Source organism: Micromonospora echinospora (assembly GCF_014203425.1).
Taxonomy (GTDB): domain Bacteria; phylum Actinomycetota; class Actinomycetes; order Mycobacteriales; family Micromonosporaceae; genus Micromonospora; species Micromonospora echinospora_A.
Window position 1 is genome coordinate 2,784,273 of record NZ_JACHJC010000001.1, and the last position, 110,378, is coordinate 2,894,650.

Sequence of the window (110,378 nt, forward strand, 5' to 3'; positions counted from 1 at the left end):
GTCGGCGCTGATCGCGTGCGCGTCGAGCCGGTCGAGCAGGGCGCGCAGCGACGCGGTTCCGCCGTCGCCCGGCACCCGCAGGGCCAGCGCCTCCTCGTCGCGTACCGCGTCGGGCAGCACGAGCGCCGCCGCGTCGAGTTCGGCGACGCTGCCGAACCGCAACCGCACGTGCGTGCCGGGGATCCGGCGCTTCAGCTCCTCCGGCGTGCCCTGGGCGACCAGCCGGCCCTGGTCTAGCACCGCGATCCGGTCGGCGAGGCGATCGGCCTCGTCGAGGTACTGGGTGGTGAGGAAGACCGTCACGCCACCGGCCACCAGCTCCCTGATGATCGACCACATGGTGCGGCGGCTGCGCGGGTCCAGGCCGGTCGTCGGCTCGTCCAGGAAGATGATCCGCGGCTCGCCGACGAGCGTCATCGCCAGGTCCAGCTTGCGGCGCATGCCCCCGGAGTACGTCGACACCGGCTTGTCGGCGGCCTCGACCAGGTCGAACCGTTCCAGCAACTCGGCGATGACCCGCTTGCCGGTCACCCGGTTGCGAGGGCCGAGGTCGACCATCAGTTGCAGGTTCTCCCGCCCGGTCAGCAGTTCGTCCACCGCCGCGAACTGCCCGGTCACGCCGATCGCCGCGCGGACCGCCCTGGCCTCGGTAGCCACGTCGTGCCCGGCCACCCGCACCGACCCGGCGTCGGCGCGGATCAGCGTGGTCAGGATGTTGACGGCGGTGGTCTTGCCGGCCCCGTTCGGGCCGAGCAGGCAGAAGATCGTCCCGGCGGGGACGTCCAGGTCGATGCCGTCGAGCACCACCCGGTCCTTGTACGCCTTGCGCAGTCCGGAGACCGCTATCGCTGAACTCGTCATGCGCCCACCATGGGCGGCCGTGCCGCCACCGCCCTGACACGGCGCTGACACGGCCGCTGACAGCTTGTCGGTGGGCCGGCGTACGGTCCCGCCGTGGATCGGGAGACGTTCTGGGAGATCGTGGAGCGGGCGCGTCGCGCCGCGGGACGCGAGACGGTCACCGCCGAGGGGGCCGACGCGGTGGCCCGGCACCTGGTCGCGGAGCTGTCGGCGCTGAGCCCGGCGGCGATAGTGGCCTTCGAGCAGGCGTACGACGACGTGAATCTGGAGGGGTGGCGCTGGGACCTGTGGGCGGCCGCCTACCTGATGCGCGGCGGCTGCTCGGACGACGGATTCGACTACTTCCGCGGCTGGCTGGTCGCGCAGGGGCGGGCGGTCTGGGAGCGGGCCGTCGCCGATCCCGACTCACTCGCCGGGGCCGGCGTCGACCCGGACGACGACGCGGTCGAGTGTGAGGCGGTGCTGAGCGCGGCGGGCGACGCCTACGCCCAGGCGACTGGCGGCGGCACCGACGCGTTCTGGGAGGCGCTCGACGCCGCCGACCGGGCGGCTCCCGGCCGGACGCCGACCGACCCGGCCGGCGACGACTTCGACTTCGACTTCGACGACGACGAGCAGATGCGCGCCCACCTGCCGCGCCTGACCGCGATCTACCGGCCGGTGGAATGAGGCTTCACGACCCGCCGCCGACCCGATCCGGGTCAACCGCTGGTCCGCCGCGGGCCGGGTGGGCGAGCATGGTCGGCATGGCCGGGTCGACGGGTGCGAGGCTGCCGCTGCAGGGCGGGCTGCCACCCGGCGAGGCGCTGACCGGTGCGGTGCTGGAGATCGCCTGCGACGAGTCCGGCTTCTCCGGCACCAACCTGCTCGATCCGGCCACCCCGGTGATCGTCCACGCCAGCGTCGACCTGAACCGCGACGAGGCCGCCGAGTTGATCCGTACGTTGCGGTCCGGGTTCCGGTTCTCGCCCGACGAGGTCAAGTCCCGGCAGTTCCTGCGCCGCCGGGAAGCCGCCGAGGCGGTGGACTGGTTCCTGTCGGCGCTGCGCGGCCGGGCGCACGTGCACCTGGTCGACAAGGAGTTCTTCCTCGCCACCCGGGTCGTCGACCTGCTGCTGGCCGAACCGTCGTACGCGGCTGGCACCCGCCTCGCCGGTGACCGGCGTCCGGCCGCGACGGCGCTGCACCGGGCCGGGCGGGCGGCCGGGCCCGACTGGGCGGTCTTCCTCGCCGCCGTGGTCGAGATGCTGCGCACCAAGCGGCGGGACCGGGCGGACGACCGGAGCGTGGAGCGGTTCTTCGCCGCGCGGGACGCGTTGCGCCGCCACGTCGGCGACGCGCAGGCCGGAGCGGTCCTCGACGCGCTTGACCCGGCCCGGGTGGCTGAGGTGCGGGCCCGGTTGTACGCCGGTGACCGGACGATCCCGCCGCCGCTGGAGCCGCTGCTGCCGGCGCTGGCCGAGACCGTCCTGCACTGGAGCGCCGGCCGGCGGCGGGTGCTGGTGATCCACGACGAGCAGAGCGCGCTCACCGAGGACCGGCTGCGCCGCCTCCAGGCGGCACTGGCCGCTGGCGACCCGGCCGGCCCGTCGCCGCTGGCGGGGCTGGTGATGACCGATTCGCGCGACGACCCGCGGGTCCAGGCCGCCGACCTGCTCGCCGGGGTGGCCCGCCGGATGCCCGGCATCCCCGGCGACGGGCCGCTGCGCCCGCTGCTGTCCCCGCCCGCCGGGCCCGACCCGGACGCCGTCGGCGTGACGGCGGAACAGGAGCCGGCGTGATCCTCGACGACGTGACGCCTCGCCCCGGACTGCACTGCGAGACCACCACGCTCGGCGTTCTGACGCGGCCGGCCGGTCTGGACCTGTCCGAGCCCATGCTGTTCGGCCTCGGCGAAGGGCTCGGCTTCGTCTACTGGGACGCCAAGGGCATGGACGTGCCGTTCCTCGGTGGGCGTACGAAGCCGCTGTGCGTGACCCGGGCCGCCGCCGACCGCCTCGGCCTGGACCTGCGCGTACGGGAGACGACGTCCGCGGCCAGGGCGTGGCGCGACGTCACCGAGGCGCTGGACGCCGGGCAGCCGGTCGGCCTGCAACTGGACTCGTACCACCTCGACTACTTCACCACCCGGGTCCACTTCGGCGGGCACACCGTCGCCATGTACGGCTACGACGACACCCACGCCCACCTGGTCGACACCGCCCAGCAGGGCGGCGCGGTGACCACCACGCTGGACAGCCTGGCCCGGGCCCGTGCCGCGCGTGGACCGATGACCGCGCGCCACCTGTCGTACACGCTCACCGCGGCCGGCGGCCCGCCGGACCTGGCCGCCGCCGTCCGCGCGGCGGTACGCGCCAACGCCGGGGCATTCCTGGACCCGCCGATCGCCAACCTCGGCCACCGGGGGATCTCCACCGCCGCCGCCCGGGTGACCCGCTGGCTGGACCGAGCCGCCGACCCGGCACGCGACCTGCCGCTCGCCGCGACGCTCATGGAACGCGGCGGCACCGGTGGCGCGCTGTTCCGCGCCATGTACCGGGACTTCCTCGCCGAGGCCGCCACCGTCACCGGCGACGCCCACCTGCGCCGGGCGCAGCTGATGTACGCCGACATCGCGCCGCTGTGGACCGCCGTCGCCGACCACATCGCCACCGCCGGGCGGACCGGCGACGCGGCCCACCTGACCCGCGCGTCGGCGGTGCTCGCCGACCTGGCCGTCCGTGAGCGCGAGGCGATGACGGTGCTGGCCGCCGTCGACGCCGGGTAGGCGTCAGCTCATGTCGAGCGTGTACGCGGCTTCCCGCACGTCCGCGTCGGGGTGACGGCGCAGCCCGATCAGCAGGTCCCGCCACGGTGTCTTCCAGCCGAAGACCGATCCGTGCGCGACGAGCGCCACCGCGAACAGTCCACCGGCGAGGTCGCCGCGCCCGCCGAGGTGGGCCACCGTGCCGGCGAGGACCGCCGGGTCCGGCCGCTGCCGGATGTCGCGCAGCCGGTAGCCGACATGTTCGGCGGTGCGGACCGCGATCACCGGCCGGTCCGCGCAGAGCGCGGCGACCTCGTCCAGGTCGTCCAGCCGGCCGAGGTCGACGAGCAACCGGGTGGCCGTACCCAGGAAGCCGTCCTGACCGGCGAGCCACCGCGCGGCCGCGACCAGCCCGGCCCGGTCGGCGTCGGCGGGCCGGCCGGCGGACCACAGTGCCGCGCCGGCCGCGAGCAGGTCGACGCGCCGCCGGGCGGGCCGGTCGGCGGCCGGCCCGCCCGGGTAGTCGTCTGCCGCGTCCCGCTCCACCAGCCGCTCCAGCGCGGCCCGGAACACCTCGTCACCGCCGGCTCGCAGCAGGTTCGCCACCCCGATGCTCGGCGTCGTCTCGTCCGGGTCGGTGAGCCGGTCCACGATCAGATCGGTGACGCCGGTCAGCCACGGCCACCATTCCCCGAGCGCGGCGAACGCGGCGCGCCGGACCTCCCGGTCGTCGGCCCGGCACGCCGTCACGATCAGCGTGGCGTAGGCGCGGCGGTGGCGTTCCGAGATCCCGGACGGGTACGCGCCGAGCACCGCCCGCCGTTCCTCGCGGCTGGCGTGCACCGCCGTGCGCAGCACGGTCCAGCTCGCCTCGGGCCCGAGCCGCTGCCGCGCGGCGGAGACGATCGCGGCGCGCACGTCGCGGTGCGCCTCCGGATCGGCGTACACATCGGCGAGCGTCGCCAGCACGTCCACCGGCGCGTAGCGGGCCAGGAGCCGGGCGGCCTCCTTGCGGCTGGTGACCTTCGCGGCACCGGTCAGCACCCCGCCCAGCGGTTCGGCGAGCCGGGCCGGCGGGACGTGCCGGGCGGCCCGCCCGGCGGCGTACAGCGCGACGCGCGCCCGGTCGCCGTCGGCGTACCGGAGCAGCACCGGGAACGCCTCGTCCGGCCGGTCGGTCCGGACCAGCGCGCCGAGCGCCGCCTCGGCGACCGGCACCTGAGGCGCGTCGAGGTGGCGCAGCACCAGTTCGCGTCCGGCCGGGCCGGCTCCGGCGGCGGCCTGGATCGCCGCCGCCCGCTGCCACACCCGGTGACCGGAGTCGGCGATGACGCGGGCCTGCAGCGCCACGAAGCGTTCCTGCTGGCGGGGGAGCCACCGCTGGGCGTGCGGCGCCGGGCCGGGCACCCACCGCTTTCCCTTCTCCACGAACCGGCCGCGCGGCGGGCGGTCCAGCACCCGGTCCAGCAGGTCGGTGCGGGACGTGCAGATCGTGGTCCACACCTCGTGGATCGCGACCGCCGAGGCGTCGACGTCGAGGACCTCCTCGACGCGCCGCGAGCGGGTACGCGGATCGGCGAGCCAGAGCCCGACCGCCGTGCGGGCCACCGCGGGCAGCGTGTCCGGCCCGATCGCTCGGCGCAGCAGGTTCTGCAGTTCCGGCAGGCGCCAGGCCCGCCGGCCGAGCGCGTGGGTGAGCGCGAACAGCAGCCCGTACCGGGCGCGTGCCATGCCGGCCTCGAGCCGGCCGCGCAGCCGGTCGAACACCACAGTCTCCTGGCCGCGCCGCAGCACCATGTCGAGCCGGCGCAGCATCGGCACGTTCGCGTCGCTGCTCACCAGGTCGATCGTGAGCAGCGCCCACTCGGCCAGTTCCGGCACGTCGACGTGGTACGTGAGCGTGTCGGCCGCGAGCCGGCTCAACGCGTTGGTGGTGGCCGCCGAGGTGTCCCGGGCGTCGACCACGTCGGTGGTGAGCCCGGTCAGCCCGCCCGCGTTCGTGGCGGTGAGCAGCGGCGCCACCGTGGCGAGCGCGTTGAGCGCGGCGGCGCGTACCGGGTCCTGCTCGTTGCGCAGCCGGCCGAGCCGGACCACCACCTGGGCGACCGTCCGTGGGTCACGGGAGCGTCGCGCGGCCGCCACCAGCAGCCGCCAGCCGTCCGCCCGTTCGTCCGCGTCGCCCGAGCGCAGCGCCGCGCTCGCTGACGCGGACGCCGCCGGCCACGGCAGGTACGCGCTCCAGAACCGCACCTGCTCCTCCCGCTCGCGCACGGTCGGCAAGGTCAGCACCCGGGCCGCCTCGCGTGCCCGTACGGCCGCCGGCAGCACCTCCATCACCGCGGCGCCGGGTAGCAGCGCCGTGGTGTCGGTGTCGGCCAGCGCCCCGTCGTACAGCTCGGCGCGGCGGCTCGGCGCGACGGCGCGCAGCAACGCGGCGAGCGCGTGATCGTGCTCCCGCAGCCGGGCGGCCAGCGGGACCAGTTCGCCCGTGGGCAGCGCGGCGAGGCGGCCCAGCACCGCCCGGGGCAGCGTGGTCCGTGCCAGCCAGGCCGCCCGGCCCGGCGGCGTGAGCAGGCGTACGACCCGGTGCGCGTCGTGTGCGGCGAGCCGCCCGTACGCGACGAGCGGGCCGGGCAGCGACTCCTCGGGCGCGTACCGGTCGAGCAGGTCCAGCGCCTGTGCCGGATCACCCCGCAGCACCGCGCCGGCGACCTCCGCCCAGATCCGCCCGCGCGACTCGGGCGGGGCCGCGGCCAGCCGCTCACCGGCGCGCGCCAGCACGATGTCGGGGTGCGCCCGCATCAGCCGTTCCGGGTTCAGCGCGTGTTCCAGGTCGGGCAGCCAGGCCCGTACCGTCTCGGGGCCGCAGGCCGGCAGCAGCGCGACGGCCTCGTGGTCGCCGAACCGGTCGCGCACCGCGGTGATCAGCGCGTCGGCGACCGCCGGCGCCGGGTTGCGGCGCAGTGCCCGGTAGACGCGCCGGCGGGCGTTCGCCGGCCGGTCGGTCAGGTCGGCGGGCGTCACGCCGGCGCGCACGGCGGCGGTCAGCGCGGTGGCGGCGATCGAGGGCTCCGGGTCGAACGTCGCGGCCAGGACGGCCGCGGTGTCCCGGGTCGCCAGCGCGGCGAGCAGCGCGAGATGCCGCTCGTAGGGCCTGTGCCGGCGCAGGTCGGCGCAGACCTGCGCCCGGTCGGGCGCGGTGCGTGCCCACGCCACGAGGTGCCGCGTCCGGTCGCGGTGGGGCAGCGGATCGAGGGCGGTGAGCAGATCGCGGGTGGCGGTGAGCACGGCGCTCATTGTGCCGGTGCGCGGGTCGCCGCGAGTGCCCGTCGTGCCTATTCCGCAATTCCTATGGAAATTGTAGATTTTCAGCGTTCTCTCAGCCGCCCGGGATTGACATCAATCGGACCGTCGGGGATATTCCTAGCGGCGCGTCGGGGCGCGGGGCGGAGCAGGCGAGGTCTGCGGACTTCACCTGCTTGACGTGCGGAAAGGTGTTCGTGCTGCCCCTGCTCCGCGGGGTCCGGATGAGGTTGGGAAATGATTAAACGGGCCGTCGAATTCGCCAAGCACAATTCGCCGAATTCTCTGCGCGTAAAGGCCCGGCGGGCGCAGATGGAAGCGCGCAACGCCCGCATGCGACTCACCGTTCCGGTGGTGGCCCGTAGCGAGTTCGACAACATCTTCCACTGCACCGTCCGCAAGACCGGCAGCCAGTGGATCAAGGCGCTGTTCAGCGACCCGGCCGTCTACCGCCACTGCGGGCTGCTGCCGTACGACCCGCGCTTCTACTCCGGCGGGGCGACCGCGCCGGTGCCGGCCGGCCGCGTCGGCCTGGCCATCTTCCTCTCCCACAAGCGGTTCGAGGCCGTGCCGAAGGCCGGCAGCTACCGCGCGTTCTTCGTGATCCGCGACCCGCGCGACGTGGTCGTGTCCAGCTACTTCTCGCTGCGCAACTCGCACGCCCCGATGGGCGATATCCCGCAGGCGCGCAAGGCCCTCCAGGAACTGCCGAAGAAGGAGGGCATGCTCTACGTCATCGACCGGCTGCGCGACAAGAAGCAGTTCGGGCAGATGCGCTCCTGGGCGGTCGCGCCGAGCGACGAGACGTTCCGGCTGTTCCGCTACGAGGACCTGACCGGCGAACGGCAGGCCGAAGAGGTCGACCAGCTTCTGCGGCACTGCGGGATCACGCTGCCGCCGGCCGAGCTGGAGGCCCTGCTGGCCCGCTACAGCTTCACCAGGATGAAGAAGTCGAAGGAGACCCCGGGGCGGATCTCCCACTACCGCAAGGGCGCGTCCGGCGACTGGCGCAACCACTTCGACGACGACATCTACGCCGCGTACACGGCCGCCGCCGGTGACCTCGCCGAGATCCTCGGCTACCCCGCCCGGGACGAGGTGACCGACGAGCGGAACGGTCAGGGGTCCGCTACCCGGTAGGGCGGGTGACGGCGGTGCGTGTTCATACCGCTCCGAAGAGGCGCATCACGAGTCCGCCTGCCCGAACCACAGATCGTGGACAGACTGCAAGCCGTCATGCGTCGAGTCGGTCACGCGGAAGAACTTCCACGCATAGCCGAACGGGTCCTCGAACTCGACGTACCTCTCTCCCCACGGTGCGTTCTCCGGACCGGCACTGATGACGCAGCCGGCAGCTTCACACCGCAGGGCCGCCTCGTCGATGTCGTCAACCTCGAGCCCGATGACAACGCCGAGCCCGCGCGGGCCGGTCTTCGTCCGACGTTCCCGGGCGCTGTCCGGGAACGGGATGCCAATCAGCGCGTCGACCAGCAACTGCAACGGGCCCCGCCGGAGGATTGCCATGACGAGACCACCATCAGCGCCAGGCACCGTGCCCACCGGGACAAAACCGAAACTCTGATACAACGTCGAGGCTGCCGTGACGTCACTGACCCGCAGCGCGACCCGTACCGGTGGCTCGTCGGTCATCCCGCGACGCTAGCGATTCGGCACACTGCGCGCAACGCTCACCCAACCTGTCCATTCCACCTCCGTATCTCGACCATCCTCTCCGGAATGCGAAGGATCCCGCGAGGCGGTGAGCGGATGATCCGCACCTGATCGCCGTATGCTCCTGCCGTGGAGCTGCGGTTCACCACGCGGGCGTCGGACTCGGCCTGGATCGACACCGTGTGGACCTGCGCCAGCGAACGGGTCACCGAGATGACCTCGGTGGCGAGCCCGTGCTGGGGCCTGGTCTTCTGGCGGCGTGACGGGCGCTCGTACGCGGCCGTCTCCGGGCCCGAGACCGCGACCGGCACCGCGCCGGTGCCCGAGGGCGCCACATTCGTCGGCATCGAGTTCGCGGTGGGCACCTCGCTGCGGCTCGTACCCACGCCCGAGCTTGTCGACCGTGGCGCCGAGCTGCCCGACGTGAGCCGCCGGACGTTCCGGCTCGACGGCGGACGGTGGGAGACACCCGGCCCGGACGACGCCGAGGCCCTGGTCGACCGGCTGGTCCGCGCCGGCGTGGTGGTCCGCGACCCGCTCGTCACCGAGACCCTGCGCGGCGGCCGTCCGCCCGCCTCACCACGTACCCTCGAACGCCGCTTCCGCGCGGCGACCGGGCTGACCCGGGGCGCGGTGCGGCAGATCGAGCGCGCGCGCCGCGCCGCCGTGCTGCTGGCCGCCGGCGGCCCGCCCGCCGACGCGGTCACCACCTTCGGGTACGTGGACGAGCCGCACCTGGCCCGCGCGCTGCGCCGGTACGTCGGACGGACGGCCGGTGAGCTGCGCGCGGGCGGCGGTGGCGCGATAGCGCTGGACCCGGCTCAGCGGGTCACGTCGTAGATCAGCTTGACCACACCGTTGGGATAGGCGGCGCTGTCGCGCAGACGCAGCGTCTGCCGGTCCCGGTCGGCCTGGCTGAACAGGCTCTTGCCGGCGCCGAGCAGCACCGGGAAGACGAGCAGGTGGTACCTGTCGATCAGGTCCGCCTCGGCGAGACGGCGGGCGAGCTCCGCGCTGCCGTGGATGAAGATGTCGCCGCCCTCGCCCTGCTTGAGCGCGGCGACGTCGGCGGTCGAGCGCAGGATCGTCAGCGGTCCCCAGCCGTCGACCAGTGCGTCGTCGGGCAGGCTGGACGACACCACATACTTCGGCAGGTCCCGGTAGGCGGCGTGGTCCTCGGAGTCGCGCCAGGTGGGCGCGAACGCCTCGTAGCTGCGCCGGCCGAACATCAGCGCGCCGGTCTGCGCCAACTCCTCGCCCTTGAGCGAGAACGCCTCCGGCAGGAATTCGACGTCCTTGACGACCCAGCCGCCGCTGCGGTGCTCCTCGCCCGGCCCGCCGCCGGGGGAGTCCACCACGCCGTCGAGCGACATGAATCCGGTGTACACAAGATCACGCATGCGGCCATGCTAGGAACGCGCGCGACGTGGTGTCTTGTACGGAACCGACACGCCTCAGCAGCCGCACGACGCCCCGGCCGGCGCGGTGAGGTCGTCGGCGGGCCGCCGGACGAGCCCCGCCCCGGTGCGTACCGGGAAGCCCTCCCGCACCCAGTACTCGTATCCGCCGATCATCTCCTTGACCGGCCGGCCGAGCCGGGCGAACTCCAGCGCCGCGCGGGTGGCGCCGTCGCAGCCCGGTCCCCAGCAGTAGGTGACCACTGTGGCGTCCGCCGGGGTCAGCTCGGCGGCCCGCTCGGCGATCTGCGCGGTGGGCAGGTGGACGGCGCCGGGGATGTGCCCCTGCCGCCACGCCGGAAGGGAGCGGGAGTCGACCACGACCAGGCCGGTCACGCCCGCTTCCAGATCGGCGTGCACGTCGCTGACGTCGGCCTGGAAGGAGAGCCGGGCCGCGTAGTGGGCGACGGCGTCGGCGGGGCGGGCGGCGGGGATGCGCAGGACGTTCGACATGGCACCCATCGTGCCGGCCGTCGTGCGGCCGCCCCAGTGGCGGGAGCGCCGACCTTCGCTAGGATCCCGCCATGAGCCGTGCCACCGTGTCGGTGCTGGCGTACGAGGGCATGTCGGTGTTCGAGACCGGGATCGTCACCGAGGTCTTCGGCCTGCCCCGCCCGGAGTTCGACGTCGGCTGGTACGAGCTGACCGTCTGCGCGGAGACGCCCGGCGCGGTGCGGCTGGTCGGCGGCGCGACGCTGCACACCGACCACGGCCTCGACGCGTTCGCCGCCGCCGACACGCTGATCGTGCCCGGCGTCGCGGACGTGCACGCCGACCCGTCACCCCGGCTGACCGGCGCGTTGCGTGCCGCCCACCGGCGTGGCGCACGGATCGTGTCGATCTGCTCGGGGGCGTTCGCCCTTGCCGGCGCGGGCCTGCTCGACGGCCGCCGCGCCACCACCCACTGGCGGTACGCCGACCTGCTCGTCCGGCGTCACCCGGCGGTCCGCGTCGACCCGGACGTGCTGTACGTGGACGACGGAGACGTCCTCACCGGCGCGGGCAGCGCTGCCGGTCTCGACCTCTGCGTCCACCTGCTGCGCCGCGACCACGGGCCGACGATCGCCAACGCGGTCGCCCGCCGGCTGGTCGTGCCGCCGCACCGCGACGGCGGCCAGGCGCAGTTCATCGAGTCGCCGGTCCCGGACGACCCCGGCGACGACCGGCTCGCCGCCAGCATGTCGTGGGCGCTGGCGAACCTGACCGCCGAGATCACCGTGGCCCGGCTGGCCCGGCAGGCGCACATGTCGCCCCGCACGTACCTGCGGCACTTCGCGCGGGCCACCGGCACCACCCCGATCCGCTGGCTGATCGACCGGCGCGTCCAGGCCAGCCTTCCGTTGCTGGAGACGTCAAGCGCGCCGATCGAGGAGATCGCCGCCGCGGTGGGGTTCGAGACGGCTGTGACGTTCCGGCACCACTTCGCCGCCGCGATGCGGACCTCGCCGTCGGCGTACCGCCGGGCCTTCACCGGGGCGACAGGTGGTGCTCACGCCCGGGGCAGCGGGACGACGTAGGAGTCGACGCGGGCGATGAGCCCGTCCCGGAACGTGAACAGGTCGTTGAAGGCGAAGCGGAACGGCCCGTGCGCGACGCTCACGCCCCGGCCCTCGCCGGTGACCGCGACGACCGGCCCGTCCTCGATCACGCGCTCGACGTCGAGCCGCGGGCTGCCGGTGAAGGCCGGGTTCTCGATCTCGCCGTCGAACTCCGCCCGGCCCCGGGTGGTCCGGTGGCCGTGGATGACCCACTCCACGTCGTCGGTGAGGGTGGCGAGGATGCGCTCGTGGTCGCTCGTCCGGAAGCCGGCGAAGTACTCGGCTACCAGGTCACGCTGGGTTGTTCGGGGCACTGTTGCCTCCGTCGTCGTCGGGTCGCAGGTGTGCGGCGAGCGCGTCGAGGATGGACGCGAGCCCGTCGGCCGCCTGGTCGGTACGCAGCTCCGGCGGAAGCTTGCGCTGGTGCACCGTCAGATCCGTGCCGTCGCGCGCCGGCCGGAGCGTGACAGTCGTGCGCAGGCCGGTGACCGGCTCGTCGAAGACCAGTTCGCGCGGCGGGTCCACACTGACGTAGACGAACCGGAGTCGCCCGGTGCGGCCGTCCGGCGCGCGTGTGTCGAGAGCGAACTCCCCGCCCGGCCGCAGGTCGACGGTCACCGAGTCCGGCGGCACGCTGGCGTGGGAACCGCCCCAGAACGCCGCGATGCTCGCCGGTGAGGTGAAGGCGGCCCAGACCCGTCCGGGCGCGGCGGGCAGGCGCCGCCGGGCGATCAGTTCGTCGCCGTGCCGCTCGGTACGCGCCCTCACCGGGTTGCCTCCGGTCCGGCGAGGTGCTCCTCCAGCGCGTCGAGACGGTCGTCCCAGGCGCGGCGCTGCTCGTCGATCCACGTACTCAGCCGGGTGAGACGGTCGACGCGGAGCCGGCAGGGCCGTCGCGTGCCCTCCCGCCGCTGCTCGACCAGGCCGCACCGGCGCAGGACGCCGACGTGGTGGGAGATGGCCTGCGGCGTCAGGTCGAACGGCTCACCCAGCTCGCCCACAGTGGCCTCGCCGCGTGCGAGCCGGGTCACCAGGGCGCGGCGGACCGGGTCGCCGAGCGCGGCGAAGGCGAGGTCGAGGTCCGGATCGGACTGCATGCCCTCACGCTACCGCAAACATCAATTTGCGCAAACAATGCTTTGCAGATGAGCGTTCCACTGGCGAGCCGCAGCGCGGGTGGCGTCAGAGCGCGCCGTTGCGGACGGCCTCGTGGATGGTGCTGATCGTCGGTGTGAAGCCGAGGCTGCGGGCGAGGCTGATGTCCACCTGCCCCTGCCACGGCTGACTGAGCGGTTCGGCGGAGGAGCCGTAGGAGTAGCCGACGAGCTGCGACATCTCGTAGATGCTCAGGGGCGACTCATCGGCGATGTTGACAGTGCGGTAGTCGAACGCGCCCGTGAGGGCCAGTGCGAACGCCGTGGCGATGTCGGCGTGGTGGCAGACGCTCAGCCTCTGTGCCGGGTGCCACCCCATGCCGGCCGCGAGTTCGGGCAACGATTCGAGGTGCCCGTCCCGGTCTCCGTAGATGAATGGAAGCCGCAGGATGCCCCAGGTGAGCCCGCTGGCGCGAAGCAGCTGCTCGGCTTCGATCTTGCTGGCGGGGTAGGCGAGCGTCGGCGCGACGGGGTCGTCCTCACGCCCGGGGTGCGTGCTGTCGGCGCCGTAGACGTTGGAGGTGCTGGCCAGCAGGAACCGGGCCTCCGGCGCGTGCTTCTCGACGGCGGCGATCAGGTTGCGGGTGCCGTCACGGTTGACGGCCCAGATCTGGTCGTCGTCGCGGGTGCGGAAGACGGCGGCCAGGTGGATGATCGCGGTGACGGCTTCCACGGCTGCCGGCAGGGATTCGGGGCTGAGGACGTCACCCTCGACGCGCCGTACGCCTTGGGGTACCGCTTTTCCGGGACGGACGAGGGCGCGGCACTCGACACCCGCCGCGGTGAGTCGCCCGAGCAGGCGGGGGCCGACGAGGCCCGTTCCGCCGGTCACGAGAACGGTCATGATCCGTGCTCCTTCCGGTAGTCGACGAGTCGTCTGGTCGCGCCGCTGAGGACGCGATTCATGGTTTCGATGTCCGCGGGGTCGACTCCGCCGAAGGCGACTTCCGCGATCAACGCCATCGGATCGGGGAGCGAGTTCCACAGGCTCACGCCGGCCGGCGTGATGTGCAGCTGTTTCTGACGCTGGTCGTCCGGGTCGGGCACCTGTTCGATCAGCCCTTTGCGTACGAGCGCTGCGATGACCGCGCTGAGGGTCGCCCGTTCGACCTCGAGTTCGCGGGTGAGGGTGCGCTGGCCGACCGGCCGGCCCTCACTCAGCCGGTACAACACGTACCACTGGGTGTTGCCGAGATCGTAGGGGCGCAGCACGGACTCCATGAGGGCCCGGCTGGCGAGGAAGTACTTCTTCGCCCAGACGCCCGGAGCGTCCAGCTCGTAGGCGCTCATTTCGTTAGGCACCTGACAACATTGTCAGGTGCCTAACGAAATGGCAAGAGGTGGCTGCGCGCCGGAACGCGGCGGGGTGCCCGGCAGTTGGGGGAGGAGGGGGACGGGCGCGCCGTTTCGGGCGGCGTGGCATCGGGAACGTCGTCGGGACGGGCACGGGACGGAGGTCGACATGAGGACACCGAGTCGCCGTCGGCGGATGCTTGGCGTACCCCTGCTCGTCGCCACGCTGCTGGCCGGCGCCTGCGGCGACGGCGGCGGGAACGACGGCGGCGCCGCGGACCCGGGCGCGACCTCGGCGACCACCCCCGCGACGCCGGAGGCGTCGCAGTCGTCCGGCGGGCGCGTGACGATCCCGACGTCCGCCTTCGCCGACCTGCCGCCGGAGCTGCGCAAGACCGACGCGCAGCCGATGGAGGTCACCGACGCGCTACCCGAGTTGTGCGACCAGGAGTTCCGCAGCGGCGGACGGTCGGTCACCGCGAGCGCCGCCATGACGAGCGCCTACAAGCAGCCCAAGGACCCGCCGGAGAACGTCCCCTACGGCACGCTGCACCAGACCGTCTTCGCCTTCGAGGGCACCGGCGCCGCCGACTACCTGCGCCGGGTCCGCGGCGCGATGGAGTCATGCCGGTCGTTCAAGGAGGCCGGCGGCACCGTCACCGTCCGGTCCGAGCCGATGGCCCGGACCGGGAACGAGGCGCTGCTGGTGACCGTCACCCGGCCGGCGACCGGCCTCGACGGCAGCCCCGCCGAAGGGCAGGCCACCAGCCAGATCATCGTGATCCGGGTCGCCGACGCGGTCACCGTCGTGCACGACCAGGGCTGGGAGGGGACCAGCAACGACCCCGCCCTGACCGACGACATCGCCGCGGCCGCGGTCCGCGGCCTCGACTCCTGGCAGCGCTGACCGCCTAACCGCGTCGCGCCACCCGGCGTACGAGCAGGTACGCCACGCCGCCGGCCAGCAGCCACGGCGCGGCGATCACGATCGGATCCAGCGGGTGGTGCACGCGGTCGACCCGGTTACCGCGCCGGGACGACAGCCCGTGGTGGGTGAACTCGCTGCGTACGCCCGTCTCGGCCACCAGGTTGTCCGGGTGGCGGCGCAACAGCGACCCCAGCCTGCTCTCCGCCGTGTCGACCCGGTCGGCGGCGAGCAGCAGCAGCCAGTGCGCGGCGCGGCCCTCGCTGAACCGGCGGTACGAGTAGCGGCGGATCACACCGGAGAGCCCCTTGGGCGGGCACGAGGTGCCGAAGACCGGGGTGAGGAACTTGTGCTCGATCGACCGCTCGCGCGGCCACTTCTCCGGCTGCCGCTCGGGGAACTCCCAGTGCGCGCCGGTGATCTCCGGGGCGTAGCGCTCCTGCGGCACGGAGGGCCGGTCCGCCGGGTCGAGGTCGGCGCCCCACCCGGGGATACGCGCGCGCAGCTCGTCCGGGGACTCGGTGAGTTTCGGCTTGTCCGGCGTGTACGGCATGGTCGGCTCCCGGTCCTCTCAGGCGGCGTTCGGGACGATGAGCGGCTTGATGCAGCCGTTGAGCTTGGCGGAGAACATGTGGTATGCCTCGGCGACGTGCTCCAGCGGGATGTGGTGGGTCACGATGTCGCTGGGCTTGAGGTAGCCGTTGCGGATGTGCTCGAACAGGCGCGGCCACTGCCGCTTCACCGGGCACTGGTTCATCCGCAGCGTCAGCCCCTTGTTCATCGCGTCGCCGAACTTCACCGCGCTGAACATCGGCCCGTACGCGCCCATCACGGAGATCGTGCCGCCCTTGCGTACCGAGTCGATGGCCCAGTTCAGCGCCACCGGCGAACCGCCCTGCAACTTCAGCTTCGCCGCGGTGACGTGCTGCAGCAGGTTGCCGTCCGCCTCCGCGCCGACCGCGTCGATGGCGACGTCCGCGCCCAGGTGGTCGGTGATCTTCTTCATGTGCACGACGATGTCGTCGTACTCGGCGAAGTTGTACGTCTCGGCGTGGGCGAAGGACGCCGCCTTCTCCAGCCGGTAGTCGAGGTGGTCGATGACGATGACCCGGCCGGCGCCCATCAGCCACGCCGACTTGGCGGCGTAGAGGCCGATCGGTCCAGCACCGAAGACGACAACCACGTCCCCCTCGGCGATGTCACCGAGCTGCGCGCCGAAGTAGCCGGTGGCGAGCGCGTCGGTGAGCAGCACCGCGTCGTCGTCGTCCATCCACTCCGGAATCAGGCTCGGCCCGACGTCGGCGAACGGCACCCGGACGTACTCGGCCTGGCCGCCGTCGTAGCCGCCGCAGGTGTGCGAGTAGCCGTAGATGCCGCCCACCGCCGTGGCGTTCGGGTTCACGTTGTGGCAGTTGCTGTAGAGACCCCGGGCGCAGAAGAAGCACGACCCGCAGTACACGTTGAAGGGCACCATCACCCGGTCGCCCGGCTTGACGTTGCGCACCGACGGCCCGACCTCGTCCACCACGCCGACGAACTCGTGACCGAACGTCATCCCGACCCGGGTGTCGGGCATCATGCCGTGGTAGAGGTGCAGGTCGGAGCCGCAGATGGCGGCCCGCGTCACCCGCACGATCGCGTCGTTGGGGTGCTCCACGACGGGCCGGTCCTTCTCCTGGACCCGCACCCGGTACGGACCGCGGTAGACCATTGCTCGCACTCGACGCCTCCCGGATGCCCGTGCCGTTGTTCGACTCGCCCCGGATCGTCCGGTGCACTGGAAGGGCTACCCCCGAAGATGAGGGGCAAACGGGAGCGCGATGCCGCGCGGACCACGTCGGCACCGCACCGCCCGCCTGACGACGGTCAGGACACGGCGGCCCGTACCAGCTCGGCGAGCTTCTTCTCCACCTCCGGGCTCCACCGCACCAGCGCGAACGACGCCGGCCACATGTCGCCGTCGTCGAGGTTCGCCGCCTCCTGGAAGCCCACCGTCGAGTAGCGGTACTTGAACTTCCCCGCGTCCTGGAAGAACACCACGATCTTGCCGGCCGCGTTGGCGTACGCGGGCATGCCGTACCAGGTCTTCGGCGCCAGCTCCGGCGCGGCGGAGGTGATCGTCATGTGCACGCGCTCGGCCAGCTCGCGGTCCTCCGGCGCCATCTGCGCGATCCGGTCGAGCACCGCCTGGAGGTCGTCGGCCTTCTTCGCGCCCTTCCTGCCCTCGGCGCGCAGCTCGGCGGCGCGCTCCTTCATCGCGGCGCGCTCCTCGGCGCTGAACCCGTCGGACATCTCGATTCCCCCTCGTGACTCGCGGTCCGCGTGGTGCCGACCGCCCGATGACAACGCTAGGGCGCGGCGGTGCCGGTGTGCTTCTCGATTCCTGATCACCTGCCGGGACCACGGCGACCCGGCGTTCCGCCTACCATCGCCGCCATGGCAACCCGGTTCGTGCAGATCAACATGAAGGCCCACGACGAGGTGGCGCTCGGCGGCTTCTGGGCGAAGGTGCTCGGCTGGGAGATGTCCAGCGAGGGCCCCGGCGTGACCAACCTCGAACCCGAGGGCCTCACCTACCCGGACCCGAGCACCCTGTACGTCGACCTGGTCGTCTCCGCCGAGCCCAAGACGGCGAAGAACCGGGTCCACGTCGACCTCGCGACCACCTCGGCCGCGCACCACGCGGAGCTGGTCGCGCGCCTGACCGCTCTCGGCGCCACCCCCGCCGACGTGGGCCAGGGCGACGTGCCGTGGACGGTCCTGGCGGACCCGGAGGGCAACGAGTTCTGCGTACGGGAGCCGAACCCGCTGTACGCGGACACCGGTCTCATCGGCGCGGTGGTGGTCGACTGCGCCGACCCGCGCGCCATGGCCGACTTCTGGGGCCGCGCCACCGACTGGACGGTGCACGAGGTGACCGACCAGCAGGCGGTGCTGCGCTCCGCCAAGGGCGTCGGCCCCTACCTGCGGTTCGTCCGCACACCCGACGCGAAGACCGGGTGGAACCGGGTCCACCTCGACGTCCGCCCGTACCCGTCCGACGACCTGGACGCCGAGGCCGCGCGCCTGCGGACGCTGGGCGCCACCGACGCCGACCTGGGCGGGGCCGACACTCCGTGGCGGGTGCTGGTCGACCCGGAGGGCAACGAGTTCTGCGTCCTCACCCCGGCCTGACCCACCGACGGCGGCACCGGGCGGGCCCGACCACCCGCCCGGCGTCGGTCAGGCCGCCCGCTCCGGCGGCCGGAACTCGTGGACCACCTCGATCGGCCCGACGATGTGCCTGTTGAACTCGTCCAGCTCCTCGGCCGGCACCCACAGCTCCAGGATGTCCCGGCCACCGACCTGCCGGACCGGGTAGCGGGCGGCGAAGGCCCGGTCGACGTGGAAACGGGTCACGTAGCCGACGCCGGACGCCGGCACGTTCCAGTCCCGGGCGATCATGACGGCGTACTCCTCGTTGAGCACCGGATAGAAGATCGGCTGGTCGGGCAGGCGCGGTGGCCAGGCCCGCCAGCCGGAGGCGCGGACGAGGTCGAGCTCCCGGGGCCCGGTCGGGCGCCACAGCGTCGTCGTCTCCGTCATCGCGTACCCCTCTCGCGTCTGGTCCCGGGCACCGTACCGGCAGAACCTCGCCGCCCCCCACGCATTTCGCCGGCTGCCTATGCTTCGGCGATGGGCGACGCGATCACCGAGACCGAGGCCGAGGCGCTGCTGGCCGTCCTGGAGCGCAACCGGCGGACCTTCGCCTGGAAGACCGACGGGCTCGACGAGACCGGCCTGCGCGCCGTCACCGCCGCCAGCACCATGACGCTCGGCGGTCTGATCGCGCACATGGCCCTGGTCGAGGCGGACTGGCTGGCCGTGAAGGTGGCCGGTCAGGAGTACGGACCGCCGTGGGAGGGCGTCGACTTCGACGCCGAGCCCGACTGGGAGTGGCGTTTCGGCGCGCAGGCCGCACCGGAGGACGTGTACGCGCTGTGGCGGGCAGCGGTGCAGCGGTCGCGCCGGCTGATGGATGCCGTCGTCGCCGAACGTGGACTGGCCGGGCCGTCGTCGTTCACCTGGCCGAACGGGCGTTCCCCCACCGTTCGCAAGATGCTCCTCGACGTGATCGAGGAGTACGCCCGGCACACCGGCCACGCGGATCTGCTCCGCGAGGCGGTCGACGGGCGGGTGGGCGAGGGCGCTCCGCCGGATTTCACGTTCTGACCCGGTGACGTTGTCGCGGGCCGATGAGTTTGACACGGTGCGGCGGTCAACCCGTCGAACCCACCTGAGAAGGAGCACCGCGATGGCCACTGTCATCTCCACGCTGTTCATCTCGGCCGACGGTGTCGCCGAGATCGACCCCGACTGGCACTTCCCGTACTTCGACGACAACATGGGCCGCGCCGTCACCGAGGACTACGACACCTCCGACGTGCTGCTGATCGGCCGGGAGACGTACGACAGCTTCGCCGGCGCCTGGCCGGACCGGGAGGCCGCCGGCGGTGAGGACGCGCCGTTCGCCAAGCAGCTCGGCGACATGCGCAAGGTGGTCGTCTCGCGCCAGCCGCTGGAGTTCTCCTGGCGCAACTCCGAGCTGATCCAGGGTGACCTGGTGGACGCAGTGCGCGCGCTCAAGGCCGACGCCGGCATCAAGGGCATCCTCATCCCCGGCTCGATCTCGGTGGTGCAGCAACTGCTCGCCGCGGGCCTGGTGGACGAGCTGCGGCTGCTGGTGCACCCGGTCGCCGCGCGCAAGGGCCGTCGGCTGTTCGACGAGGGCGACGCGCCGTACCACCTGAGGGTGGCCGGGACCGAGACGTACCCGACCGGCGTGATCCGGGTGATCTACACCCCGGCGCCGGCGCCGGGCGCGGTCGGCTACGACGACGTCAAGGACCAGGTGCCGGCCGGCAGCTGACGATCACGGGGCGGCGCCGGGCCGGTGTGCCGTGAAAGGATCCGCCGGTGCGTCGCGCCCCGCTGCTGCTGATCCTCGCGGCCGTGTGCGCCGTCGCCCACGTCGTCGGTGTCCTGGTGGCCGCACCGCTCTGGCGCGGCGCGGAGGTGCTGAGCCTGGCGCTGCTGCTCGCGTACGCTGTCGCCGCCGGACTGCCCGCCCCGCGCTGGGCGGTGCCGGTGGCGCTCGCACCGCTGCTCGTGGACGCGGTCCGCACCATGCCGGCCGGCGCGGGCGCCGGGGACGCCGGCTGGGTGGTGTACGGCAGCGGCGACAGCGCCTTCGACCGGACGGCCGGCTTCGACGCGGCGTTCGCCGGGAGCTGGGCGGCGCTTGTCGCGGTGGCGGTGCTGCTGGTCGCGTTCCGGGGCCGTGGACGGCGGCGGCGCCTGATCGCCGCGGCGGTCGCCGCCGCGCCCGTCGTCGGGTATGCGGCCGTCCGGGCCGCCGACATCGGCGTCGCCGTCGCCGCCAGTAACCGGGTCGTGGAGACCCGTACCCGGACCACGCTGACCCGGGGGGAGGGCCCGGGGTACGACCATGTCGACGTCGTGCCCGCGCTCGTCCTCGCGGTGCTGCCGCCGCTGGCTCTCGCCCTCGCCGCGCTGGCGCTCGCCGTGCTGCTGGCCGGGCGGGGCCGGCGGCTCGCCGCGACCGGGGCGGCACTGCTGGCGGTGCTCGCGTTGCCGCTGCTCGACGCGGCGCTGGCCGCGGTGCCGCATCCGTTCGAGGCCGACGGCACCGCGCTGTTCGCCTGGTACGCCATCCCGCCCACCTCGGCGATGCCGCAACCAGTGGCGGCGCTGACGGCGGCGGCGGAGCTGGCCGCGTACCTGCTGCTCGTCGCCGGCGTGACCGGTGCGGACCGCGCCGCGCCGGCGGTGCCCGCGGCGGCGGCCCGTTGACCTCAGGCGGTCGACTCCAGCTCGTCGAAGGCCACGTTCCACCACGACTCCGGCTCGCCGAACGCGACCGGGTCGACCGGGCGCAGGTCGTCGCGGATCGCCGCCGCGCGGGTCGCGCGTTCCCGGCCGCCCGGGTCGGTGGCGATGAGCTGCCCGAGCCGGTAGAGGAACTCCACGAACGCGGCGAACGTGCTGTTCACCGTCTCCAGGTTCGGCGTCTCCAGGTCCAGCAGGATCACCGCGCCGGTGCCGGCGTCCAGGCAGAACAGCAGCGCCGCGTCCTCCGGCGAGGCGCCCAGCACGATGTACGGGCGGGGGCCCTGGTCGCCCAGCTCGATCGACAGCGTGGAGAACAGCTCGACGTCGGGCACCGTCACGTCCACAGTGAACAGGATCGGCACCTCGACCGGCAGCGCGCCGTCGGGCGGGAAGACCGCCGGCCCGAGTGGCCCGAGGATCGCGTCGAAACGCTGGTCGGGGAAGTAGATGACGCCCCGCTCACCCCAGAGCGCGGTGAGCTGTTCGCGGGTGACGGTCACGGCTGCGTCTCGTCCTCGTCCGTCTCGTCGAGCAGGCCCTGCCGGTCCAGGAACGCGTACCACCCGTCGTCGTCGGTGACCAGTTCGGCGTAGCCGGGGCCGAGCACGTAGTAGTGCACGAACGAGTCCAGGTCGGGCGCCAGCTCCTCGAACGCGTCGCCCATGAACCACTCGGTGCCGGTGGGCGGGAAGTACCACACCGCGCCGGTGGCGCGCTCCAGGAAGATCGGCTCGTCGCTGCGCGTGCCGACCACGAGCCAGCCGGTCTTGTCCTGGCCGACGGGGGAGAAGTCGGGCGCGTAGTCGAGGAAGTACTGGACCCCGGCCAGCCGGGCGGTCGAGGCCAGCTCGAACGCGCCGGCCCGCAGGCCGTCGGCGGCGAGCAGGAACTCGCGCAGGCCGGCCGGCAGCTCCGCCGGCACGTCACCGTCGTCGGCGGGGTCGCCGATCTGCGCGTACGCGAGACTGGCCGGCTCGTCCGCGGCCAGGTCGGCGCGGAGTTCGGCGAGAAGCTGCGCGAGATCGGAAGTCAATCCACTACCTCTATTCGGATCGGGGTTCCGTCCGGCAGATTCTGGATCTGCCCCCAGATCTGGGAGCCGATGTCCGTGTTCGTTCTACCATGCAGCAGCTTGAGGTTGTCGACGGTGTCCGGCCCGCCGAGCTGCAGTTCCCACACGTGGTCCGGATGGTAGTCGCTGAGCCGTCGACTGAGCCGGTTGGCGAGGTCCTTGTCGTGCGGCCAGTACTTGTCCCAGATCTTCTGCCGGATCCGCTCCTTGTACCCGTCGGTGATGCTCTTGTCGCGGGCCACCGGGTTGGTGGCCTTGTAGAGCTTGCCTTCGTCGCTGAGTTTCTTCAGCGCGGCCATCTTGCGCCGGAACTGGGCGGTGGCGTGGAAGTTCCGGCGTTCGACCCGGATCACCTTCGTGGGCAGGCTCCGGTTGGGCCCGGTGACCCGGACGATCGGCTTCTCCAGCTTCTCGACCGCCTTGCGGACGATCTTGCCGGCCGCCGGTTTCGCGGCGGCGCCGCGGCCGCGCCGAGGGCTAGGCATCGAGCAGTCTTCCGATGACCTGGTCGATGAGCGCGCCGACGATCTCCCGGGTGATGATCTGGAAGATCGGGATCTCGGCCAGCGAGGCGCCGAACGTGACCACGGCGGTGGCGATCGCCTGGGCGACCTGGAACGCCAGGATGGCCAGCTGCACGATCACCGCGATCTTCAGCGCCAGCACGATCGCCGCGCAGATGATCAGCCCGGCGCCGAGCAGCGTGGCCGCGGGCATGCTGTCGTGCAGCACGAGCGGGCCGTTCTGCTCGCCGCCCCACCACTTCTGGAATGCCGCGATCGCCGGGCCGACGTTCTGCGTCCAGACCTGCGCGGCCGCCGCGTCCGCCGCACCGGCCGCCGCACCGATCCGGCCGCCGAACTCGAGCCACGCCTGGCCCATCTCGAAGAGCTTCTCCTCGTCGGCCTGCGGCCAGGTGTAGCCGATCCAGCCGAGCGCGGTGATCAGCTCACCGGGTAGTTGCAGTCCCACGGCTCACCCCAGCCCGCCGGCCAGCGAGCGCATCGTGCCCGCGCCGTCCTCGTCGACCCGCTCGTACGCGTCGGCCATCCCGGCGATGTCGGCGCCCGCCGAGGTGAACTCCTCGGCCGCCATGCCGACGCAGTCGAAGATGTAGTTCGCCACCTCGGTGTAGGCGATGCCGATCAGCGACCCGATGTCGTCGGCGCCCCACGGTTCGCCGTAGCCCCGCATCCGCGCCTCGAACGCCTCCAGCTCGCCTTCGAACCGCTTGGCCAGGTCGCTGACGCCGCGCCCGGCGGCCCGGATCAGCGGCGGGTGCACCTCGAATCCGCCGCCGCTCATCGCTGCCCGCCGCGTGCCATCCGCTCCTGCGCCTCGGTCAGCGCGTCGAGGAACGACCCGAGCCGGGGTACGGCGGTGTCCCGTACCTCCTGCAACTGCTCCCGCAACTGCGCCATGTCAGCGACCTGCGGGGCCGGGCCGCTCCGCAGCCCGTCGATCGCCGCGTTGACAGCGGTCACGACGTGCGCGGTCAGCTCCTCGGACCCGAGCCGCATCAGCCGCGGCTCGACGTGCAGCGCGTGGAGCTTGCCGTCGCGCCCCATCTCGGCGCGTACCTGCCCGTCGGCGGCCTCGCCGACCACTGGCGTTTCCGCCTCGTCGGCCGGCGGTGGACCCACCGTCCGAAGCGCCGCCATCGTCGCGTCGAGCATGCGGGTGAAGTCGCCGCTCATCGAAGGATCCGCACTCATGAGCCCTCCCCAAGGCCAAACCCCGAGCGTAACCGAGACGGACAAAGCGATTCGCCCCCACGGAAGGCCTTCACGCACCGCAGTCAGTTCGGGTTGATGAACAATGCCTGGCGTAGCAACGTGCGCTGCACAGCTACGGCCAGGTCAGCCGCGCCCACGACAAAGAGCAACGCCTGGAACGGTAAGGTCACCGCTTACGGCAGCCGTTGCAAGAAGCTCGAGGTCATGCCTGCGCACCACTATTATCGACCCCGCCCATGAGAGCCGGCCATGTCCACATCGACCGATCCCTGAGCAGGGCGAAGACGAGGGGCAGTAGGGCGGCTGAGCATCCCTTGGCGGCATCCCGGTTTGAGACGGCCACCGGCTGGCCGTAGCTTCCAGGGTGGAACACCGCATAAGTTGACCAGCAGATGGTGGCTTGACGACGTCCGGCAACCGGGCTCGCTCAGTGCCCGCGCGGTGACGAGGCGCGGGCACTGAGCGACGGCGATCAGAGAGATCCCGCGAGCAGAATCACGATCACCAGGATCTGGATGACCACGACCCGGTCGAGCCTGATCTTCGCAGTAACTTCCATGGCTTTCCTCCGTCGGCTGTCGATGCGGGCGACCCGGACTGACCTCGTCACGCTCGGTCTCCAGTTGCACCTGGAGGCGAGGTCCTTGCTCACATATTCCACTAGCCGCAGCGCGAATGCACCCCTCGCGCGGTCGAGACCCGAATAAAGCGGTGATCAGCGCTTGAAAGAATGTCGTGTAGTTGGCGGGTGTGGAGTATCTGTGCAGGTCAGGGCCCGGCGAGGGGTAGCAAAAGGGTTAGATGACGGAAACTGTTGTCTGGCTTTCTCTCAGTCTCTGGAAAAGCTTTTTCCATGTCTTTCGAAATCCAATGTAGTGTCACTCGAAGGTGGCGTAAGCGCAGGCTGGCCATGTACGCTGAGCTGCAACGCTCCTGGCGGCAGCCGATAGATGCGGGTGACCCGGGATCGGCCGGCTTTCCCGTTGCACCGGGGAAGCCGGCACTTCAGGTCTGCTCGGAGCCGGAATATCAGCCGGTCTTTTGTGGCGACGCTAAGCTCGGTTGAGATGAGTGGTCGCCACGATCCCTTGCAAAGGGGGTAAGATGCCTTAACTCGGACATGTCAAGTAGTACGAAGGCTGAGAAGGCTGGACATACTACAGGCAAAACGGACATTTTTTTACAGTACAAGCACGCGCCGACTGTGCCCGCTTTAAGGGCATAAAATATGCTTTTATAAGCATGCATATTTTGCGTGTAAAGGCTATACATAGTCGCCTGCCATTTGAGTGCTGCGACAATTTGCACTTGCGGCCCATGTGGGGCGAGCTATCTGCTATCCATCGACCGACGAGCAAGCCAGCCAGGGTTCGCCCGTGCCGCCACCTCGGGCTCAGTCTTGACCCGAGGCTGAAGGGCGTCATCGGCGCCGAGGTGCGCCGTCGGCGCAACGACGTCGGTACGGGTGACGGGAGCGGAACATGACCGAGGCGGACGTGGTGGTGGTCGGCGGTGGCGTCGTGGGGATGACGACAGCGCTCACCCTCCAGCGGCGCGGTGCCCGGGTCACCGTGCTGACCGCCCACGACCCGGCCGGCACCGTGTCGACGGTGGCCGCCGCGGTCTGGTACCCCAGCCACACCGAGGAGGATCCCCGGGTGCTGCGCTGGGCCCGGGACGCCCACGCCGAGCTGCGCCGCCAGGCGGCCGACGGCGTGCCGGGGGTGGTCGACCGGCCCACCCGGATGTGGTTGCGCCACCGCTACGCCGGGCCGCCCTGGTGGGCCGACGCCTGCGGCGACCTCGTGGCCGAGCCGGCGGAGCCGCCGTACACCGCGCTGCTGCGGTTCACCGCCCCGTCGGTGGAGATGACCCCTTATCTCGCCTGGCTGCGGGAGCGCCTGGAGGCGGGCGGCGGCCGGGTCGTCCGCCGTGCGCTGGGCACGCTCGCCGAGGCGTACGAGGTCGCGCCGGTCGTGGTCAACGCGACCGGCCTGGCCGCCGGCCGGCTCGCCGCCGACGCGGCCGTGTACCCGGCGCGCGGGCACGTCGTGCTGGTGGCGAATCCTGGCCTGACCGTCTCGGTACGCGACGAGGACGACCCGGCTGGCATCACGTACGTGCATCCGCGCCGCCACGACGTGGTGCTCGGCGGCACCTACGAGGCGGGGGTGGGGCACACCCGCCCCGACCCCGAGGAGGCGGCGGCGATCCGGCGCCGGTGCGTGGTGCTGGTGCCGAAGCTCGCGGACGCGCCGGTGCTGGGGGAGCGGATCGGGCTGCGGCCGGCCCGGCACGGCGGCCCCCGGGTCGAGGTGGACCCGGCGGACGGGCGGCTGGTGCACGCGTACGGGCACGGCGGCGCCGGGATGACGTTGTCCTGGGGCTGTGCCGCCGAGGTCGCCGATCTCGCCTTGAGCGTCTGACCCTCCCGGCGCGGGCGAGCTGGCGGCCCACCGCCGGAGCGCGCAGCCGGTAACCTCGGCCCGGTGTCCGCCCGCCGCGCCGCGCTGTCCGCCCTCGTCGCCCTGATCACCGTCCACATCGGCTGCACGCTGGTTGCGCTCGCGGCGTACAGCCACCGGATCGGCCTGGTGACCCACGACGGCTCCGGCTTCCTGGTGGAGTTGCTCGACGCCGTGGTGCCCCTCCGTGACCTGCTGCCCGCCATGCTCTGGCTGCTGCCGGTCACGCTGCTCGTCACGTTCGCGGCCCTCGGCTGCTGGGCCGCCCGGCGGACCGTCCGTCCCGGCGACGAGCGGCTACCGAGGGCGGCCTGGACCGCCGGCATCGCCGCGGTGCTGCTCAACCCGCTCGCGGCCGTGCGCTACGCGTCCGCGACCGCGAACGGCGGCGAGTACATGCGTACGGTGCAGGTGGAGACCACCCTCCTGGTGCTCGCCGCTGCCGCGGCCACCACGATGAGCGCGCTCGCCGTCGCCGGGTTCGTGCGGCGCTCTGAGACGGCGAGGCCGCCGTCGCGGATGCGGGTGGACGACTGGTCCGCGGGCACGGCGGGACGAGAGTGACCTGTCCGCTCAGGTGTGCCTCGTCCACGCGACGAACCGGTGGAACAGTTCGTCGGGACGTGGACCCGGATCGGGGTTGAGTCTCAGCAGGTCGGCAGCGGCGTCGAACAGGCAGAGCCACAGCGGCCGGATCGCCACGTGCGGCCGGGTCGTTCTGGGCGGGCGGCCCGGCGGCGAGGATGTCGGCATACCCGGGTGACCGAGGCGTTGACCCGAGTCAAGGATCTGGGTCAACTGTCTAGCGTCCGGCGTATGGAGCTGGTGGGCGCAGCCGAGATTCGCGTGATGCTGGGCGGCATCAGCAAGCAGCGGGTCTACGTGATCACCAGTAACCGCAACTTCCCGGAGCCGGTGGCCGACCTCGTGCAGGGCAAGGTCTGGTTGAAGTCGGACGTCCAGGAGTGGATCAAGGAGCACCGGCCGGAGTTGGCCGCCGATTGAGCGTCGTGCTCACCGCTCCAGGACGGTGAGCCATTCGGCGGAGCGCGGGCGGTATCCGTGCAGCTCCAGGAGTCCGCGCACGATCGCCGGCACGTGCCCGGCGCCGTAGACGATCGCCACGTCGATGCGCTCGGCGGACCGGTTGCGGATCAGCTCGGCCAACGAGGCGAGCAGCCGCTCGTCGCGTTCACCGCCGAGCGTGCGGTCGAAGTGCTCGGTGACCTCGTCGTCGGCGTGCCGTTCGTCGGCGGGGGACGGCAGGTCGCTCACCTCGACCTCGGGCGAGAGCAGCCACCGGGTGCCGCCGAAGAACTGGATCACGATCACGACCGGGATCAGCGCCCAGATCTGGAGGCGGTACCGCAGCGGCATGGTCCGCCAGCCCTGGGCGAACTCCGCCGCCGTCACGTCCGGGTTGATCACCTCGACGCCGAGAGACGCGTACGGAATGGGGTCTGTCACCAGGCCGGAGCGCCGGTTGGCCGGCATGGCCCGGTAGGTGAGTGTCAACGCCGAGCCGACCACCGACCGGCCGCTGACGCCCTCGACGACGAGCAGGTCGCATTCGCGGAGTCGTTTCGTGACCGCCGCGTAAAACGCCGGGCTCGCCACGTGGTGCATCGGGAACACCAGGAACTGCAACTGGCTGCCGGGCCGGCGCAGGCGGAGAACGGCGGACCGGGTACCGACGACGCTGTGTTCGATGATCTGCATGCCTGCCCCCGTGGCTCGGCCGCTGTTGACGGCAGGGTAGGCGCGCCGGGCAACCCGCCCGATGCCCGCGCCTGGGCCGCCGAGCGGCGGCGCGGACCGGTCAGGAATCGAGAAGCCTCGCGCGGGTGGGCGGACCTAGCGTCTGCGGTACGGGCCTCCCACCGGGGCGGCCATCGGGGAAAAGGGGCACCAACCCATGGACCTCCGCATCCGCCAGCTCCACCGCTGGTTCTCGATCGCCTTCACGGTGACCGTCGTGGTCACGTTCGTCGCGCTGGCCCAGGAGGACCCGATCGTGTGGATCTCCTACGTACCGCTGCTGCCGCTCGCCCTGCTCCTGGTCAGCGGCCTCTACCTGTTCGCGCTGCCGTACCTGCGGCGTCGCCGCGCCGCCGCGCGTCCGCGCTGACCAGGGGGATTACCGGGGCCGGTCAGCGGGCACCACTGGCGAATGGACCAGAAGGTGATGGTGTTCGCCCCCGCGCCGCTGTTGACGGTGACCATCGAGCAGCAGGGCGAGGCGACCGAGCTGCATCTGCACCCGGGCGGTCAGGGGGTGTGGCAGAGCCGGATGATCGCCGCGCTCGGCGTGCCGGTGACCATGTGCGTGGGCCTCGGCGGCGAGGTCGGCGACGCGGTCCGCAAGCTGCTCGACGACGAGGACGTCACGGTACGGATGGTGCGCCGCGAGTCCGGCACCGGCTGGTACGTGCACGACCGCCGTGACGGCGAGCGGACCGAGATCGCCGAGCATCCGGGCGTGCCGATGGTGCGGCACGACATCGACGAGCTGTACACGGTGACGCTCACCGAAGGGCTGCGCGCACCGGTGAGCGTGCTCAGCGGACCAGCCGACCCGCAGGTGGTGGACCCGGACATCTACCGCCGGCTCGCCGCCGACCTGAGCGCCAACGGCGGGACGGTGGTGGCCGACCTGTCCGGCCCGTACCTGGAGGCGGTGCTCGACGGCGGGGTGAGCGTGCTGAAGGTCAGCCACGAGGAACTGCTCGACGACGGCCTGGCCAAGGACGACAGCGTGGAGGCGCTGCGCGACGCCGGTCGCCGGTGCCAGGAGCGGGGGGCGCGGACGGTGCTGATCAGCCGCGCCGGGGAACCCGCGCTCGCGCTGCCGGAGGACGGCGAGGCGCTGCTGGTGCACGCCCCGCCGCTGGAGCTGGCCGACCACCGGGGCGCCGGTGACTCGATGACCGCCGGGGTGGCGGCGGTGCTGGCCCGGGGCGGGGACATGCGGGAGGCGCTGCACGTCGGCGCCGCCGCGGGCGCGCTCAACGTGACCCGGCACGGGCTGGGCACCGGCCGCGCCGAGGCGGTACGGGAACTCGCCGGCCGGGTCCGGCTGACCCCGCTGGACGGTGGCGACGATGACGGCTGACCGGCCGCCCCGGGTGCTGGTGACAAACGACGACGGCGTGCACGCGCCCGGCATCCGCGCACTGGCCCGGGCCGCGTACGAGCGCGGGCTGGACGTGGTGGTCGCCGCGCCGCGGCACGAGGCGAGCGGGATGAGCGCGGCGCTGTCCGCGGTGACCGACGACGGGCGGCTGGTGTTCGGCGAGACCGAGCTGGACGGGCTGCCCGGCGTGCCCGCGTACGCGGTGGCCGCCTCACCGGCGTACATCGCGATCCTGGCCGGGCTCGGGGTGTTCGGGCCGGTACCGGACCTGCTGCTGTCCGGCATCAACCGGGGCGCGAACGCGGGCCACGCGGTCCTGCACTCCGGCACCGTCGGCGCGGCGCTGACCGCCGGCAACAACGGCATCCGCGCGCTCGCCGTGTCGCTCGACGTGCTCACCCCGGCGGCGGCGAGCGCCGGCAGCGGTGGCGCGGCGATTGCGGTGCTGGACACCGTGGACGACGAGTCCCGGCACTGGTCGACGGCCGCCGAGCTGGCCGGGAGTCTGCTGCCCTGGCTGGCCGGGGCGGACCCGGGCACCGTGCTCAACCTCAACGTGCCCGACCTGCCGGCCGATCAGGTGGCCGGGCTGCGCCAGGCGACGCTGGCGCCGTTCGGCCAGGTGCAGGTGTCGGTCGCCGAGCGCGGTGAGGGGTTCGTGCGTACGGCGGTGGAGGAGAACGCGGTCCGCGCGGTCCCCGGCACCGACATCGCCTGGCTGGCCGACGGGTACGCCGCGGTCACCGCGATCCGGGCGCTCGGGCACCTGCCCGACGTGGAGCTGCCGGTCGACGGCTGAGGACGGCTCCGCCCCGCCACCGCGACACGGGTGGCGGGGCGGAGCCGGTCGTTCACTCGCGGGCGGCGCGCCGGCGGTCGGCCTCGGCGTCGGCGGCGCCCACCGGGGTGCCGTCGCTGTCCCGGTCGGCCCCGGCCAGGTCCACGTCGGCGCCGGCCCGGGCGGCGTCCGCCGCCGCGTCGTCAGCGCCGACGACCTCACCGCCGTCGGTCTGTCCGTCGTCGGGGACCAGCTGCCCGGCGGTGGCCAGCCCGATCGGTGCGTACCTGGGGTCGGTCATCTCGTCCTCCTCACCGGTGTTCCTGACTCAGCGGTACCCCGGTGCGGGAGGCGGCACACGCGCGGGTCAGCGGTCCCGGTCGAGGAAGGCCAGGGTCACCGCGGCGAACAGCGGCGACTGGTCGATGTCGTAGTGGGTCAGGCCGGGCAGGATCGCCAGCGCGTGCCCGCCCGCCGGTCGGCCCTCGCCCGTCCAGCCGCCGTCGCGCCGGCCGCCGTCGAGCAGCCCGAACACCTCCACGAAGTGGCTCGGCGGAGCCATGTCGGCGTCGGCGGCGACCACGAGCGTCGGCACCCGCAGGGCACGCACCTGGTCGGTGAAGTCGAAGTCCTTGCGCATCGCCTCGCCGATCTTGTCGAGCAGCCGGGGGAAGTCCTCCGGGCGTGGCGCGACCCGCTGGTACAGCTCGTACATCGGGGTGTCCTTCAGGTATTCGGCCGCCGCGGCGTTCACCTGACCCTGCTGCGCCAGCAGCTCCGGGTAGACGGCGTCGCGGCGGATGTGCGCGGACGCGGCGACCAGCCGGCCGACCTTCTCCGGATGCCGGAACCCGACGTGCAGGGCGACGCCGCCGCCGAGGGAGAAGCCGACCACGTCCGGCCGGTCCAGCCCCAGGTGGTCGATCAGCGCGGCGACGTCATCGGCCATCAACGCCATGTCGAGCGGCCGGTCCACGTCCGCGGTGCGGCCGTGCCCCTGCAGGTCCACCACGACGACCTGGTGTTTCGCGGTGAGCATGGGCAGGATCGGCGCGAACATCTCGCCCGAGGTGAGCCCGCCGTGCAGCAGGATCATCGGCCGTCCGGTGCCGTGCGTCTCGTGGTAGAGGCGTACGCCGTTGACGTCGGCGTACCGCCCCGGGGCGTCGGTCTCGTCGCGCTGGGCGGTGGTCATCGGTGCTCCTCCGGTGTGGTGACCTGACGACCGTTGGACCGGGCGCGCGGGGCTTACTCATCGCCGCGGGCCCGGGGTACTCGCGTTCATGCAGCATGTGGGCTAGCTTCGGCGGGGTGAGCGAGGTGGCGAGCATTCCCGTCGAGGCGCAACTCGAGGCGTACCGGTCGGAGCTGACCGGCTACTGCTACCGGATGCTGGGTTCGGCCTTCGAGGCCGAGGACGCGGTGCAGGACACCTTCGTCCGGGCCTGGCGCAACTTCGACAAGTTCGAAGGGCGTTCCGCGCTGCGGACCTGGCTCTACCGGATCGCCACGAACGTCTGCCTCACCATGGCCACCAGCGCGCAGCGCCGGATCCGGCCGATGGACCTCGGCCCGGCGGGCGTCGGCACCGCCACCCATCCCGGCGAGCCGCGCCCGGAGCAGATCTGGCTCGGCCCGGTGCCCGACGACCGGGTGCTGCCCGAGGCCGGTGACCCGGCCGAGGTGGTCGCCGGCCGCGAGTCGGTGCGGCTGGCGTTCGTCGCGGCGTTGCAGCACCTGCCGCCCAGGCAGCGGGCCGTGCTGATCCTGCGCGAGGTGCTCGCCTGGTCGGCCCAGGAGGTCGCCGACCTGCTCGACACGTCGGTGGCGAGCGTCAACAGCGCGCTGCAACGGGCGCGGGCCACGCTCGCCTCGGCCGACACCGAGGCAGACGCGAGCCGTCCGCTCGATGACGAGCAGCAGGCGCTGCTCGCCCGCTACGTGCGCGCGTTCGAGGCGTACGACCTGACGGCGCTCACCGCGCTGCTGCACGAGGACGCGACGCTGTCGATGCCGCCGCTGCCGCTGTGGCTGCGCGGCCCCGAACACATCGCGGCCTGGATGGCCGGCACCGGCAGCGGCTGCCGCGGCTCCCGGCTGGTGCCGACCGCCGCAAACGGGATGCCCGCGTTCGGGCACTACCGGCGCGACCCCGACGGCTCAGGACACGTGCCCTGGGCGCTGATCGTGATCGGCGTCTCCGGCGGCCGGATCACGTCGCTCAACAACTTCCTCGACGTCGACCGCCTGTTCCCGCTGTTCGGGCTGCCCGCCCGGCTGGAGGAGGGCGCCGGCCAGCCCGAGCAGGCCCGCGAGCTCGCGTAGGTCGTCGCCCGCGCCGCGTACCTCCAGCCGCCAGCCGAACCGCCGCGCGGTCAGGCGCAGCCGCGCCAGCACCTCGACCGTTACCAGGTCCGGCGCGGCCACAGCGGACACGTCGCAGACCACCACCCCCCGGTCGCGGCCGCGCAGCGCCTCGGCCAGTTCGGCGCAGCGGGCGGCGATGTCCGCGCGGGTCGGCGTCCCGCCGGCCAGGGAGAGCATGTGCGTGATCACACGCATTGGACCGGCGTACGTCCCGGCTCTCATCGGTACGTGCGTGCCGAAACCCGACCCTGCGCAAACATGCCCCGGTCACGTTGTCGCATGCAGTTACATCGACGTTAACTGCTATACCAATCATCGGTGCTCGGCTATATGATCCCGGTAGTTCACCCCGAAGCCTCACGAAACCGCAGCTCCCGCACCCCTCGGGTCGAACTCCGCAAGCCAGGTGCCCCGCCTCGTCGTGCCTGGCGACCGCCCCGCGTTGCGGTTCAACCTGCCGGAAAGGTGGGAACGGATGACAGGGATGCCGTCCTTGGTCATCGGCGTCGCGTCCTCGTCGGCCGAGCGCCGGCAGCTGGCCCAGCTGCTCGGCGGCACCGAGGCGTTCCTGATCGTCTCCAGCGTCCACCAGGCCCGCCGCTTCCTCGACCTGGTCCGCCGTCCGGCCGGCCCGCCGGCGCCCCGGCCGCAGCCCGTCGGTGAGTCGCCCGTCCCGTCGTCCGGCCCGTCGTCCCGGCTGGAGCTGGGTGTCGACTCCGACCGGCGGGTGCTGCGCTGGCGGGAGCGGGAGGTCGGGTTGACGCCGCTGGAGCACGACCTGCTGGTCTGCCTGGCCGGCACGCCCGGTCAGGTGTGGACGTACGCCCGGCTGCACCGCGAGGTCTGGGGCAACGACCACCTGGGCCGGGGCTCGGACATGCACTCGGTGGTACGCCGTATCCGGCGCAAGCTGGCCCGCCTCAACGTTCCCGCGACCATCCACGCCGTCCGAGGCGTCGGCTTCCGCCTGACCCCACCCTGACCCACCCCACCCTCCCCGCCCCTGGCTCGCGCCGTTGATCTTGCAGTTGCGGCCCTTTGGGTGGGGCTTTTGTGTGCCTTGTCGGGGCGGTAACTGCAAGATCGCGGGGGACGAAGTGGGGTGGGCGTGGGGCGGCCCGCCCGGTGCTGAGCACCGGGCGGGCCGCCCTTGTCAGGTGCTGGGGTCAGCAGCGGGTGGGGGAGAGGGTGAAGTCCTCTACCGTGGGCGTGCTGCTGTTGATCTTCGTCTGGCGCGTCTGGGGCTTCCAGCCGTCCTTCGCGACGATCAACGTGAGCGGGTTGTTGCGCCGGTCCATCCAGTAGGCGTACCGGCCCTCGGCGTCAGTGGTGAAGGTGTAGGAGTTCGCCCAGGAGTCGACCTGCACGGTCACGCCCGCCAGCGGCGCGGTGGCACCCTGGCAGCTCTTGCCGGAGACCGTGCCGGACAGCTTGCCCCAGGTGGTCGGCGGCTGCGCGATCATGGTCACCGCCACCGGCTCCACGGTGTACGGGGTGTCCTCCTTGATCGCCACCGACGCGGAGTACGTGCCCGGCTGGTCGACGTTCGCGGTCATCACGACAGTGACAGTGACCTTCTCACCGGGCGCCAGCGTGACCTTCGACTTGTCGACGGTCAGCCAGCTCACGTCGGCAGCGACCTCCGAGCACTCGGAGAAGCCGGGCAGGACCTCGCTGTCCTTGGTGGCCGTGAAGCTGCCCGACGAGCCGCCGACCTTGTAGAACCCGCAGGCCGCGCCGCCCCGGTAGCGGGCGGTGTTGGCGTTGGGCAGGTTCGCCCACGAGTTGGTCGCCGGATCGAAGGCGAAGCCGGCGTTGGTGATGGCGCCGCCCTGCGACCCGCCGACGACAAGCAGCTTGCCGTTGGCCACCGCGTACGAGGAGGCCCAGCTGTCGGCCGGCGCGTCCGGGATGGCGGTCCAGGCGTTGGCAGCCGGGTCGAAGGCGTACCCGACCTTCTGCGACGTGGTTCCGTCGTTGCCGCCGGTGCAGTAGACGGTGCCGTCGATCCCGCCGCAGGACAGGAACGCCACCGACTTCGGGTACGCGGGCAGCGTCTCCCAGGTGTCCGCGCCGGGGTCGTAGCGGACCACCGAGTTGGACATCGGCGTGCAGCTGGCAGTGGTGCAGCCGCCGATCGCGTACAACTTGCCACCCGCGACCGCCTGGCCGGCCGCCGAGCGCGGCGCCGGGTTGTCGGCCTTGCGGGTCCAGGTGTTCGCCGCCGGGTCGTACGAGAAGGTGGCGACGTCCGGACCGGCGGCGCCCCAGCCACCGGTGGCGACGATCTTCCCGTCGATCGCGCCGACCGTCATGGCGTTACGCGCGCCGGGCAGGTCGGCGATGCCGGTCCACGTCTGGGCGATCGGGTCGTACCGGTAGTTCTTGGCGCTCGACGCGGTGCCGTCGCCACCGGCGATGGAGTAGACCTTGCCGTCGACGGTGACGACCCGGTTGTCCATCACGTTCGACGGGTAGCCCGGGATGGCGGTCCACGGGTCCGCCTGCGGGGCCGCCGCCGCGATCGCGGTGGACGACTTGCCGGACGAGCGGGCGGCGAACGACGTCGCGGCGGTCAGCCGCTGGACCGGCGCGCCGGTCGAGCCGAGCAGCGCCTGCTGGGACAACTGGGAACCGTCGGCCCGTTGCAGCACGAACCCGCCGTCACGCTCGCTGAACTCGGCGGTGACCGGCGCCCCGCCGGTGTTCGTCACGGTGAAGGTCTTGCTGACCTTGCCGCTCGGCATCCGGACCGTGCCGGTGAGCGAGGTCGGCTTCACCGACAGCCGGCCGGCGGCGAGCTGGAAGTTGGCCGCGGTGGCCCAGTCCTCCTCGACGGTGACCTGCTTGGTCTGGCTCACGTAGTTGCCGGCGCTGGCGGTGAACGGGTGCGTCCCGGTCAGCGACGAGAACATCCAGTAGAAGCCGTCGGGCAGCTCGGTGTCGTCCGGCGTGGCCACTGTGGTGGCCTTCTCCGCCGGGCGGTCCTTGCTGGTCACCGTGGCGCCGTTGACGTAGCCGTTGTCGTTCTTGTCACGGACGTGGCCGAGGACCAGGCCGCCGTTCACCGGCTTGCAGACGAGCTTGCTGCCGATGAGGACGTTGTCGACCTCCCACCACCACTCCCAGCTGGCCTCGTAGTAGTGGAAGCGCACCCGCACCTGCGACTGGCCGGCCGCCTGCGGGATCGGCACCTCGGTCACCCGCGGGCCGCGTACGTCAGCCGCCTGCCGCAGCACGTTGCTCCAGGTGGTGCCGCCGTCGAGGCTCAGGTCGACGTCCGCGCGGTCGCTGTTGAGCCAGTTGTAGTCCTGGTTGAACCGGATCACCGGCGCGGTCACGCCGGTCAGGTCGACGACCGGGCTGACCAGCGACGTGTCCTGCCGCCCGCCGCTGCCGTAGTTGTCGCTGTCGATGACGGCGAAGTTGCCGCTGCCGCCGGTCAGGTTGCCGCGCTCACCGGCATCGGTGAACTCCCAGACCTGGCCGGTGCCGGCGTTGTCCACCACGGTCCAGCCGTCCGGCACGCCCGTGCCGTCGAACGTCTCGTACTCGCCGTCGGAGCTGACGGTGTAGCCGGGGGCGGTGGCGCACGCCTCCGGGTTCGCCTGCACGGCGATGTTGGCGACGGCGTTGCCCGTGCCGACGGTGACCTCCTTGGTGGTGGTCAGGTAGCCGGCGTACTGCGGCTCGACCTTGAGCCGGTAGGTCGCCCCGGACGGCAGCGACAGGCTGTAGCGGCCGGTGGTGGGCGTGGTGTAGTCGGAGATCGGCGTGCCCTCGACGCTCACCTTCGCGTACAGCGGCCAGCCGTGCCCGGACCCGTCGGTGACCTGCCCGCTGACCGTCACGCTCGGCACCGCGGTGAGCGCGACGTCCAGCGTGGTGGTCGTGTTCGCGGTGACAGTCGCGGACAGCGTGCGGGTCGCGTACCCGAAGGACGAGACGACGACCTGGTAGTCACCGGCCGGCAGGAGCGAGGAGTACGTGCCGTCGGCGCCGGTGATCAGCGTGCGGTCCGCCGCGCCGGACAGGGTGACGGTGGCGCCGGCGATCCCCGCGCCGGTGGCCGCGTCGGTGACCTTGCCGGCCAGCGTGCCGTTGTCGCCGATCGGGGCGGCGGCGAGCAGCGCGAGCGCGTCCAGCCGGCCCTCGCCGTAGACGTTGTTGTCGTCGGTGGTGCCGCCGCACTGGGCGTCGGCCTTGTCGACAGCCGTGTCGTTCAGCAGCGCGCGCGTCGCCGTGACGTCGCCGACCAGGGTGGGCGCCGCCGACCAGAGCAGCGCGATCGCGCCGGCCAGGTGCGGCGCCGCCATCGAGGTGCCGCTGATGCTGGCGTACGAGTTGGTCGGCACGCTGGAGCGGACGTTGACGCCGGGTGCCGAGATGTTCGGCTTGATCTCGCCGCTCTGCCCGGTGCCCCGGGACGAGAAGCTGGCGATGTTGTTGTTGACGTCGTACGCGCCGGCCGAGTAGTTGCTGGCCAGGCTGCCCGGGGAGCCGCTGGTCTGGCAGGACGGGCCGTTGTTGCCGTTGGACCAGACGCCGAAGATGCCGGACGCGGTCCAGGCGTTCGTGACGTCCTCCATGAACGGCTGGTTGGACGGCGCCGTCGTGCCCCACGAGTTGTTGATGATGTTCGGCCGCTTGCTGGCGTCCGGGTTCTGCCCGTTGAGGTCGGTGGGCTCCAGCATCCACTGGCCGGAGGAGATCAGCGCGGCGTCGGTCGGGCAGCACCCGTTCGCGGCGATCCACTTGACCTCGGGGGCGACACCGATCTGGTTGGCCCCGTCGGCGCCGGCCATGGTGCCCATTGTGTGCGTGCCGTGGCCGTCGGAGTCGCACGGCGCGGTGGCGCACTCGTCGGCGGCGTCGAACCAGTTGTAATTGTGGTCGAAGGTGCCGTCGCCGTTGTTGCCCCGGTACGAGTTCACCAGCGCCGGGTGGTTGTACTGGACGCCGCTGTCGATGCTGGCCACCGTGATGCCGGCGCCCTTGACGCCGTACTGGGACCAGACGTCGTCGGCGTTGATGTTCGCGATGCCCCACTCCAGCGCGTTCGCCGACTTCTCGTCGGTGCCCGGGGTGGTCTCGGGGAGCTTGTACTCGACCGGCGCGTACAGCCCGTCCACTTCGGAGTGGGCGGCGAAGTTCTGCGCCATGGTCAGCGAGCCGTCGGTGACCTTGATGGCGTTGGTGGCCCAGAAGCTCTGGTACTTCGTGCCCGAGCGGTCCAGCTCGGCGCGGATCTTGGCCTGGCTCTCCGCGGCGGTCTTCTTCAGCGCCGCCGCGACGGCGGCGCCGCGCTCGTTCCAGTCCTTGGTCGCGGCGGCCTTGCCCAGGTCAGCCTTGCCCGAGAAGTGGATCCAGAAGTCGCCCTCGCTCTTGCCCTGCAGCTGCCGGGTGAGTTCGGGGCGGATCTTGTCGCCGGCCGACGCGCCGGCGCCCGTGCCGGCCTGCGCTCCCGTGCCGGTTGCGGCCAGCGCGGTCGCGGCGAGCACCAGGGCGGCGCCTGCGCTCACCAGCCGCCGGGCCGGGCCCCATCTGTGTGGACGTCTCAGCATCGGTGCTGCCTCCTACTCCGATGACCCGCGGATGATCGAGCCATGGCAGAAGGGCCAGGAGATGTGCTCTCCCGACTGGTCGCACCGGTATTACAAGAACCCCCCAGGCCCCCTAGGCGGCCGTGCGGGTCTGCGCCGGTCACCTGAATGGACACTATGATCGACATGAGGGAACGATCAATGACCGTACGTGAGCAACATGTCACCAACAGGCCCCCGGATCGGATGGCTTGTTGACAGTTTTTGTCACGGTGGGGCGCGGTGACGACTGACGGCACGAACGCGGCGAACTCCGGCACCGAGCCGCCGGAGCGGCCCTTCTCGCTCGTCATCGGAGTGACCTCGTCCCCGGCCGAGCGGCTGCGGCTGACCGAGCTGCTCGACGGCGTCGCGCCCCTGTTGATGGTCGCCGATCTGGACGAGCTGCGCGAGTTGATCACGGCGGACACGCCGGCCCAGGCCGACGCGCCGGCCCCGCGGGACGCGCCGCGGTCGCCCGTACCCGGGGAGGAGCCCGCGCCGGACGGCGCCCTGGTGATCGACGCGACCCGCTCCACCGCCCGGTGGGGCGACCGCGCGATCCCCCTGACCCGGCTGGAGCGTGACCTGCTGACCTGCCTGACCACCGAGCCGGTACGGGTGTGGAGCTACGCCGAGCTGCACCGGGCGGTCTGGCGCGACGCGCCGACGCACGGCCGGGCCGACGTGCAGTCCCTGGTGAAGCGGTTGCGACGCAAGCTCGACGAGCTGGGCACCGGCGTCACCATCGCGGCGGTACGCGGTGTCGGCCTGCGGCTGACCGACCACCGTCACCCCCGGGTGCGGGGCGACTGACCGCCGCGGCGGCCGGACGGCGGCGCGGGTGACCCGATCGGAGGAGCAGGGCTGCCGGTGTGGCCGGAATTGATGGCGACCGGTCGATTACCGGTGCGGCACGTATCGCGAGATGTCTTTGCCTCCTACGGTGGCGTCCGGCACGCGGACGGAGGGACCCGGGAATCACCCGAGGGCGGCCGTCCCGGCGGACAGGGAGAGTTGTCTCGATGCGAGTTTGGAGTCGCGCGGTGGCGGTGCTCGCCGCCGGCGCGGTCGTGGTGGTGGGCGTACCGGCGCTCGCCGGCACCGTCGTCGTGCGAGACGCCGGCGCAGCCGGCCGGACCGGCGCCCAGGCGACCGGGAGCAGCGCCGCGCTCGGCGCCGCGCGCACCACTGCCACCCGGGCACTGGTTACCCCCGGGGACACCCGGCTGATGCCGACCACGCCCCGCACCGACACGCCGCGGATCACCAACGGCGAGATCACCGACATCGAGGTGATCGGCAACCGGGTCTTCGTCGCCGGCACGTTCACCTCGATCGCGAACGTCGGCGGCACCGCGATCGCACAGAAGTCCCTCGCGTCGTACAACCTGGACACCGGCAAGGTGGACACCGCCTTCAAGCCGACGATCGACGGCGCGGTCACCGCTGTGGAGGCGTCGCCGGACGGCACGTCGCTCTACATCGCCGGCACCTTCAACACGATCAACGGGGTCACCAAGCGCAAGATCGCCCGGCTGAACCCGGCCACCGGCGCGCCGGTCGCCGCGTTCACCGCCACCGCCAACGCGCGGGCCACCGCGCTCGCAGTGAGCGCCAACGCCGTCTACGTCGGCGGCCAGTTCGCCACCGTCAACGGGGTCAGCCGCAGCGGCCTGGCCGCGCTCAACCCCACCACCGGCGCCGTCGACACCGGCTTCAACCTGCCGCTCACCGGCGGCATCGGCGTCGGCGGCATGCTCACCGTGCAGCAGCTCAAGCTCACCCACGACCGCAGCAAGCTGCTGGTCGTGCACACCGGCCGCCAGATCGCCGGCCAGGACCGCTACGGCGTGGCCCTGATCGGTACGGCGAGCAAGGCGCTGCTGCCCTGGCGTACCCGGCTGTGGGAGGACAACCTCTCCTTCGTCGGCGGCATCCAGCGCGTCTTCGCCGGCGACATCGCGCCCGACGACTCGTACTTCGTCGTCACCAGCGGCTCCGGCGGCGACCGCCCGCCGATCAACGACACCGCCATCGCGTACCCGCTGACCGGAAACGACAACGTCGAGCCACTCTGGATCTCCCGGCACTTCGACAGCATCTACTCGGTGGCGATCACCGACACCGCCGTCTACGTCGGCGGGCACTTCAGCTGGCAGGAGTCGCCCACCTCGAACGTGCCGTGGCCCGGCCTGGACAACGTCGGCTACGGCACCGGCCAGGGGCTCAGCGGCTACGGCCTCGGCGACCAGGTGGTCCGCCGCGACCACCTCGGCGCGCTGGACCCGCTCACCGGCACCGCGCTGGAGTGGAACCCCGGCTCCAACTCGTACGAGGGCGAGAAGGCGATGCTCGCCACCTCGCGCGGCCTGCTCGTCGGCGGTGACGGCAACGTCAAGGGCGGCAAGACCACCGGCCGGGTGGCCTTCTTCGACCTCTCCGAGCAGCCCGCGCCGGCTCCGCTGGACACCACTGTCACCACGCCGATCGAGGGCGCGGTGAAGCCGGCCGGCGAGTCGTTCACCATCAGCGGCCAGGCGCTCGCCCCGGCCGGAGTGGCCCGCGTCCAGCTGGAGATCCAGGACCGCAACAGCGGCAGGTACCTCCAGGCCGACCTGACCACCTGGGGCGCGTTCAAGGCGATCAACACGACGGTGGCCGCGCCGAACGCCACCTCCACCACGTGGAGCCTGCCGGTGACGCTGCCGGCCGGCGTCTACCAGTTGCAGGCCAAGACGTTCGACCGCAACGGCGCCGGCGACACCACAAAGGCGGTCAAGAAGATCGAGACGTTCCGCTTCGACGACCTGCCGCCGTCGACCCGGATCAGCTCACCGTCGGCCGGCCTGCTCGCCACGCAGACGTTCGTGGCCTCCGGCACCGCCACCGACGACAAGGGCGTCAACTCGCTGATCTACTCGTTCCGCACGGCGGACAACAGGTACCTCCAGGACGACGGCACCGTCGCCGCCGTCTACAACACCTTCCGCGGCGAGCCGGACGTGATCGGCGCGACGTCCGCCACCTGGCAGTACGAGGTCACGCTGCCGATCGAGGGGCAGTGGAAGATGACCGCCACCGCCGTCGACACGACCGGGCAGAGCGACCTGCGCGGTGACACCCGCGACTGGACCGTCTCCGCCAACGGCGTACCGCCGACAGTGGCGATCACCTCGCCGGTGGCGATGACCCCGCCGGGCAACCCGGCGCCGCTCACCGTCGCACCGGGCGGCACGATCACGTTCGCCGGTACGGCGAGCGACGACGACGCCCTCAAGTCGGTCGAGATCTACCTGCGTAACAACACCACCCGCGAGGCGCTCGCCACCGACGGCACCTGGGGCGCCGACTCGGTCGCCGGCTACCACCGGATCTCCCCGACCAACCTCGACGCGGCGACGTTCGACTGGTCGTTCACCACGGTGCCGCTCACCCCCGGCGTCTACGACTTCCGGGTACGGGCGACCGACAAGCTCGGCCTGACCACGTCCAGCAACAACATGGGCCGGCTCACGGTCACCGCCCAGGTGCCCGGCGACGCCTTCCCGAACGGGCTGCTCAGCTTCACCGGCACCAACCAGGACATCGACCGGCTGCACCTGGACCTGACCGGCACCGCCACCGACGACAAGGGCGTACGGGCGGTCCGGATCGCGCTGCGCGACCTGGACACCGGCCGGTACGTGCAGCCCAACGGCACCATGGCCGCCGCGTTCGCCACAGTCGACGCGACGCTCGCTTCGCCCGGCGCGACCAGCACCGGGTTCACGCTCTCGATCGACCTGCCCACCCGGGGCACCTACAGCGTCGAGGCGTGGGCCGTGGACACCGCGGGCCAGCAGGACAACTCGACAAGCGGCGCGACCGCCCGTTACCTGGTCTACCCCGGTGACACCGACCCGACGCTGGAGCCGAGCATCACGCCGGTCGAGGGACAGGCGTACACCGGTGGCCGGATCGTGATCACCGGCCGGGCCGTGGACGACGGCGGGATGCAGAAGGTCGAGGTGCAGATCGGCAACAGCGCCGGGCAGGGCATGAACTCCGCCGGCACGTTCGGCCGGGCAGGCGCGCCGAGCAACTGGCCGTGGATCGCCACGTTCCTCACCAGCCCGGGCTCGCCGGGGTCGAACTTCGCGTACACGTCGCCGGTGATCCCGGCCGGCACGTACACGGTGACGATCCGCGGCATGGACAACCGCGGGCAGTACCAGCAGCCGCCCCGGACCGTCACGGTGACCGTCACCGACTGATCGGGCCGCCTCGCGGGCCGGTCCGCGCCGGGTCTCCCGGCGCCGGGCCGGCCCGCGCCCGTTCTCAGGGCCGGATCAGGCACATCCCGGCGACGGCCGGCCGGTCCATCGTCGCCAGCGCCTCCGGCGCGGCGGCCAGGTCGACGGTGCGGGTGACCAGCTCGGCGGGGCGCAGCACCCCGGCGGTGACCAGCCGCAGCATCTCCGGGTACGCGTGGGCCGGCATGCCGTGGCTGCCGAGCAGCTCCAGCTCGTACGCGATCACCAGGTCCATCGGCAGCGCCGGGCGGCCCTGCGCGGCGGGCAGCAGCCCGACCTGCACGTGCCGGCCGCGCCGGCGCAGGCCCTCGATCGACGCCACGCAGGTGGCGTGAGCGCCCAGCGCGTCCAGCGACAGGTGCGCGCCCTCGCCGGTGGCGTCCCGGATCGCGGCGGCCACCTCGCCCGGCCCGCCCAGCGCGCTCGCGTCCACACAGACGGCGGCGCCGCAGCGGCGGGCCATCTCCAGCGCGGCGGGAGACACGTCCACCGCCACCACCCGCGCCCCGCTCGCCGCCGCGATCATCACGGCGGACAGGCCGACGCCGCCGCAGCCGTGCACCGCCACCCATTCGCCGGCGGCCACTCGGCCCTGCGCGGTCACGGCCCGGAACGCGGTGGCGAACCGGCAGCCGAGCGCGGCGGCGGCCGGCTCGTCCAGCTCGTCCGGCAGCCGGACCAGATTGACGTCGGCGTGCCGCACCGCGACCAGCTCGGCGAACGAGCCCCACCCGGTGAAGCCCGGCTGGGTCTGCCGCTCGCAGACCTGCTGGTCGCCCGCCAGGCACGAGGGGCACCGCCCGCAGGCGCAGACGAACGGCGCGGTCACCCGGTCACCGGGCCGCCAGCCGCGTACGTCCGCGCCGGCCGCCACGACGACGCCGGCGAACTCGTGCCCCGGCACGTGCGGCAGGCGGATGTCCGGGTCGTGGCCCTGCCAGCCGTGCCAGTCGCTGCGGCACAGCCCTGTCGCACCGACCTGGACGACCACCCCGTCCGGCGCCGGCGCCGGGTCGTCCACCTCCCGGACCTCCGGCCGCACCCCGAACCGCTCGAACACCACAGCACGCATGCCCCCGATCCTCACACCCACCCCACCCGCCCTCGGCCCCGCCCTCCGCCCCTCCCGCCCTCCGCCCCGCCCTCCGTGCCTCCCGCCCTCGCCCGCTCTCCGCGATCTTGCACTCGCGGCCCTGTCGATGTCGTGAATGTCCCATCCGACCGGGCAGAAAGTGCAAGATCGCCGGCGAGGGAGCCGGTGCCCGCCTCGCCTGCCCGTCCCAGGCGTGTCATGTCTCCCATGAGCTGAGATTCGCGGTCCATATCCCGGGAGCTGTCGTAGATCTTGGTGCGAAAGTGCCCTTATAGGGGCCGTTTCGTACCAAGATCTACGGGCAGCTCGGGCAGCTCGGGCAGCTCGGGCAGCTCGGGCAGCTCGGGCAGCTCGGGCAGCTCGGGCCGCCGGGACGGGGGAGGGTGCGCGGGGCGGCTCGGAGCAGCGAATCAAGGAGTTCGGGGCGGGTTCGGCTCTCACGCCTCGCCCTCTGACGTCGGTGATCAAGGAGTTCGTGTCCTCACCAGCGCGGTGTCAGCCCGCAAACTCCTTGATCATCGGGTGAGAAGGGGAGAGGTGAGGCGGCTCGGGAGGGCTACAGGCGGTGGCCCTGGGGGTCTCGGGCGGTGATGCCGTCGAGCGGGGTTCCCGGGGTGAGGGTCTTCGGGTCGAACCAGAAGATCACCACCTGGGGGTCCTCGCTCCACCTGGCCAGCTTCGCCTCGACCTGCCGGCCGTCGACTGTCCCGACGATGCGTGCCGCCGGGCCGACGAAGTAGCCGAACGTCGGTACCGACGTGTCGGTGGGCACCCGCTGCTGGTCGTACCCGATCTCGTGGAACCCGGCCCGGCGGTCGCTGCCGTACACGTCGTTGACAAGGAAGTCGGAGGTCAGGCGGCCGTCCGGCGCGCGCCGTCCGGCGACCAGGCCGATCGTCACGCGGGGCAGCCCCGGCACGTCGACCGGGACGACGAAGAAGACGCGTTCGTCGGAGCCGTACCGGATGCCGCTGTCCACGACGGTCCCGAGCGGTCGCGGCGGCGGCTCCGTCGGGGTCGGCGCGGCGGTCGGCGAGGGCGGGGGAGTGGCGGCGGACGCGGTGGCGACCGGCTCGCCGGCCGGCGGGTACGGCGGGCCGGGCCGCGTCGCCACGGCGTCGACCCCGACCGCCACCGCGATCGTCGCCACCGCCGCCGCGACCCCGGCGCCGATCCGCCGGCGGCGGCGCAGCCGACGTCCCCGGCGCATGATGTCCGCGATGTCCAGGCCGTCGGCCCGCTCGGTCACCCGCATCGCGCGGCGCAGCTCGTCCATCTCGGTCACCGGCACGTCTCCTGCGGTCGGGGTGCGGGCAGACCGGCGGTACGCAGCTTCTCCAGCGCTCGGGACGAGGTGCTCTTGACGGTGCCGACCGACACGTCGAGTTCGCGGGCCACCTGGGCCTCCGGCAGGTCGAAGTAGTGGCGCAGGACGACGACTGCGCGTTCGCGCGCGGTGAGCGTGCCGAGCGCGGTGACCAGCCACCGCCGCGTCGCCACCTCCTCGGCCATGTCACCGCCGCGCCGCTCCGGGAGGTCGTCGCTCGGGTACTCGCGGATCGGCCGCCGCCAGGTGTCGACGAGGTGGTTCACCAGCACCGAACGGGCGTAGCCGTACGGGTCGCCGTTGCGGATCCGGGACCAGGACGCGTACGTGCGCACGAGCGCGGTCTGGGCGGCGTCCTCGGCGTGGTGGTGGTTGCCGGTCATGAGGAAGGCGGCGTGCGTCAGACGCGCGGAGGACGCCCGCGCGAACTCGACGAACTCCGCGTCACCCCGGGCCATGCCGGTCCTCTGCACCTCTCACCCCGGTAGGGACGTGCGGAAAGCGGAAAAGGTTGAGTCCCCGCCGGACCAACTTTCGCGACGGGTCACCCGTCCTCATCCCCGCGCCCCCGACCGGGCGCCGAGGGGAGACGAGATGACCAGGACCGTGGACCGGACACGCGGCGGCGCGGCGATGATCGCGCTGGCGGTGTCGCTGGCCGGTTGCACACCGCCGGTCACCGACCAGCCCGCGGTCGCGCTGTCCGGGCCGTCCGCTGCCGCGCCGGCCGCGTCGGCGGCGGCGCCCGTCCGATCCCGGCCGGCGCGGATCGGCTATCCCGCCGAGGGCGGCAACCGATGGCGGTTCGCCGCCGCCGAGCCGGCCACCACAAGAGGTACGGGCCGGCTGCTGCGCTACCGGGTGGCGGTGGAGCGCGACATCACGGGTCTGCCACCGGCCGAGTTCGCGGCGCAGGTCACCGGCATCCTCGCCAGCCCGGGTGGCTGGACGACGGACGGACGGATCGCCCTGCGCCGCGTCGGCGCCGACGGGCCCGCCGACTTCACCGTCTACCTCGCCACCCCCGGTACGCGCGACGACCTGTGCCGGGACGGGCCGGACCGGTACACGTCCTGCCGGCGCGGGGACCGGGTGGTGGTGAACGTGGCCCGATGGGTGCGCGGCGCGCCCGCCTACGGGAGCGACCTCGTCGGGTACCGCCGGTACGTGGTCAACCACGAGGTCGGCCACCGCCTGGGCCACGGGCACGAGCGCTGCCCGGGGCGGGGGCGTCCGGCGCCGGTGATGCAGCAGCAGACACTCGGCCTGCACGGCTGCACACCGAACCCGCTGCCGTTCCTGGGTGGCGAGCGGTACGCGGGCCGGTCCGGCGCGTACGACGACCGCCTGCCTCCGCCGGAGGGCGGCCGGCCGGGGTGAGTGGGCCGTCCGGCGGGCGATCGCGCTTCGCGCGGCGGCCCCAACGCGGCCGGAACAGCGCCGGGGGATGCCATCCGGCGCTCAGAACAGCGTGGCCGGGCCGACCGGCTCCGGCTCCGGCAGCGGCGCGAGCCCGGGCACCCGCTCGCGGACCTGGTCGTGGAAGCGGCGGGCCAGCTCGGGCGCGTCCGCGTTGTCCGGCGTGTGCACGAACATTGTCGGCGAGCGGCCCTCCCGCAGCCAGCCGGTGACCACATCCAGCCACGGCTGCCAGCCCTCGACAGTGCCGGCCGGGTCGTCGCGGCCCAGGTAGCGCACGATGGGCCGGTCGGTCAGCGCCCGGGTACGCAGCGGCAGGCGCGGCTTGCGCGTCCACGCCTCCCGCTCCGCGTCGCTGGTCGGCGGTGTCCGGAAGAACGCTGTGGTGTCGAACGGGACCCACTCCGCTCCGTGCTGGTGCAGCGTGGCCTCCAGCGCGCGTACCGCACCGGCCTCGGTGAAGAAGGCGGGGTGGCGGATCTCGACGGCGTACCGGTGACCGGCGGGCAGCGTGCGCAGGAACCGGTCGAGGTCGGGCACGTCACCGGGGCCGAACGAGCCGGGCAGCTGGATCCAGAGCGCGTCCGCCCGGGGCCCGAGCGGCTCGATCGCGTGCAGGAACGCCCGCAGCTCGGCCTCGCCGCCGGTGAGCCGGTGCTCGTGCGTGACCACCTTCGGCAGCTTTGGCAGGAAACGGAAGTCCGGGCCGGTCTGCTCGGCCCAGGACGCCACCGTCTCCCGGGCCGGGGTGGCGTAGAACGTGGTGTTGCCCTCCACGGCGTCGCACCACCCGGCGTACGCGCGCAGCCGCTCGTGTGCGGGCAGCGGATGCGGCAGGAAGCGGCCGGACCAGGACTTGTGCGTCCACATCGCACAGCCCACGTGCAGGCGCAGCCCGGTCACCGGTAGGGCCAGCTCGTCGAACCGCCGCGCCGCGCCGCCTCCCGGTTCCATTTCCGGGTGAAGTACAGCGCGAGGCAGCCGAGCCCGGCGAGCACCGGGGCGAGCAGCATGAGCAGCAGGCCGGCGCCGAGCCGGAACCTGTCACTCTGGATGCCCTTGGCGGTGGTCAGCGCGAACGCCTCCGCACCGGCGCCAGTGCAGCTCACAAAGTCGGTCTCCATCCAGCCGATGCCCTCGGTGGCCAGCACCGGAGTGAACTGCCTCGGGTCGCCGCGATCGCGCATCACCGCCGCGGTCCCCTCGGGCCGGGCCCCGGTCAGCTCCCTGGTCCGCTGCTCGCCGGTGGAGTAGACCCGGCTCTTCGTGGTGCACCGGACGGTGGCGGGGTCGACTGTGGCGGGGGTGGCGAGGATCAGGATGTTGCCGGGGCGTGCGCCGGTGTCCCGCACCTTGATCTCGGTGCCGGGGGCGAACTCGGCGGCGGCGGAGAAGGTCGACGCGGCCGCGAACGGACCCGTCTGGGTGAGCAGGGCCAGGCCGAGGAACCCGGCCAGCAGGAACCCGCCGCCGCCGACGAAGATCCACATGGCGACCACGGCGCGGAAGCGCTGCACGAGCGAGCTCACTGGACGCGGTCCATGTCGCAGGCGCCCTCGGTGACCTGTCCGGGGTCGGCGGAGTAGACGCTGCGCTTGGCGTCCGGCACGGACAGCTGCACGCAGAGCGCCGACGCGTCGTTGTTGGTGACGAACGTGACGACGCCGACGCCGTCGTAGTCCCCGATCGGCAGGTCGCTCACGCCCCGGGGGAACTGCCCGGTCTCCTGCTTGACGGACACGGCCTCGCGCATCGCGTCGCGGAGGTAGGTCTCGGGGTCGGTGCCGGCATCCCCGCCGCAGGAGGCGAGCGAGAGGGCCCCTGTCGCCAGCGCCGCCGTCAGACCGGTCCTTCTCCGTCGCATCCGTCCTCCTCGCGCGTTACGTCGGCGGGCGGGGCCGCCCGTCCGCCGCGGCCCACGGTAGCCGGGCCGGTCAGCGACGCCGGATCGGGCCGCGTCAGGGCCGCTCCACCCGTACCGGGTCGCCGCGCACGAGGTCGTCGTGGATGCGCCAGCGGGCGTCGACGCCCGCGCGCCGGGCCGCCTCGTCGTCGGCCGCGATCCGCTGCCGCAGCAGCTCGACCGCGATACGGCGGTTGAGGTGCAGGTGCCGTTCGGTGTCCACCACCACGGTCCGGCCGGACGGTCGGTGCGTGGCCCGGACGGCGGTGCTGGCCTTGTTGCGGTGCTGGCCGCCCGGCCCGCCGGTGCGGCACGGCACGAACTCGACGTCCGCCTCGTGGAACGGCGTGACCACCATGTCGGTCCGGCACGGGCGCGCGGTGACGTACCAGTTCTTGCGGCCGTGACCCGTCCGATATGGGCTGGGCGCCTGCCAGCAGAGCGTGCCGGTCCACCCGGACGCGAAGCCCTCCGCCCCGGCGCCGGTGATCCGGACCAGCACCGACCGGTAGGTGCCGGCCCGGTCGCCGGACACCGCTTCGATCCTCGCGGTACGCAGGCCCCGCCGGGCCGCCTCGCCCTCCAGGCGGGACAGCAGCCGGGCGAGCGCCCACGCGCACTCGGCGGGTCCGCGCCCGGCGGACAGCAGCAGCTCGGTCACCGGCGGCCCTTGCGGCGCTCGTCGCGGCGGCCCACGTCCGGCGTCTTGTAGGTGACAAGCGGAACCGTTGTGGTGATCGGGGTGGCGAGGTCGTGCGCCACCAGGTCGCCGATCACCTGCTCGATGCGCTTGTACGCGGTGGGCGCCTCCTCGAACAGCAGCTGCCGGTCGCCGCACACCACGATCGAGCCGACCGGCGTACGCCGAAGCTCCTCGACTGTGTGCTTGGCCCGGCCCCGGCGCAGCGCGTCGGCGCGGGACATCTTGCGCCCGGCACCGTGCGCCACCGAGTGGCCGGCGTCCGGCCCGGCGTGCGCGGCCACCAGGTAGGAGGGTGTGCCGCGGGTGCCGGCGATCAGCACGTCCCGCCCGTCGCCCGGCGCCGCGCCCTTGCGGTGCAGGTAGTGCCCGTCGCGGATCTCGACCAGGTTGTGGCACTGGTCGACGACGGGCTCGGTCGGTTCGGCGCCGAGCGCGTACGCGACCCGCGCCGCCAGCAGCCGCCGGTTGAGCGAGCCCCAGCGCACTGCTGCGTCGTGCCGGGCCAGGTACGCCTCCGGGTCGGGCGCGGGACCGGCGCCGTGCGCCTCGGTGTGCTCGCGCAGGATGCGCTCGCCCAGCCCACGCGACCCGGAGTGCACCACGAGCACCAGGTCACCGGTGGCCAGCCCGAGCCGCGCGGCGTGCTCCGGCGCCAGGATCGCGCCGACGCGGGCCAGCTCCACGAAGTGGTTGCCGCGCCCGACAGTGCCGAGCCCGTCGAGATGCCCGGCCGGCACCTCGCCGTCCAGCACCGACCAGGCCGGGTCGTCCGCGTCCCGGTCCGGGTCGAGCGCCCGGTCCAGGTCGGGGAACCGGGCCGCGAGCCGTTCGGGTACGACCCGGCGCAGCGCGATCGGGAACACCGCGATGCCGCACCCGATGTCGGAGCCGACGAGGAACGGGTACAGCACCGTCGAGGCCATCGCGGCGCCGATCGGCGCGCCCTTGCCGGGGTGCAGGTCGGGCATGGCGGCGACGTGCATCATGCCGTCCAGGGCGGCGACCTGACGGCACTGGTCCAGCGCGGCGGACTCGATCCAGCTGCCGGGGGAGGAGAAGACGGAGACGGTGGCGGGCACGACGGCCCGCCCGGAGGGGTACGCGGACACAGACGCTCGTTTCTGGGGAAGAACGCGGAGAACGGCGGACGGCAGGCGGCGAGGAGGGCCTGCGGGCGGGGATGCGATCCGTCAGAACGTCATGCCGCTCACCTTCTCGGAAGCGGCTCGGGCCGGCAACCGACTTTCGACCCGCCGGAGCGCCCGCGTCGACATCGGGTGACCCGATCCATAGACTCCGGTCGTTCTGGTACCACGAGTCCAGGGAGGACCACCCGTGTCGAGCGAAACCCGAACGCACGCCGCCTTACCCCTGCTGGCCCGCCTTGCCGGGGTGAGCGTGGCCGCCGCGACGATCGTCGCCGCCGCAGGTGTCACCGCCACCGCGGCGCCGGCCGCCGACCCCGCGCCGACCAAGGGGCCGTGCGCGTACACGCCGACGCCGGACGAGCCCGCGGCCCGGCCGGTGTCGCTGCCGCCGGACCCGCGCCGGACGCCGGACCGCGGCACCGTACGGGTCACGCTGCGCACCAACCAGGGGCCGATCGGGTTGACGCTGGACCGCGAGCAGGCGCCCTGCACCGTGCAGAGCTTCCTGCACCTGGTCCGCAAGCGCTTCTACGACCGGACGCCCTGCCACCGGCTCACCGCGTACCCGACGCTGACGGTGTTGCAGTGCGGTGACCCGTCCGGCACCGGCGAGGGCGGCCCGGGCTACCGGTACCGGGACGAGCTGCCCACCGACCTGCCGCCCGCGCCGACCGACCCGACCGGCGTCCGCCGCCTGTACGCGCGCGGCACCCTGGCCATGGCCAACGCCGGCCCGGACACCAACGGCAGCCAGTTCTTCCTGGTCCAGGCCGACTCGGCGCTGCGCCCGAACTACACGGTGTTCGGTCAGGTCGACGCGGCCGGGCTGGCCACGCTGGACCGGATTTCGGCCGGCGGCATCGCGCCCACCCCGGAGGATCCGGCGCCGGTCGACGGTGCCCCGGCGGTGCCGGTGGAGATCTGTCGCGCCAAGCAGGGACGCTGACGCGACGGCCCGGCGGGACGGTCGTCCAGGCCGCCCGCCGGGCCGGTGTCGCCGCCGGTAGCCTGCGGCGATGACGCATGAGCGGGAGATCACCGAGCCGGTCGACCTGTGCCGGCCGGACGGCCGGCTGAACCCGGCGGCGGTCGGCTGGAGTCGCCGGCCGCTGCACCGGGCGAACCTGCGCGGCTGGGGCCGGGCCAAGCGGTGGGAGCACTGGGGCGTGGTCACCCCGACGCACATCCTCGGTCTGGTCGCGTCGTCGCTGGACTACGCCGGAGTGCAGAGTCTCTACCTGCTCGACCGGCGCACCGGCCGGGAGACCACGGCGGAGGCGGTGGTGCCGCTGGCCCGGGGCACGGTGCTGCCCCCGGTCAGCGGCGACGGCCCGGTCCGCGCCCGGGGCGGGAACCTGACCATCGCCGTGGACCAGGGCCCGGACGGCAGCACGCTGCGGGCCACCGCGCCCGGCGTCGAGGTGGACCTGACCGTGCCGCTGCCGCCCGGCCACGAGTCGCTCGGCGTGGTGGTGCCGTGGAGCACCCGCCGGTTCCAGTACACGGTCAAGGACCTCGGCCGCCCGGTGCACGGCACGCTGACTGTCGACGGCACCGCGTACCCGGTGGGGGAGGGGTCGTACGCGGCGCTCGACCACGGCCGCGGCAAGTGGCGGTACGCGGTGCGGTGGAACTGGGCGGCCGGCAGCGGGCCGGGCCGGTCGATCCAGCTCGGCGGCAAGTGGACCGACGGCACCGGCTCGACCGAGAACGCGGTCTTCGTCGACGGGCGGCTGCACAAGATCGGCGCCGATCTGACCTGGGAGTACGACCGCGCCGACTGGCTGCGGCCGTGGCGGATCACCGGCGACCGGGTGGACGTCACGTTCCACCCGTTCCACGAGCGGGTGGCGCGTACCAATCTGGTCGTGCTGGCCGGTGAGACGCACCAGTGCTTCGGGCACTTCACCGGCTGGGCCGCGACCGACGACGGCGAGCGCGTGGACCTGGACGGCCTGGTCGGCTGGGCCGAGGAGGCCCGCAACCGCTGGTGAGGCCGGTCCCCGCCGGGCGGGACGGCCCGGCGGGGAACTCCCGGGGTCAGGCCGGCAGCCGCCAGACCTGGTTGGCGCCGCCGAAGCAGTCCCAGATCTGCAAGCGGGTGCCGTTGGCGGAGCTGTTGCCGGTGGCGTCCAGGCACCGGCCCGACGCCGGGTTGCGCAGCGTGCCGTTGCTCTGCGTCTGCCACACCTGGGCGCCGGTGCCGTTGCAGTCCCAGAGCTGGATCGCGGTGCCGTTGGCGGTGCCGGCGCTCGTCACGTCCAGGCACTTGCCCAGCGCCCGCAGCGTGCCGTCACCGGCGACGGTCCAGCTCTGCGCGGCGGTGCCGTTGCAGCCGTAGAGCTGGATCGCGGTGCCGTTGGCGGTGCTCGCGGCCGCCACGTCCACGCAGGCGCCGCCGATGCCGGTGATCGGCCCGGTACGCCCGGACGGCGGCGGCGTGCCACCGCCGGTGACGGTGTCGTAGATCGCGCTGACCAGCGAGGTCGAACCGGTGGTGTCCTGCGGCAGCTCCCAGTTCATCATCCCGCCGGCGTTGGCCATGGCCCACTGGGTCTTGCGCTTGACTGTCGGTACGCCGTTGTAGCACTGCTGCGCGCCGCTCACCGTGGTGCAGTCCCGGTTGGCGTTGGCCGGGTCCATGCCGACCAGCGCGGAGTAGGTGTAGTAGCCGGGCCGGCTGTAGAAGGGCACGCCCAGCACCGCCTTGGCGGCGGGCAGGCCGCGTGACTTCCACCTGTTGATGCTGGCGATCGACCAGTCGTAGTTGGCGTGCGGGCTGCCGCCGTCGTACGCCATGATGTTCAGCCAGTCCACCGAGCCGAAGACGGCGGTGGGCACGCCGTCGACGTAGTAGCCCTCGGAGACCACGGCGGCGGTGAGCAGCTTGCCGCGGCTGTGCAGGGCGCTGCCGAGCTGCTGCATCAGCAGCGTGTAGTTGTTCGCCGAGGCGCCCGGGTCGGGTACTCCCAGTCCATGTCGACGCCGTCGAGGTTGTACTGGTTGACGAAGGCGATCAGGTTGTTGACGAACGCGGTGCGCGTGCCGGAGTTCGCGGCGAGCGCCTCGAACGCGGAGTCGTCGCCGTCGTTCCAGCCGCCGACGGCGATGGAGACCTTGACGTTGTTGGCGTGCCCGAGCGACACCAGCGAGGAGAGTTTGCTCGGGTTCTCCACCGGGCGCAGGCTGCCGTCGCCGTTGGGGAGCACGAACGCGTAGTTGATGTGGGTGAGCTTGCCGTACTGGATGCTGTTGACGTTGCCGCTCCAGGACGGCATGTAGCCGACGCTCTTGAAGTTGTTCGGCAGCACCACCGCCTCGGCGGCGGGCGGGGCGAGGGTGAGCGTCGCGGCGGTGGTGGCCAGCGCGAGCGCACCGGCGGCCAGGCGCCGCCGGAGGTGAGGTCTGGGCATCGAGGGCCTTCCCGGGGACGGGGGCGGATGGGGGTCTTCCTCGAGGTGGCCCAAATATTAAAGAGTATTAACTAAGCCGTCAACGACGAGTGTCGATGGGTGACCAGCGGTGAGCGTCCGCATACGCGCGGCGTGGGGGGCGGCCCCGGATCCGGGACCGCCCCCCACGCACGGGACACGGGATCAGGCGACCGAGGCCGGGAACCTCTCCCAGACCCGGTGCGCCGCCATCAGCCGCTGCACCTCGGTGAGCACCTCGGCGCCGGAGCCACCGGTGACCACGCCCGGCGTGCCGGCGACGCCGGCCTGGCTCAGCACCTCGGCGCCCGCGCCCCAGGCACCGATCACCTTGGCGTGCCGCCACGCCTCCTCGACCAGCAGCAGCACCCGCGGGTCGACTGTGGACGAGCCCGGCGCGCCCGCCTTGGCGTCGCGGGCCGGCAGCGCGTCCGGCGCCGGGGCCGGGGCGCCGGCGAGCAGCACCGCGTCGAACTCGACCGAGCGGCCGGTGGCGAACGTGCGCTGCACCGGCAGCCCGTCGACGGTGCCGCCGTGCGCGGCGATCAGCAACGGCACCATGCCGGCGGCGAACACCGCCCGGCGTACCTCGTGCACGTCGCCCAGGTCGGCCTGGGCGTCGACCACGATGCCGACCATCCGGCCGTCGGCCGGCCACTCCCGGCCCACCTGGGACAGCGCCGGGCTGGGCTGCACGTCCGCGAGCGGCGCCGTGGGCTGCGGCACGGGCAGGCCCAGGCCGATCGCCACCTGCTCGCACAGCACCGGGTCCACGTTCGCCAGGCACTGGAGCTGCCGCTCCTTGATCGCCTGGTGGTAGCACTTGCCCAGCTCGAACGTGTACGCCCGGATGATGTGCTCCTTCTCCACCGGCGACATGCTCTGCCAGAACAGGCGTACCTGGCTGTAGTGGTCGTCGAACGAGGCGGGCGCGGCCCGCACCTTCGGCGCCTCGGCCACCGTCACCGGCGTGTCCACGAACGCGTGCTCCCGGTCGCCGGCCGGGAACGGGTTGCCGCCGTCGAGCGAGTTCGGCCGGTACGGCGCCACGCCCGCGTGCACCGCGTGCTGGTGGAAGCCGTCACGGAACATGTCGTTGACGTCGGCGTGCGGCCGGTTGATCGGGATCTGGGTGAAGTTCGGTCCGCCGAGGCGGGTGAGCTGCGTGTCCACGTACGAGAAGAGGCGGCCCTGCAACAGCGGGTCGTTCGTCACGTCGATGCCGGGCGGCAGGTGCCCGACGTGGAACGCCACCTGCTCGGTCTCGGCGAAGAAGTTGCGCGGTGTCTTGTTCAGGGTGAGCTTGCCGATCGGCTGCACCGGCGCCAGCTCCTCCGGCACGATCTTCGTCGGGTCGAGCAGGTCGATCCCGGCGAACGTCTCCTCCGGCGTGTCCGGGAAGACCTGGATGCCCAGCTCCCACTCCGGGTACGCGCCGGCCTCGATCGCGTCGTACAGGTCGCGGCGGTGGTAGTCCGGGTCGATGCCGCCGATGAGCTGCGCCTCCTCCCAGGTCAGGGAGTGCACGCCCAGCTTCGGCTTCCAGTGGAACTTGACCAGCACCGTCGCGCCGGCCTCGTCGACCATGCGGAACGTGTGCACGCCGAAGCCCTCCATGGTCCGGTAGGACCTCGGGATGCCCCGGTCGGACATGTTCCACATGGTGTGGTGCTGCGCCTCGGTGTGCAGCGAGACGAAGTCCCAGAACGTGTCGTGCGCGCTCTGGGCCTGCGGGATCTCCCGGTCCGGGTGCGGCTTGCCGGCGTGGATGACGTCCGGGAACTTGATCGCGTCCTGGATGAAGAACACCGGGATGTTGTTGGCGACCAGGTCGAACGTGCCCTCGTCGGTGTAGAACTTGGTGGCGAAGCCACGGGTGTCGCGGACCGTGTCGGCCGACCCGCGCGAGCCGAGCACTGTGGAGAAGCGGACGAAGACCGGCGTCTCGCGGCCCTTCTTCAGGAACCCGGCCCGGGTCACCTCCTCCGCGGTGCCGTACGCGACGAACGTGCCGTGCGCGCCCGCGCCCCGGGCGTGCACCACCCGCTCCGGGATCCGCTCGTGGTCGAAGTGGGTGATCTTCTCCCGCAGGTGGTGGTCCTGGAGCAGGACCGGACCGCGCGGACCGGCCTTGAGCGAGTGGTCGGTGTCCCGCAGCCGGGCCCCGTTGGCGGTGGTGAGGTACGCGCCCTGCTGCCCCTTGGCGATCTTCGGCACGCCGGTCTCGGCGCCGGTCGGGGTCCGGGTGTCCGGCGCGCCCTGCTCGTCCTTGGGCGGCAGCGGCCCGTGCGGCGTGGTCGGCTCCTCCAGTGGCGGCGGCGCGCTGCCGGGAGCGCCCGGCACGTCCGGAGTCAGCGCGTCGCCGACCTTCTCGACGGCGGCTTCGACGACACCCTTGACGATCTGGGTGGGCTTGCTGGATTCCATCAGGACCTGTCCTCCTACAGCTAAATGTCCAGGCCCCTTCGGCCCTACCCCAGCTCAGGGCGGGCAAACCGGAACAATCGCGGAATCGCTGCTCAGGACCGGCGCGGCACGGCCACGGCGGTGAGCAGCAGCCCGCCGGCGACCAGCCAGCGGCCGTCCAGGACGTCCAGCGGCGGGCCGCCGTCGGCGCGGGTGCCGTCGACCAGGATCCGGGCGGTGAACCGGCCGGCCGGGTCGAACGTCAGGTCCGCCTCCTCGAACCCGAGCCAGCGCCCGGTCAGCGGGTACCACGCCTTGTAGACCGACTCCTTCGCGCTGAACAGCAGCCGGTCCCAGTGCGTCGCCGGGTCGGCGGCGCGCAGCGCGGCCAGCCGCTCCGGCTCGCCCGCCACGGTGACCACGCCGGCCACCCCGTCCGGCAGCGGCTCGTGCGGCTCCGCGTCGATGCCCAGACCGGCCAGCGCCCCGGCCGGGGCCACCGCCGCCGCCCGGTAGCCGGCGCAGTGGGTGATGCTGCCCACCACGCCGTCCGGCCAGACCGGCTCGCGCCGGGCGCCGGAGCGGATCGGGACGGGCGCGTACCCGAGGTGGGCCAGCGCCTCCCGCGCGCAGCGGCGGGCCGTGACGAACTCCTGGCGGCGGCCGGTCACCGCGCGCGCGACCAGGTCCTCCTCGCCCGGGTACGGCGTCTCGTCCGGCACGTCGGCGAACGCCTCGACGGCGAGCGCCCCGGCCGGCAGCAGCGCCGCGATCATCCGAGGATCCGCCTCATCGGCGCCGGCTCGCCGCCGCGGCGCCGCCACTCGCGCGGGTAACCCAGCGACACCTCCTCGAACCGCACCCCGTCGTAATGCGTGGTGCGCGGGATGTGCAGGTGGCCGTAGACCGCGACGGCGGCGCGGTGACGCACGTGCCAGTCGGCCGTCTGATCGGTGCCGCACCACTGGGCGAACTCCGGGAACCAGAGCACCTCGGTGGGCTGCCGCACCAGCGGCCAGTGGGTCGCCAGCACCGTGGGCAGCGCCGGGTCGGTGGCCGCCAGGCGCCGCCGGGTCGCCTCCAGCCGCGCCCGGCACCAGGACTCCCGGTCCGGGTACGGGTCGGGGTGCAGCAGCATCTCGTCGGTGCACACCACACCGGCGGCGTACGCCGCGCGCAGCGACTCCTCCTTGGTGGTGGTGCCGGGGGCGCGGAACGAGTAGTCGTAGAGCAGGAACAGCGGCGCCACGGTGACCGGGCCGCCGTCACCCTGCCACACCGCGTACTCGTCCTCCGGGGTCAGCACGCCCAGCTCGCGGCACATCGCCACGAGCGCGTCGTAGCGGGCCACGCCGCGCAGCGTCACCGGGTCGTTCGGGTGGGTCCACAGCTCGTGGTTGCCGGGCGCCCACACCACAGTGGCGAACCGGTCGCGCAGCAGCCGCAGCGTCCGCTCCACGTCGGCGAAGACCTCGCCCACGTCACCGGCCACGATCAGCCAGTCGTCCGCCGTCTCCGGCCGCAGGCCGTCCACCACCGCGCGGTTCTCCGCGTACGACACGTGGAGGTCACTGACCGCGTACAGCCCACCCGTCACCCGGCTGATCCTGCCAGCGGCGCTCCCGGATGACCAGGCTCGCCAGCCGGGCTCTCGACGCGCGCGGTCACCTCGTCGAGCGCGCGCAGCACCTCGCGGGTCACCCCCGGCTCGGCCGCCGAGTGCCCGGCATCGGGCACGATGCGCAGCGTCGCCTCGGGCCACCGGCGGGCCAGGTCGTACGCGGACACCGGCGGACAGCACAGGTCGTAGCGGCCGTTGACGATCACGGCGGGCAGGTGCCGGATCCGGTCCACGCCGTCGAGCAGCTGGCCCTCGCCGAGGAAGCCGCCGTGCACGGCGTAGTGCGACAGGATCCGGGCCACCGGCAGCGCGTGGTCGTCGGCGGTGAAGTGGGCGAGCAGCTCCGGGTCGGGGCGCAGCGCCGAGTTGACCGCCTCCCAGCGTCCCCAGGCGCGCGCCCAGACCCGGGCCTGCGCCTCGTCCGGGCCGTGCAGCCGCCTGTGGTACGCGCCCAGCACGTCGTCGCGCTCGCCCGGCGGGACCGGGGCGACGAACCGCTCCCACTCCTCGGGCTGGAGGTGCCGCAGCCCGCCCTGGTAGAACCAGTCCCGCTCGCCGCGCCGCAGCAGCAGCACGCCGCGCAGCACCAGGCCGGTCACCCGCTGCGGGTGCGCCTGCGCGTACGCCAGACCGAGCGTGGTGCCCCACGACCCGCCGAACACCAGCCACGAGCCGATGCCCAGCCGCTGCCGGATGGTCTCCAGGTCGGCCACCAGATGCCAGGTGGTGTTGGCGCGCACCTCGCCGTGCGGGGTGCTGCGGCCCGCGCCGCGCTGGTCGAACAGCACCGCCCGGTAGCGCCCCGGGTCGAAGAAGCGGCGCGCGGCCGGCACCAGCCCACCGCCGGGCCCGCCGTGCAGGAACACCACGGGTACGCCGTCCGGGCGACCCACCTCCTCCACGTACAGGACGTGGCCGTCACCGACCGGGAGCCGGTGGGTGGCGTACGGTTCGGCGGGCGGGTACAGGCCGGTCATGCCCTGTCATTCTGCCTGCCGCGGCCGGCGACCGGCGGCCCGTCGTTCAGCAGGCGACGTTGCCGCCGAGGTTGTCCAGCAGCGCGTCGGCGACCCAGCCGGAGACACCTGTGGTGACGTTGCGCACGTACGTCCACGTGTAGGTGGTCTTGCCGTTGGCGGTGACCCGGTCGCCGCTGCCGAAGCAGTGGAAGTCGACGTTGTGGTTGAGCTGCCCGTAACCCAGCGAGGCGCAGGTGGTGTGCGGGCCGGTGCGGATGTTGACGTTCGTCGCGTTGAACAGCTGGCCGAACTTGCTGTCGACGTTGGAGTGCGAGTGACTGCACCCGGCGCTCGCCGGTCCGGCCGTAGCGGTCACCACGGCGCCCGCCGTGGCGACGGTCAGGACGACGGCGGCACCGATCGAGGAAATCTTCCGCATACCCGTCAACCCCCGGATAAAGATCGAGATGCACCAGCAGATCGATCCAAATATTTGCATAGAACAAGGTCGATGGGCAAGATGCCGCGCCGCCGGCCCGGCCCGCATCGGCGGCGCCGATCGCTCAGGCGTTAGCCGGCACGCCGTTGTCCGTACCCGTTGTCTCCACCTCTGGGACTCCGCGCGGAGCCGGCGTGCGGACCGCGAACGCGTCGAAGCTCGGCCCGTCCAGCCGCTCGACGAACGGCTCCACGGCGGGCGGCTCCGACCGGTCCGGCTCGGCCGCGTCCGCCTCGATCCGCCCATCCACGGTCCGAGGTGCCGCCTCGGCGTCGGCGGCGACCGCCGGGCGCGCCGACACCTGCGGGTACTCGGCGGTCTCCCCGCCGCCCGCGGCGGCCGCCATGACCGCCGCCGCAGCGAGGTCGGCGACCCGCTTGGCCTCCCGCTGCACCCGGGCCCGGGTGTCCTTGGCGTGCTGCTCGGCAAGGTCCGCCGCGCGCCGCGCCTCGTCGAGCCGCCTGGTCTCGGCGGTCAGCTCCCGGCGTACGCCGACCAGCCGCTCCTCCAGCTCCGCGCCGTCGCGCTCGATCGTGCCGATCTCCCGGCGGGTCTCCTCCAGCTTCCGGGAGACCGTCTCCAGTTCCGCCTTGAGCCCGGTGAGCGTCTCCTGCCGCTGCTGGATCTCCCGCTGCACGCCGGCGAGCTGCTCCTGGTGCGCGGCCGTCTCCTCGTCGGCCCGGTCACGGACCTCGGTGGCGTACTGCTGGGCCTCGGCGACGAGCGCGGCGATGTCCTTCTCGGCGGCCGCGGCCCGATCGGCCAGCTCCTGCTCGGCGGCGGCCCGCCGCTCGTCCAGTTCCTTCGCCATCGTGGCCTGCCACTGGGCCAGCTCCTGCTGGGCCTTGCTGCGGTTGGCCTGGACCTCCTGCTGGATCTGCGTCCGCGCGGCCTTCACCAGCGCCTCGGACGCCGAACGCGCCTGCTCGACCTGCTGCGCGCTCTGCTCGCTGACCCGCTTCGCCTCCTGCTGGGCGCGGTCGTGCACGGCCTGCCCCTCGACGCGCAGCTTCTCCGCCAGCTCCCGCACGGCGGTCAGCTCCGCCTGCGCGGCGGCCCGTCGCTCCTCGTCCACCCGCTCCTGCTCGGCCCGGCGCGCCGACAGCTCCTCGTCCAGCTCGCGCCGCTCGCGCGCGGCCTGGTCCTGCGCCGCGGCCAGCAGCTTGTCCGCCTGCGACTGGACCTCGTCCGCGCGCCGGGTGGCCACCTCGGTGATCTGCCCGGCCTGCTTCTCGGCCAGGTCAAGGATCTGGTCTACCATCGGGCCGAGGTCCCGGAAGGACGCCCGGTCCACCGCCGCCGCCGGACGCTCACGCAGCTCGGCCGCCTCGGCCTGCGCCCGCTGCACCTGCGCGGTCAGCTCCCGCATTTGCGCGTACGCCCGGTCCCGGGCGGTGGTGAGCGCGCTGACCTCGGCGTCGACCTGCTCGACGTACCGGTCCACCTGACGTTTGTCGTAGCCGCGCAGCGCCGGATCGAAGCGCGGGCGCGCGGACACGTCGTCGTGGGGTGCGAACGGATCGTCGCCGTTGGACATGCGCCATCCTCCGTCGGTTCGCCAGCGCCAGGCCGGCGGATGACCGCCCCGCAGGGCACGATGAGGCGCTACGGTACCGCGTCCGCGCGCGCGTCTCGCCCCGCCCCGCCCGCTGCCCGCCGACCGGCGTCGGGGTCAGACCGGGAAGTGCGGGTTCCCCGCCGTCAGACGGATGGTGAAGCCGCTCGCGTCGCGGTGGTGCGTCACGTGGTCGCAACTCTGGTGACTGATCCAGAGACCCAGCCCGCCGTCGGAGCCGTCGCCGACGGGCAGCAGCCCGGCGTACGGGTCCTTCGGTCCGGGGCCCCGGTCGTGGACGGTGACCACGATCCGGTCGGGTGCGCGCCACAGCCGCATCCGCACCGGCGGCTCGCCGTGGCGCAGCGCGTTGCTCACCACCTCGCTCACCGCGATGACCAGCCCGTCGGCACTGTCCGGCGGGAGCAGGCCGTTGTCGGCGGCGCGCACCTCCGCCCGGGCCCGGGCCGGCGTCGGGTCGATCAGCTCGACGAGCGGCGCCGTCCGCTGCATCGGGTCCAGCGGCGCCGGACGAGGCTCGGTCAGGTAGCTCATCGGGTCGGTGTAGAGATCGGCCGTCTCGTGCGCGCCGTCCGGCCGGGCCACCCGGGGATGGGTACGCGCCACGTCGGCCAGCACACGCGCGGGGGTGCTGCGGCGGTCGTAGGCGCAGATGCTCCAGAGCGGAAAGTCGTCGTAGGCGTGGTTGATGGCCGACTCGTAGCGGGCCCACCAGTCCCAGGTCGCGCCGAGCAGCACCGGCGGCAGCTCGCCGACCACCCGGATCTGCGCCGCTCCCTCCGCCATGTACGAGGCCAGGTGCTCCCGGTAGACGCGCAGCGCGACACTGGGCCGGGCGTAGAGGTCGCCGACCGGCAGGAACGTGACGTCGGCGCCGGCGGGCAGCGCCCGGCGCACCAGCTCGGCGTTGGGCTCGTCGAGGTTCACCGCCGTCGGTTCACCCGCGGCGAGCCCGTCCAGCAGGAACGGCACGGCCACGGCGAGCAGCTCCTCGTCGGAGTCGTAGAGGAACGCCTCGTGGAAGTAGCCCACGTGACCGGAGGCGGCGCCGGTCCTCATCGGAGCACCTCCACCCGCACCTCGGTCAGGCCGAGCAGCTCGACCAGCCGGGCCGGTGCCTGGTGCGGCGTGCGCAGCACCGCGACGGCGTCGTGGCGGCGGGCGTGGTCACGCAGGTGCAGCAGGCTGCGGTGATCCACGAAACGCAGCTCGGCGGCGTCGAACACGAGCCGGCCGGCCACCGGCCGCGGGTCGGCCCGCTCCAGCGCCACCGCGAAGCTCCGGTGGTTCGACGGGTCCAGTTCGCCGCCGAGCGCCACCGCCGCGTCACCCACGCCGGAGTGCAGCCGGAACAGCACATCGGCGTTGGTCTCCGGGTGCAGGCAGGCCAGCTCCTCGATCGCCGCGTCGCCGAGCTGCCGGCGGTCGTAGGCGCAGACCGCCGACATCGGCCGGTGCCGCATCCAGTGGTCGATGCGGTGCTCGTAGCGGGCGAAGGCGTCCCGCTGGGCGGGGGTGCGGACGAGGCTGGTCGCCTCGGCCAGCACCCGCAGGCCGGTGTGACCGGCGGCCAGCGCCTCGGTGGTGGCCCGCGCGTACGCGCGGACCTGCCGGTCCGGGTCGACGATCTCGTCGTGCCGGTACGCCTCGCCGACGGGGAGCAGGCGCAACGCGTCCCGCCGGCGCGCGGCGTCGACCCCGGGCACCGACCTCAGCCAGCCGGTCATGGTGGCGCGATCCTGCGGGCCCACCACCCAGACCTGCTCCCCGGCGGCGAGGCCGGCGGTGACCTGCTCGACCGCCAGCGCGCGCAGCGTGGCCGGGTCCTCGTAGGTGAGGCAGCCGTGGGTGTGACCCGGGTACGCCACGCCCTCGCTGGTCACCGGCCCCGCCTCATGGGCCCAGTCTATGTCGTGCCCACCTGCAGGTCCCGCCAGGCCGTGGCCTCGGGCGGCGGGTCGCCCAGCTCGAACTCGGCCCAGTTGTTCCAGTACGCGATCGCGTCCACGTCGTTCTGCTGACGCAGCCAGGTGACGTGCTCCCGGACGGTGTGCGCCCGGCCCGCGCCGGTGGTGTCGGCGGCGGTGCGGCTCAGGCCGTACTCCGGGACCAGCAACCGGATGCCCGGGTACGCGGCGCGCACCTTGCCGAAGGCCACCCCGAACATCCGCGAGGCGGGCCAGTACGCGGCGGTGTCCCGCGCTTGCGTCGGCTCGGCCGCGATCGTCAGGCAGCCGCAGATGGCGCGAAACCCGGTCGCCGCCACGCTGCCCCGCCCGCATCCTGGACCGATGTCGATCAGCGTGCGGGAACTGCGCGTGCCGGACTGGCCGGCGCTCTGGCCGATGATGCGGGACATGGGGCGTCGGCGACGAGCCACCGGAGGCCCACCGGCTCCGCTTCGCCGCGCTGCTCGCCGACCCCCGCTGGGCGCTGCTCGGCGCCACCGGCGCCGACGGGTTGATCGGGTACGCCGCCGCCCAGGACCACGGCCCGCACCTGCGTTCCGGCGACGCGCACCGCACCGTACGCCTGCACGACCTGTACGTCCGTCCGGACCGTCGGCGTGACGGGGTGGGCCGGGTGCTGTTCACGGCGGTCCGCCGCTGGGCGGCCGGCCGGGCGCGGCACCTGGAGTGGCAGGCCCACCACGAGCGGGCGGCGCCGTTCTACGAGCGGCTCGGCCATCGGGGCGACCCGTGCCCACAGCCGGACCACCCGACGTTCCTGCTCGACCTCACCCCGCACTGACCTGACCCCGCAGTGACCCGCCCAAGCGCTGATCTGCCCAAGATCGACACCAGTTCGGGGAGATGGCTGCATCGGTGGGGGTCTGATGCCCCCACCTCCCCGAGCTGGCGTGGATCTTGGAGCGGGATGCCCATGATCGGCACCAGGTCGGGGACGTGGCGCCATCGGAGGCGGTCTGATGCAGCCACCTTCCCGAGCCGGCGTGGGAGCTGGGGGAGGGAGGTGGGGAGGGGAGCTGGGGGAGGGGATCAGGGGAGGGGGTGGGAGATGTCGCGGGCGTGGTCGGCCACCGCCGCGCCGACCACCGTCGCGGTCAGCGGCAGCACCTCCAGGCATCGGCGTACGGCCGCGCCCATCAGCGGGTTCGGCACCCGCATGGACAGCGTGCAGTGCGGCACCCAGCGTCCCGGCCGGTAGTGCTCCACCACCTCGACGCCGGCCCGCGCCAGCCGGTCGTGCACCTCGGCGTGGTGCGCCAGCAGCTCGGGCGTCGGCGCCGGACCGAGCCACAGCACCCGCCCGACGAACTGGCCGGCGTGCTGGAACTCCAGCCGCAGCGGAGCGGCCACCACGGTTCCGGACAGCGCCTCGGCGACCCGGTGCGGGTCCAGGCGGGGTGCTACCGCCAGCGACACGTGCGGGCGGTGCCGCTGCGCCAGCAGTGACCGCAGGCTCGGCACCCCGTCGGACTCCAGGAGGTCCCACAGCACCCGGATGCGCCGGGTGGCGTCGGTGTCGAGATACAGCTCCAGCGCCGCGACCACCCGATCACACTAGATGTCGGGGTCCGCGACGAGGTTTGCCGGGCACGCTGGGCGGTACTGCCCGGGGAACGGCAGCAGACGGGCGAGGGGAGTGAGGCCGCGTGGACGCGACGGACGTGCTGATCGAGGCGTACGGGCGATTGCCCGATCTGGTCGCCGGGGCGCTCGACGGGCTCGACGCGGCCCAGCTGCGGCGGGCGCCGGCCGAGGGGGCGAATCCGGTCGGCTGGCTGGTCTGGCATCTGACCCGGATCCAGGACGACCACGTCGCCGACGTGATGGGCGAGCCGCAGCTCTGGGCCGGCGGCGACTGGGCGGCGCGGTGCGGGCTGCCGCCCGAGCCCGCCGAGACCGGCTTCGGGCACGGCCCGGAGCAGATCGCCGCGGTACGCCCGGAGAGCGGCGACGTGCTGCTGGACTACCACCGGGCGGTGGTGGACCGCAGCCTGGGCTACCTGCGCGGGCTGCGCCCGGCCGACCTGGACCGGGTGGTGGACGAGAACTGGGATCCGCCGGTGACGCTCGGGGTGCGGCTGGTCAGCGTGCTCGACGACGACTTCCAGCACGTCGGTCAGGCCGCCTACGTGCGCGGGCTCATCCTGGGTTGAGCGCCGCCCGGCGCAGCGCGGCGTACCCGAGCAGGTGGCACGCCTGCGCCTCGGGGGAGGTGCCCGGTCCCGCGAAGTCCGGCGCCCCGCTGACCCCTGTCACCCGGCCGTACCCGTCGACCCGCCGGCCGGCGGCGGCCAGCAGCTCCGCTCCCACGTCGAACCAGGACCGGGGCAGCCATCCGTCGGCCACTCCGGTGAGGGCCGCGTACCCGAGCAGCTGGGCCGTGTTCGCCTCGCGGAACGCGCCGGGGTCATCCAGCACGTCGGGGAAGAGGCCGTCGGCCCCCCGGTACGCGAGGCAGGCCGTCAGCACCTCCTCGACATGCCCGGCCAGCTCGGCGCGGAGCGGGCCCGGCCAGTCCGGCGCGAGGCGCAGCGCGCGGGCGATCCCGGCGACCACCCAGCCGTTGCCGGTGCCCCAGGGTTCGGGCCGGTCCAGTTCGCCCCGGTCCTCGTCCCAGCGGGCGGCGTACAGGCCGGTGCGGCTGTCGTGCAGCCGCTCCCGGTGCCCGGCCACCTGCGCGGCGGCCGGTCCGGCGTGCCCGGTCAGCGCCAGCAGCGGGACCACCATGTAGACCGTGTCCGCCCAGACCTGGCGGCCGTCGAGCAGGTGGAACAGCGTGCCGTCGGCGGCCCGGGGCGCACGGCGGGTCAGCCAGTCGAGCTGGGCGTCCAGCGCCACGGCGTACCTCGGGTCGCCGGTGCTCCGCGCGGCGTGCCGGACCACCTCGCCGCACGCGGCGCCGTTCACCGCGCCCACCGAGCCGGCCGTCTCGCCGAGCCGCCCGTCCGGCCGCTGCCGGGTCACCGCGGCGTCGGCGACCAGCACGGCGGCCTCGTCCAGGCCGAGGTCGAGCAGCGCGTGGCCGAGGATGCCCTGCTCCCAGGACTCGCGTTGCATCGTCAGCAGCGCGAGCAGCACCCGGTCGGCGGCGGCGTTCCCGGTCGTCACCATGGCCGGTGGTTACCCGGCCGCGCCGCCGCGCCTCACCCGGACCGGGTGAGTTCGCCTCACCCGGGGCACGGGGATCCTCGCGGCACGGGCGGCGCCGTCAGGCGGGTGGCCGCGACGACCGACGAGGAGGCCCGATGAGCGTCTCGGCAGCGGAACACCTGGCCCGGGCAGCCGCCGGCCGGAACCCGGAGCTGCCCGAGACCACCTGCGGCACCATTCGGCTGGACCTGCACGACGACGGCCGCACCGAGCACTGGTACCTGACCATCGACCGTCAGGACGTCCGGGTGGACCGGCTCTCCGAGGACGCGGACCTGGTGGTCCGCGCGGACCGGGAGGTGTTCGACCGGATGGCGGCGGGCCTCCTGCATCCGGCCGCCGCGCTGCTGCGCAACGACATCGCCGTGGAGGGTGACCTCAAGCTGCTGATGGCGCTGCGCCGGATCTTCCCCGGGCACCCGGACGCCCGGCATCCCCGGGAGGCGGCCGGGCAGGCGGTGGCCCGATGAAGCAGGAGCTGGTCCACGTCCTCGCCGGAAACGCCTTCGCGGTGAGTGACGCGCAGGGCGACATGGAGATCGACCCCAGCGCTCCGATCGGCCTCTTCTCCTTCGACACCCGGTTCCTCAGCCACTGGGTGCTCACCGTCGACGGGGAGCGGCTGCACGCGTTGTCCCGCGACGACCTGACCTACTTCGAGACGCGTTTCGTGCTGGTGCCCGGCGCGGCCAGCCACTACGTGGACGCGGACGTGTCGGTGATCCGGCACCGCTTCATCGACGAGGCGTACCACGAGAGCATCACGGTGCTCAACCACTCACCCGAGCCCGCCGAGTACACGGTGCGGCTGGAGATGGGCAGCGACTTCGCCGACACCTCCGAGATCCTGCGTCCCGGCCCGCGCCGTCCGACGATCATCACCGACCCGGCCGGGCAGCGGTTGCGGATCCGGTACGAGCGCGGGCGGTTCACCCGGGAGACGTGCGTCTCCAGCTCGGCCCCGGCGCAGGTGGACCGGAACGGGATGACCTTCCGGATCCGCGTCGAGCCGCAGGACACATGGCACGTCGACCTGCACGTCGCCATGATCATCAAGGGGGCCCGGGGACGGGACCTGCGGGCGAACATCGACTCCCACCGCGAGCAGGTCCGGCAGGACATGCGCGAGGACATGCGGCGCTGGTTCGACCGGGCGCCGCACCTGGTCACCGACCGGCCGGCGCTGACCGCCGCGTACCGGCAGGCGCTGAGCGACCTGGCCGCGCTGCGGTACACGCCGCTGGCGTACGTCGACCAGGTGCCGGTCGGCGGGCTGCCCTGGGCGATGACGCTGTACGGGCGGGACGCGCTGATCACCTGCCTCCAGACGCTCCCGTTCACGCCCGAGCTGACCCCGGCCACGCTGCACATGCTGGCCATGTTGCAGGGCGGCCGGCTCGACGACCTGCGCGAGGAGGAGCCCGGCAAGATCCTCGCCGAGCTGCGGTACGGCGAGGCGGCCGCGTTCGACGAGCAGCCCACCGCGCTCTACTACGGCGCGGCGGACACCACGCCGCTGTTCGTGATCCTGCTCGACGAGTACGAGCGGTGGACCGGCGACGTCGACCTGGTCCACGAGCTGCGTCATCCGGCCCGCATGGCGCTGGACTGGCTGACCCGCTACGGCGACCTGTGCGGTGACGGCTACCTGCGCTACCACCCGCGCAACACGGCGAGCGGGGTGATCAACCAGACCTGGCGCAACTCCCCGGACTCGGTGGTCGACCGGCACGGCGTCGTGCCGCCGCACCCGCGGGCCACCTGCGAGCTTCAGGGGTACGCGTACGACGCGCGGATCCGGGGCGCCCGGCTGGCCCGGGAGTTCTGGGGCGACCCGGGCTACGCCGACCGGCTGGAGGCCGACGCGGCACGGCTGCGGGAGCGGTTCGACAGGGACTTCTGGCTGCCGAACCGGGGCTACTACGCGCTGGCCCTCACCCCGGACGGCGAGCCCGTCGACGCGCTCACCTCCCACCTCGGCCACCTGCTGTGGAGCGGCATCGTCGAGCCGGAACGCGCCGACTCGCTGGCCGGGCACCTGTGCGGACCGGACCTGTACTCCGGCTGGGGCGTACGCACCTACGCCCAGGGGCAGACGCCGTACAACCCGGTGGGCGCGCATCTCGGCGCGGTCTGGCCGTGGGACAACGCGATCGTCGCGGCGGGCCTGCGGCGGTACGGCTACGAGGCGGAGGCGGGCGACATCGCCGCCGGCATGTTCGCGGCGGCGGAGACGCTCGGCGGCTCGATCCCGGAGGCCTTCGCCGGCTACCCCCGCGGGGTCACCAAGTACCCGGTCCAGTTGCCGGATGCCGGGCGACCGCAGTCGTGGGCCGCCGGGGGCTTGCTGATGCTGCTCTCGACCATGCTGGGGCTGCGCCCCTGCGGCCCCAACCTGCTGGTGAGCCCGGTGGTCCCGGCCGGTTACGGGCGGATCGAGCTGCTGGACGTGCCGGGCCGGTGGGGACGGGCCGACGCCTACGGCCGGGAGCGCAGCAGGAGCCGGCGGCTGCGGGCGGGCGAGGACGCGCGGCGGGCCGCCTGACCCGCCCACCCCCGGGCGCGGCCGCGCCCGCGCCGCGTCCGACCGGCCGACAGCGGTCAGCCCGAGCCGGTGGGCTCCCGCGAGGCCGGCCGGACCGGCGCCGGCGAATCCGCCGGTGTGGGCGGCGGGGACTGCGCCGCCCCGGACCGGCCGGTCCGGGCGAGCAGCCGGTCCACGCCCACGAACAGCAGGCCCAGCAGCCAGAACGCCAGGGCGAACCCGACCGCGCTCACTGCCACCCCGTCGTACCCGAGGCGGCCCGCGTCCAGGAACGGGTACGGATAGCGGTCCACCACCAGGCCGCGTACCAGCGCGAACCCGAGGTACGCCAGCGGGAACGCCAGCCACCAGGCGGCGTAGCGGGGGCGCAACCGGCCGCGCCTGTCGAACAGCGCCCAGTCGGCGACCGCCAGCAGCGGCACCACTGTGTGCAGGAACTGGTTGCCCCACCACTCGCCCGGCTGCCGGTCCGGCTGCGCCATGGCGAACGGGCTGGCCGGGTTGGCCAGCACCAGGTGGTAGACCGTGCCGGTGATGGTGATGTAGAGGGTCGCCGCGCCCTTGAGGACGCTCGGTGGCTCCGGCCGGTCACGCCAGGCGCACCAGGCGGCGTAGCCGGCGAGGACGCCGACCGCCACGTTGCTCTGGATGGTGAAGTACGGCAGCAGGCCGGTCACGGTGGCCGGGCCGAGCGCGGTGAGCACGACGCCGGCCACCACGGCGAGCACCACTGCGAGGCGGAGGGGGATCGCCAGTCGGCGACGCCGGGGGGTCACGGGGGCACAAGGTACCAGCCGGTCGTCAGCCGGTACGCCGCCCGGGCGGGGTGCCGGAGGACCGCTTCGCCTGCCCCGGCGGGAGGACGTCCCTGCCCGGCGGGACGCCGGACGACTGGACCGGGTGAGCGGATCTGCCGCCGCCTCGCCCGCCGTCGGCCTTCCCCGGCGGGTCGTCGTCGCCCAGCAGCGCGGCGCAGTAGTCCGGCACGCGGTCGCGGCCCCCGGCCGCGGCGACGAGGTCGCGGAAGGCGGGTGTGGCCAGGGCGCGTCCCCGGTCCGCTTCGGCGAGGACCCGGTACGCGACGCAGAGGCCGGGCGGCGCGGACTGCTGCGGTGTCCGGGTCGCCGGTGAGACGGCCGGCAGGGCCGGGCGGGCCGACGGCGCGGGCGGCGCGGTGCCGACCGGCGGCGCCGCCGGGCGCGCGGCGTGCGGCAGGTTCCCGGTCGCGGCGAGCGCGACGCCGCTGGTGAGGGACGCGGCGAGCGCGGACACGGCCACTCGGACACCGAAGCTGACGCGGCGGCGACGGCGTGCGCGCCGGGCCTTCCGGAACGCCGCGACCGCTGCCGCCTCCCCGTCGAGTTCGCCAGTGCCGGGCGCGGTCCGGACGGCGGCCAGTACGGCCATCAGCCCCGGTGGAGCGGACGACGTGTCGCCGGGGCGGCCGGCGAGCAGCCGCTCGACGGTTTCCTGGTCCAGGCCGGATGCGTCCATCTCGTGACCCTCAGCGCCGCCACCCCGCCCCGCGTCACACTCCGGCACGGCGGAACGCCGGTGAGGTCGGTCACCCCGGTGCCGGTCACGGCCCGGATCGCATCTCCGGTTGCCGATGTCCGGCGGTCGCGGTGAACTGAATTACATGGGTGTCATCAAGGTGGGCACGTCCTCGTGGGCCGACCAGATGCTGGTCCGCTCCGGGTGGTATCCGCGCGGGGTCAACACGCCCGCCGGCCGGCTGGGCTTCTACGCCGAGCGCTTCGGCCTGGTCGAGGTGGACACGTCGTACTACGCGGTGCCGGCGCCGGAGACCACGGCGGGCTGGGCGGCGGCCACCCCGCCCGGCTTCACCTTCGACGTCAAGGCGTTCCGCCTCTTCACCGGCCACCACACCCCGGTCGACGCGCTGCCCAAGGACCTGCGCCCGGCCGGCGGTCCGAACCGGGTCCGGTGGCGCGACCTGCCCGCCGGGGCGTACGACGAGCTGTGGGACCGGTTCCACGCGGCGCTGACGCCGCTCGCGGCGGCCGACCGGCTCGGCGCCGTGCTGTTGCAGTTCCCGCCCTGGCTGGCCCGCACCGACGCGGCCCGGCGGCGGATCCTGGACGCCGCGCGGCGCTGCCGCCCCTGGCCGGTCACCGTCGAGCTGCGGCACTCCTCCTGGTTCACCGAGGACGCGATGGCCGACACCGTGACGTTCCTGCGCGAGAACGACCTCGGGTACGCCTGCGTGGACATGCCGCAGGGGCACGTCTCCTCGGTGCCGCCGATCCTGGTCGCCACCACCGACCTGGCCGTGATCCGGTTCCACGGGCACAGCACGGCCTGGGAGAGCGGGGACAAGCAGGAGCGGTTCCGCTACGCCTACGGCGAGCGGGAGCTGCGGCACTGGTCGGTGCTGCTGCGCGAGCTGGCCGGCCAGTGCGCCGAGCTGCACGTGCTGATGAACAACTGCTGCGGCGACCAGGCCCAGCGCGACGCCGCGAGCCTGGCCGACCTGCTCGGCGTGGCGCCCGCCGCCGCGCGCGCCTGAGGTTTTCCCGGCTTCCTCCCGGGTACCGCCGGGTTCGTGGACGACCACGAAGGGGGATCAGTGGAGCAGCGACGCGGCGAGGACGAGCGGGACCCGCGGGCGACCCGGGAGGCCGAGGAGGCCCACGGCGGCAGCATGGCGCCGGGCCTGGTGGACGACACCGGGCACCCGGTGGCGGAGTCGCCGGTGCCGGAAAACGAGCCGTCGGCGCCGGGCCGGCCGGGCGAGGACGGCACCGGCTCCTGACGGCCGCGCTCAGGGGCGCGTCTCCGGGCGCATCCCGGTCGCCTTCTCCAGCGCGTTGTCACCGAGGTCGCCGTCCGCGCGGTCGTCCGGGAACGTCCGCGCCGACGGGGCCGGATCCGGCGGCGCGCCCGGCCCGGCCTCCGGCGTCCGGGTCGGCTCGACGGTCCCGAACCCGTGCCGGCCCGCCTTCGGCCCGCCCGGTCCGGCCCCGGCCGCCCGGCGCTCACCGAGCCGCCCCTCGGGCACTGCCGTCTCCTCGCTGCCCTCGTCCATCGGGTCGTCGTCACCCGCGCCCCACGGCGCGTCGGCGTCGAAGCCGCCGGTGGTGCCCCACGGCGCGGCCGACTCCGGCCCGCGCCCGTCGCCCGTACCCGTGCGGTCCCTGCTGGTCATGGTCACCTCACCTTGGCTGCTGGCCACCGGCGTGGCCGGTCCGGTCCCGGGGGCACCGCGCGGCCGACGGCCCACCCCGATGTGGGCCGTCGGCCGCGCGGTGGTCAGCGGGCGGCCCCGACCAGATGACGGCCGGCCGCGCCGACGGCGGCGACCTTGCCGATGTTCTTCGGCGCGGACATGATGCCGCCCGCGCGGTCCAGCATGCCCCGGAACACCTGCCCCGGCTTCTGCTGCTCACCCATGTACGCCGACACCACGACCAGCGCGCCGGTCATCGCCGGCACCGCCCACTGGAGCAGCTTCATCTGCCTCTGGCTGGCCGCGACGTTCGCCGGTGTGTGGTGGTTCGGCTCGGTGGTCCCCTCGACCGGCGGGCCGCCGGCCCGTTCCAGCCGCCTGCCGACCATCCGGCTGTAACCGGTCACCGCCAGCGCGCCGAGCGTGAGCGCGGTCTTCACCGCGCTGATCTTCCCCACGCCCGCCTGGCGGGCCATCCGCGGGCTCTCGGTGACCAGCTCGCCGACCGCGCCGGCCAGGTGGGCCCCGATCGCCGCCGCGTTGACCGGCGTCCATCGTGCCCAGCCGGCCGAGGCCACCGGCAGCCGCTGGGTCGTGTCGTTGATCCGTGCCGCCGCGCCGTTGACGCCGAGCGCCCCCATCAGGGAACCGCCGAACCAGGCCGCCAGGCCCAGGTCGTGCATCGAGCGCAGCGTGGTGTGCCGTTCTGACATCAGATCCCCCTCCGCCGTGTTCGGGCGGTGCGGCATACCCACGATCGGGCGACTCACGCCCGGGCGTGGCTCAGCGGCGGGGGAGCGTGCCCGCGAACGCGGCGATCCGGGCGGCCAGCGGCGCCGACGCGCGTACCCAGGTGAAGTGGTCCAGCGGCGCGCCCGCCTCGGCGACCGTGTAGCGGTGCCGCGTCACCGGCGCCTCAGCCAGCTTCTCGCAGAGGTGGTCGAGCGTCTCGTGCGGCGTGTACTGGTCGTCGTCGACGCTGACCGCGAGCACCGGGGTGCGGATCCGCCGCACGGCGGCCTCCGCGTCCACGCCGTCCAGCGCCGGGAACCGGCCGGTGCGGGCGGTGTGCGCCCAGTCGCGGATCACGCCGGCGGCCTGCCGGCCGCCGAAACCCCAGCCGGGCCAGACGCCGAGCAGCCGCGCCGTCGCGGCGATCCCCTGGGTGTACGGCAGCACGCCCCACCCGCGCAGACCCGGGTACCGCCGCCACCACGGCAGCCCCACCGCCACCAGGGCCAGGCCGTCCACCCGGTCGGCGTCGTGCAGCGCCTGGTGCAGCACCGCCACCTGGCCGCCGAGGGAGTGCCCGAGCAGCAGCCGGGTCCGCCCGTCCAGCCGGGGCTTGAGCGCGTCGAGCACGGCGCCGATGTCGGCGGCCATCTCCTGGTAGCCGTACCGGCAGGCGCGCGACGGCGCCGGGGTGCTCTCGCCGGTGCCGCGCAGGTCGGCCACGATCACCGCCAGCCCGGCGTCACGCAGCGCGGCGGCGAACGGCCGGTAGTAGCGGGCGCGCACGCCCATGGCCGGCCAGATCAGCACCACCGGCGCGCCGGGCGGACCGGCCGGCTCCGGGTGGATCTGCACGCCGATGCGCGCGCCGTCGACGTCCACGAACTCCTGGGTGTACTCCCCGCTCACCCGGATCAGCGTACGGACCGGCGCTACCGGTGGGTAGCAAGGGGTGGGCGGTTCCGCTGCGCGGGCGCGGCGCCAGGCGTACGCCGCCGGCGTAGCCCGGTCAGGTGGGTGTCGAGCGGGTCCAGGCCGGTCATCAGGCCACCGCCGGTGTGGGCCGGGCCGCGCCGACGAGCGTGCCGTAGACCGCGCCGAGCTGTTCGGCGCAGCGCTTCCAGGAGTACCGGCTGCGGATGCGGTCGAGCGCGGCGGTGGCGTACGTGAAGCGGCGCACGTTGTCGCCGAGCAGCCGGCGCAGCGCGGTGCCCAGCGCCCGGGGGTCACGCGGCGGCACCAGGTCACCGGTGAGCCCGTCCACCACGCTGTCGGCGATGCCGCCCACGTTCGTGCCGATCACCGGCACGCCGCAGGCCATGCCCTCCAGCGGGGTGAGCCCGAACGGCTCGTACCAGGGGGCGGCGACGAGCACGTCCGCCGACCGGTACCAGGCGCCCATCTCCTCCCGCGGCACGCCGCCGAGCAGCCGTACCCGGTCGGCCACGCCGCAGGACTCGGCGAGCGCGGACAGCCGGCGGGCGAACGAGTCGGCGGGCAGCAGGTCGGCCGGCGGGCCGCCCACCACCACGCACTCCGCGTCCGGCACCGCGGGCAGCGCCCGGACCACGTCGAGGAAGCCCTTGCGCTCGACCATCCGCCCGACGGTGAGGATGCGCGGGCGGGCCCTGTGGCGCGGCGCGACCGGGCCGTCCGGGCGGAACACCGCCTCGTTGACGCCGGACGGGACCAGCGCCATCCGGGACCGGGGCACGCCCATCCGCACCAGCTCGGCGACCTCGTCGGCGCACTGCACGATCACCCGGTCGACGGCCCGGCCGAGGGCCCGTTCGTAGCCGATGCGCCCCGGTGGACTCGTGTCCCGGGCGCCCTGGTGGCGGCGCTTGACGGTGCCGAGCGCGTGGTACGTCAGCACGGTCGGTACCCCGGTGCGGCGCCCGGCGTGCACAGTGGCCAGTCCGCTCATCCAGAAGTGCGCGTGCGCCACGTCCGGGGTCCAGCCGCCTCGGCGCCAGGTGTCCGCCAGCCAGCTGCCGAACTCGCCCATGTACGGCAGCAGTTCGTCCTTCGGCGCCCGGCGGGCGGGACCGGCCGGCACGTGCCACACCTCGTAGCCGTCCGGCGCGGGAACCGCCTCGGGCAGCGCGGGACAGTCGCGACGGGTGTAGACGCGGACGTCGTGTCCCGCGCCGACGAGCGCGGACGCGAGTTCCGCGACGTGGGTCTTCTGGCCGCCGCCGTCCTCCTCGCCGAGGACGGCGAGCGGGCTGGCGTGCTCGGAAATCATCGCGATGCGCATGTCTCCTCCTCCAAGATCCGGTCCCGGTCGGCGAGGAAGCGGTCCAAGCCGAAGCGTTCCTTCGCCACCTCGCGTGCGACGCTGTCCGGCCACGGGTAGGTGCGCGCCCGGCCGCGCCCGTACGGCCCCCGGCCCGGGGTTACCACGCGGCGGACAGCTCGGGCAGCTCCCACGCGGAGAACGGCACCGGCCGCTTGCCGTGCTTGCGACGGCTGAACCGCTCCTCCTCGGCGGCGGCCACCACCCGGCCGTCGACCACCAGGGCGGCGGCCGGGTCGTGGAAGATCGCGTTGATGCCGAGGACACGCATGGGAGGACCCCTACCCTCGTGATCCGCCCCTAACCTGTAGATCATCGACTTCCGTGTACGCCGGTTTCCTCCGGTGTGGAGGTCCCCCGTGCGCTGGTCAGGGCATCGACGCGTGTTCACGCGGGGAAGATCGGGTCGGTGAAGTCCTGTTTCGCGGCGGGGCAGTCAGCCCGGCAGCATCCCGGGGCCGAACACCTCGTAGGCGATCTGCTCGTCCGGTACCCCCCGGCGCAGCAGGTTGGCCCGGACCAGGTTCATGAACGCGATCGGGCCGCACAGGTGCGCGGTCACCCCGGCGGGCAGCCGGACGCGGTCCGGGTCGATCAGCCCGGTGGACACCTCCGCCTTCAGGCCCGGCAGGTCGGCTCCGGCGGCGTCGAGATACCAGAGGTGGACGGTCAGGTTCGGCAGCCGCTGCTGGAGCGCGGGCAGTTCCTGCCGCAGCGCGTGCGCCTCGGCGGCGCGGTCGGCGTGCGCCAGCGTCACCCGTCGCCCGGGGTCCCGGTCGGCCAGGTGGGCCAGCGCCGCCATCGCCGGGGTGAGCCCGATACCGGCGCTGGCCAGCAGCAGCGGTCCGTCGCCGCCGGCCGCGTCCACCTCGCCGAATGCCGGGCTGAGCCGCAGCGTGTCGCCGACCGCGACCCGCTCGTGCAGGTGACCGGAGACCATCCCGTCGGGCGCGCCGCCCGCGCCGCGTACCCGCTTCACGGTGATCCGCCACTCCTCGGCGCCGGGGCGGCCGGAGAGGCTGTACTGGCGGATCTGCTGTCCCCGGCCGCCGTCCAGGTCGACAGCGACCGAGACGTACCGGCCGGGGGTGAAGCCGGGCGCGGCGCCGCCGTCGGCCGGCGCGAGGGTGAGCGAGACGACGTCGGCGCTCTCCCGGGCCCGGCCGGTCACCCGCCAGTCCTGCCACACCGGACCGCCCTCGGGTACGCCGGCGCCCGCGTAGAGCCGCGCCTCGCGGGCGATCAGTTCGCAGGCCAGCAGCCAGTAGACCTCGTCCCAGGCGGCGGCCACCTCCGGGGTGACGGCGTCGCCGAGCACCTCGCCGACGGCGGCGAGCAGGTGCCGGCCGACGATCGGGTACTGGGTGGCGGTGATGCCGAGCGAGGCGTGCTTGTGCGCGATCCGGTCCAGGACCGGGCCCCACGGCATGCCGGTGTCGCCGGTCAGGTGGGCCGCGTACGCGACCACTGCCGAGGCGAGGGCGGCCTTCTGCGCCCCGGTGGCCTGGTTGCCCCGGTTGAACAGGTCCAGCAGGTCCGGGTGGGCGTCGAACATCCGCTGGTAGAAGCGGCCGGTGATGGCCTCGCCGTGTGCCCGTACGACGGGCAGGGTGGCGGTCACGACTGCGGCTGAGGATTCCGAGAGCACTACCGAATCTCCTTCCGAGACTCAAACAGGTCGATCTCCACGAAACAGGTATTCAAGATTCCTCTTTAGGGTCGAAGGTCCCGGGAGCGTGGTGGCATGGGTCACCGTGAATCTGCTTGTGTCGCGGATGGCACCGAATGGCTAGGGTCGGTGCGTGAGGCTCAACCGGTCGACCGACATGGCGTTGCGGATCGCCATGCTCACCGCCGCGTCCCCGGTCCGGGCCACAGTCGACGAGCTCGCCACCCGGCTCGCGCTGCCCCGCAGCCACGTCGCCAAGGTGGTGCAGCGGCTGCAACGCATCGGCGTCCTGGTGACCATCCGGGGCCGCTCCGGCGGCGTCGCCTTCGCCGAACACGCGAGTGACCTCACCGTCGGCCAGGTGGTCCGTGCCTTCGAGGGCGACGGCGAGGTGGTCAACTGCGCGCAGCCGGTCTGCCCCCTGATTGCCGAGTGCCGGCTGCGCGGTGAGCTGCGCCGCGCGCAGGCCGCCTTCCTCGCCGTGCTCGACGGGGTACGCCTCGGCGACCTCGTGGACGGATCCGCCGGCCCGCTCCTGCTCAGCCTCGGCGCCCCACCGGCCGGTCGCTGATGGCCGTCTCCCATCCGATCTTCGCCCGGATCTTCGCCCGCGCCAGCGTCGCCATGGACCAGGCCGGCATGGCCGGGCACCGCGCCCGCCTGGTCGCCGGGCTGCGCGGCCGGGTGGTAGAGGTCGGCGCCGGCAACGGACGCAACCTGACGCACTACCCGGCGGGCGTGACCGGGGTGCTCGCCGTCGAGCCGGAACCGCGCCTGCGCGCGCTGGCCCGCGCCGCCGCGCCGGGCGCCCCGGTGCCGGTCACAGTCGCCGCCGGACTGGCCGAGGAACTGCCCGTCGCCGACGGCGCCGCCGACGCGGTGGTGCTGTCGCTGGTGCTCTGCTCGGTGCCGGACCAGGCGGTGGCGCTGCGCGAGGCGCGCCGGGTGCTGCGGCCCGGCGGCGAGCTGCGCTTCTACGAACACGTGGTGGCGCAGACGCCGGGACTGCGCCGGGCCCAGCGCCTCGCCGACGCCACGCTCTGGCCGCTGTTCTGCGCCGGCTGCCACACCGCCCGGGACACGGTGGCCGCGATCGGGGCGGCCGGCTTCACGGTGACCCGGCTGGACCGGTTCCGCTTCCCGCCGACCGGGCTGCCGGGGCCGGCGTCGCCGCACGTGCTCGGCACCGCGATCCGGGCCTGACGCCGGCCGGCGTCCCGCGCGCGGGACGCCGGCCGGCGCTTCTCAGCTCACCCGCACCGTGCCGTCCGACGCGCGGACGCAGGAGACGGTACGGGCGCCGGTCGCCGCCGCGCCGGCCAGGCACCGGCCGAGCACCTTGTGCCCTGCCGCGTTCGGGTGCCACGACTCCTGGCAGGTCTGGAAGTACGTGCCGCAGGCGTTGGCGATCCGCTGGATGTCGAGCTTGTCGTACCCGGAGAGGCTGGTGACGAACGTGCCGGTCGGGCCGTCCATCAGCCGGATCGGCGTGGCCAGGGCGTTGCCCGGGCTGCCTGTCGACTCGCACAGCCGGGCCCCGTCGAACGCGCGCTGCACGTTCAGGTAGACCAGGTCGTCCTGCGGGAACTCACCGGCGAGCGTGCCGCGCACCGAGCTGACCAGCGTGCCGAGTCCCTGCGAGAAACGGTGCCCGGGCGCCAGGCTGGCCCGGTGGATCGGGCAGCCGGCCGCGTACCGCTCGGCGCCGAGCGCGCGGAACTTGTCCCGGGTGTCGTCCCGGCTGTCCTCGGTCCAGTAGCTCTGGTCCAGCTCCGGCGGCAGCGGGTTGGTGTAGTCCTGGAACACCACCCGGTGCTGGCCGTCGGCGTCGACCTCGTCGAGCGTGGTGAGCAGCCGCCGCAGCGCCGTGGTGGCCTCCGTGGTGGCGGCGGCGAACTGCGCGGCCGTGCCGAGGTCGGCGTCCGTGCACGGCTTCTGCTCCACCGGCCCGCCCAGGTACGCCCAGAACTCCCACCAGCCGGTCCAGGCGTCGGCGATGAACCGGTTGGCGCACTTCTCCGCGACGCTGCCGAAGGTGAACGAGCTGTTGTTGGAGCCGAGGCCGACCAGGACCAGGTCGATGTCGTGGGTCCGCGCCACCGTCCGGAGCTGGTCGAGCTGGGCGGCCACCTGCCGTCCCTTGGCCCGGGTGGCCGAGGCGCCGGCGATGTCGTACGGCTGCCCGCCCGAGCAGGCCAGGTTGAACCGCGCGGAGATGCCCGGCAGGTCGGCCTGGAACAGCGAGGCGTTGGGCGAGCGGTGGCAGAAGTAGGCGTTGGCGTTGGCGGCGGACCACCCGGGGAAGCCCTGGGCCACCCCGTTGACGTCCACCACCGGCGCGTACGCCCCGGCGCCCTCGCCGCTGATGAAGCTGTCACCCAGCGCCACCGCGGCGGTGGGCAGCGCGGCGGCGGCCGGCCGGGCGGGCGCCGCCGCGGCGGGTAACGCCACAGTGGCGAGCGCCAGCGCCGCCGCGAGCACGGAACGACGGAACACGGACATGCCCGACCTCCCAGACATAGAAATGTGAAAGATTCTTTGGGATGGCGATCAGATCACGCGCGTGTGACGGACGTCAATGCCCCGACATCTGAGAACCCTCGTCGGGGAAGACATCCGGCTCGCGGGTCGTTGTGCCGCCTGGACGCCCCGTCCGCCCCGCCCGGCCGCCGCACGCGGCGGCGGCGCGGACCCGGACGCGAGGTCCGTCGCGCAACGCACCGCCCCGGTACCGCCGACCTGTCAGGGCATCCGGCTAGGCTCGCTCCGGCGCGCCGCGCCCGGCGATCATCGTGGGGGAGTCACACGGTGAACGGCACCACACCGCCGAGACCTGGGAGTACGACCAGTTGACCGCACAGCCTGAGACCCTTTACGGGGCCGACGACCTGACGCACCTGGAGGGCCTCGACGCCGTCCGCAAGCGCCCCGGCATGTACATCGGCTCGACCGACAGCCGTGGCGTGGGTCACCTCGTCAACGAGATCCTCGACAACTCGACAGACGAGGGTGTCGCGGGTCACGCCACCACTGTCGACGTGATCCTGCACGCCGACGGGTCGGTCCAGGTCGACGACGACGGCCGGGGCATCCCCACCGACGTGCACGCCAAGTCCGGCATCTCCGGCGTCGAGCTGGTGCTCACCCGCCTGCACGCGGGCGGCAAGTTCGGCGGCTCCGGCTACAAGACCTCCGGCGGCCTGCACGGCGTCGGCGCCTCCGCGGTGAACGCGCTGTCCCGCCGCTTCGACGTCACCGTCCGGCGCGCCGGCAAGATCCACGCCATGTCGTTCCGCCACGGCGTACCGGGCGTCTTCGACGCAGACGGCCCCGACGCGGCGTTCACCCCCGGCCCCGGCCTGCAGATCGTCGGCGCCATGAAGCGCGGGCAGCGCACCGGCACCTCGATCCGCTGGTGGCACGACCCTCGCTACTTCGAGACCGGCGCCGCGCTCGACACCGAGGCGGTCCGGCTCAAGCTGCGCAACACCGCCTTCCTCGTCCCCGGCGTGGCCTACCGGCTGCTCGACAAGACCGGCGAGGAGGCCGTCGAGGAGCGCTTCCACTTCCCCGACGGCCTGACCGACATGGTGGAATACCTCGCCCCGGCCGGCGACCGGCCGGTCTCCGGCACGCTGCTGGTCACCGGCGAGGGCACCTACCGGGAGAACGCCGCCGACGCCAACGGCGTCATGCAGTCCAACGTGCAGCGCCGCGCCGAGGTCGAGGTGGCGTTCCGCTGGGGCACCGGCTACGAGCGCACCGTCGAGTGCTTCACCAACACCATCCGCAACGCCCACGGCGGCACCCACCGCAAGGGCTTCGAGCGGGCGCTGGCGCGTACCCTCGCCGACGCCGCCCGCAACGCCCGCGGCCTGCTCAAGCCCAAGGAGGACGCGCCCACCCTGGACGACGTCCTGGAGGGCATGACCGCCGTGGTGCACGTACGCATCCCGGAGCCGCAGTTCACCTCGCAGACCAAGGACGAGCTGTCCACCGCCGGCATCACCAAGGTGCTCCAGGGCCTGGTCGAGGCGCACCTCAAGAGCTGGCTGGACGACCGCCGGACCAAGGCCGAGGCCCGTACGGTGCTCCAGAAGATCGTCGACGCCGCCCGGGTGCGCCTGACCCAGAAGCAGCAGAAGGACGCCGCCCGCCGCAAGACCGCGCTGGAGGGCGCGGCCATGCCGGCCAAGCTGGTCGACTGCCGGGCCACCGGGGTCGAGCGCAGCGAGCTGTTCATCGTGGAGGGCGACAGCGCATTGGGCACGAGCCGCATGGCCCGCTCGTCGGAATACCAGGCGCTGCTGCCGATCCGCGGCAAGATCCTCAACGTGCAGAAGGCCAACCTCCAGCAGGTGCTGGACAACGCCGAGTGCGCCGCGATCGTGCAGGTGCTCGGCGCCGGCTCGGGCCGCACGTTCGACCTGTCCGCCCTGCGGTACGGCCGGGTGCTCATCATGGCCGACGCGGACGTCGACGGCGCGCACATCCGTACCCTGCTGATCACGCTGTTCGCCCGCTACATGCGGCCGCTGATCGAGGCCGGGCGGCTCTACGCGGCGATGCCGCCCCTGCACAAGATCACCACGAAGGGCCGCAACCCGCAGACCGTCTACACCTACACCCAGGCCGAGATGGAGGCGACGGTCCGCAAGCTGGAGAAGGCCGGCAAGCAGATCGTCACGCCGATCCCGCGCTTCAAGGGCCTCGGTGAGATGGACGCCGACGAGCTGTGGGAGACCACCATGAACCCGGCCACCCGGGCGGTCCGCCGCATCACGCTCGACGACGTCGACGCCGCCGAGCGGATCCTCGAACTGCTCATGGGGGAGAAGGTCGAGCCCCGCCGCAACTGGCTGATCGACTCCGCCGACCGGGTCGACCGCGACGCCATCGACGCCTGACCACCGGGTTCGTTTCGGAAGGAAACCGCACCATGGCACGCCGCAAGGACGACCGCGCGAAGGCGGATCTGGCCGCCTTCGACCAGGCCGGCGCCCGGGTCTTCGACAACCCGCTGGTCACCGAGGTCTCGGACTCCTACCTGGAGTACGCGTTCTCGGTCATCCACTCCCGCGCCCTGCCCGACGCCCGCGACGGGCTCAAGCCGGTGCACCGGCGCATCCTCTGGTCGATGCACGAGCAGGGCCACCGCCCGGACCGGGGCCACGTCAAGAGCGCCCGCATCGTCGGCGACGTGATGGGCAAGTACCACCCGCACGGCGACACCGCGATCTACGACGCGATGGTGCGGCTGGCGCAGGACTTCTCGCTCAACGTCCCGCTCATCGACGGGCACGGCAACTTCGGTTCCCCGGACGACGGACCGGCCGCGGCGCGCTACACGGAAGCCCGGATGTCGCGGGAGGCGATGCTGCTCACCGGCGAGCTGGGTGAGGCCACCGTCGACGTCGAGCCGAACTACGACGGCTCGCTGACCCAGCCCACGGTGCTGCCTGCGGCGTTCCCGAACCTGCTCGTCAACGGCGCGTCAGGCATCGCGGTCGGCATGGCCACGAACATGATCCCGCACAACCTCGGCGAGGTCGTCCAGGCCGCCCGCTGGCTGATCAACCACCCGGACGCCACGCTGGACAAGCTCATGGAGTTCGTCCCCGGCCCCGACCTGCCCACCGGTGGGCTGCTGCTCGGCCTGGACGAGGTGCGCCGCGCGTACGAGACCGGGCGCGGCGTGGTGCGCATGCGCGGCCGGGTGGAGATCGGCCCGCTGGAGGGCAGCCGCGGCCGGCAGGCCATCACCGTCACCGAGCTGCCGTACGGCGTCGGCGCCGAGAAGGTCATCGCGGCCATCACCAACGAGGTGAACAAGACCAAGCGGCTGACCGGCATCGCCGACGTCAAGGACCTCACCGACCGGGAGAACGGCACCCGCCTGGTGGTGGAATGCAAGGTCGGCGTGAACCCGCAGGCCCTGCTGGCCGACCTCTACCGGCTCACCCCGCTGGAGCAGTCCTTCGGCGTGAACAACCTGGTGCTCGTCGACGGTCAGCCGCGCACGCTCGGGCTCAAGGAGCTGCTCGACGTGTTCCTGGCGCACCGCTACGAGGTGGTGACCCGGCGCACCGCGTACCGCAAGCGCAAGCGGGAGGAACGCCTGCACCTGGTCGACGGTCTCCTGATCGCCCTGCTCGACATCGACCGGGTGGTCAAGCTGATCCGGGCCAGCGAGGACGCCCAGGCCGCCAAGGACGGCCTGATGCAGAAGTTCAAGCTCTCCGAGATCCAGGCCGCGTACATCCTGGACACCCCGCTGCGCCGCCTGACCAAGTACGACCGGCTGGAGCTGGAGGCCGAGCAGGAGAAGCTGCGCGGCGAGATCGCCGAGCTGTCGAAGATCCTGGACGACTCCAAGGTGCTGCGGAAGGTGGTCTCCGACGAGCTGGCCGCCGTGGTGAAGCAGTTCGGCGCGCCGCGGCGCACCACGCTCGTCGACGGTGACCTCAAGGAGGTGCTCGCCGCCTCGGTGCCGGCCGGCCCGCTGGAGGTGGCCGACGACCCGTGCCAGGTGATCCTCTCCGCCACCGGGCTGGTCGCGCGGACCGCGGCCGAGTCGGAGGAGGCCGCCGAGGCGCGCCGGCGCAGCGGCCGGGTCAAGCACGACGCGGTACGCGCGGTGGTGCACTCCACCGCACGGGGGCGCGTGCTGCTGGTGACCAGCGCCGGTCGCGCCTTCAAGATCGACGTGCTGCCGCTGCCGGTGCTGCCCGAGCAGTCCGGCACGGTGTCGCTGCGCGGCGGCATGTCGGCGGCGGAACTGGCGCCGCTGGAGCCGGGCGAGACAGTCGTCGGGCTGGCCCCGCTGGGGCCGTCCGCGCAGGGTTCCCCCGGGCTGGCGCTCGGTACCCGGGCGGGCGTGGTCAAGGTGTGCGCGCCGGACTGGCCGGTCCGCTCCGACGAGTTCGAGGTGATCTCGTTGCGTGACGGCGACGAGGTGATCGGCGCGACGTGGCTGACCGACGGCGCCGAGACACTGGCGTTCGTCTCCTCGGAGGCGTCGTTGCTGCGCTTCGCCGCGTCTGTGGTACGCCCGCAGGGGCCCAAGGGTGGCGGCATGGCCGGCATCAGCCTGCCCGCCGGCGCGCGGGCGGTGTTCTTCGGCGCGATCCGCACCGACGACGCGGCGCACGGTGAGCCGATGGTGGTCACCTCGACCGGCGCCACGGTGAAGGTGACGCCGTTCAAGGCGTACCCGGCGAAGGGGAGAGCGACCGGCGGCGTACGCGCGCAGCGGTTCCTCAAGGGTGAGCTGGAGCTGTCGGTGGCCTGGATCGGCCCGCGGCCGGTGGGCGCGACCGCCACCGGCGACCCGGTGGATCTGCCGCCGGCCGACCCGCGCCGGGACGGCTCCGGCTTCGCCGTGATGCTCGGCCCCACCGTGGTGGGCCACCACATCGACCGCGACTGACCACCGCGCAGGGGGCGGCCACCCCAAGCCACCCGCCCCCCACCCGCGACTCGTTGATCAAGGAGTTTGCGGGCTTCTAGCGCCCTCCACGACCCCCAAACTCCTTGATCACCGAGGTGGGCGCAGGCCACCCCGGAACTCCTGGCGGAACCTGTGCGCCCGAATGCCCGGAGGCACCCCCATCCGCGCGGTGATCAAGGAGTTTGTGGCCCTTTCGCGCCTCCTGCCGCCCCAAAACCCCTTGATCACCATGGCGGTGCCCCGACTGCTGGGGCATTTCGGGTGTTCGGGCAACCGCGTCCCGTCCCCGCGCGGTCGATCATGAGGTTAGCGGCGATAAAACGGGCACGAGGTGCCGTCAACCTCATGATCGACGCGGCCCGGGCAGGGCTGGTCCGACGGCGAGGAACAGCGCTGCGCGATCTTGCAGATCGGGCCCGCTGATCATGAAGTTGACGGTGCAAATTGCCCAATTCCCGCCCGTCAACTTCATGATCAACGGCGGGGTCCGGCGGGAGGCGGGAGGGGAGGGCGAGGGGAGAGGGGAGAGGGGAGAGGGGAGAGGGGGTCAGAGTTCGGGGTCGGGGGACTGGCGGGACTCGGGCGTGGTGCCGCGCAGGCGGGCGATCAGGCGCATGCCGTGGTAGATGATCAGGGCGGCCGCCGTGCCCAGCGCGATGCCGTTGAAGGACAGGTCACCGGCGGTGAGCGTGTAGTTGGCGGCGCCGACGATCACCGCTACCGCCGCCGTGAACAGGTTGATCGGGTCGTGGAAGTCGACCCGGCCCTCGATCCAGATCCGGGCGCCGAGGATGGCGATCAGGCCGTACAGCGCGGTGGTCGCGCCACCCAGCACGCCGGCCGGCACGGTCAGGATCAGCGCGCCGAACTTCGGGCAGAGCCCGAGCAGGATCGCTGTGCCGCCGGCCACCCAGTACGCGGCCGTGGAGTAGACGCGGGTCGCCGCCATCACGCCGATGTTCTCCGCGTACGTGGTGGTGCCGGAACCGCCGCCCGAGCCGGCCAGCACGGTGGCGACGCCGTCGCCGAGCAGCGCCCGGCCCATGTCGCGGTCGAGGTTGCGGCCGGTCATCGCGGCGACCGCCTTGACGTGCCCGGCGTTCTCCGCGATCAGCACGAGGATCACCGGGATGACCAGCACGACGGCGCGCGCGTCGAAGCTCGGCGTGTGGAACTCGGGGAAACCGATCCAGGCCGCCTGCCGCAGCCCGCGTACGGCCTGCTGGTCGAGGTTGCCGGTCAGCGCGGCGAGCACCCAGCCGACCACCACGCCGACGAGGATCGACAGCCGGGCCACGAAACCGCGGAAGAGCACTGTGGTGAGCAGGATCGCGGCGAGGGTGACCACGGCGATCAGCGGCTGCGCCTTGACGCCGGTGCCGGCGCCGCCGCCGTCCCAGGCCACCGGCGCGAGATTGAGGCCGATCAGCATGACGATCGCGCCGGTGACCACCGGCGGCATCAGCGTGTCGATCCAGCGGGAGCCGGCCACCTGCACCACCACGCCGACGAGCGCGAGCGCGACTCCCGCGACCACGATGCCGCCGAGAGCCGCGCCGATGCCGCCGTCGGTCTTCGCCGCGAGCACCGGCGCGATGAACGCGAACGACGAGCCGAGGTACGAGGGCAGCCGGTTTCCGGTGATCAGCAGGAACAGCAACGTGCCGAGCCCGGAGAACAGCAGCGTGGTGGCGGGCGGGAATCCGGTGATCAGCGGGACGGTGAAGGTGGCGCCGAACATGGCGACCACGTGCTGTACGCCCACGCCGACGGTGCGCGGCCAGGAGAGCCGTTCGTCGGGCCGGACCACGTCGCCGGGGCGTACCTGGCGGCCGTCGCCGTGCAGCGTCCACGGGGACCAGCGGGAGGTGGGGGACTGGGTCATCTGTCGCCCTTCGCGTCATCGGGTGACGGGGCGTGATCGACCCTGGGGGTTGTTTCTAGCACGTGCCCAGCGCAGATGTGGGCCCGGCCCGGGCTCAGGCGACGCCGGTGGGACGGAACTGGACGCTGACGCGAGGGCCGACCGGGCGGGTGGTCTTCGGCACGGCGTGTTCCCAGGTGCGCTGGCAGGAGCCGCCCATCACCACGAGGTCGCCGTGGCCGAGCGGGAACCGCAGGCTGCCGCCGCCTCCGCCGCGGGGTCGCAGCAGCAGCGCGCGCGGGGAGCCGAACGAGACGATCGCGACCATCGTGTCGGTGTGCGCGGAGCGGCCCAGGGTGTCGCCGTGCCAGGCCACGCTGTCGCGCCCGTCCCGGTAGAGGCACATGCCGGCGGTGACGAACGGCTCGCCCAGCTCGGGCGCGTAGTGCCGGGTGAGCGCGTCACGGGCCGTCGTGAGCACCGGATGCGGCAGCGGCCGGCCGGCGGCGTACCAGCAGAGCAGCCGGGGCACGTCGACCTCGGTGTCGTACATGGTGCGGCGCTCGGCCCGCCAGGGCACGTCGTGGCGCAACGTGTCGAGCACCGCGTCGGAGCCCCGCACCCAGCCGGGCAGGTGGTCGACCCAGGCGCCCCGGCTCAGCTCGTGGCGGCGCAGCGCCCCGGCGAGCGGGCCCAGGGTGGGGCCCTGCTCGGCCAGGTCGAGCATCGAGGGCTGGTACGCGACGTCGGACACGCCGCCGATCGTACCCTGTTTAGAACAGGCGTACGACTGTCAGCGCCGCAGCATCCGGCGGACCTTGCCCGGGACGGCCTGCTTGATCCGCTCGCGCAGCTGCTGCGAGCGCAGCGCGTCGATGGTCTCGGTGAGCTTGGCGTTCTCGTCGCGCAGCCGCTCGATGCGGGTCAGCAGTTCGGCCGGCGGGGTGGCGGCGGCGGGCCCGACGGCCGGCGGGAACACCGTCTCGCCGACCCGCCGGTCGAAGCGGACGGCGCTTTCGTCGTCGTCGAACGAGATGCCGAGGTCGTGCTTGCGCAGGAACGCGGTGATGGTCTCGAAGCGTGCCTTGTGGCCGTCGGTGAGCGCGGTGTAGTCGGCCTCCGCGTAGAGGTCGGCGGCGTCGACGTCGGCCGGCACGTCGCGCATGATCCGGTGCGGGATGTCGAAGTAGCGGGCCAGTTCCAGCGTGCGCGAGTCGTGCGCGAACAGGTAGCCGGGCGTGCCGGCGGCCAGCGCGGTGATGGTGCCGTGGATGCGGGTGCCGAACGCGAAGTCGTACCCGGACAGGTGCGACATCCAGGTCCACGGGTCGACGAACATGCGCACCTTGTCCTCGACGAACAGCGGGTGCGAGGTGTGCAGTGGGATGTCGCTGCTCTGCCCCCGGTGCTCGGGCGCGTCGCCGTAGAGCAGGGTGCCGAGGGTACGCAGGTCCTGCGGTACGTAGCACAGGTTCGGGTAGCGCTCGTGGTGGTGGCGGACCACCGAGGCCATCGAGCGGACGTACGGGGAGATGGTGAGCGCCACCTTCGACTCGGCGGTCAGCTCCGGCTGCCTCTTCTCCAGCGGGAACGTGTCGCCGTGCAGGAACATCGACGGGCAGCCGATCTGCTCCACGTCGGAGAAGCCCAGCGTGTTGAGGTAGCTCTCGGTCACCTCGCCGCGTACGCCGATGCTGTGCGACCGGTCCAGCACGGCCTTGCAGAAGGCGCGCACCGGCTCGTCGATCGGCCGCAGGTACTCGCGGTCGCCGTCGACGTTGGTCTGCACGCCGACGCCGAGCACCACCACCGGGATCTTCAGCCGTTCGATCAGCCGGGTCAGCGGGGTGAGGCGGTGCACGAAGCTGCGGCGGAAGGCGTTCGCCAGCGGCACGACGAACACGTCGTACCGCTCGTTGATCTCGTCGGCGAGGCGCGGATCGGCCGGGGTGCGGGTCGGTGTGATCTCCGCCGTGGAGGTGGCCAGCAGCTTGTGCGCGGCGTGGCTGAAGACCAGGTTTCCGCTGTTGTCCCCGATCCAGTTGCCGGCGAACGTCTCCTCCGGCGTGAGGACGTCGAACGGGCCCTTGCGGGCGCGGAGCAGGATCCGCTGGTGCATCAGGTTCGCTCACCTTCCGTACGGCACGGCGTGCCGGCGGGCGCCGGTCGGGCGCTCGCGCGTGCAGGAACGGAAATCCTATCCGCCGCCGCGCGGGGACCGGTCGGCCGTCGGCTCGCCGGGAACGTCCCGGTACTCCGGGGTAGGGTGCCCGGAATGACCAGCGCGCCGACCGTCACCCGTGCCCCGCGCCTGCCGTCGCTGACCGGTTTGCGGTGGGTCGCCGCGCTGCTTGTCTTCGGCTTCCACGCCGGGACCATGGGGATCGTCGCCGAGCCGCACCTCAAGGCGGTGGTGGACAAGGCGTTCAGCCTCGGCCTGTCCGGCGTCGAGTTCTTCTTCATCCTCAGCGGGTTCGTGCTGGTCTGGTCGTACCGCGACGGGGAGCGGGCGTGGACGTTCCTGCGCCGCCGGCTCGCCAAGATCTACCCGAACCACGTGGTGACGTTCGTGGCGGCGCTGGCGGTCGCGGCGTGGTTCGCCGACCCGGTCCTGCCGTGGGCGGCGATCGGCAACTTCTTCCTGGTCCAGGCGTGGATCCCGCTGAACGGCTACTTCTACAGCGTCAACAACGTGAGCTGGTCGCTCTCCTGCGAGCTGGCCTTCTACCTGTGCCTGCCGCTGGTGGTGCCGCGGCTGCGCCGGGCCCGTACCGGGGTGCTCCGGGCCGTGCTGGTCGCGGCGCCGCTGCTCATCCTGGCGCTGTGGCCGGGCCAGGAACTGGTGCCGGAGGAGCAGCGGTGGTGGTTCACCCAGATCTTCCCGGTGACCCGGTCGCTGGAGTTCTGGATGGGCGTGGCCGCCGCCGAGCTGATGCGCCGCCACCGCTGGCGCGGACCGAACCTCGCCGTCGCCACCGGCCTGTTCGTCACCACCTGGGTGGTCGCCGCGCTGTGGATCCCGGCCGAGTTCTGGGCGGCGTTGCTCGCCGTGGCGTACCTGCTGGTCATCGCCGCGGCGGCGGACGCCGACGTGCGCGGCCGGCCCACCCCCTGGCGGTCCCGGCCGATGATCTGGCTCGGTGAGGTCTCGTTCGCCTTCTACCTGGTGCACGTGCTGGTCATGGTCACCGTCCTGCGGCTGACCGGGGACTGGGGCACCGGCCTGCCCGGCTGGCGGGGGCCGCTCGCGGTGCTCGGCTTCCTGCTGCTCACGCTCGCGCTCGCCGCCGCGCTGCACCGCTGGGTGGAGCTGCCGATGATGCGCCTGCTCGGTCCGTCCCGCCGGGCCCGCGCGGCCGCCGCGGCGGCGTCGTCGGTGCCGGCTCCGCGTGTGCCCGCCGAGGGTGCGGGAGCCCTGGCCGCCGACGGCGGCGCGGCGTCCGACGGCGGTGCGGCCGAGGGCATCGAGTACGCCGGGCGGCGTCGACCGGACTGACCCGGTGCGTCCCGGTCCGGCCGATTCGCGACACGCCGGGCGGCGGTGCGTTCCGGGGGGATCGGCGGTAATTTGTACCCGTGCTTCCGATCGCGCTCACCTGCCCGGTGTGGTGGGTGGCGCGCTGGACCGCCCGGATGCTGGCCAGTCTCGCCGTGGTCGTCGCCTGTTCGTTCGGCGCGGCCACGCTGCCGGCCGGCGCCGCCCCGGCCGCGGTCGCCGGTCCGGCGTACGCGAGCACGCCGGCCGCCGCCGAGCGACCGAAACACGACCGCACCGCCGGGCGGCAGGCCCGTCCCGTCGGCGCTCCCGCGCCCGCCCCACGGGCGACCGACACGCTCCGGGCCGGCCCACAGCCGGTCCCGGCCGGCCGGATCACCGCGCCGGTCGGCCTGCGGGCCCCGCCCGCCCGCTGATCCGCACACGGGCGCTCGCCCGTCACCGCACCCACCGAACGTCATCCCGCACCCGCCCCTCGACGGCCCGGCGCACGCGCCCCCGCCCCGACCGGCCGTGCGGAGTCTCCCGCCAGGTTCTTCCCGTGAGGTGCCGACCATGTCGCAGACCGCTCTCTACCACTTCCTCACCGCGGTTCCCGAGGCCGCCGCCATCTGGTCCTTCCTGATGCTTCTCGCGTTCGGCCTGCTCGCCGTGCTGGTGGCCCGGCCCGAGCGGGACGGTGCCGTCGAGGCCGCCGCCGATCCGGTGGACGCGGACGCCGCGCGCCGCGACGACCTCGTCCGGTACGCCGACGAGGTGGCGGTCGCCGCCGCAGGCGCCGCCCAGACGGCCCGTCGCCGCCGGGAGCGGTGGCTGGTCGCGCAGGACGAGGCGGAACGGGCCTGGGTGGCGTACGACGAGGCGGACACCGCCGCGCGCCGCCTGGCCGGGGCCGCCGCGCTGGCCGCCCCGCGCACCCCGCGTACCCCTGCGGAGTACGCGGCCCGGGAGCGCTGGCTGCACCACGCCGCCATGACGGCGCACTGGCGTGGCGAGCTGTCCGCCCGCCAGCTCGCCGACGTGCTGGCGCGCCGCAACGGGTGGGACCCGCGCCGGCACCCGGCCGAGCAGGAGGTCGTGCTGGCCCGCACCGTCCGGGACCGGCGCCGGGCCGGGTGGGAGAGCGCCGCCGAGCGGGAGCGGCTGGCCTGGCGGGACGCCGAACTGGCCGCCGAGGCCGCCCGGACGCTCGCCGCCGAGGCGTACGCGGCCACCCTGGCGTTGCGGCCCGCTGCGGTGTCCCGCGGCGCGGCGACGATGCCCCTCGCGGTCGGCGCGTCCGTCCGCACCGCCCGGTGGCGTCCGGCCCGGGTCGGCTGAGGCGCCGGTGGCGACCGAATTGTTACCCGGAATGTGGTGACCCCGCTCACCCAGGACGCGGAAACGGGCGTCCGGCGCAGAACAGGGCAGCGGACCGCGCAATTGCCGGTCACCGGCTCGCCGTCTGTCCCCTTTCCGCCGGCAGGTCACGTCACCACTGCTTGTCCCATTGAGTGAAGTGAGTAACCGACTGTTCCGAAATCCGTTACCGAGGATCACGTTTACGCAGGTGGGAGCGCTTGGCAGGGGCAATACCCACCGGTAGTGTCGGCGCGTCCGGTGCGGTAACCGATCGCAGAAGGCGACGCCGCGCCGACCCGCCTAATCGTGTCAACACGAACCGGGGAACCATGAGCACCATCGGGGTGAATCCGCGGCCACGGCCGCGGTAGGGCGTACTTCCCGCCCGAATCCGTCAGCTAACCCGGTCGGCGGCCACGGAAGGAGTGCCATCCTCGTGCCCACCCCTCGATCGTCCCCCCGCCTTCACGGCTCCGCGGTGCCCGCGCTCGCCTGACGCGACCGGCAAACCGCCCCTGGGCGCCCGGCATCGCGGGCGTACCCGCCCCCCGGCCCATCCGGCCCTGCCAGCACGTGTGGATCACTCCGCGTGCCGGGCCGGCGTGTGCCGATCACGCCCCCCGTGGAGGATTTTGTGAAGCACCACCTGAAGCGTCAGCTGCGGCGGATCGCCACCGAGCGCCCGTACCAGATCATCGCCGGATCGGCCGCGGCGCTCGTGCTGGCCGCCGGCGCCGGCACCGCCCTCGCCGCCGGTGAGGACGCCCCGGTCCACCAGGAGAACAGCGCCTCGGTCGCCGAACTCGGCGCACGCCTCGGCGAGCCCGCCAGCCGGGGCGAGGCACGCATCGTCGTCCCGCCGGCGTCGCCCAGCGCCACGCCCAGCGCGTCGCCCAGCACCTCCCCGTCGGCGAAGAAGGCCGCGGCGGACCCGGACGTCACCAAGGCCGCGCCGAAGCCGCCGTCCAGCAGGACGCTGGACTACGACTACCAGGCGCAGATCAACTACTACTACTGCGGCCCGGCCGCCGTGCGCAACGCGCTCAGCGCCACCGGCGTCGAGCGCAGCCAGGACGCGCTGGCCGGCCCGCTCGGCACCACCGAGATGGGCACCAACTCGGCCGAGGACACCACGCGCGTGCTCAACCAGCAGGTCAAGGGCAACCCGTACCGGACCCGGATGATTCCCGGCTCGGCCAGCGCGGCCCAGATGGACCGGCTCCAGGCCGACGTGGTCGAGGCGATCAGCAACGGCCGGGGGGTCGTCGCGAACGTCGCCGGCACCGCCACCGACACCAACGGCGGCTGGCACTCGTTCCCGGGCGGCCACTACGTCGCGGTGATCGGTTACAAGGACGACGGCCGGACCGTCCGGATCGCCGACTCGGCCGACCCGTCGCTGCCGTCGTACTGGCTCACCACCATCGACCTGGCGCACTGGATCGCCAGCCGCGGCTACTCCGCCTGACCCTCCGCACCCCCCGAAGGCCGGCACCCCACCCCGGGGTGCCGGCCTTCCCCGTCCCCCCGGGCCCTCCCCGGCTCGCTGATCTTGCACTTGTGGCCCTGTCATAGCGGACAAGCCGGGCATCCTGGGGGCCGCAACTGCAAGATCGACGGGCAAGGGGCGGGGGCGGGGGCGGGTCGGCTGGGTTTGGTCTCGCGTGTCCGGGGCGGGCGGTGGCAGACTGCGCCAATGGGTGATGCGACGGGGAACCGGCACCTGATTCTCCTGCACGGCATGGGTGCCACCGGCGAGGTGTGGCTGCCCTGGGCGCCGCTGCTGGAGCGCCGCTGGCCCGGGCGCTGGCTCGCCCCCGACCTGGCGGGCCACGGCTGGTCGCCGCCGCTCGACGGCTACTCCTTCGAGGCCCTCGCTCAGCGCGTGGCCGACGGGCTCGGCCCGGTCCGGCTCGGCCCGCACGACCGGCTGGTGCTGCTCGGGCACTCGCTCGGCGGGGTGGTGGCGCTGGCGCTCGCGGCCCGGCAGCGGGCTCTTCCGATCGACGCGGTGGTGGGGCTCGGCATCAAGGCGGTCTGGTCCCCGGCCGAGCTGGCGAAGGCCGGCGAGCTGGCCGCCCGGCCGGTCACCTGGTTCGCCACCCGGGACGAGGCGGCCCGCCGCTACCTGCGCGTCTCCGGGCTCGCCGGGCTGTTCGCCCCGGACCACCCGGTGGTGGAGGCGGGGCTGCGGCGGGTGGACGGCCGCTGGCGGCTGGCGATGGACCCGGCCGCGTTCGCGGTCGGCGATCCCCGGCTGCCCGCCCTGCTGGCCGCCACCGGCGTGCCGGTGCTGCTGGCCCGCGGCGAGCAGGACCCGATGGTGAGCGACGAGCAGCTCAAGGAACTGGGCGTGCCGGTCGCCACCCTGCCCGGTCTGGGCCACAACGCGCACGTCGAGGACCCGGCCGCCGTGCTCGCCCTGCTCGACACGTACCTCTGAGCGGGGTCTACACCACGGCGCGCTGCGCCGGGACCACCCAGTCGGCCTCCAGCTCGCGGCGGGCGGCGGCGAGGAATGCCTCGGCGTAGGCGTCGGCGGGGAAGTCGCCCAGGTAGCGGGTGCGCGCCGCCCAGCGCTGCGCGGCCTTCGGGTCGGCGTCGAGCAGGTCGGTGAGCACCTGATCCACGTTCGACATGTCGCGCCGCAGCACGTAGCCGGACGCCGCGAGCGGGAACCGCTCGACGAAGTGCTCGCCGTCGGCGCCGGTGTCGGTGACCGCGTACGGCTTGCCGGAGTAGAGCCAGTCGGAGATGACGCCGGAGACGTCGGAGACCAGCGCGTCGGCCCGGTTGACGCACTCGGTGAGCGTCATCTCGCGGGCCGCTGCGGCGCCCCACAGGTGCGGGCGGCCGGTCTTCGCCCGGTCGGCGGCGAGCAGCTCGGTGAGCCGGGCGAGCTGGCGGGCCGAGGCCGGGTTCTTGTCGGTGTACGGGTGGGCGCGCAGGATCACCGCCGCCCCGCGGTCGATCAGCCGGCGGATCAGCGTCTCGGCCACCGGCAGCGAGCAGTAGTTGGCGTCGGCGTGGTGCCCGGTCCAGGTCGGGGTGTAGAGGACCGTCGGGTGCGCCGACGCGGCGACCGGCTCCCGGCGTACCTCGATGGCCTCGACCTGCGGCCGGCCGACCACGACGAACTTGTCGGCGGGGATCTCCACGCCGGCGCGGGCGTACCTGTCGATCGCGGCCTGCCCGGCCACGAAGATCTTGTCGAAGATGGCCGAGACCGGGTTGGCGCTCGGGGCCTTGTCGCTGTCACCGTGGTGCAGCTGCACGTGGGTGAGCTGGTTGAATCGGATCAGGTGGGCGTTCTTCGCGCCGTGGTTGACGTAGAACGCGACCCGCAGGCTGGGCGCCAGCGCCTCGTCGAGCGCCTTCAGGGTTGGGCAGAGGACCACCGGGGCGCGGGTGGCGGCGGCCACCGCGGGCATCAGCTCCGGCTCGCGCAGCACCACCACGAACGGGCGGCCGATCCGTTCCAGGTACGGCAGCCACATGGTGACCTGGTACTCCGAGCCGGGCGGCGCGGAGAAGTGCAGCACGAACTCGGGCTGGTGGCGGCGCAGCGCGCGGCCGACCGGGCCTCCGCCGGCGGGCGGCCGGAACCGGCGCCGGGCGAGGTCGAGCGCGACCGCGCCGCATCCGGCGCCGACGAGCAGCGTGGCGACGAGCGCCGACCAGGCGGGCAGGGTCAGGACGGCGGCGAGCGCCACCAGGGCGAGCAGCGCCAGCAGGGCGTCACCGAGCCGGGCGGCGACCAGCGGCGTCCACGTGCGGACCGGGAGGTTCGCCGCCCGGATCTCCAGCGCGCCGGCCTGTCGCAGCGGGCCGACCAGCAGCACCAGGCCGAGCAGGGCGAGCGCGGTGGCCGCGAGGGCCGGGTCGAAGCCGTCGTCGAGGCGACGGCTGTAGCCGACGAGGATGCCGGCGGCGACGAGCACCGTCTCGGCGAGGCCGTCGGCCGACGGGCGGACGCGGCGTTCCCAGGCGGTGGCGGCGAGCGCCGCGACGGCCAGGGCCAGGCCCCAGCCGGTGGCTCCGGTGAGCGCCACGACGAGGAAGGCCAGCACGGCCAGCCCGGTGGTCAGCACCCGGGCGAGCAGCTTGCGGACCAGGTCACCACGCATCTGGTACGTCCCGTCGGTCTCAGGCGCCGGTGGACAACTCGGACCGGTCGGCGCTTGGCTGCGCCGGTACGGCGGCGGCCTGCTCACCGGGGGCCCGGCGCACGTCGACCACCTGGCCGGTCAGTTCGGAGATCAGCACGTCCAGGGACGCCTGCGCGACCGCCTCGGAGGAGAGCAGCGTGTGCTCCGGCTCCTCGCCGAACGCCCGCGTCCGCATCGGGGTGGCGGTGCGCTCCGGGTTGACGCAGTTGACCCGTACGCCGAACTCGGCCCACTCGTCGGCGAGCGCCTGGGTGAGGTTGACCAGCGCGGCCTTGGTGGCCGAGTAGAGCGCGTAGCGGGCCCGGCCCCGGGTGTACGAGCTGGACGTGTAGAGCAGCAGCTGACCCTTGGTCTGCTGCAGGTACGGCAGCGACTGGCGTGCGATGGTGACCGGGCCGACGAAGTTGACGTGCAGGAGACGGTCCATCGTCTCGGAGTCCATCTCGGCGAGCGCGCCCTTCTCCAGGATGCCGGCGGTGACCACCACGTGGTCGATCCGGCCGGTGGCCTCGAACGCGGTCTTCAGGGCGGCGGTCACGTCCTCGGCGCGCTCGACGTGGGTGCCGGTGGTGGAGCGGCTGAACGGGAAGACCTGGGCGCCGTAACCGCGGGCCAGTTCGGCGAGGTCGTGGCCGATGCCGTAGCTGCCGCCGAAGACCACGATGGTCCGGCCGGTCAGCTCCTCGGCGTAGCTGCGGTGGTCGGTCAGCCGGGGCGCCTGGGCGGCGGCGAGCTGGAACAGCTTGTCGGCCAGGTGCACGTCGACCGGGTGGGTGACCTTGATGTTCTCGTCCGAGCCGTCGATCACCTTGATCGGCGTGCCGGGCAGGTAGCGCAGCACCACGCCGCAGTCGTCGGTGGCGGCGAAGTCGGGGTCGCCCTCGGCGCGGCGGTACGCCTCGCGGATGGTGCCGGAGCGGAACGCCTGCGGGGTCTGGCCGCGGCGCAGCCGGGAGCGGACCGGGATGTCGGTGATGCACTCGTCCGCGTCGACCTGGATGATCGTGTCGGCGGACGGGATGGCCACGTCCACCGCCGAGTACGTCCAGAGCGCGTTGACGCATTCGCGCACGATCCGGGTGCTGACCAGCGGGCGCACCGCGTCGTGGAAGAGGATGTTGACGTCGCCCTCGCCGACCGCGTCGAGCGCGATCCGGGTGGTGTCGTTGCGGGTCTCGCCGCCCTCGATCACCTTGGTGACCTTGCGGAAGCCGGCGTCGGCGACGATGCGCCGCGCGTCGTCGACGTGGCCGGTGGCCATCAGCACGATGATCTCGTCGATCTCGGGCGCGCCCTCGAAGACGGCGAGGGTGTGCTCGATGATCGGCTTTCCGGCGATCTTGAGGAGCTGCTTCGGGATGCCCAGCCCGAGGCGCGTCCCGGTCCCCCCGGCGAGGATCACGGCCACCGTACGCGCGGGCCGCCAGGGTGCCGGGCTCGCCGGCGCGGCGTCCGGTGCGGTGGTGTGGTCCTGCGTCATTGCCGTACCTCACTCTGGGTGAAAGGGGATGGGTCCGAAAACCTTAACGCGGACGGCGGAGCGCACCGATCCGGGCGATCCGGGACCGGTGCGCTCCGGCGGGCTACTTCTGGCCCTCGTACGCGTCGCAGACCTCCTTGGTGGGGCCGTCCATCTTCAGGACGCCGCCCTCCAGCCAGATGGTCCGCTCGCAGGTGTCCCGGATCGAGCCGATCGAGTGGCTCACCAGGAACACGGTGCCGGCGCTCTCCCGCAGCTCGCGGACCCGCTGCTCGCTGCGGGACCGGAACTTGCGGTCACCGGTGGCCAGCGCCTCGTCGATGAGCAGCACGTCGTGCTTCTTCGCGGCGGCGATGGCGAAGCGCAGCCGGGCGCCCATGCCGGAGGAGTAGGTGCGCATCGGCAACGAGGCGAAGTCGCCGCGCTCGTTGATGCCGGAGAACTCGATGATCTCCGGGGCGAGGCGCTTGACCTCGTCCGGGTGCATGCCCATGGCGAGGCAGCCGAGCACCACGTTGCGCTCGCCGGACAGGTCGTTGAGCAGCGCGGCGTTGACGCCCAGCAGGGACGGCTGGCCCTTGGTGTAGACCGCGCCGCGGGCCGGCGGGAGCAGCCCGGCGATGGCCCGCAGCAGCGTCGACTTGCCGGAGCCGTTGCTGCCGATCAGGCCGATCGCCTCGCCCTGGTACGCGGTGAAGCTCACGCCCTTCACCGCGTGCACCTCGCGGATGTTCGGCGCCTTGGTGCGCGAGACGATCCGCTTGAGCGCGGAGACCGGTGTGGTGCCGCCGGCGGCTCCCTTGTGGATCCGGTAGATCACGTGCACGTCGTCCACCACGACGGTGGGCACGCGACCCGAGTCGATCACGGGGCCGGCGTTCAGCGGCAGGGTCTGCTCAGCCACGGCCGTACTCCTTCTCTCCGCGCCAGAAGTAGAGGAACCCGCCGATGCCCATGACGATCGCCCAGAACAGGCCCAGCGCCCAGAGCTTCGGCGGCGAGCTGACCAGGTTGGCCTGGTGCGAGTCGAGCAGCGAGAAGCGGGCCAGCTCGATGAAGACCAGTGGCGGGTTCCACTCCAGGAGGTTCGCGGCCCAGTGCGGCAGGTGCTGGCGGAACAGCGCCACCGGGTAGAGCACGCCGGAGGCGTACAGCCAGGTGCGCATCACGAACGGCATGATCTGCTTCAGGTCGGTGACCTTGGAGCCGATCCGGGCCATGATCATGGTGAGGCCGACGTTGAAGATCGACTGGAGCAGCAGCGTCGGGGCGAGCAGGATCCAGCGCCAGGTCACCGGCTCGCCGGTGAACAGCACGATGGCGGTCAGCACCACCATCGACATGAGCAGCTGCTGGAGCTGCACCAGGGTGACGGTGATCGGCAGCGCGGCCCGGGGGAACTGGAGCGCCCGGATCAGGCCCAGGTTGCCGGTGATCGCGCTGGTGCCGTTCGACACCGCGGTCTGGGTGAACATGAAGATGAACACGCCGGTGCACAGGTACGCGATGAAGTTCGGCACGTTCCGGCTCTGCGACAGGATCACGCCGAAGATCAGGAAGTAGACCGCCGCGTTGGTGAGCGGTGTCAGCACCTGCCAGAGCTGCCCGAGCTGTGTGTTGCTCAGGGAGGAGGCGACCTTCGCCCGCGAGTACGCGGTCATGAAGTGCCGGTACGCCCACAAACGGCGGGCATACTCGCCCAGGGGCGGTCGTTCCCCGGCCACCCGCAACCCGTACCGCCGGGCCAGTTGGGCCCGGGTGAGTCCGGATTCGGGGTCGGCCACCGCGGTGTTGGCCATGATCAGGCGCTCCGATCTTTCGTGCTGATGGGGAGCATTGCGGTGAACAGATCCAGCGTGGCCCGGCGGGGAGGAGCCGCCTCGCTGCTGCATGGAAGGTAGTCCACCGAACGTCGGGACGCAACCGTACCGTCGTTGCGCTACATTGTTCCACGTGACGACCGAGAAGAGGCGTGCCCCGGCCGGCGCGGCGGTGCTGCGCGGGGAGATCACCAGCGCCATCCGTACCGCCGTGATGCAGGAGTTGGCCGAGGTCGGCTACGGTCGCCTCTCCATCGAGGCGGTGGCCCGCCGGGCCGGTGTGAGCAAGACCGCCATCTACCGCCGCTGGCGGTCCAAGCTCGACCTGGTGCTGGACATGGTCTCCGCCGTGGCGGGCCGCAACATCCCGCTGCTGGACACCGGCAGCCTGCTCGGTGACCTGGAGATCCTGCTGCACGTGATGGCGCGTGCGCTGCGTCACCGGCTGGCCGCGCAGATCATCCCGGACCTGCTGGCCGAGGCGGCCCGCAATCCGCAGATCGCGGAGAAGCTGCAGGCCGCCCTGGACGACTACCAGCAGGCGGTGGGCCGGATCCTGATCGGCCGGGCGGTCGAGCGCGGCGAGCTGTCCCCGGACACCGACCGGCGTGCGGCCGTCGATCTCATCGTGGGGCCGGTCTACTGGCGGATGGCGATCTCCAGGGCCCCGCTGGAGCCCGCCGAGGTGCCCCGGATGGCGGCCGCGATAGTCGCCGCCCTGCGGGTAGCATGCGTGGGGCCTGTGCGCGACGAGGTGGAAGTCTGACCCGGGTCGCCCCCGGAGGGCCGTCGTCGATCATGAACAGAAGGTCACATCCAGTCGGACAATCAGCGCGACCCGATTGTTTTTCTGACAGAGCGGTAGCATCCCCCGAAATGTCTCCCATGAACCACGTGTCGACAGGAGGAAGCCCCATGGCCGGGCCGCATCCAGAGTTCATTCCCCCCGCACGGCCGATCATCGGCGAAGCCGAGATCGAGGCGGCCGTCCGGGTGCTGCGGAGCGGCCGGGTCGTGCAGGGCCCCGAGGTCGCGGCGTTCGAGGAGGAGTTCGGCGACCTGGTCGGCGGCCGGCACTGCGTCGCCGTCAACTCCGGCACCTCCGCGCTGCAGCTGACGCTGATGGCGCTCGGCTTCGGCCCGGGCGACGAGATCATCGTCCCCTCGTTCTCCTTCGCCGCGAGCGCCAACGCGGTGCGGCTGGTCGGCGCCGAGCCGGTCTTCGTGGACATCGAGCCGAGCAGCTTCTGCGTCGACCCGGAGGCGGTCGCCGCCGCCGTCACCCCGAAGACCGTCGCGATCATGCCGGTGCACCTCTACGGCCACCCGGCCGCCATGGACCGGATCATGGCGATCGCGCAGCAGCACGGCCTGGCAGTGGTCGAGGACGCCGCGCAGGCGCATGGCGCCGAGCTGAACGGCACCCCGGTCGGCGCGTTCGGCACCGCCGGCTGCTTCAGCTTCTACCCGACGAAGAACATGCACGCCCTGGAGGGCGGCATGATCAGCACCGCCGACGCCGAGCTGGCCCGCACCCTGCGGCTGCTGCGCAACCAGGGCATGGAGCAGCGGTACGCCAACGAGATCGTCGGCGCCAACATGCGCATGACCGACGTGGCCGCCGCCATCGGCCGGGTGCAGCTCACCCAGCTCGGCGAGTGGACCGAGCAGCGCCGCGCCAACGCCAAGTACCTCGACTCGGCGATCACCGGCATGGTCACCCCGCCGGTCGCCGACGGTGCCAAGCACGTCTACCACCAGTACACGGTGCGGGTGCGGGGCGACCGGGACGCCGCTCAGGCCCGCCTCACCGAGCTGGGCATCGGCAACGCGGTCTACTACCCGACCCCGATCCACCGGCTCAAGCCCTACCTCACCGCCGACGGCACGCCCGGCCCGTGGGACCTGCCGGAGACCGAGCGGGCCGCCGCCGAGGTCGTCTCGCTGCCGGTGCACCCGTCGCTGAGCCAGGCCGAGCTGGAGCGGATCGCCGAGGGCGCGAACCTGGCCGGCGGTGCCCGATGAATGAAGGACGCAAGCTGCGGGCCGGTCTGATCGGCCTCGGCGCCATGGGGCGCAACCACGCCCGGGTGCTGTCCAACCTCGACGGCGTCGAACTGGTCGGCGTGGTCGACCCGGCCGGCGACGTGACCGGCACGCTGCGCGCGCCCGTCGTACCCGAGCTGAGCGACCTGCTCGCCCTCGGCGTCGACTACGCGGTGGTGGCCTGCCCGACGGCGCTGCACGAGCCGATCGGCATGGAGCTCGCCGCCAACGGCGTCTGCGCGCTGATCGAGAAGCCCCTCGCGCAGTCCGTCGATGCGGCAACCCGGCTGGTCGAGGCTTTCGAGACCGCCGGCCTGGTCGCCGGCGTCGGCCACATCGAGCGCTACAACCCGGCGCTGCAGAGCCTGCGCACCCGCCTGGAGGCCGGTGAGCTGGGCGAGGTCTTCCAGGTCGTCACCCGGCGCCAGGGCCCGTTCCCGCACCGGATCGCCGACGTCGGCGTGGTGATGGACCTGGCCACCCACGACATCGACCTCACCGCCTGGGTGACCGGCCAGGAGTACACCTCGGTCTCCGCCCGCACGGTGTCGCGCAGCGGCCGGCTGCACGAGGACATGGTCGCGGTCGTCGGTCAGCTCGCCGACGGCACGATGGTCAACCACCTGGTCAACTGGCTGAGCCCGCTCAAGGAGCGGTCCACTGTCGTCACCGGCGACAAGGGCTGCTTCGTGGCCGACACGCTCACCGCCGACCTCACGTTCTACGCCAACGCCGCCATCGACACCGAGTGGGAGGCGCTGCGCGCGTTCCGTGGCGTGGCCGAGGGCGACATGGTCCGCTACGCCATCCCGAAGCGGGAGCCGCTGCTGGTCGAGCACGAGCGGTTCCGCGACGCGGTGGAGGGCAAGCAGAGCGACATCGTCACCCTGCGGCAGGGCCTGCGTACCGTCCAGGTCGCCGCCGCCCTGCTGGAGGCCGCCTCCGACGGCCGTACCGTGGCCGTCGGCCCGGCCGCCGCCGACCGTGACGGGCGCGGCCTGCAGCCGACCCCGGCCTGACACCGGCTCCGGCCGGGCGCCACCGACGCCCGGCCGGGCCCGGTCACACCCTGCCGATCCCCAGCAGGCTGTCGAAGCACTGTGCGTTCACCGACCAGTCCCAGGTGGCCGCGGCATGCTTGGCCGCGGCCTCGCCGGCGGCCCGCCAGACCTGCTCGTCCGCGGTGACCGCACGGACGCGGGCGGCGGCCTCGGCCGGCGTCCCGACCACCCAGTCGGCCGGGAAGACGGTACGCGCGCCGTGTTCCCCGCCGGCGAAGAACGGCCAGTCCCGCACCACCGGCACCGCCCCGCTGGCGGCGCCCTCCACCACGGCACAGTGGAAGCTCTCCCGCACCGAGCTGCTGAGCACCACGCCGACGCCGGTCAGCACACCCGGCACGTCGTCGGTGTGGCCCAGCCGGGTCACCGCCCCGGAGGGCGCCAGCTCGGCCAGCTCCGCCTCCAGCTCGGCCGCGTAGTCGCGTGCCGCCCGGCTGAGCCCGGTGTCGATCCCACCGCCGACCAGGAGCAGACGGTACCGCTCGTCGGTGGCGCGCAGCAGCCGCAGCACCTCGACCGCCCACCGCGGGTCCTTGGCGACCGCGCTGGTGCCCACCAGGCCGAGCGTGAACCGCGCCGCGGGGTCCTTCGGCCGCGCGAACGGCGCCAGGTCCATCGCGTTGCACAACACATGGGTACGCGGCGCGTGCGCGCCGGTGAGCCCGGGCGCCACCCGGAGCGTGAAGTCACGCAGGTGCTCGGAGACGAAGACGACGTCGTCCACCCGGCTGAAGTCGATCAGGTTCGGCCACCTGCCGAACGCCTCGTAGCTGTGCAGCCGGACCACCACCCGGGTGTCGCCGGGATCGACCAGGCCGACCATGACAGCGGTCGCCACGGCCCAGTCGACGAACACCGTGTCGGCCCAGTCCAGGTGCGGTCGCAGCCAGGCCTCGACCTGCCTGCCGTACCCGGTGTCGCGCAGCAGCGCCTCGGCGGTCATGCGCCTGGACTGCCGGATCAGCGGCCCGGCCACCGGGTCGTCGTCCAGCCGCACGTAACGCAGCTCGACACCGGGGTGTGCGGCGTACCGCTCGCGGATCGCGTGCACGAAGTGCGCGCTTCCGTTGAGCAGCAGCAGCACCCGTTGCGGCCGGTCCGTCGGCGGCGGGGCGGCCGGCTGCCGCCGACCGCGCGGCGTCAGCAGCGCCCGCCCCACGGCGCTGTCGTGCAGCGGCGCGAGGAACGCCGCCGGATCGTCCATCAGCGGCGAGCTGAGCTGGTCGAAGTGGATCACCCGGTGGAACTGCGTGTGCAGCACCCGGTGCAGCCGCCGGGCCGCCGCCTCGCCGTCCCCCCGGGCGTACGCCCGGTCCGCCTCGGCCAGGTCGGCCGAGACGGCGGCCGTCAGGTGGGCCGGGGTGCGCCCCTCGGCGATCTCGTCGGCGGCCTCGTGCGCGAGCAGGTCGGCACGGGCGGCCGGGTCCACGCCACCGGCCACCGCGACCAGCGCGGCCCGGGACTCCGCCGCCGGCCAGCCGGCCCGGACCATTCCGGCGCGCAGGCGGCGGGCCAGCGACGACCGTGCGCCGGCCGGCAGCAGCGGCGCGGCCGCCAGGCCGCGGATCAGACGGGCCGCCGCGCGGTGCCGCACCACCCGGGGGGCGGTGACGCGACGGAGCACGCCGGCTGCGAGCTTGCTGCCCATCTGGGCTGGGTCCTTCCGATCGCGGAGGAGGGCGCCGCAACGCCGACACGCGTGGTCGGCGAGCGCGGTGGGTGCATGTTAACGTGGCGCGGTCCCTACTTGCGGCGAGGAAGGTTCGGGTGCCGGCAACTTCTGCACGGGACGTCGTCGTCCTCACGCCCTGGTTCCCGACCCGCGAACTGCCCTTCCGCGGCTCGTTCGTCCAGGCGATGGTCGACGCGACCGCACCGGTTTCCGACCGGATGACCGTCTATCACTGCGACGCCTGGGTGGCCGCCCTCGATCCGGCGGCTGAACGCCGGGTCCGCGACGCCCACCGCGTCCTGCTCGGCCACGCGCGGCACCGCACCCCGACCGTCGGCGGCGCCGACCTCGTCTACGTGCCGGTGCCGGTGCCCCGCGGGCTGGGGCACGCGGAGATCGCCGACCGGCACGACGAGGCGCTGCGCGCGGCCCTCGGCGGCCGCCCGCTCACCGCCCCGGTCGTGCACGCCCACGTCGGGCTGCCCAGCGGCTGGGCAGCGATCCGCAACGCCGGACCGGACACCCGGGTCTTCGTGACCGAGCACGCCAGCTTCCTGGACAAGGTGCTCGAGACCGCCCGTGGCCGGGAGATGTACGACGAGGTGCTCGACCGGTGCGCCGGCTTCCTCGCCGTGGGCGAGGGCGTCCGTGCCCCGCTGGTCGAGGCGTTCCCGCACCACGCGGACCGGATCGGGGCGATCGCCAACCCGATCTCCTTCGACCGGCCCCGCCCGACGCCGATCACCGCGCTGCGCCGGTGGCTGTTCGTCGGCGCGCTCTCCGAGCTCAAGGGCGTGCCGCTGCTGCTGGAGGCGTTTGCGCGGTGCCGGCAGGACGACCCGGCCCTGACCCTGACGCTGGTGGGGGAGGGCGCGCTGCTGGCGAGCCTGACCGCCCGGGCGGCCGAGCTCGGGGTGTCCGACGCGGTCACGTTCACCGGGGCGGTCCCGCCCGAGCGGGCGCTGGAGCTGATGCGGGAGCACGACCTGCTGGTGCACCCGAGCCGCCGCGAGACCTTCGGGGTGGCGGTCATCGAGGCGATCGCGGCCGGGTTGCCCGTCCTGGTCACCCGCTGCGGCGGTCCGGAGCGGACGCTGGCCGGCATCGAGGACGCCGCCGGTCAGATGATCGACGTGACAGACGACCCGGAGACGATCGTCGCCGGATACCGGCGGCTGCGGTCCCGGTTCCCCGACGACCTCGAACCGGCCCACGCCCGTAAGGCGCTCGCCGACCGGTACGGCTACGCCGCCGTCGCCGAGACGCACCGCCGCCTGTGGTTCTCCGACGAGGCCGACCCGGCGATCTGACGCCGGGCGCCGCAGCTGATGGAGTGAGATGCACGTCCTTTTCCTGTCCGTCGGGTCGGTCCGGCGGCGCGCGGTCGTGGAGGAATCCCGCCAGGTGATCGCCGACGGCGGCGCCGCCACTGTGGTGGTCGACCGGATGGGCCCCTGGAGTCGTGAGACGTTCGCCACCGGCGTGCGGGTGATCGACCTGGCTGCCCTGCAACGCCGGCTGCCGGCCGACCGGGTCGAACAGGCGGCCCTGTACAAGGCGCCCCGCAAGCTGCTGCGGACCATCGGCCGCGGTCCGCTGCGGAAGGTGTCGAAGCGGGCCGAGCGGGCGTTCCAGCGGCGCCTCGCCGACCCGGCGCACCGGGCGTTCGTGCGGATGCGCGGCGACCAGCGTGACCGGCTTCTCGCCCGGGCCTGTTCGCGCTCCCCGGTGGATGTGCTTGTCGTCACCGATCCGGTGGCGATGCCGTACGCCGTGCGTCTGCTGGAGCGCCGACCCGGTCACGCGAGCCCGAGAGTCTGCTTCAGCTACGACTACTCTGGAGTGGCGACCGATGGCCAGCACCGACCCGACCCGGATTCCGCCCAGGGGGACACTCCATGACGCGCCCGACGCGCCGACCGCGCATCCTGTACCTGTCCTTCTACTTTCCGCCGTCGCGGGCCAGCGGCGTGTACCGGGCCCGGGCCACCGCCAACTACCTCGCCGAGCACGGCTGGGACGTCACCGCCTTCGCGTCGCCGCTGTCGTTCCTGCACAACGTCATCGGCTCGGTCGACGAGCAGCTGGCCGAGACCGTGCACCCGTCGATCCATGTGGAGCGGCCGAACATCAGCCACTTCGCCTGGGAACGTGATCTGCACGCCTACGGACGGTTCCGGGGCATGTCGCCGATCCTGGCCCGCAACCTCTACAACTTCGGGTTGAAGAAGTTCTTCCCCGAGCACTACCTGTCCTGGGCGCTGGCGTCGGTGCGCAAGGCGCTGCGGATGCACGCCCGGCGGCGCTTCGACGTTGTGCTCGCCACCGGCAACCCGTTCGCTTCGTTCGCCGCCGCCTGGATGATCCACAAGGCCACCGGCGTGCCGTTCGCCGTCGACTACCGCGACGCCTGGACGCTCAACATGTTCACCGAGGAGCCGGGGTACGAGCCGGGCCACCCCGCCTGGCGCTGGGAGCGCCGGATCCTGCGCGACGCCTCCGCCTCGATCTTCGTCAACCAGCCGCTGCTGTCCTGGTACGCCGACCGCTACCCGAACGCCGCGGACCGGATGATGGTGGTCCCCAACGGCTGGGACCCGGACCTGCTGACCCAGCTCGACGCGCCCGCGCCGCCGTCCGAGTCGGACCGCGACCGTCCGCTGCGCTTCGGCTTCCTCGGCACCATGAACAGCACCCAGCCGGTGGAGCAGCTGGCCGAGGCGTTCCAGATCGCCCGGCGGCATCCCGACCTGGCCGACGCGGAGCTGAACATCCACGGTCACCTCGGCTACTTCAAGCAGGGCAAGACCGACCTCATCGCGCGGCTCGGACTGGTCGAGGGCGAGCAGGGGCACGCGCTGCCCGAGTACGGCATCCACTACCGGGGCCCGGTCTCCAAGACCGAGGTCGGCCGGGTCTACCAGGAGAGCGACGTGCTGGTCTTCCTGGCCGGCGGCGCGCGGTACGTCACCTCCGGGAAGATCTTCGAGTACATGGCGAGCGGCAGCCCGATCGTCTCGGTGCACGCGCCCGGCATCGCCGCGCAGGACGTGCTGGCCGGCTACCCCCTCTGGTTCAACCCGGAGAGCCTCGACGTGCACGACATCGCCGAGTCGATGATCGCCGCCGGCAAGGCGGCCCGGGACATGTCGGCGAAGCAGCGTGCCGAGGCGCGCGCGCACGCCGACACGTTCACCCGGCAGGCGGTCACGGCCCCGCTGGAGGCCAGGCTGCGCTCGATGGTCAGGCGCAAGATCGAGGCGGGAAGGATCGCATCGTGACGTTCGACGACGCAACCGGGAACCAGTCGCCCACTGTGGGCGCGCCCCGAACGCCGCGGGCGCTGCTGCTGGCGTTCAACCACAAACCGCACGAGAAGGTCGTGGCGCTGGCCGAGCGGCTCCTCGACGAGGGCGCCCGGCTGGACGTGGTGGTCCTCAGCGACGCGAACTGGGCGGACCTGGTTGGCCGGCCCAACGTGCGGCTGTTCACCCTCGGCGCCGCCGAGAAGCGGCATCCGCTGCTGCGCACCGAGCGGATCGTGGTCACCAGCGGGCCCCGGCGCGTGGCCCGCGGGCTGAGCCGGCTGGCCGGTGGCGGCCCGGCGAGCGGGCTCAGCCGGCGGCAGGAGCGCCTGAGCCGGGCGTTCCACAAGCGCGTGTTCATGAAGGCGTACTCGAACGTGCGCCCGCTGGTGCTGTCCCGGCTGGCCGACAAGCGGCTGTCCGAACTGGACCTGGAGCGCGACCCGGTCGACCTGATCGTGGCCTCCGACGCGCTGTCCATCACGCTCGGCTGGCGGCTGGCCCGCCGCTTCCCGAAGGTGGTCGCCACCACCTCGCTCGACCCGCCCCCGTTGGCGCAGCTCACCGCAGCGGCCTGACGCCGCATCTCACGGCCTGACCGGCCCGCCGGGCGCCGCCGATCGACGGCGCCCGGCGGGCCGATCCAGTTCAGCGGACGTGCTCGGCGAGCACCCGGACCACGTTCTCGGCCGCGCGGCCGTCACCGTACGGGTTGCCCCGCGCGGCGGACGGCCGGGCCCGGGTGGCGGTCTGCACCCAGCCGGCGGAGCCCAGCGCCGACGGGTCCGGCACCAGCCGGTTCCAGTCGTCGGCGAGCGTCTCCACCCACTCCGTCTCCGGGCGCAGCGTGGTGCAGGGCCGGTCCAGCAGGTAGGCCTCCTTCTGCAGGCCGCCCGAGTCGGTCACCACACCGACGGAGCCGAGCACCGCGGCCACCATGCCGCCGTACGGCAGCGGCCGGCCCACGTGCAGCGCGCCGCCACCGAGCTTGATGCCGTGCTCCTCGGCCCGGGCCAGCAGGCGCGGGTGCGCCAGCAGGGCGACCGGCACCGGCAGCTCGGCGAGCGCGCCCACCAGCGCGGCCAGCCGCGCCGGGTCGTCGGTGTTCTCCGCCCGGTGCAGCGTGGCCAGCAGGTACGGCGCGTCCGGGTCGATGCCCGCCGGCAGCTCGGGGCGGGGCTGGTCACCGGCCAGCACCGCGTCGCGTACGCGCAGGCACACGTCGACCATCACGTCGCCGACCAGCACCGAACGCGCGGCCAGGCCCTCGGCCGACAGGTGGCGCACCGCCTCCTCGGTGGGTGCCAGCAGCAGGTCGGCGCAGTGGTCGGTGAGGACCCGGTTGTGCTCCTCCGGCATCCGGCGGTTGAACGAACGCAGCCCCGCCTCCAGGTGAGCCACCGGCAGGTGCATCTTCACCGCGGACAGCGCTCCGGCGAGCGTGGAGTTGGTGTCGCCGTACACCAGCACCCAGTCGGGTCGTTCGGCCGCGAGCACCGGGTCCAGGGCGGCCAGCGTCTTGCCGGTCTGCACGCCGTGGCTGCCGGAGCCGATACCCAGGTGCACGTCCGGGTCGGGGATGCCGAGCCCGGAGAAGAAGACGTCGGAGAGGTCGGCGTCGTAGTGCTGCCCGGTGTGCACGATGACGTGCTCGTGCTCCGTGGCGGCGAACGCCGCGGCGATCGGTGCGAGTTTGACCAGCTGGGGCCGGGCGCCAACGATGCTGACGACCTTCATGTGGGTGATCCCTCCGATTGACTGTCCGTCCGACCGGGGCGGCGTCCGTGGGCGCCCCGCGGAACCGGCTGAGCCGGCCGGTGAGGGGAACCCCCACGCGGGCGATCCAGGCTAACATCGGGGCATTCCGCTTCTGGACGCCGACAAGGCCGGCACGAGCGCGAGGAATTCCCGTCATGGTCGAGTCGTCGGTCGTTCAAGAGCGCCCGCAGGAGCCGGTTGAGCCGCCCGCTGCCCGGCGGCCGCGTTCCCGGCCGCGCCCCGCGCAGGTCGTGCTTGCGGGGCTGGTCGTCGCCTTCGTCGCCGCGCGGCTGAGCATCGCCGCGCGGGCCGAGGCGTTCCGCACCTTCGACACCCGGTCGTACGCCGGGCTGCTCGACGGGCCGAACCCGACCGCGACGCTCTCCTTCACCGGGCACGCGCCGCGCCTGTGGGGCACCCCGCTGCTCTACACGCTCGCCGGCAGCGATCCCGCCCGCGCGTGGGCGCAGGCCTTGATCAGCACCGTGGCGTGGGTGGTGCTCGTGCTCGCGCTGTGGACGATGCTGCGCGGCACGACCGCCCGGGTCTGCGCCGGGGTCGCGCTGTTCGTGCTGGCGCTGACCCGGGCCGTCTACGTGTGGGACCACACGCTGACCGCCGAGTCGCTGTCCATCAGCCTCGGCCTGCTCGCCTTCGGTCTGCTGGTGCTCTGGGTGCGCAGGCGGTCGTGGCCGCTGCTCGCCGCGATGGTCGTGGTCACGGTGTGGTGGATGTTCGTCCGGCAGGACATGCTGCTGTTCATCGCGCTGGTGCCGGCGGTGCTGGCGGTGCTGGCCTGGCGCAGCCGACCGCACCGCTGGGCGGCGGTGGTGGCGCTGGTCGCGATCGGCGCCGGGCTGGGCTGGAACGCGGCGCTGCTCGGCCCCACTGACGAGACGTTCGCCAAGTGGAGCGCCTCGGGCCGCTCGCAGACCGACGAGACGTTCCTCTACCGGCTGATGGTCGAGGTGCAGCGCGACCCGGAGATGCGCCAGGTCTACCACCGTGAGCTCGGCATGCCGCGGTGCGTGGCGATCGAGGACCCGAACCTGGTCCGGCGGTGGAACGTCCGTAAGTTCTCCGAGGCGTACGCGAACTGCCCCGAACTGCAGCGGTGGGCCGAGGAGCACGAGATGGCCGTCGGCTTCCGGTACGCGGTGGCCGAGCCGGATCACTACCGCGAGATCATGGTCGGCCGGGTCCTGCCGATGGCGCTGGGCAGCACCGAGTTGCACACGTACGGCCGGCCGGTGTCGATGCTGCCGGAAGCGGTCGAGAAGGTCTGGCACCCGCGCCGCGGCCTGGTGCTGCCGCTGCTCGCCGGCGCCGTCGTGGCGGCAGTGCTGGCGTGCGTGCTCACCGGCGCGGTCCGCCGGCGGCGGTGGCTCGTCCTGGCCGGCGTGCTCGGCGTGGCGGTGAGCCTGGCCAGCGTGCTCGCCAGTCTCATGCTGTCGGCCGGGGAGTACAGCCGGTTCGGCATCCAGGAGGCGATCTACCTGCGGATCAGCCTGGTGGTGCTGGCCGTGGCGGCGCTCGACGCGGCACTGACCAGGCCGTGGAGACGCGCCGGGCGGGCGGCCCGGGGGGTGCCGGGCGGCGACGCCGCGCAGCCGTAAACTCCTGCCTCATGACCGTTCCGGACACCCGTCCCACCGAGCCCGCTGCGGCCACTCCCGGCGACAGTTCGCCCGGCGACACGGCGGTGAGCCGGGCGCCGGAGCCGGCGGAGACCGCGACGGACGACGGCGGCCGGAACGAGACCGGCGACGGGGCCGGCGACCGGCCGGTCCGGCGGTGGAGCCGGTGGGACGCCGTGGTCGCGGCGATCTATCTGGCCTGGGCGCTCCTGGTTACCGCCCGCGGGTGGCGCAACCCGGACGGACGCCTGCTCGGCAGCCGCCCGGACGACCAGGGGTTCAACGAGTGGATGCTGGCGTACGCGGCGCACGCGGTCCGGCACCTGGAGAACCCGTTCTTCACCACCGCGCAGAACGCCCCCGACGGCGTGAACCTGATGACGAACGTCGGTATGCAGCTGCCCGGGATCCTGCTGTCGCCGGTGACGCTGCTGTTCGGCGCCCCGACGGCGTACGTGCTGCTGATGACGCTCAACCTGGTCGGCACCGGCTACGCCTGGTACCACGTGCTGTCCCGGCACGTGGTGCAGTCCCGCGCCGCCGCGTTCGTCGGCGGCCTGTTCTGCGCGTTCGCGCCGGCGCTGGTGTCGCACAGCAACGGGCACCCGCACATGACCGCGCAGTGGCTGGTGCCGCTCATCGGCTGGCGGGTGCTGGCGCTGGCTTGGGGCGGTCGGGTGGTGCGGGACGGGCTGGTGCTCGGCGCGCTGATCGCGGCACAGTTCTTCATCAGCGTGGAGATCCTCTTCCTGCTCGCGCTCGGCTGTCTGCTCGCCGTGCTGGCCCATCTCGCGGTGGCGCCGAGGGTCGCGTTGCGGCGCGCCCCCCGGCTGCTGGGCGGGCTGGGGGTGGCCGGAGCGCTGGTCGCTGTCGTCACCGCGTACCCGTTGTGGATGCAGTTCTTCGGGCCGCAGCACCGGATGGGGCACCCCGGCGGCCCCGACGTCTACGCCCTCAAGCTCGGCTCCTACGTGCGCTACGCGACCGAGTCGATCGCCGGCAGCCCGACCAGCGCCGGCGGGTGGGGCCCGAACACCACCGAGCAGGTCAGCTTCTACGGCTGGTCGCTGGTGGTGGTGGCGGTCGCCGCCGCGTGGTGGCTGCGCAAGGAGGTCACCGTCCGGGTGCTGACCCTGGTCGCCGTGGTGTGCGCGCTGCTGTCGATGGGCACCACCTGGACCTGGGGCACCGAGCGGACCACGATCCCGGCGCCGTTCGCGCTGCTGCAGCACCTTCCGGTCTTCGACGCCGTGGTGGTGGCCCGCTTCGGGTTCATCACCACGATGGCCGTCGGTGTCCTGCTGGCGCTGGCTCTGGACCGGGTGGCGCGCCACGCGCGCGCCGGGGACCGGCTGCCGGCCCGGATCGCGG

Annotated in this window: 112 protein-coding genes, 1 pseudogene and 1 riboswitch (2 of these 114 cut by a window edge); of the genes and pseudogenes, 48 read left to right on the top strand and 65 right to left on the bottom strand. The window is 73.2% G+C overall.

Translation table 11 applies throughout. The annotated features are described in order from the left end of the window. Positions 1 to 861, bottom strand: the 5' portion of a protein-coding gene (locus FHU28_RS13165) for an ATP-binding cassette domain-containing protein (RefSeq protein WP_184684028.1). 81 nt of this gene lie to the left of the window's left edge; the window shows 861 of its 942 coding nt (coding positions 1-861); its start codon is at positions 859 to 861; the stop codon falls past the left edge of the window. A gap of 93 nt (positions 862 to 954) precedes the next feature. Here FHU28_RS13165 and FHU28_RS13170 point away from each other — a divergent pair, with 93 nt between their 5' ends. The 3 genes from FHU28_RS13170 to FHU28_RS13180 all read left to right on the top strand — a co-directional run bounded on the left by FHU28_RS13170 (position 955) and on the right by FHU28_RS13180 (position 3,628). Next, positions 955 to 1,530, top strand: a complete 576-nt coding sequence (locus FHU28_RS13170) for a DUF4240 domain-containing protein (RefSeq protein WP_184684029.1) — start codon at positions 955 to 957, stop codon at positions 1,528 to 1,530. 77 nt (positions 1,531 to 1,607) lie between these two features. Continuing rightward, complete coding sequence (locus tag FHU28_RS13175) at positions 1,608 to 2,642, top strand: DUF3800 domain-containing protein (protein WP_184684031.1); 1,035 nt, start codon at positions 1,608 to 1,610, stop codon at positions 2,640 to 2,642. Beyond that, a complete protein-coding gene (locus FHU28_RS13180; protein ID WP_184684034.1) occupies positions 2,639 to 3,628 on the top strand; it encodes a BtrH N-terminal domain-containing protein in 990 nt (329 codons plus the stop codon). Before FHU28_RS13175 ends, FHU28_RS13180 begins: the two co-directional genes overlap by 4 nt. Before the next feature lie 3 nt (positions 3,629 to 3,631). Here FHU28_RS13180 and FHU28_RS13185 read toward each other — a convergent pair whose 3' ends face one another. Then, a complete protein-coding gene (locus FHU28_RS13185; RefSeq protein WP_184684037.1) occupies positions 3,632 to 6,904 on the bottom strand; it encodes a hypothetical protein in 3,273 nt (1,090 codons plus the stop codon). Positions 6,905 to 7,147: 243 nt separating this feature from the next. Between FHU28_RS13185 and FHU28_RS13190 the strand changes: the two genes are divergently transcribed. Next, complete coding sequence (locus tag FHU28_RS13190) at positions 7,148 to 8,050, top strand: sulfotransferase domain-containing protein (RefSeq protein WP_184684040.1); 903 nt, start codon at positions 7,148 to 7,150, stop codon at positions 8,048 to 8,050. A 45-nt stretch (positions 8,051 to 8,095) separates the two neighbouring features. On the opposite strand, the gene FHU28_RS13195 is transcribed toward FHU28_RS13190, so the two are convergent. Further along, positions 8,096 to 8,560, bottom strand: coding sequence for a VOC family protein (locus FHU28_RS13195; RefSeq protein ID WP_184684046.1), 465 nt, complete (start codon positions 8,558 to 8,560; stop codon positions 8,096 to 8,098). Between the two features lie 150 nt (positions 8,561 to 8,710). On the opposite strand from FHU28_RS13195, the gene FHU28_RS13200 reads away from it, so the two are divergent. Beyond that, complete coding sequence (locus FHU28_RS13200) at positions 8,711 to 9,421, top strand: helix-turn-helix domain-containing protein (protein WP_184684047.1); 711 nt, start codon at positions 8,711 to 8,713, stop codon at positions 9,419 to 9,421. Here FHU28_RS13200 and FHU28_RS13205 read toward each other — a convergent pair. Both FHU28_RS13205 and FHU28_RS13210 read right to left on the bottom strand, forming a co-directional pair. Further along, entirely contained in the window at positions 9,403 to 9,981 is a 579-nt protein-coding gene (locus FHU28_RS13205) for a dihydrofolate reductase family protein (RefSeq protein WP_184684048.1), read from the bottom strand. The genes FHU28_RS13200 and FHU28_RS13205 overlap by 19 nt on opposite strands. Before the next feature lie 54 nt (positions 9,982 to 10,035). Next, entirely contained in the window at positions 10,036 to 10,500 is a 465-nt protein-coding gene (locus FHU28_RS13210; protein WP_184684049.1) for a rhodanese-like domain-containing protein, read from the bottom strand. Positions 10,501 to 10,562: 62 nt separating this feature from the next. Between FHU28_RS13210 and ftrA the strand changes: the two genes are divergently transcribed. Then, positions 10,563 to 11,555, top strand: a complete 993-nt coding sequence (gene ftrA, locus FHU28_RS13215) for a transcriptional regulator FtrA (protein WP_184684050.1) — start codon at positions 10,563 to 10,565, stop codon at positions 11,553 to 11,555. On the opposite strand, the gene FHU28_RS13220 is transcribed toward ftrA, so the two are convergent. The 5 genes from FHU28_RS13220 to FHU28_RS13240 form a co-directional block, all read right to left on the bottom strand. Continuing rightward, the gene (locus FHU28_RS13220; protein WP_184684051.1) at positions 11,528 to 11,890 is read right to left on the bottom strand and encodes a nuclear transport factor 2 family protein; all 363 of its coding nucleotides are present in this window, start codon (positions 11,888 to 11,890) and stop codon (positions 11,528 to 11,530) included. The genes ftrA and FHU28_RS13220 overlap by 28 nt on opposite strands. Then, positions 11,868 to 12,344, bottom strand: a complete 477-nt coding sequence (locus FHU28_RS13225; RefSeq protein WP_184684052.1) for an SRPBCC family protein — start codon at positions 12,342 to 12,344, stop codon at positions 11,868 to 11,870. Before FHU28_RS13225 ends, FHU28_RS13220 begins: the two co-directional genes overlap by 23 nt. After that, entirely contained in the window at positions 12,341 to 12,673 is a 333-nt protein-coding gene (locus FHU28_RS13230; protein WP_116509474.1) for an ArsR/SmtB family transcription factor, read from the bottom strand. Before FHU28_RS13230 ends, FHU28_RS13225 begins: the two co-directional genes overlap by 4 nt. Before the next feature lie 85 nt (positions 12,674 to 12,758). Continuing rightward, entirely contained in the window at positions 12,759 to 13,574 is an 816-nt protein-coding gene (locus tag FHU28_RS13235) for an NAD-dependent epimerase/dehydratase family protein (RefSeq protein ID WP_184684053.1), read from the bottom strand. Then, entirely contained in the window at positions 13,571 to 14,020 is a 450-nt protein-coding gene (locus FHU28_RS13240) for a MarR family winged helix-turn-helix transcriptional regulator (protein ID WP_184684055.1), read from the bottom strand. Before FHU28_RS13240 ends, FHU28_RS13235 begins: the two co-directional genes overlap by 4 nt. A gap of 172 nt (positions 14,021 to 14,192) precedes the next feature. Here FHU28_RS13240 and FHU28_RS13245 point away from each other — a divergent pair, with 172 nt between their 5' ends. Further along, on the top strand, positions 14,193 to 14,930 hold the full coding sequence (locus FHU28_RS13245) for a hypothetical protein (RefSeq protein ID WP_260412929.1): 738 nt from the start codon (positions 14,193 to 14,195) through the stop codon (positions 14,928 to 14,930). A 4-nt stretch (positions 14,931 to 14,934) separates the two neighbouring features. Here FHU28_RS13245 and FHU28_RS13250 read toward each other — a convergent pair whose 3' ends face one another. The 3 genes from FHU28_RS13250 to FHU28_RS13260 all read right to left on the bottom strand — a co-directional run bounded on the left by FHU28_RS13250 (position 14,935) and on the right by FHU28_RS13260 (position 17,240). After that, complete coding sequence (locus tag FHU28_RS13250; RefSeq protein ID WP_184684056.1) at positions 14,935 to 15,501, bottom strand: hypothetical protein; 567 nt, start codon at positions 15,499 to 15,501, stop codon at positions 14,935 to 14,937. Between the two features lie 18 nt (positions 15,502 to 15,519). Beyond that, positions 15,520 to 16,659, bottom strand: a complete 1,140-nt coding sequence (locus FHU28_RS13255; RefSeq protein ID WP_221453191.1) for a zinc-dependent alcohol dehydrogenase — start codon at positions 16,657 to 16,659, stop codon at positions 15,520 to 15,522. Between the two features lie 155 nt (positions 16,660 to 16,814). Beyond that, a complete protein-coding gene (locus FHU28_RS13260; RefSeq protein WP_184684058.1) occupies positions 16,815 to 17,240 on the bottom strand; it encodes an iron chaperone in 426 nt (141 codons plus the stop codon). A gap of 144 nt (positions 17,241 to 17,384) precedes the next feature. Here FHU28_RS13260 and FHU28_RS13265 point away from each other — a divergent pair, with 144 nt between their 5' ends. Then, positions 17,385 to 18,122 carry a VOC family protein gene (locus FHU28_RS13265; protein ID WP_184684059.1) on the top strand — a complete coding sequence of 246 codons (738 nt, stop codon included), beginning with the start codon at positions 17,385 to 17,387 and terminating at the stop codon, positions 18,120 to 18,122. Between the two features lie 48 nt (positions 18,123 to 18,170). Here FHU28_RS13265 and FHU28_RS13270 read toward each other — a convergent pair whose 3' ends face one another. Continuing rightward, positions 18,171 to 18,533: an ADP-ribosylation/crystallin J1 gene (locus FHU28_RS13270; RefSeq protein ID WP_184684060.1), complete on the bottom strand. Its 363-nt coding sequence runs from the start codon at positions 18,531 to 18,533 to the stop codon at positions 18,171 to 18,173. Positions 18,534 to 18,623: 90 nt separating this feature from the next. Here FHU28_RS13270 and FHU28_RS13275 point away from each other — a divergent pair, with 90 nt between their 5' ends. From FHU28_RS13275 to FHU28_RS13285, 3 genes are all read left to right on the top strand, one after another. Beyond that, the gene (locus tag FHU28_RS13275) at positions 18,624 to 19,160 is read left to right on the top strand and encodes a DinB family protein (protein ID WP_184684061.1); all 537 of its coding nucleotides are present in this window, start codon (positions 18,624 to 18,626) and stop codon (positions 19,158 to 19,160) included. 82 nt (positions 19,161 to 19,242) lie between these two features. Next, positions 19,243 to 19,857, top strand: a complete 615-nt coding sequence (locus FHU28_RS13280) for a dihydrofolate reductase family protein (protein WP_184684063.1) — start codon at positions 19,243 to 19,245, stop codon at positions 19,855 to 19,857. A gap of 47 nt (positions 19,858 to 19,904) precedes the next feature. Further along, positions 19,905 to 20,801 (top strand): hypothetical protein, encoded by an 897-nt coding sequence (locus FHU28_RS13285; protein WP_184684064.1) that lies wholly within the window; start codon positions 19,905 to 19,907, stop codon positions 20,799 to 20,801. A gap of 2 nt (positions 20,802 to 20,803) precedes the next feature. On the opposite strand, the gene FHU28_RS13290 is transcribed toward FHU28_RS13285, so the two are convergent. Genes FHU28_RS13290 through FHU28_RS13315 form a run of 6 tightly spaced genes read right to left on the bottom strand, consistent with a single transcriptional unit; the run spans position 20,804 to position 23,627 of the window. Further along, the gene (locus FHU28_RS13290; protein WP_184684065.1) at positions 20,804 to 21,340 is read right to left on the bottom strand and encodes an SUKH-4 family immunity protein; all 537 of its coding nucleotides are present in this window, start codon (positions 21,338 to 21,340) and stop codon (positions 20,804 to 20,806) included. Continuing rightward, the gene (locus tag FHU28_RS13295) at positions 21,337 to 21,873 is read right to left on the bottom strand and encodes an SUKH-4 family immunity protein (protein ID WP_184684066.1); all 537 of its coding nucleotides are present in this window, start codon (positions 21,871 to 21,873) and stop codon (positions 21,337 to 21,339) included. The genes FHU28_RS13290 and FHU28_RS13295 overlap by 4 nt, the downstream gene beginning before the upstream one ends. Then, on the bottom strand, positions 21,870 to 22,397 hold the full coding sequence (locus FHU28_RS13300; RefSeq protein WP_184684067.1) for an endonuclease: 528 nt from the start codon (positions 22,395 to 22,397) through the stop codon (positions 21,870 to 21,872). The genes FHU28_RS13295 and FHU28_RS13300 overlap by 4 nt, the downstream gene beginning before the upstream one ends. Beyond that, positions 22,390 to 22,884 carry a WXG100-like domain-containing protein gene (locus tag FHU28_RS13305; RefSeq protein ID WP_184684068.1) on the bottom strand — a complete coding sequence of 165 codons (495 nt, stop codon included), beginning with the start codon at positions 22,882 to 22,884 and terminating at the stop codon, positions 22,390 to 22,392. Before FHU28_RS13305 ends, FHU28_RS13300 begins: the two co-directional genes overlap by 8 nt. Before the next feature lie 3 nt (positions 22,885 to 22,887). Next, a complete protein-coding gene (locus FHU28_RS13310) occupies positions 22,888 to 23,217 on the bottom strand; it encodes a hypothetical protein (protein WP_184684069.1) in 330 nt (109 codons plus the stop codon). Further along, on the bottom strand, positions 23,214 to 23,627 hold the full coding sequence (locus tag FHU28_RS13315; protein WP_116509488.1) for a YbaB/EbfC family nucleoid-associated protein: 414 nt from the start codon (positions 23,625 to 23,627) through the stop codon (positions 23,214 to 23,216). The genes FHU28_RS13310 and FHU28_RS13315 overlap by 4 nt, the downstream gene beginning before the upstream one ends. Before the next feature lie 1,502 nt (positions 23,628 to 25,129). Here FHU28_RS13315 and FHU28_RS13320 point away from each other — a divergent pair. Then, positions 25,130 to 26,074 (top strand): FAD-dependent oxidoreductase, encoded by a 945-nt coding sequence (locus tag FHU28_RS13320; RefSeq protein WP_184684070.1) that lies wholly within the window; start codon positions 25,130 to 25,132, stop codon positions 26,072 to 26,074. Positions 26,075 to 26,137: 63 nt separating this feature from the next. Continuing rightward, a complete protein-coding gene (locus FHU28_RS13325) occupies positions 26,138 to 26,677 on the top strand; it encodes a hypothetical protein (RefSeq protein WP_184684072.1) in 540 nt (179 codons plus the stop codon). Between the two features lie 9 nt (positions 26,678 to 26,686). Here FHU28_RS13325 and FHU28_RS32585 read toward each other — a convergent pair whose 3' ends face one another. After that, positions 26,687 to 26,815: a hypothetical protein gene (locus FHU28_RS32585; RefSeq protein ID WP_260412936.1), complete on the bottom strand. Its 129-nt coding sequence runs from the start codon at positions 26,813 to 26,815 to the stop codon at positions 26,687 to 26,689. A gap of 114 nt (positions 26,816 to 26,929) precedes the next feature. On the opposite strand from FHU28_RS32585, the gene FHU28_RS13330 reads away from it, so the two are divergent. Next, on the top strand, positions 26,930 to 27,118 hold the full coding sequence (locus FHU28_RS13330) for a hypothetical protein (RefSeq protein ID WP_043325157.1): 189 nt from the start codon (positions 26,930 to 26,932) through the stop codon (positions 27,116 to 27,118). Positions 27,119 to 27,127: 9 nt separating this feature from the next. On the opposite strand, the gene FHU28_RS13335 is transcribed toward FHU28_RS13330, so the two are convergent. Continuing rightward, a complete protein-coding gene (locus FHU28_RS13335; protein WP_184684074.1) occupies positions 27,128 to 27,832 on the bottom strand; it encodes a hypothetical protein in 705 nt (234 codons plus the stop codon). A gap of 196 nt (positions 27,833 to 28,028) precedes the next feature. Here FHU28_RS13335 and FHU28_RS13340 point away from each other — a divergent pair, with 196 nt between their 5' ends. The 3 genes from FHU28_RS13340 to surE are packed head-to-tail and all read left to right on the top strand — an operon-like array spanning position 28,029 to position 30,045. Next, positions 28,029 to 28,241, top strand: coding sequence for a hypothetical protein (locus FHU28_RS13340; RefSeq protein WP_184684076.1), 213 nt, complete (start codon positions 28,029 to 28,031; stop codon positions 28,239 to 28,241). 42 nt (positions 28,242 to 28,283) lie between these two features. After that, on the top strand, positions 28,284 to 29,225 hold the full coding sequence (locus FHU28_RS13345) for a 1-phosphofructokinase family hexose kinase (RefSeq protein ID WP_225980500.1): 942 nt from the start codon (positions 28,284 to 28,286) through the stop codon (positions 29,223 to 29,225). Further along, on the top strand, positions 29,215 to 30,045 hold the full coding sequence (gene surE, locus FHU28_RS13350) for a 5'/3'-nucleotidase SurE (RefSeq protein WP_184684077.1): 831 nt from the start codon (positions 29,215 to 29,217) through the stop codon (positions 30,043 to 30,045). Before FHU28_RS13345 ends, surE begins: the two co-directional genes overlap by 11 nt. A gap of 52 nt (positions 30,046 to 30,097) precedes the next feature. On the opposite strand, the gene FHU28_RS13355 is transcribed toward surE, so the two are convergent. Beyond that, complete coding sequence (locus tag FHU28_RS13355) at positions 30,098 to 30,325, bottom strand: hypothetical protein (protein WP_184684078.1); 228 nt, start codon at positions 30,323 to 30,325, stop codon at positions 30,098 to 30,100. 66 nt (positions 30,326 to 30,391) lie between these two features. After that, on the bottom strand, positions 30,392 to 31,219 hold the full coding sequence (locus tag FHU28_RS13360; RefSeq protein WP_184684079.1) for an alpha/beta fold hydrolase: 828 nt from the start codon (positions 31,217 to 31,219) through the stop codon (positions 30,392 to 30,394). Positions 31,220 to 31,314: 95 nt separating this feature from the next. Between FHU28_RS13360 and FHU28_RS13365 the strand changes: the two genes are divergently transcribed. Then, a complete protein-coding gene (locus FHU28_RS13365; RefSeq protein ID WP_184684080.1) occupies positions 31,315 to 32,349 on the top strand; it encodes a sigma-70 family RNA polymerase sigma factor in 1,035 nt (344 codons plus the stop codon). Between the two features lie 30 nt (positions 32,350 to 32,379). On the opposite strand, the pseudogene FHU28_RS33255 reads toward FHU28_RS13365, so the two are convergent. Then, positions 32,380 to 32,613 (bottom strand): annotated as a pseudogene (locus FHU28_RS33255) (hypothetical protein); the annotation flags it as partial. Positions 32,614 to 32,866: 253 nt separating this feature from the next. Here FHU28_RS33255 and FHU28_RS13375 point away from each other — a divergent pair. Beyond that, complete coding sequence (locus FHU28_RS13375) at positions 32,867 to 33,373, top strand: winged helix-turn-helix domain-containing protein (RefSeq protein WP_184684081.1); 507 nt, start codon at positions 32,867 to 32,869, stop codon at positions 33,371 to 33,373. 184 nt (positions 33,374 to 33,557) lie between these two features. On the opposite strand, the gene FHU28_RS13380 is transcribed toward FHU28_RS13375, so the two are convergent. Then, complete coding sequence (locus tag FHU28_RS13380; protein ID WP_184684082.1) at positions 33,558 to 37,955, bottom strand: S8 family serine peptidase; 4,398 nt, start codon at positions 37,953 to 37,955, stop codon at positions 33,558 to 33,560. A 261-nt stretch (positions 37,956 to 38,216) separates the two neighbouring features. On the opposite strand from FHU28_RS13380, the gene FHU28_RS13385 reads away from it, so the two are divergent. Together FHU28_RS13385 and FHU28_RS13390 are read left to right on the top strand one after the other, a co-directional pair. Then, the gene (locus tag FHU28_RS13385) at positions 38,217 to 38,789 is read left to right on the top strand and encodes a winged helix-turn-helix domain-containing protein (protein ID WP_184684084.1); all 573 of its coding nucleotides are present in this window, start codon (positions 38,217 to 38,219) and stop codon (positions 38,787 to 38,789) included. Positions 38,790 to 38,998: 209 nt separating this feature from the next. Then, positions 38,999 to 42,229: an Ig-like domain-containing protein gene (locus FHU28_RS13390; protein WP_184684086.1), complete on the top strand. Its 3,231-nt coding sequence runs from the start codon at positions 38,999 to 39,001 to the stop codon at positions 42,227 to 42,229. A gap of 64 nt (positions 42,230 to 42,293) precedes the next feature. On the opposite strand, the gene FHU28_RS13395 is transcribed toward FHU28_RS13390, so the two are convergent. From FHU28_RS13395 to FHU28_RS13405, 3 genes are all read right to left on the bottom strand, one after another. Further along, positions 42,294 to 43,340, bottom strand: a complete 1,047-nt coding sequence (locus tag FHU28_RS13395) for a zinc-dependent alcohol dehydrogenase family protein (protein ID WP_184684089.1) — start codon at positions 43,338 to 43,340, stop codon at positions 42,294 to 42,296. 577 nt (positions 43,341 to 43,917) lie between these two features. Beyond that, positions 43,918 to 44,637, bottom strand: a complete 720-nt coding sequence (locus FHU28_RS13400; protein ID WP_221453954.1) for a hypothetical protein — start codon at positions 44,635 to 44,637, stop codon at positions 43,918 to 43,920. Positions 44,638 to 44,642: 5 nt separating this feature from the next. Beyond that, positions 44,643 to 45,161, bottom strand: coding sequence for a SigE family RNA polymerase sigma factor (locus FHU28_RS13405; protein ID WP_311773578.1), 519 nt, complete (start codon positions 45,159 to 45,161; stop codon positions 44,643 to 44,645). Positions 45,162 to 45,282: 121 nt separating this feature from the next. Between FHU28_RS13405 and FHU28_RS13410 the strand changes: the two genes are divergently transcribed. Continuing rightward, a complete protein-coding gene (locus tag FHU28_RS13410) occupies positions 45,283 to 46,068 on the top strand; it encodes a DUF3152 domain-containing protein (RefSeq protein WP_184684093.1) in 786 nt (261 codons plus the stop codon). 81 nt (positions 46,069 to 46,149) lie between these two features. Here the strand turns inward: FHU28_RS13410 and FHU28_RS13415 are convergent, their stop codons facing one another. The 5 genes from FHU28_RS13415 to FHU28_RS13435 all read right to left on the bottom strand — a co-directional run bounded on the left by FHU28_RS13415 (position 46,150) and on the right by FHU28_RS13435 (position 49,822). Then, on the bottom strand, positions 46,150 to 46,977 hold the full coding sequence (locus tag FHU28_RS13415; RefSeq protein ID WP_221453955.1) for a DUF72 domain-containing protein: 828 nt from the start codon (positions 46,975 to 46,977) through the stop codon (positions 46,150 to 46,152). A gap of 29 nt (positions 46,978 to 47,006) precedes the next feature. Then, positions 47,007 to 47,636: a hypothetical protein gene (locus FHU28_RS13420; protein ID WP_184690094.1), complete on the bottom strand. Its 630-nt coding sequence runs from the start codon at positions 47,634 to 47,636 to the stop codon at positions 47,007 to 47,009. Beyond that, positions 47,633 to 47,971 carry a hypothetical protein gene (locus tag FHU28_RS13425; RefSeq protein ID WP_184684096.1) on the bottom strand — a complete coding sequence of 113 codons (339 nt, stop codon included), beginning with the start codon at positions 47,969 to 47,971 and terminating at the stop codon, positions 47,633 to 47,635. The genes FHU28_RS13420 and FHU28_RS13425 overlap by 4 nt, the downstream gene beginning before the upstream one ends. 94 nt (positions 47,972 to 48,065) lie before the next feature. Then, positions 48,066 to 48,671, bottom strand: a complete 606-nt coding sequence (gene prfH / locus FHU28_RS13430) for a peptide chain release factor H (protein WP_184684098.1) — start codon at positions 48,669 to 48,671, stop codon at positions 48,066 to 48,068. Next, positions 48,668 to 49,822: an RNA ligase RtcB family protein gene (locus FHU28_RS13435; protein WP_184684100.1), complete on the bottom strand. Its 1,155-nt coding sequence runs from the start codon at positions 49,820 to 49,822 to the stop codon at positions 48,668 to 48,670. Before FHU28_RS13435 ends, prfH begins: the two co-directional genes overlap by 4 nt. 226 nt (positions 49,823 to 50,048) lie before the next feature. Here FHU28_RS13435 and FHU28_RS13440 point away from each other — a divergent pair, with 226 nt between their 5' ends. Together FHU28_RS13440 and FHU28_RS13445 are read left to right on the top strand one after the other, a co-directional pair. Beyond that, entirely contained in the window at positions 50,049 to 50,807 is a 759-nt protein-coding gene (locus FHU28_RS13440; protein WP_184684103.1) for a peptidylprolyl isomerase, read from the top strand. A gap of 70 nt (positions 50,808 to 50,877) precedes the next feature. Then, positions 50,878 to 51,855 (top strand): DUF2804 domain-containing protein, encoded by a 978-nt coding sequence (locus FHU28_RS13445; protein WP_184684105.1) that lies wholly within the window; start codon positions 50,878 to 50,880, stop codon positions 51,853 to 51,855. 46 nt (positions 51,856 to 51,901) lie between these two features. Here the strand turns inward: FHU28_RS13445 and FHU28_RS32595 are convergent, their stop codons facing one another. The 11 genes from FHU28_RS32595 to FHU28_RS13495 form a co-directional block, all read right to left on the bottom strand. Further along, positions 51,902 to 52,786, bottom strand: coding sequence for an RICIN domain-containing protein (locus tag FHU28_RS32595; RefSeq protein ID WP_260412938.1), 885 nt, complete (start codon positions 52,784 to 52,786; stop codon positions 51,902 to 51,904). Then, a complete protein-coding gene (locus FHU28_RS32600; RefSeq protein WP_260412939.1) occupies positions 52,786 to 53,274 on the bottom strand; it encodes a glycosyl hydrolase family 18 protein in 489 nt (162 codons plus the stop codon). The genes FHU28_RS32595 and FHU28_RS32600 overlap by 1 nt, the downstream gene beginning before the upstream one ends. A 183-nt stretch (positions 53,275 to 53,457) precedes the next feature. Continuing rightward, positions 53,458 to 55,719, bottom strand: a complete 2,262-nt coding sequence (locus tag FHU28_RS13455; protein WP_184684108.1) for a catalase — start codon at positions 55,717 to 55,719, stop codon at positions 53,458 to 53,460. A 92-nt stretch (positions 55,720 to 55,811) separates the two neighbouring features. Further along, positions 55,812 to 56,474 (bottom strand): 4'-phosphopantetheinyl transferase family protein, encoded by a 663-nt coding sequence (locus tag FHU28_RS13460; protein WP_184684110.1) that lies wholly within the window; start codon positions 56,472 to 56,474, stop codon positions 55,812 to 55,814. Continuing rightward, on the bottom strand, positions 56,471 to 57,295 hold the full coding sequence (locus FHU28_RS13465) for a metallophosphoesterase family protein (RefSeq protein ID WP_184684113.1): 825 nt from the start codon (positions 57,293 to 57,295) through the stop codon (positions 56,471 to 56,473). Before FHU28_RS13465 ends, FHU28_RS13460 begins: the two co-directional genes overlap by 4 nt. Then, on the bottom strand, positions 57,292 to 58,296 hold the full coding sequence (gene pip / locus FHU28_RS13470; RefSeq protein ID WP_184684115.1) for a prolyl aminopeptidase: 1,005 nt from the start codon (positions 58,294 to 58,296) through the stop codon (positions 57,292 to 57,294). The genes FHU28_RS13465 and pip overlap by 4 nt, the downstream gene beginning before the upstream one ends. Positions 58,297 to 58,342: 46 nt before the next feature. Next, complete coding sequence (locus FHU28_RS13475) at positions 58,343 to 58,717, bottom strand: SH3 domain-containing protein (protein ID WP_184684117.1); 375 nt, start codon at positions 58,715 to 58,717, stop codon at positions 58,343 to 58,345. 124 nt (positions 58,718 to 58,841) lie between these two features. Beyond that, complete coding sequence (locus FHU28_RS13480) at positions 58,842 to 60,314, bottom strand: coiled-coil domain-containing protein (RefSeq protein WP_184684119.1); 1,473 nt, start codon at positions 60,312 to 60,314, stop codon at positions 58,842 to 58,844. A gap of 135 nt (positions 60,315 to 60,449) precedes the next feature. Continuing rightward, the gene (locus FHU28_RS13485) at positions 60,450 to 61,412 is read right to left on the bottom strand and encodes an anti-sigma factor RsbA family regulatory protein (protein WP_184684121.1); all 963 of its coding nucleotides are present in this window, start codon (positions 61,410 to 61,412) and stop codon (positions 60,450 to 60,452) included. Then, complete coding sequence (locus FHU28_RS13490; protein ID WP_184684123.1) at positions 61,409 to 62,236, bottom strand: MEDS domain-containing protein; 828 nt, start codon at positions 62,234 to 62,236, stop codon at positions 61,409 to 61,411. Before FHU28_RS13490 ends, FHU28_RS13485 begins: the two co-directional genes overlap by 4 nt. Positions 62,237 to 62,259: 23 nt before the next feature. Beyond that, positions 62,260 to 62,712 carry a hypothetical protein gene (locus FHU28_RS13495; protein WP_260413722.1) on the bottom strand — a complete coding sequence of 151 codons (453 nt, stop codon included), beginning with the start codon at positions 62,710 to 62,712 and terminating at the stop codon, positions 62,260 to 62,262. Between the two features lie 101 nt (positions 62,713 to 62,813). Between FHU28_RS13495 and FHU28_RS32605 the strand changes: the two genes are divergently transcribed. Beyond that, positions 62,814 to 63,104, top strand: a complete 291-nt coding sequence (locus FHU28_RS32605) for a GNAT family N-acetyltransferase (protein ID WP_260412941.1) — start codon at positions 62,814 to 62,816, stop codon at positions 63,102 to 63,104. Positions 63,105 to 63,352: 248 nt separating this feature from the next. Here FHU28_RS32605 and FHU28_RS13505 read toward each other — a convergent pair whose 3' ends face one another. Further along, positions 63,353 to 63,868 (bottom strand): 2'-5' RNA ligase family protein, encoded by a 516-nt coding sequence (locus FHU28_RS13505; protein WP_073827441.1) that lies wholly within the window; start codon positions 63,866 to 63,868, stop codon positions 63,353 to 63,355. 101 nt (positions 63,869 to 63,969) lie between these two features. Here FHU28_RS13505 and FHU28_RS13510 point away from each other — a divergent pair, with 101 nt between their 5' ends. Further along, positions 63,970 to 64,476, top strand: a complete 507-nt coding sequence (locus FHU28_RS13510; protein ID WP_184684125.1) for a mycothiol transferase — start codon at positions 63,970 to 63,972, stop codon at positions 64,474 to 64,476. Here the strand turns inward: FHU28_RS13510 and FHU28_RS13515 are convergent. Further along, a complete protein-coding gene (locus FHU28_RS13515) occupies positions 64,463 to 65,434 on the bottom strand; it encodes a glycoside hydrolase family 88 protein (protein WP_184684127.1) in 972 nt (323 codons plus the stop codon). The genes FHU28_RS13510 and FHU28_RS13515 overlap by 14 nt on opposite strands. Positions 65,435 to 65,568: 134 nt before the next feature. On the opposite strand from FHU28_RS13515, the gene FHU28_RS13520 reads away from it, so the two are divergent. Together FHU28_RS13520 and FHU28_RS13525 are read left to right on the top strand one after the other, a co-directional pair. Beyond that, positions 65,569 to 65,943 carry an SCP2 sterol-binding domain-containing protein gene (locus FHU28_RS13520; RefSeq protein ID WP_184684129.1) on the top strand — a complete coding sequence of 125 codons (375 nt, stop codon included), beginning with the start codon at positions 65,569 to 65,571 and terminating at the stop codon, positions 65,941 to 65,943. Beyond that, on the top strand, positions 65,940 to 68,018 hold the full coding sequence (locus tag FHU28_RS13525; protein ID WP_184684131.1) for an amylo-alpha-1,6-glucosidase: 2,079 nt from the start codon (positions 65,940 to 65,942) through the stop codon (positions 68,016 to 68,018). The genes FHU28_RS13520 and FHU28_RS13525 overlap by 4 nt, the downstream gene beginning before the upstream one ends. A 56-nt stretch (positions 68,019 to 68,074) precedes the next feature. On the opposite strand, the gene FHU28_RS13530 is transcribed toward FHU28_RS13525, so the two are convergent. Continuing rightward, on the bottom strand, positions 68,075 to 68,794 hold the full coding sequence (locus FHU28_RS13530) for a Pr6Pr family membrane protein (protein WP_311773579.1): 720 nt from the start codon (positions 68,792 to 68,794) through the stop codon (positions 68,075 to 68,077). A 25-nt stretch (positions 68,795 to 68,819) separates the two neighbouring features. Further along, positions 68,820 to 69,512, bottom strand: a complete 693-nt coding sequence (locus FHU28_RS13535) for a hypothetical protein (RefSeq protein WP_184684133.1) — start codon at positions 69,510 to 69,512, stop codon at positions 68,820 to 68,822. A gap of 145 nt (positions 69,513 to 69,657) precedes the next feature. Here FHU28_RS13535 and FHU28_RS13540 point away from each other — a divergent pair, with 145 nt between their 5' ends. Both FHU28_RS13540 and FHU28_RS13545 read left to right on the top strand, forming a co-directional pair. Then, on the top strand, positions 69,658 to 70,548 hold the full coding sequence (locus FHU28_RS13540; protein WP_184684135.1) for a DUF72 domain-containing protein: 891 nt from the start codon (positions 69,658 to 69,660) through the stop codon (positions 70,546 to 70,548). A 60-nt stretch (positions 70,549 to 70,608) separates the two neighbouring features. Beyond that, a complete protein-coding gene (locus tag FHU28_RS13545) occupies positions 70,609 to 70,794 on the top strand; it encodes a GTPase activator (RefSeq protein WP_260412944.1) in 186 nt (61 codons plus the stop codon). Positions 70,795 to 70,803: 9 nt separating this feature from the next. On the opposite strand, the gene FHU28_RS13550 is transcribed toward FHU28_RS13545, so the two are convergent. The 6 genes from FHU28_RS13550 to FHU28_RS13575 all read right to left on the bottom strand — a co-directional run bounded on the left by FHU28_RS13550 (position 70,804) and on the right by FHU28_RS13575 (position 75,887). After that, positions 70,804 to 71,187, bottom strand: coding sequence for a hypothetical protein (locus tag FHU28_RS13550; RefSeq protein WP_184684138.1), 384 nt, complete (start codon positions 71,185 to 71,187; stop codon positions 70,804 to 70,806). Positions 71,188 to 71,291: 104 nt separating this feature from the next. Next, positions 71,292 to 71,921, bottom strand: a complete 630-nt coding sequence (locus FHU28_RS13555) for a hypothetical protein (RefSeq protein WP_184684140.1) — start codon at positions 71,919 to 71,921, stop codon at positions 71,292 to 71,294. Positions 71,922 to 71,991: 70 nt separating this feature from the next. Then, a complete protein-coding gene (locus tag FHU28_RS13560) occupies positions 71,992 to 72,849 on the bottom strand; it encodes an alpha/beta hydrolase family protein (RefSeq protein WP_184684142.1) in 858 nt (285 codons plus the stop codon). Positions 72,850 to 72,982: 133 nt separating this feature from the next. Further along, a complete protein-coding gene (locus FHU28_RS13565) occupies positions 72,983 to 74,200 on the bottom strand; it encodes a glycosyltransferase (protein ID WP_184684144.1) in 1,218 nt (405 codons plus the stop codon). Between the two features lie 139 nt (positions 74,201 to 74,339). Further along, the gene (locus tag FHU28_RS13570; RefSeq protein ID WP_425326177.1) at positions 74,340 to 74,510 is read right to left on the bottom strand and encodes a carbamoyltransferase N-terminal domain-containing protein; all 171 of its coding nucleotides are present in this window, start codon (positions 74,508 to 74,510) and stop codon (positions 74,340 to 74,342) included. 165 nt (positions 74,511 to 74,675) lie between these two features. Next, complete coding sequence (locus FHU28_RS13575) at positions 74,676 to 75,887, bottom strand: globin domain-containing protein (protein WP_184684146.1); 1,212 nt, start codon at positions 75,885 to 75,887, stop codon at positions 74,676 to 74,678. A 154-nt stretch (positions 75,888 to 76,041) separates the two neighbouring features. Here FHU28_RS13575 and FHU28_RS13580 point away from each other — a divergent pair, with 154 nt between their 5' ends. Both FHU28_RS13580 and FHU28_RS13585 read left to right on the top strand, forming a co-directional pair. Then, positions 76,042 to 76,479: an RrF2 family transcriptional regulator gene (locus FHU28_RS13580; protein WP_184684148.1), complete on the top strand. Its 438-nt coding sequence runs from the start codon at positions 76,042 to 76,044 to the stop codon at positions 76,477 to 76,479. Then, positions 76,479 to 77,111, top strand: coding sequence for a class I SAM-dependent methyltransferase (locus FHU28_RS13585; protein WP_184684150.1), 633 nt, complete (start codon positions 76,479 to 76,481; stop codon positions 77,109 to 77,111). Before FHU28_RS13580 ends, FHU28_RS13585 begins: the two co-directional genes overlap by 1 nt. 42 nt (positions 77,112 to 77,153) lie before the next feature. On the opposite strand, the gene FHU28_RS13590 is transcribed toward FHU28_RS13585, so the two are convergent. Next, the gene (locus FHU28_RS13590; protein ID WP_184684152.1) at positions 77,154 to 78,410 is read right to left on the bottom strand and encodes an SGNH/GDSL hydrolase family protein; all 1,257 of its coding nucleotides are present in this window, start codon (positions 78,408 to 78,410) and stop codon (positions 77,154 to 77,156) included. 347 nt (positions 78,411 to 78,757) lie between these two features. On the opposite strand from FHU28_RS13590, the gene FHU28_RS13595 reads away from it, so the two are divergent. Then, entirely contained in the window at positions 78,758 to 80,815 is a 2,058-nt protein-coding gene (locus tag FHU28_RS13595; RefSeq protein WP_221453966.1) for a DNA topoisomerase IV subunit B, read from the top strand. Positions 80,816 to 80,847: 32 nt separating this feature from the next. Then, positions 80,848 to 83,337: a DNA gyrase/topoisomerase IV subunit A gene (locus tag FHU28_RS13600; RefSeq protein WP_184684156.1), complete on the top strand. Its 2,490-nt coding sequence runs from the start codon at positions 80,848 to 80,850 to the stop codon at positions 83,335 to 83,337. Between the two features lie 568 nt (positions 83,338 to 83,905). Here the strand turns inward: FHU28_RS13600 and FHU28_RS13605 are convergent. The 3 genes from FHU28_RS13605 to FHU28_RS13615 form a co-directional block, all read right to left on the bottom strand. Continuing rightward, positions 83,906 to 85,243, bottom strand: coding sequence for a uracil-xanthine permease family protein (locus tag FHU28_RS13605; protein ID WP_184684158.1), 1,338 nt, complete (start codon positions 85,241 to 85,243; stop codon positions 83,906 to 83,908). 94 nt (positions 85,244 to 85,337) lie between these two features. Continuing rightward, positions 85,338 to 85,976, bottom strand: a complete 639-nt coding sequence (locus FHU28_RS13610; protein ID WP_184684160.1) for an alpha-ketoglutarate-dependent dioxygenase AlkB — start codon at positions 85,974 to 85,976, stop codon at positions 85,338 to 85,340. A 39-nt stretch (positions 85,977 to 86,015) separates the two neighbouring features. Beyond that, the gene (locus tag FHU28_RS13615) at positions 86,016 to 87,341 is read right to left on the bottom strand and encodes a polysaccharide pyruvyl transferase family protein (protein WP_184684161.1); all 1,326 of its coding nucleotides are present in this window, start codon (positions 87,339 to 87,341) and stop codon (positions 86,016 to 86,018) included. A 156-nt stretch (positions 87,342 to 87,497) separates the two neighbouring features. On the opposite strand from FHU28_RS13615, the gene FHU28_RS13620 reads away from it, so the two are divergent. The 5 genes from FHU28_RS13620 (at position 87,498) to FHU28_RS13640 (ending at position 92,502) form a co-directional block, all read left to right on the top strand. Beyond that, positions 87,498 to 88,718, top strand: coding sequence for an acyltransferase family protein (locus FHU28_RS13620; protein WP_184684162.1), 1,221 nt, complete (start codon positions 87,498 to 87,500; stop codon positions 88,716 to 88,718). 80 nt (positions 88,719 to 88,798) lie between these two features. Continuing rightward, positions 88,799 to 89,134, top strand: a complete 336-nt coding sequence (locus FHU28_RS13625) for a hypothetical protein (protein WP_184684163.1) — start codon at positions 88,799 to 88,801, stop codon at positions 89,132 to 89,134. A gap of 139 nt (positions 89,135 to 89,273) precedes the next feature. After that, the gene (locus tag FHU28_RS13630) at positions 89,274 to 90,038 is read left to right on the top strand and encodes a hypothetical protein (protein WP_184684164.1); all 765 of its coding nucleotides are present in this window, start codon (positions 89,274 to 89,276) and stop codon (positions 90,036 to 90,038) included. A gap of 308 nt (positions 90,039 to 90,346) precedes the next feature. Continuing rightward, positions 90,347 to 90,487, top strand: a riboswitch (cyclic di-AMP (ydaO/yuaA leader). 206 nt (positions 90,488 to 90,693) lie between these two features. Continuing rightward, on the top strand, positions 90,694 to 91,527 hold the full coding sequence (locus FHU28_RS13635) for a C39 family peptidase (protein ID WP_311773580.1): 834 nt from the start codon (positions 90,694 to 90,696) through the stop codon (positions 91,525 to 91,527). A gap of 228 nt (positions 91,528 to 91,755) precedes the next feature. Then, a complete protein-coding gene (locus tag FHU28_RS13640) occupies positions 91,756 to 92,502 on the top strand; it encodes an alpha/beta fold hydrolase (protein ID WP_184684168.1) in 747 nt (248 codons plus the stop codon). A 7-nt stretch (positions 92,503 to 92,509) separates the two neighbouring features. Here FHU28_RS13640 and FHU28_RS13645 read toward each other — a convergent pair whose 3' ends face one another. The 4 genes from FHU28_RS13645 to FHU28_RS13660 form a co-directional block, all read right to left on the bottom strand. Next, a complete protein-coding gene (locus tag FHU28_RS13645; protein ID WP_184684170.1) occupies positions 92,510 to 94,186 on the bottom strand; it encodes a CDP-glycerol glycerophosphotransferase family protein in 1,677 nt (558 codons plus the stop codon). 19 nt (positions 94,187 to 94,205) lie between these two features. After that, entirely contained in the window at positions 94,206 to 95,708 is a 1,503-nt protein-coding gene (locus FHU28_RS13650) for a bifunctional cytidylyltransferase/SDR family oxidoreductase (protein WP_184684172.1), read from the bottom strand. A 103-nt stretch (positions 95,709 to 95,811) separates the two neighbouring features. Then, positions 95,812 to 96,612 carry an ABC transporter ATP-binding protein gene (locus FHU28_RS13655; RefSeq protein WP_184684174.1) on the bottom strand — a complete coding sequence of 267 codons (801 nt, stop codon included), beginning with the start codon at positions 96,610 to 96,612 and terminating at the stop codon, positions 95,812 to 95,814. Continuing rightward, positions 96,605 to 97,507, bottom strand: coding sequence for an ABC transporter permease (locus tag FHU28_RS13660; protein WP_184684176.1), 903 nt, complete (start codon positions 97,505 to 97,507; stop codon positions 96,605 to 96,607). The genes FHU28_RS13655 and FHU28_RS13660 overlap by 8 nt, the downstream gene beginning before the upstream one ends. A 154-nt stretch (positions 97,508 to 97,661) precedes the next feature. Here FHU28_RS13660 and FHU28_RS13665 point away from each other — a divergent pair, with 154 nt between their 5' ends. The 3 genes from FHU28_RS13665 (at position 97,662) to FHU28_RS13675 (ending at position 100,593) form a co-directional block, all read left to right on the top strand. Next, positions 97,662 to 98,294, top strand: coding sequence for a TetR/AcrR family transcriptional regulator (locus FHU28_RS13665; RefSeq protein WP_043325115.1), 633 nt, complete (start codon positions 97,662 to 97,664; stop codon positions 98,292 to 98,294). A gap of 149 nt (positions 98,295 to 98,443) precedes the next feature. Further along, complete coding sequence (locus FHU28_RS13670; protein ID WP_184684178.1) at positions 98,444 to 99,553, top strand: DegT/DnrJ/EryC1/StrS family aminotransferase; 1,110 nt, start codon at positions 98,444 to 98,446, stop codon at positions 99,551 to 99,553. Continuing rightward, positions 99,550 to 100,593 carry a Gfo/Idh/MocA family protein gene (locus FHU28_RS13675; RefSeq protein WP_184684180.1) on the top strand — a complete coding sequence of 348 codons (1,044 nt, stop codon included), beginning with the start codon at positions 99,550 to 99,552 and terminating at the stop codon, positions 100,591 to 100,593. Before FHU28_RS13670 ends, FHU28_RS13675 begins: the two co-directional genes overlap by 4 nt. Before the next feature lie 43 nt (positions 100,594 to 100,636). Here the strand turns inward: FHU28_RS13675 and FHU28_RS13680 are convergent, their stop codons facing one another. Beyond that, a complete protein-coding gene (locus tag FHU28_RS13680; RefSeq protein WP_184684182.1) occupies positions 100,637 to 102,283 on the bottom strand; it encodes a glycosyltransferase in 1,647 nt (548 codons plus the stop codon). Between the two features lie 119 nt (positions 102,284 to 102,402). Between FHU28_RS13680 and FHU28_RS13685 the strand changes: the two genes are divergently transcribed. From FHU28_RS13685 to FHU28_RS13700, 4 genes are read left to right on the top strand one after another with little or no spacing between them, the layout of a single operon-like run. Then, complete coding sequence (locus FHU28_RS13685; RefSeq protein ID WP_311773581.1) at positions 102,403 to 103,617, top strand: glycosyltransferase; 1,215 nt, start codon at positions 102,403 to 102,405, stop codon at positions 103,615 to 103,617. A gap of 28 nt (positions 103,618 to 103,645) precedes the next feature. Next, entirely contained in the window at positions 103,646 to 104,209 is a 564-nt protein-coding gene (locus FHU28_RS13690) for a hypothetical protein (RefSeq protein ID WP_184684185.1), read from the top strand. Then, entirely contained in the window at positions 104,206 to 105,588 is a 1,383-nt protein-coding gene (locus tag FHU28_RS13695) for a glycosyltransferase (protein ID WP_184684188.1), read from the top strand. Before FHU28_RS13690 ends, FHU28_RS13695 begins: the two co-directional genes overlap by 4 nt. Next, positions 105,585 to 106,190 carry a hypothetical protein gene (locus FHU28_RS13700; RefSeq protein ID WP_184684190.1) on the top strand — a complete coding sequence of 202 codons (606 nt, stop codon included), beginning with the start codon at positions 105,585 to 105,587 and terminating at the stop codon, positions 106,188 to 106,190. Before FHU28_RS13695 ends, FHU28_RS13700 begins: the two co-directional genes overlap by 4 nt. Positions 106,191 to 106,260: 70 nt before the next feature. Here the strand turns inward: FHU28_RS13700 and wecB are convergent, their stop codons facing one another. Beyond that, positions 106,261 to 107,349, bottom strand: a complete 1,089-nt coding sequence (gene wecB / locus FHU28_RS13705; RefSeq protein WP_184684193.1) for a non-hydrolyzing UDP-N-acetylglucosamine 2-epimerase — start codon at positions 107,347 to 107,349, stop codon at positions 106,261 to 106,263. 176 nt (positions 107,350 to 107,525) lie between these two features. Between wecB and FHU28_RS13710 the strand changes: the two genes are divergently transcribed. Both FHU28_RS13710 and FHU28_RS13715 read left to right on the top strand, forming a co-directional pair. Then, on the top strand, positions 107,526 to 108,986 hold the full coding sequence (locus FHU28_RS13710; protein ID WP_184684195.1) for a glycosyltransferase family protein: 1,461 nt from the start codon (positions 107,526 to 107,528) through the stop codon (positions 108,984 to 108,986). Positions 108,987 to 108,997: 11 nt separating this feature from the next. Then, positions 108,998 to 110,378, top strand: partial view of a DUF6311 domain-containing protein gene (locus FHU28_RS13715; RefSeq protein ID WP_184684197.1) — the 5' portion only. The gene runs 497 nt beyond the window's last position; 1,381 of the gene's 1,878 nt are visible here — the first part of the coding sequence; its start codon is at positions 108,998 to 109,000; the stop codon falls past the right edge of the window.

Coding starts and splice junctions, on each gene's coding strand:
- FHU28_RS13565 (WP_184684144.1), bottom strand. CDS start 74,200: ATGCGCATCGCGATGATTTCCGAGCACGCCAGCCCGCTCGCCGTCCTC.
- FHU28_RS13615 (WP_184684161.1), bottom strand. CDS start 87,341: ATGCACCAGCGGATCCTGCTCCGCGCCCGCAAGGGCCCGTTCGACGTC.
- FHU28_RS13695 (WP_184684188.1), top strand. CDS start 104,206: ATGACGCGCCCGACGCGCCGACCGCGCATCCTGTACCTGTCCTTCTAC.
- FHU28_RS32600 (WP_260412939.1), bottom strand. CDS start 53,274: ATGCCCAGACCTCACCTCCGGCGGCGCCTGGCCGCCGGTGCGCTCGCG.
- FHU28_RS13195 (WP_184684046.1), bottom strand. CDS start 8,560: ATGACCGACGAGCCACCGGTACGGGTCGCGCTGCGGGTCAGTGACGTC.
- FHU28_RS13570 (WP_425326177.1), bottom strand. CDS start 74,510: ATGCGTGTCCTCGGCATCAACGCGATCTTCCACGACCCGGCCGCCGCC.
- FHU28_RS13710 (WP_184684195.1), top strand. CDS start 107,526: ATGGTCGAGTCGTCGGTCGTTCAAGAGCGCCCGCAGGAGCCGGTTGAG.
- FHU28_RS13495 (WP_260413722.1), bottom strand. CDS start 62,712: ATGTCCCGCATCATCGGCCAGAGCGCCGGCCAGTCCGGCACGCGCAGT.
- FHU28_RS13190 (WP_184684040.1), top strand. CDS start 7,148: ATGATTAAACGGGCCGTCGAATTCGCCAAGCACAATTCGCCGAATTCT.
- FHU28_RS13660 (WP_184684176.1), bottom strand. CDS start 97,507: ATGGCCAACACCGCGGTGGCCGACCCCGAATCCGGACTCACCCGGGCC.
- FHU28_RS13395 (WP_184684089.1), bottom strand. CDS start 43,340: ATGCGTGCTGTGGTGTTCGAGCGGTTCGGGGTGCGGCCGGAGGTCCGG.
- FHU28_RS13670 (WP_184684178.1), top strand. CDS start 98,444: ATGGCCGGGCCGCATCCAGAGTTCATTCCCCCCGCACGGCCGATCATC.
- FHU28_RS13525 (WP_184684131.1), top strand. CDS start 65,940: ATGAAGCAGGAGCTGGTCCACGTCCTCGCCGGAAACGCCTTCGCGGTG.
- FHU28_RS13460 (WP_184684110.1), bottom strand. CDS start 56,474: ATGATCGCGGCGCTGCTGCCGGCCGGGGCGCTCGCCGTCGAGGCGTTC.
- FHU28_RS13540 (WP_184684135.1), top strand. CDS start 69,658: ATGGGTGTCATCAAGGTGGGCACGTCCTCGTGGGCCGACCAGATGCTG.
- FHU28_RS13650 (WP_184684172.1), bottom strand. CDS start 95,708: ATGACGCAGGACCACACCACCGCACCGGACGCCGCGCCGGCGAGCCCG.
- FHU28_RS13690 (WP_184684185.1), top strand. CDS start 103,646: ATGCACGTCCTTTTCCTGTCCGTCGGGTCGGTCCGGCGGCGCGCGGTC.
- FHU28_RS13245 (WP_260412929.1), top strand. CDS start 14,193: ATGAGGACACCGAGTCGCCGTCGGCGGATGCTTGGCGTACCCCTGCTC.
- ftrA (WP_184684050.1), top strand. CDS start 10,563: ATGAGCCGTGCCACCGTGTCGGTGCTGGCGTACGAGGGCATGTCGGTG.
- FHU28_RS32595 (WP_260412938.1), bottom strand. CDS start 52,786: ATGCAGCAGCTCGGCAGCGCCCTGCACAGCCGCGGCAAGCTGCTCACC.
- FHU28_RS13300 (WP_184684067.1), bottom strand. CDS start 22,397: ATGCCTAGCCCTCGGCGCGGCCGCGGCGCCGCCGCGAAACCGGCGGCC.
- FHU28_RS13640 (WP_184684168.1), top strand. CDS start 91,756: ATGGGTGATGCGACGGGGAACCGGCACCTGATTCTCCTGCACGGCATG.
- FHU28_RS13630 (WP_184684164.1), top strand. CDS start 89,274: ATGTCGCAGACCGCTCTCTACCACTTCCTCACCGCGGTTCCCGAGGCC.
- FHU28_RS13400 (WP_221453954.1), bottom strand. CDS start 44,637: ATGGACGAGCTGCGCCGCGCGATGCGGGTGACCGAGCGGGCCGACGGC.
- FHU28_RS13345 (WP_225980500.1), top strand. CDS start 28,284: ATGGACCAGAAGGTGATGGTGTTCGCCCCCGCGCCGCTGTTGACGGTG.
- FHU28_RS13280 (WP_184684063.1), top strand. CDS start 19,243: ATGGCCACTGTCATCTCCACGCTGTTCATCTCGGCCGACGGTGTCGCC.
- FHU28_RS13375 (WP_184684081.1), top strand. CDS start 32,867: ATGACAGGGATGCCGTCCTTGGTCATCGGCGTCGCGTCCTCGTCGGCC.
- FHU28_RS13310 (WP_184684069.1), bottom strand. CDS start 23,217: ATGAGCGGCGGCGGATTCGAGGTGCACCCGCCGCTGATCCGGGCCGCC.
- FHU28_RS13265 (WP_184684059.1), top strand. CDS start 17,385: ATGGCAACCCGGTTCGTGCAGATCAACATGAAGGCCCACGACGAGGTG.
- surE (WP_184684077.1), top strand. CDS start 29,215: ATGACGGCTGACCGGCCGCCCCGGGTGCTGGTGACAAACGACGACGGC.
- FHU28_RS13645 (WP_184684170.1), bottom strand. CDS start 94,186: ATGCGTGGTGACCTGGTCCGCAAGCTGCTCGCCCGGGTGCTGACCACC.
- FHU28_RS13175 (WP_184684031.1), top strand. CDS start 1,608: ATGGCCGGGTCGACGGGTGCGAGGCTGCCGCTGCAGGGCGGGCTGCCA.
- wecB (WP_184684193.1), bottom strand. CDS start 107,349: ATGAAGGTCGTCAGCATCGTTGGCGCCCGGCCCCAGCTGGTCAAACTC.
- FHU28_RS13250 (WP_184684056.1), bottom strand. CDS start 15,501: ATGCCGTACACGCCGGACAAGCCGAAACTCACCGAGTCCCCGGACGAG.
- FHU28_RS13365 (WP_184684080.1), top strand. CDS start 31,315: ATGTGGGCTAGCTTCGGCGGGGTGAGCGAGGTGGCGAGCATTCCCGTC.
- FHU28_RS13680 (WP_184684182.1), bottom strand. CDS start 102,283: ATGGGCAGCAAGCTCGCAGCCGGCGTGCTCCGTCGCGTCACCGCCCCC.
- FHU28_RS13330 (WP_043325157.1), top strand. CDS start 26,930: ATGGAGCTGGTGGGCGCAGCCGAGATTCGCGTGATGCTGGGCGGCATC.
- FHU28_RS13235 (WP_184684053.1), bottom strand. CDS start 13,574: ATGACCGTTCTCGTGACCGGCGGAACGGGCCTCGTCGGCCCCCGCCTG.
- FHU28_RS13520 (WP_184684129.1), top strand. CDS start 65,569: ATGAGCGTCTCGGCAGCGGAACACCTGGCCCGGGCAGCCGCCGGCCGG.
- FHU28_RS13380 (WP_184684082.1), bottom strand. CDS start 37,955: ATGCTGAGACGTCCACACAGATGGGGCCCGGCCCGGCGGCTGGTGAGC.
- FHU28_RS13455 (WP_184684108.1), bottom strand. CDS start 55,719: ATGGAATCCAGCAAGCCCACCCAGATCGTCAAGGGTGTCGTCGAAGCC.
- FHU28_RS13555 (WP_184684140.1), bottom strand. CDS start 71,921: ATGTCAGAACGGCACACCACGCTGCGCTCGATGCACGACCTGGGCCTG.
- FHU28_RS13315 (WP_116509488.1), bottom strand. CDS start 23,627: ATGAGTGCGGATCCTTCGATGAGCGGCGACTTCACCCGCATGCTCGAC.
- FHU28_RS13550 (WP_184684138.1), bottom strand. CDS start 71,187: ATGACCAGCAGGGACCGCACGGGTACGGGCGACGGGCGCGGGCCGGAG.
- FHU28_RS13675 (WP_184684180.1), top strand. CDS start 99,550: ATGAATGAAGGACGCAAGCTGCGGGCCGGTCTGATCGGCCTCGGCGCC.
- FHU28_RS13240 (WP_184684055.1), bottom strand. CDS start 14,020: ATGAGCGCCTACGAGCTGGACGCTCCGGGCGTCTGGGCGAAGAAGTAC.
- FHU28_RS13410 (WP_184684093.1), top strand. CDS start 45,283: ATGACCAGGACCGTGGACCGGACACGCGGCGGCGCGGCGATGATCGCG.
- FHU28_RS13275 (WP_184684061.1), top strand. CDS start 18,624: ATGGGCGACGCGATCACCGAGACCGAGGCCGAGGCGCTGCTGGCCGTC.
- FHU28_RS13480 (WP_184684119.1), bottom strand. CDS start 60,314: ATGTCCAACGGCGACGATCCGTTCGCACCCCACGACGACGTGTCCGCG.
- FHU28_RS13340 (WP_184684076.1), top strand. CDS start 28,029: ATGGACCTCCGCATCCGCCAGCTCCACCGCTGGTTCTCGATCGCCTTC.
- FHU28_RS13230 (WP_116509474.1), bottom strand. CDS start 12,673: ATGCAGTCCGATCCGGACCTCGACCTCGCCTTCGCCGCGCTCGGCGAC.
- pip (WP_184684115.1), bottom strand. CDS start 58,296: ATGACCGGCCTGTACCCGCCCGCCGAACCGTACGCCACCCACCGGCTC.
- FHU28_RS13185 (WP_184684037.1), bottom strand. CDS start 6,904: ATGAGCGCCGTGCTCACCGCCACCCGCGATCTGCTCACCGCCCTCGAT.
- FHU28_RS13210 (WP_184684049.1), bottom strand. CDS start 10,500: ATGGGTGCCATGTCGAACGTCCTGCGCATCCCCGCCGCCCGCCCCGCC.
- FHU28_RS13270 (WP_184684060.1), bottom strand. CDS start 18,533: ATGACGGAGACGACGACGCTGTGGCGCCCGACCGGGCCCCGGGAGCTC.
- FHU28_RS13335 (WP_184684074.1), bottom strand. CDS start 27,832: ATGCAGATCATCGAACACAGCGTCGTCGGTACCCGGTCCGCCGTTCTC.
- FHU28_RS13485 (WP_184684121.1), bottom strand. CDS start 61,412: ATGAGGACCGGCGCCGCCTCCGGTCACGTGGGCTACTTCCACGAGGCG.
- FHU28_RS13205 (WP_184684048.1), bottom strand. CDS start 9,981: ATGCGTGATCTTGTGTACACCGGATTCATGTCGCTCGACGGCGTGGTG.
- FHU28_RS13620 (WP_184684162.1), top strand. CDS start 87,498: ATGACCAGCGCGCCGACCGTCACCCGTGCCCCGCGCCTGCCGTCGCTG.
- FHU28_RS13355 (WP_184684078.1), bottom strand. CDS start 30,325: ATGACCGACCCCAGGTACGCACCGATCGGGCTGGCCACCGCCGGGCAG.
- FHU28_RS13605 (WP_184684158.1), bottom strand. CDS start 85,243: ATGACCCAGTCCCCCACCTCCCGCTGGTCCCCGTGGACGCTGCACGGC.
- FHU28_RS13255 (WP_221453191.1), bottom strand. CDS start 16,659: ATGGTCTACCGCGGTCCGTACCGGGTGCGGGTCCAGGAGAAGGACCGG.
- FHU28_RS13535 (WP_184684133.1), bottom strand. CDS start 69,512: ATGGACGCATCCGGCCTGGACCAGGAAACCGTCGAGCGGCTGCTCGCC.
- FHU28_RS13515 (WP_184684127.1), bottom strand. CDS start 65,434: ATGGTGACGACCGGGAACGCCGCCGCCGACCGGGTGCTGCTCGCGCTG.
- FHU28_RS13475 (WP_184684117.1), bottom strand. CDS start 58,717: ATGCGGAAGATTTCCTCGATCGGTGCCGCCGTCGTCCTGACCGTCGCC.
- FHU28_RS13260 (WP_184684058.1), bottom strand. CDS start 17,240: ATGTCCGACGGGTTCAGCGCCGAGGAGCGCGCCGCGATGAAGGAGCGC.
- FHU28_RS13445 (WP_184684105.1), top strand. CDS start 50,878: ATGACGCATGAGCGGGAGATCACCGAGCCGGTCGACCTGTGCCGGCCG.
- FHU28_RS13320 (WP_184684070.1), top strand. CDS start 25,130: ATGACCGAGGCGGACGTGGTGGTGGTCGGCGGTGGCGTCGTGGGGATG.
- FHU28_RS13390 (WP_184684086.1), top strand. CDS start 38,999: ATGCGAGTTTGGAGTCGCGCGGTGGCGGTGCTCGCCGCCGGCGCGGTC.
- FHU28_RS13415 (WP_221453955.1), bottom strand. CDS start 46,977: ATGTGGACGCACAAGTCCTGGTCCGGCCGCTTCCTGCCGCATCCGCTG.
- FHU28_RS13600 (WP_184684156.1), top strand. CDS start 80,848: ATGGCACGCCGCAAGGACGACCGCGCGAAGGCGGATCTGGCCGCCTTC.
- FHU28_RS13425 (WP_184684096.1), bottom strand. CDS start 47,971: ATGCGACGGAGAAGGACCGGTCTGACGGCGGCGCTGGCGACAGGGGCC.
- FHU28_RS13585 (WP_184684150.1), top strand. CDS start 76,479: ATGGCCGTCTCCCATCCGATCTTCGCCCGGATCTTCGCCCGCGCCAGC.
- FHU28_RS13360 (WP_184684079.1), bottom strand. CDS start 31,219: ATGACCACCGCCCAGCGCGACGAGACCGACGCCCCGGGGCGGTACGCC.
- FHU28_RS13590 (WP_184684152.1), bottom strand. CDS start 78,410: ATGTCCGTGTTCCGTCGTTCCGTGCTCGCGGCGGCGCTGGCGCTCGCC.